Annotated in this window: 106 protein-coding genes and 1 pseudogene (2 of these 107 only partly in view); 57 read left to right on the forward strand and 50 right to left on the reverse strand. The window is 71.9% G+C overall.

What is annotated here, in order from left to right:
- Window positions 1-497, forward strand: partial view of a GNAT family N-acetyltransferase gene (locus AB0J71_RS18560; RefSeq protein ID WP_364415124.1) — the 3' portion only. It extends 85 nt beyond the left edge of the window; only the last 497 of its 582 coding nucleotides appear in the window; its start codon lies off the left edge, out of view; the stop codon is at window positions 495-497.
- Between the two features lie 62 nt (window positions 498-559).
- On the opposite strand, the gene AB0J71_RS18565 is transcribed toward AB0J71_RS18560, so the two are convergent.
- Window positions 560-1390, reverse strand: a complete 831-nt coding sequence (locus AB0J71_RS18565) for a hypothetical protein (RefSeq protein WP_364415126.1) — start codon at window positions 1388-1390, stop codon at window positions 560-562.
- Complete coding sequence (locus AB0J71_RS18570; protein WP_352325511.1) at window positions 1387-1893, reverse strand: SigE family RNA polymerase sigma factor; 507 nt, start codon at window positions 1891-1893, stop codon at window positions 1387-1389. The genes AB0J71_RS18565 and AB0J71_RS18570 overlap by 4 nt, the downstream gene beginning before the upstream one ends.
- A gap of 132 nt (window positions 1894-2025) precedes the next feature.
- Between AB0J71_RS18570 and AB0J71_RS18575 the strand changes: the two genes are divergently transcribed.
- The 3 genes from AB0J71_RS18575 to AB0J71_RS18585 all read left to right on the forward strand — a co-directional run bounded on the left by AB0J71_RS18575 (window position 2026) and on the right by AB0J71_RS18585 (window position 3452).
- Entirely contained in the window at window positions 2026-2370 is a 345-nt protein-coding gene (locus AB0J71_RS18575; RefSeq protein WP_364415128.1) for a sigma-70 family RNA polymerase sigma factor, read from the forward strand.
- Window positions 2346-2567, forward strand: coding sequence for a sigma factor-like helix-turn-helix DNA-binding protein (locus tag AB0J71_RS18580; RefSeq protein WP_364415130.1), 222 nt, complete (start codon window positions 2346-2348; stop codon window positions 2565-2567). Before AB0J71_RS18575 ends, AB0J71_RS18580 begins: the two co-directional genes overlap by 25 nt.
- A gap of 75 nt (window positions 2568-2642) precedes the next feature.
- Window positions 2643-3452 carry a hypothetical protein gene (locus tag AB0J71_RS18585; protein ID WP_364415132.1) on the forward strand — a complete coding sequence of 270 codons (810 nt, stop codon included), beginning with the start codon at window positions 2643-2645 and terminating at the stop codon, window positions 3450-3452.
- A 30-nt stretch (window positions 3453-3482) separates the two neighbouring features.
- Here AB0J71_RS18585 and AB0J71_RS18590 read toward each other — a convergent pair whose 3' ends face one another.
- The 3 genes from AB0J71_RS18590 to AB0J71_RS18600 form a co-directional block, all read right to left on the reverse strand.
- Window positions 3483-3686, reverse strand: coding sequence for a hypothetical protein (locus tag AB0J71_RS18590; RefSeq protein WP_364415134.1), 204 nt, complete (start codon window positions 3684-3686; stop codon window positions 3483-3485).
- Window positions 3687-4545: 859 nt separating this feature from the next.
- On the reverse strand, window positions 4546-5178 hold the full coding sequence (locus tag AB0J71_RS18595; protein WP_364415136.1) for a 2'-5' RNA ligase family protein: 633 nt from the start codon (window positions 5176-5178) through the stop codon (window positions 4546-4548).
- The gene (locus AB0J71_RS18600) at window positions 5175-6431 is read right to left on the reverse strand and encodes a hypothetical protein (RefSeq protein ID WP_364415137.1); all 1257 of its coding nucleotides are present in this window, start codon (window positions 6429-6431) and stop codon (window positions 5175-5177) included. The genes AB0J71_RS18595 and AB0J71_RS18600 overlap by 4 nt, the downstream gene beginning before the upstream one ends.
- Before the next feature lie 101 nt (window positions 6432-6532).
- Here AB0J71_RS18600 and AB0J71_RS18605 point away from each other — a divergent pair, with 101 nt between their 5' ends.
- From AB0J71_RS18605 to AB0J71_RS18620, 4 genes and pseudogenes are all read left to right on the forward strand, one after another.
- Window positions 6533-6931: a hypothetical protein gene (locus tag AB0J71_RS18605; protein WP_364415139.1), complete on the forward strand. Its 399-nt coding sequence runs from the start codon at window positions 6533-6535 to the stop codon at window positions 6929-6931.
- An 882-nt stretch (window positions 6932-7813) separates the two neighbouring features.
- Window positions 7814-8017, forward strand: a pseudogene (locus AB0J71_RS18610) (GntR family transcriptional regulator); the annotation flags it as partial.
- Between the two features lie 62 nt (window positions 8018-8079).
- On the forward strand, window positions 8080-8502 hold the full coding sequence (locus AB0J71_RS18615) for a GntR family transcriptional regulator (protein WP_364415239.1): 423 nt from the start codon (window positions 8080-8082) through the stop codon (window positions 8500-8502).
- A 625-nt stretch (window positions 8503-9127) separates the two neighbouring features.
- On the forward strand, window positions 9128-9772 hold the full coding sequence (locus tag AB0J71_RS18620) for a site-specific integrase (RefSeq protein ID WP_364415141.1): 645 nt from the start codon (window positions 9128-9130) through the stop codon (window positions 9770-9772).
- Window positions 9773-9847: 75 nt separating this feature from the next.
- Here the strand turns inward: AB0J71_RS18620 and AB0J71_RS18625 are convergent, their stop codons facing one another.
- Genes AB0J71_RS18625 through AB0J71_RS18635 form a run of 3 tightly spaced genes read right to left on the reverse strand, consistent with a single transcriptional unit; the run spans window position 9848 to window position 12536 of the window.
- Window positions 9848-11065, reverse strand: coding sequence for an NADP-dependent isocitrate dehydrogenase (locus AB0J71_RS18625; protein WP_364389291.1), 1218 nt, complete (start codon window positions 11063-11065; stop codon window positions 9848-9850).
- Between the two features lie 53 nt (window positions 11066-11118).
- On the reverse strand, window positions 11119-11418 hold the full coding sequence (locus AB0J71_RS18630; RefSeq protein ID WP_352328566.1) for a DUF3017 domain-containing protein: 300 nt from the start codon (window positions 11416-11418) through the stop codon (window positions 11119-11121).
- Window positions 11415-12536: a citrate/2-methylcitrate synthase gene (locus AB0J71_RS18635; protein WP_358282320.1), complete on the reverse strand. Its 1122-nt coding sequence runs from the start codon at window positions 12534-12536 to the stop codon at window positions 11415-11417. Before AB0J71_RS18635 ends, AB0J71_RS18630 begins: the two co-directional genes overlap by 4 nt.
- Before the next feature lie 181 nt (window positions 12537-12717).
- Between AB0J71_RS18635 and AB0J71_RS18640 the strand changes: the two genes are divergently transcribed.
- Window positions 12718-13368 (forward strand): FHA domain-containing protein, encoded by a 651-nt coding sequence (locus AB0J71_RS18640; protein ID WP_352328563.1) that lies wholly within the window; start codon window positions 12718-12720, stop codon window positions 13366-13368.
- Between the two features lie 233 nt (window positions 13369-13601).
- Here the strand turns inward: AB0J71_RS18640 and AB0J71_RS18645 are convergent, their stop codons facing one another.
- Complete coding sequence (locus AB0J71_RS18645) at window positions 13602-15131, reverse strand: family 10 glycosylhydrolase (protein ID WP_364415143.1); 1530 nt, start codon at window positions 15129-15131, stop codon at window positions 13602-13604.
- Window positions 15132-15219: 88 nt separating this feature from the next.
- Here AB0J71_RS18645 and AB0J71_RS18650 point away from each other — a divergent pair, with 88 nt between their 5' ends.
- Complete coding sequence (locus AB0J71_RS18650) at window positions 15220-16650, forward strand: glycoside hydrolase family 3 protein (protein ID WP_364415145.1); 1431 nt, start codon at window positions 15220-15222, stop codon at window positions 16648-16650.
- Window positions 16635-17507 (forward strand): MurR/RpiR family transcriptional regulator, encoded by an 873-nt coding sequence (locus tag AB0J71_RS18655; RefSeq protein WP_352328557.1) that lies wholly within the window; start codon window positions 16635-16637, stop codon window positions 17505-17507. The genes AB0J71_RS18650 and AB0J71_RS18655 overlap by 16 nt, the downstream gene beginning before the upstream one ends.
- A 14-nt stretch (window positions 17508-17521) precedes the next feature.
- Here AB0J71_RS18655 and AB0J71_RS18660 read toward each other — a convergent pair whose 3' ends face one another.
- Window positions 17522-18292, reverse strand: a complete 771-nt coding sequence (locus tag AB0J71_RS18660; RefSeq protein WP_352328555.1) for an IclR family transcriptional regulator C-terminal domain-containing protein — start codon at window positions 18290-18292, stop codon at window positions 17522-17524.
- Window positions 18293-18392: 100 nt separating this feature from the next.
- Between AB0J71_RS18660 and AB0J71_RS18665 the strand changes: the two genes are divergently transcribed.
- Together AB0J71_RS18665 and AB0J71_RS18670 are read left to right on the forward strand one after the other, a co-directional pair.
- Window positions 18393-18668: a hypothetical protein gene (locus AB0J71_RS18665; protein WP_364415147.1), complete on the forward strand. Its 276-nt coding sequence runs from the start codon at window positions 18393-18395 to the stop codon at window positions 18666-18668.
- A 237-nt stretch (window positions 18669-18905) separates the two neighbouring features.
- A complete protein-coding gene (locus AB0J71_RS18670; protein WP_364415149.1) occupies window positions 18906-20489 on the forward strand; it encodes a thiamine pyrophosphate-dependent enzyme in 1584 nt (527 codons plus the stop codon).
- A 4-nt stretch (window positions 20490-20493) separates the two neighbouring features.
- Here the strand turns inward: AB0J71_RS18670 and AB0J71_RS18675 are convergent, their stop codons facing one another.
- Both AB0J71_RS18675 and AB0J71_RS18680 read right to left on the reverse strand, forming a co-directional pair.
- Window positions 20494-21645 (reverse strand): C45 family peptidase, encoded by a 1152-nt coding sequence (locus tag AB0J71_RS18675; RefSeq protein WP_352329178.1) that lies wholly within the window; start codon window positions 21643-21645, stop codon window positions 20494-20496.
- A 76-nt stretch (window positions 21646-21721) separates the two neighbouring features.
- Window positions 21722-22567 carry a bifunctional methylenetetrahydrofolate dehydrogenase/methenyltetrahydrofolate cyclohydrolase gene (locus AB0J71_RS18680; RefSeq protein WP_352329176.1) on the reverse strand — a complete coding sequence of 282 codons (846 nt, stop codon included), beginning with the start codon at window positions 22565-22567 and terminating at the stop codon, window positions 21722-21724.
- A 272-nt stretch (window positions 22568-22839) separates the two neighbouring features.
- Here AB0J71_RS18680 and AB0J71_RS18685 point away from each other — a divergent pair, with 272 nt between their 5' ends.
- Entirely contained in the window at window positions 22840-23739 is a 900-nt protein-coding gene (locus AB0J71_RS18685) for an ROK family protein (protein WP_364415151.1), read from the forward strand.
- Between the two features lie 54 nt (window positions 23740-23793).
- Here AB0J71_RS18685 and AB0J71_RS18690 read toward each other — a convergent pair whose 3' ends face one another.
- On the reverse strand, window positions 23794-24279 hold the full coding sequence (locus AB0J71_RS18690) for a MarR family transcriptional regulator (RefSeq protein WP_364415153.1): 486 nt from the start codon (window positions 24277-24279) through the stop codon (window positions 23794-23796).
- Between the two features lie 346 nt (window positions 24280-24625).
- Between AB0J71_RS18690 and AB0J71_RS18695 the strand changes: the two genes are divergently transcribed.
- Window positions 24626-26122 (forward strand): FAD-dependent oxidoreductase, encoded by a 1497-nt coding sequence (locus AB0J71_RS18695; protein WP_364415155.1) that lies wholly within the window; start codon window positions 24626-24628, stop codon window positions 26120-26122.
- Between the two features lie 8 nt (window positions 26123-26130).
- On the opposite strand, the gene AB0J71_RS18700 is transcribed toward AB0J71_RS18695, so the two are convergent.
- The 3 genes from AB0J71_RS18700 to purN all read right to left on the reverse strand — a co-directional run bounded on the left by AB0J71_RS18700 (window position 26131) and on the right by purN (window position 28606).
- Window positions 26131-26307 (reverse strand): hypothetical protein, encoded by a 177-nt coding sequence (locus AB0J71_RS18700; protein ID WP_352323910.1) that lies wholly within the window; start codon window positions 26305-26307, stop codon window positions 26131-26133.
- Window positions 26308-26435: 128 nt separating this feature from the next.
- Complete coding sequence (purH, locus tag AB0J71_RS18705; protein WP_352323909.1) at window positions 26436-27980, reverse strand: bifunctional phosphoribosylaminoimidazolecarboxamide formyltransferase/IMP cyclohydrolase; 1545 nt, start codon at window positions 27978-27980, stop codon at window positions 26436-26438.
- On the reverse strand, window positions 27977-28606 hold the full coding sequence (gene purN, locus AB0J71_RS18710) for a phosphoribosylglycinamide formyltransferase (protein ID WP_352323907.1): 630 nt from the start codon (window positions 28604-28606) through the stop codon (window positions 27977-27979). The genes purH and purN overlap by 4 nt, the downstream gene beginning before the upstream one ends.
- Window positions 28607-28682: 76 nt before the next feature.
- Between purN and AB0J71_RS18715 the strand changes: the two genes are divergently transcribed.
- Together AB0J71_RS18715 and AB0J71_RS18720 are read left to right on the forward strand one after the other, a co-directional pair.
- A complete protein-coding gene (locus tag AB0J71_RS18715) occupies window positions 28683-29102 on the forward strand; it encodes a hypothetical protein (protein WP_352323906.1) in 420 nt (139 codons plus the stop codon).
- Between the two features lie 33 nt (window positions 29103-29135).
- On the forward strand, window positions 29136-29663 hold the full coding sequence (locus tag AB0J71_RS18720; RefSeq protein ID WP_352323904.1) for a hypothetical protein: 528 nt from the start codon (window positions 29136-29138) through the stop codon (window positions 29661-29663).
- Here the strand turns inward: AB0J71_RS18720 and AB0J71_RS18725 are convergent.
- From AB0J71_RS18725 to sucC, 3 genes are all read right to left on the reverse strand, one after another.
- Window positions 29660-31297, reverse strand: a complete 1638-nt coding sequence (locus tag AB0J71_RS18725; protein WP_352323903.1) for a DUF6350 family protein — start codon at window positions 31295-31297, stop codon at window positions 29660-29662. The genes AB0J71_RS18720 and AB0J71_RS18725 overlap by 4 nt on opposite strands.
- A 192-nt stretch (window positions 31298-31489) precedes the next feature.
- Window positions 31490-32365, reverse strand: a complete 876-nt coding sequence (gene sucD, locus AB0J71_RS18730) for a succinate--CoA ligase subunit alpha (RefSeq protein WP_125644468.1) — start codon at window positions 32363-32365, stop codon at window positions 31490-31492.
- A gap of 3 nt (window positions 32366-32368) precedes the next feature.
- The gene (gene sucC, locus AB0J71_RS18735) at window positions 32369-33550 is read right to left on the reverse strand and encodes an ADP-forming succinate--CoA ligase subunit beta (RefSeq protein WP_352323902.1); all 1182 of its coding nucleotides are present in this window, start codon (window positions 33548-33550) and stop codon (window positions 32369-32371) included.
- A 353-nt stretch (window positions 33551-33903) separates the two neighbouring features.
- On the opposite strand from sucC, the gene AB0J71_RS18740 reads away from it, so the two are divergent.
- From AB0J71_RS18740 to AB0J71_RS18750, 3 genes are read left to right on the forward strand one after another with little or no spacing between them, the layout of a single operon-like run.
- Entirely contained in the window at window positions 33904-34719 is an 816-nt protein-coding gene (locus AB0J71_RS18740; RefSeq protein ID WP_364415157.1) for a hypothetical protein, read from the forward strand.
- A 21-nt stretch (window positions 34720-34740) separates the two neighbouring features.
- The gene (locus AB0J71_RS18745) at window positions 34741-35511 is read left to right on the forward strand and encodes a hypothetical protein (protein WP_352323900.1); all 771 of its coding nucleotides are present in this window, start codon (window positions 34741-34743) and stop codon (window positions 35509-35511) included.
- Between the two features lie 50 nt (window positions 35512-35561).
- On the forward strand, window positions 35562-36449 hold the full coding sequence (locus tag AB0J71_RS18750) for a hypothetical protein (protein ID WP_352323899.1): 888 nt from the start codon (window positions 35562-35564) through the stop codon (window positions 36447-36449).
- Window positions 36450-36544: 95 nt separating this feature from the next.
- Here AB0J71_RS18750 and galE read toward each other — a convergent pair whose 3' ends face one another.
- On the reverse strand, window positions 36545-37522 hold the full coding sequence (gene galE, locus AB0J71_RS18755) for a UDP-glucose 4-epimerase GalE (protein WP_352323898.1): 978 nt from the start codon (window positions 37520-37522) through the stop codon (window positions 36545-36547).
- Between the two features lie 192 nt (window positions 37523-37714).
- On the opposite strand from galE, the gene AB0J71_RS18760 reads away from it, so the two are divergent.
- The 6 genes from AB0J71_RS18760 to AB0J71_RS18785 all read left to right on the forward strand — a co-directional run bounded on the left by AB0J71_RS18760 (window position 37715) and on the right by AB0J71_RS18785 (window position 41675).
- A complete protein-coding gene (locus AB0J71_RS18760; RefSeq protein WP_352323897.1) occupies window positions 37715-39115 on the forward strand; it encodes a glutamate--cysteine ligase in 1401 nt (466 codons plus the stop codon).
- The gene (locus AB0J71_RS18765; RefSeq protein WP_352323896.1) at window positions 39112-39759 is read left to right on the forward strand and encodes a neutral zinc metallopeptidase; all 648 of its coding nucleotides are present in this window, start codon (window positions 39112-39114) and stop codon (window positions 39757-39759) included. Before AB0J71_RS18760 ends, AB0J71_RS18765 begins: the two co-directional genes overlap by 4 nt.
- Before the next feature lie 66 nt (window positions 39760-39825).
- Entirely contained in the window at window positions 39826-40083 is a 258-nt protein-coding gene (locus AB0J71_RS18770; RefSeq protein WP_352323895.1) for a WhiB family transcriptional regulator, read from the forward strand.
- Between the two features lie 67 nt (window positions 40084-40150).
- Complete coding sequence (locus AB0J71_RS18775) at window positions 40151-40870, forward strand: CPBP family intramembrane glutamic endopeptidase (protein WP_352323893.1); 720 nt, start codon at window positions 40151-40153, stop codon at window positions 40868-40870.
- A gap of 179 nt (window positions 40871-41049) precedes the next feature.
- On the forward strand, window positions 41050-41250 hold the full coding sequence (locus AB0J71_RS18780) for a type II toxin-antitoxin system VapB family antitoxin (protein WP_352323892.1): 201 nt from the start codon (window positions 41050-41052) through the stop codon (window positions 41248-41250).
- On the forward strand, window positions 41226-41675 hold the full coding sequence (locus AB0J71_RS18785; RefSeq protein ID WP_352323891.1) for a PIN domain-containing protein: 450 nt from the start codon (window positions 41226-41228) through the stop codon (window positions 41673-41675). The genes AB0J71_RS18780 and AB0J71_RS18785 overlap by 25 nt, the downstream gene beginning before the upstream one ends.
- A gap of 22 nt (window positions 41676-41697) precedes the next feature.
- Here the strand turns inward: AB0J71_RS18785 and AB0J71_RS18790 are convergent, their stop codons facing one another.
- A complete protein-coding gene (locus AB0J71_RS18790) occupies window positions 41698-42417 on the reverse strand; it encodes a PIG-L deacetylase family protein (protein WP_364415159.1) in 720 nt (239 codons plus the stop codon).
- Window positions 42418-42542: 125 nt separating this feature from the next.
- Here AB0J71_RS18790 and pcrA point away from each other — a divergent pair, with 125 nt between their 5' ends.
- Window positions 42543-44768 (forward strand): DNA helicase PcrA, encoded by a 2226-nt coding sequence (gene pcrA / locus AB0J71_RS18795; protein ID WP_364415241.1) that lies wholly within the window; start codon window positions 42543-42545, stop codon window positions 44766-44768.
- Between the two features lie 121 nt (window positions 44769-44889).
- On the opposite strand, the gene AB0J71_RS18800 is transcribed toward pcrA, so the two are convergent.
- The 3 genes from AB0J71_RS18800 to AB0J71_RS18810 form a co-directional block, all read right to left on the reverse strand.
- Window positions 44890-45780, reverse strand: coding sequence for a L,D-transpeptidase (locus tag AB0J71_RS18800; RefSeq protein ID WP_352323888.1), 891 nt, complete (start codon window positions 45778-45780; stop codon window positions 44890-44892).
- 176 nt (window positions 45781-45956) lie between these two features.
- Window positions 45957-46589 carry a response regulator transcription factor gene (locus AB0J71_RS18805; protein ID WP_352323887.1) on the reverse strand — a complete coding sequence of 211 codons (633 nt, stop codon included), beginning with the start codon at window positions 46587-46589 and terminating at the stop codon, window positions 45957-45959.
- A complete protein-coding gene (locus tag AB0J71_RS18810) occupies window positions 46586-47794 on the reverse strand; it encodes a PspC domain-containing protein (RefSeq protein WP_352323886.1) in 1209 nt (402 codons plus the stop codon). The genes AB0J71_RS18805 and AB0J71_RS18810 overlap by 4 nt, the downstream gene beginning before the upstream one ends.
- Before the next feature lie 114 nt (window positions 47795-47908).
- Between AB0J71_RS18810 and AB0J71_RS18815 the strand changes: the two genes are divergently transcribed.
- The 8 genes from AB0J71_RS18815 (at window position 47909) to AB0J71_RS18850 (ending at window position 58185) form a co-directional block, all read left to right on the forward strand.
- Window positions 47909-49639 carry a PspC domain-containing protein gene (locus AB0J71_RS18815; protein ID WP_364415161.1) on the forward strand — a complete coding sequence of 577 codons (1731 nt, stop codon included), beginning with the start codon at window positions 47909-47911 and terminating at the stop codon, window positions 49637-49639.
- Window positions 49629-49832: a hypothetical protein gene (locus AB0J71_RS18820; protein WP_352323884.1), complete on the forward strand. Its 204-nt coding sequence runs from the start codon at window positions 49629-49631 to the stop codon at window positions 49830-49832. Before AB0J71_RS18815 ends, AB0J71_RS18820 begins: the two co-directional genes overlap by 11 nt.
- Window positions 49833-49903: 71 nt before the next feature.
- Window positions 49904-50386 (forward strand): (2Fe-2S)-binding protein, encoded by a 483-nt coding sequence (locus tag AB0J71_RS18825; protein WP_352323883.1) that lies wholly within the window; start codon window positions 49904-49906, stop codon window positions 50384-50386.
- A gap of 50 nt (window positions 50387-50436) precedes the next feature.
- Entirely contained in the window at window positions 50437-52782 is a 2346-nt protein-coding gene (locus AB0J71_RS18830; protein WP_352323912.1) for a xanthine dehydrogenase family protein molybdopterin-binding subunit, read from the forward strand.
- Complete coding sequence (locus AB0J71_RS18835; protein ID WP_364415163.1) at window positions 52779-53633, forward strand: xanthine dehydrogenase family protein subunit M; 855 nt, start codon at window positions 52779-52781, stop codon at window positions 53631-53633. The genes AB0J71_RS18830 and AB0J71_RS18835 overlap by 4 nt, the downstream gene beginning before the upstream one ends.
- Window positions 53634-53708: 75 nt before the next feature.
- On the forward strand, window positions 53709-54404 hold the full coding sequence (locus AB0J71_RS18840; protein ID WP_352362734.1) for an SRPBCC family protein: 696 nt from the start codon (window positions 53709-53711) through the stop codon (window positions 54402-54404).
- An 89-nt stretch (window positions 54405-54493) separates the two neighbouring features.
- Window positions 54494-57127, forward strand: a complete 2634-nt coding sequence (locus AB0J71_RS18845; RefSeq protein ID WP_364415165.1) for a CDP-glycerol glycerophosphotransferase family protein — start codon at window positions 54494-54496, stop codon at window positions 57125-57127.
- Complete coding sequence (locus AB0J71_RS18850) at window positions 57124-58185, forward strand: glycosyltransferase (RefSeq protein WP_364415167.1); 1062 nt, start codon at window positions 57124-57126, stop codon at window positions 58183-58185. Before AB0J71_RS18845 ends, AB0J71_RS18850 begins: the two co-directional genes overlap by 4 nt.
- Here the strand turns inward: AB0J71_RS18850 and AB0J71_RS18855 are convergent.
- From AB0J71_RS18855 to AB0J71_RS18865, 3 genes are read right to left on the reverse strand one after another with little or no spacing between them, the layout of a single operon-like run.
- Complete coding sequence (locus AB0J71_RS18855; RefSeq protein WP_352318779.1) at window positions 58182-59213, reverse strand: sulfotransferase; 1032 nt, start codon at window positions 59211-59213, stop codon at window positions 58182-58184. The genes AB0J71_RS18850 and AB0J71_RS18855 overlap by 4 nt on opposite strands.
- Window positions 59214-59234: 21 nt before the next feature.
- The gene (locus tag AB0J71_RS18860; RefSeq protein ID WP_352318778.1) at window positions 59235-60092 is read right to left on the reverse strand and encodes a CDP-alcohol phosphatidyltransferase family protein; all 858 of its coding nucleotides are present in this window, start codon (window positions 60090-60092) and stop codon (window positions 59235-59237) included.
- Window positions 60093-60140: 48 nt separating this feature from the next.
- Window positions 60141-61598 carry a glycosyltransferase gene (locus AB0J71_RS18865; protein WP_364415169.1) on the reverse strand — a complete coding sequence of 486 codons (1458 nt, stop codon included), beginning with the start codon at window positions 61596-61598 and terminating at the stop codon, window positions 60141-60143.
- Window positions 61599-61737: 139 nt separating this feature from the next.
- Between AB0J71_RS18865 and AB0J71_RS18870 the strand changes: the two genes are divergently transcribed.
- Both AB0J71_RS18870 and pseI read left to right on the forward strand, forming a co-directional pair.
- On the forward strand, window positions 61738-62247 hold the full coding sequence (locus AB0J71_RS18870) for a GNAT family N-acetyltransferase (protein ID WP_364415171.1): 510 nt from the start codon (window positions 61738-61740) through the stop codon (window positions 62245-62247).
- Complete coding sequence (pseI, locus tag AB0J71_RS18875) at window positions 62244-63287, forward strand: pseudaminic acid synthase (RefSeq protein WP_364415173.1); 1044 nt, start codon at window positions 62244-62246, stop codon at window positions 63285-63287. Before AB0J71_RS18870 ends, pseI begins: the two co-directional genes overlap by 4 nt.
- Here pseI and AB0J71_RS18880 read toward each other — a convergent pair.
- Both AB0J71_RS18880 and AB0J71_RS18885 read right to left on the reverse strand, forming a co-directional pair.
- Window positions 63280-64254, reverse strand: a complete 975-nt coding sequence (locus AB0J71_RS18880; RefSeq protein ID WP_352318770.1) for a hypothetical protein — start codon at window positions 64252-64254, stop codon at window positions 63280-63282. The two genes, pseI and AB0J71_RS18880, sit on opposite strands and share 8 nt — an antisense overlap.
- Window positions 64251-64979: a glycosyltransferase family protein gene (locus tag AB0J71_RS18885; RefSeq protein WP_352318769.1), complete on the reverse strand. Its 729-nt coding sequence runs from the start codon at window positions 64977-64979 to the stop codon at window positions 64251-64253. The genes AB0J71_RS18880 and AB0J71_RS18885 overlap by 4 nt, the downstream gene beginning before the upstream one ends.
- A 105-nt stretch (window positions 64980-65084) precedes the next feature.
- Here AB0J71_RS18885 and pseB point away from each other — a divergent pair, with 105 nt between their 5' ends.
- Together pseB and AB0J71_RS18895 are read left to right on the forward strand one after the other, a co-directional pair.
- The gene (gene pseB, locus AB0J71_RS18890) at window positions 65085-66062 is read left to right on the forward strand and encodes a UDP-N-acetylglucosamine 4,6-dehydratase (inverting) (RefSeq protein ID WP_352318767.1); all 978 of its coding nucleotides are present in this window, start codon (window positions 65085-65087) and stop codon (window positions 66060-66062) included.
- Window positions 66062-67189 carry an aminotransferase class V-fold PLP-dependent enzyme gene (locus AB0J71_RS18895; protein ID WP_364415176.1) on the forward strand — a complete coding sequence of 376 codons (1128 nt, stop codon included), beginning with the start codon at window positions 66062-66064 and terminating at the stop codon, window positions 67187-67189. The genes pseB and AB0J71_RS18895 overlap by 1 nt, the downstream gene beginning before the upstream one ends.
- A gap of 9 nt (window positions 67190-67198) precedes the next feature.
- On the opposite strand, the gene AB0J71_RS18900 is transcribed toward AB0J71_RS18895, so the two are convergent.
- From AB0J71_RS18900 to AB0J71_RS18910, 3 genes are read right to left on the reverse strand one after another with little or no spacing between them, the layout of a single operon-like run.
- Window positions 67199-69079, reverse strand: a complete 1881-nt coding sequence (locus AB0J71_RS18900) for a glycosyltransferase family 2 protein (RefSeq protein WP_364415178.1) — start codon at window positions 69077-69079, stop codon at window positions 67199-67201.
- A gap of 29 nt (window positions 69080-69108) precedes the next feature.
- Window positions 69109-70746, reverse strand: coding sequence for a hypothetical protein (locus AB0J71_RS18905; protein ID WP_364415180.1), 1638 nt, complete (start codon window positions 70744-70746; stop codon window positions 69109-69111).
- The gene (locus tag AB0J71_RS18910; protein ID WP_364415182.1) at window positions 70743-71681 is read right to left on the reverse strand and encodes a hypothetical protein; all 939 of its coding nucleotides are present in this window, start codon (window positions 71679-71681) and stop codon (window positions 70743-70745) included. The genes AB0J71_RS18905 and AB0J71_RS18910 overlap by 4 nt, the downstream gene beginning before the upstream one ends.
- Before the next feature lie 162 nt (window positions 71682-71843).
- Between AB0J71_RS18910 and AB0J71_RS18915 the strand changes: the two genes are divergently transcribed.
- From AB0J71_RS18915 to AB0J71_RS18960, 10 genes are all read left to right on the forward strand, one after another.
- Entirely contained in the window at window positions 71844-72092 is a 249-nt protein-coding gene (locus tag AB0J71_RS18915; RefSeq protein ID WP_364415184.1) for an acyl carrier protein, read from the forward strand.
- Entirely contained in the window at window positions 72067-72825 is a 759-nt protein-coding gene (locus tag AB0J71_RS18920) for an SDR family oxidoreductase (RefSeq protein WP_352318756.1), read from the forward strand. Before AB0J71_RS18915 ends, AB0J71_RS18920 begins: the two co-directional genes overlap by 26 nt.
- Window positions 72825-74138 (forward strand): AMP-binding protein, encoded by a 1314-nt coding sequence (locus tag AB0J71_RS18925; protein ID WP_352318754.1) that lies wholly within the window; start codon window positions 72825-72827, stop codon window positions 74136-74138. Before AB0J71_RS18920 ends, AB0J71_RS18925 begins: the two co-directional genes overlap by 1 nt.
- A complete protein-coding gene (locus AB0J71_RS18930; protein WP_352318753.1) occupies window positions 74135-75163 on the forward strand; it encodes an acyl-protein synthetase in 1029 nt (342 codons plus the stop codon). The genes AB0J71_RS18925 and AB0J71_RS18930 overlap by 4 nt, the downstream gene beginning before the upstream one ends.
- On the forward strand, window positions 75163-76431 hold the full coding sequence (locus AB0J71_RS18935) for an acyl-CoA reductase (RefSeq protein WP_352318751.1): 1269 nt from the start codon (window positions 75163-75165) through the stop codon (window positions 76429-76431). Before AB0J71_RS18930 ends, AB0J71_RS18935 begins: the two co-directional genes overlap by 1 nt.
- 198 nt (window positions 76432-76629) lie before the next feature.
- The gene (locus AB0J71_RS18940) at window positions 76630-78804 is read left to right on the forward strand and encodes a hypothetical protein (protein ID WP_364415186.1); all 2175 of its coding nucleotides are present in this window, start codon (window positions 76630-76632) and stop codon (window positions 78802-78804) included.
- A gap of 105 nt (window positions 78805-78909) precedes the next feature.
- Entirely contained in the window at window positions 78910-80160 is a 1251-nt protein-coding gene (locus tag AB0J71_RS18945; protein ID WP_352318748.1) for a glycosyltransferase, read from the forward strand.
- Complete coding sequence (locus AB0J71_RS18950) at window positions 80147-80845, forward strand: class I SAM-dependent methyltransferase (RefSeq protein ID WP_352318746.1); 699 nt, start codon at window positions 80147-80149, stop codon at window positions 80843-80845. The genes AB0J71_RS18945 and AB0J71_RS18950 overlap by 14 nt, the downstream gene beginning before the upstream one ends.
- 84 nt (window positions 80846-80929) lie before the next feature.
- Window positions 80930-81604, forward strand: coding sequence for a polysaccharide deacetylase family protein (locus AB0J71_RS18955; protein WP_364415188.1), 675 nt, complete (start codon window positions 80930-80932; stop codon window positions 81602-81604).
- Between the two features lie 88 nt (window positions 81605-81692).
- Window positions 81693-83168 (forward strand): hypothetical protein, encoded by a 1476-nt coding sequence (locus tag AB0J71_RS18960; protein WP_364415190.1) that lies wholly within the window; start codon window positions 81693-81695, stop codon window positions 83166-83168.
- Here AB0J71_RS18960 and AB0J71_RS18965 read toward each other — a convergent pair.
- The 4 genes from AB0J71_RS18965 to guaA all read right to left on the reverse strand — a co-directional run bounded on the left by AB0J71_RS18965 (window position 83165) and on the right by guaA (window position 88259).
- A complete protein-coding gene (locus AB0J71_RS18965; RefSeq protein WP_352318742.1) occupies window positions 83165-83629 on the reverse strand; it encodes a response regulator in 465 nt (154 codons plus the stop codon). The two genes, AB0J71_RS18960 and AB0J71_RS18965, sit on opposite strands and share 4 nt — an antisense overlap.
- The gene (locus AB0J71_RS18970) at window positions 83626-85248 is read right to left on the reverse strand and encodes a CHASE3 domain-containing protein (protein ID WP_352318740.1); all 1623 of its coding nucleotides are present in this window, start codon (window positions 85246-85248) and stop codon (window positions 83626-83628) included. Before AB0J71_RS18970 ends, AB0J71_RS18965 begins: the two co-directional genes overlap by 4 nt.
- Window positions 85245-86423 carry a fused response regulator/phosphatase gene (locus AB0J71_RS18975; RefSeq protein WP_352318738.1) on the reverse strand — a complete coding sequence of 393 codons (1179 nt, stop codon included), beginning with the start codon at window positions 86421-86423 and terminating at the stop codon, window positions 85245-85247. Before AB0J71_RS18975 ends, AB0J71_RS18970 begins: the two co-directional genes overlap by 4 nt.
- A gap of 288 nt (window positions 86424-86711) precedes the next feature.
- A complete protein-coding gene (gene guaA, locus AB0J71_RS18980; protein WP_352318736.1) occupies window positions 86712-88259 on the reverse strand; it encodes a glutamine-hydrolyzing GMP synthase in 1548 nt (515 codons plus the stop codon).
- A 97-nt stretch (window positions 88260-88356) separates the two neighbouring features.
- On the opposite strand from guaA, the gene AB0J71_RS18985 reads away from it, so the two are divergent.
- Entirely contained in the window at window positions 88357-89310 is a 954-nt protein-coding gene (locus AB0J71_RS18985; protein ID WP_364415192.1) for a hypothetical protein, read from the forward strand.
- On the opposite strand, the gene AB0J71_RS18990 is transcribed toward AB0J71_RS18985, so the two are convergent.
- The 4 genes from AB0J71_RS18990 to AB0J71_RS19005 all read right to left on the reverse strand — a co-directional run bounded on the left by AB0J71_RS18990 (window position 89255) and on the right by AB0J71_RS19005 (window position 94037).
- Window positions 89255-90139 carry an SDR family NAD(P)-dependent oxidoreductase gene (locus AB0J71_RS18990; protein WP_364415194.1) on the reverse strand — a complete coding sequence of 295 codons (885 nt, stop codon included), beginning with the start codon at window positions 90137-90139 and terminating at the stop codon, window positions 89255-89257. The genes AB0J71_RS18985 and AB0J71_RS18990 overlap by 56 nt on opposite strands.
- Window positions 90140-90178: 39 nt before the next feature.
- Window positions 90179-91669 carry a DUF885 family protein gene (locus tag AB0J71_RS18995; RefSeq protein ID WP_364415196.1) on the reverse strand — a complete coding sequence of 497 codons (1491 nt, stop codon included), beginning with the start codon at window positions 91667-91669 and terminating at the stop codon, window positions 90179-90181.
- Window positions 91670-91679: 10 nt separating this feature from the next.
- Window positions 91680-92921 (reverse strand): MFS transporter, encoded by a 1242-nt coding sequence (locus tag AB0J71_RS19000; protein ID WP_364415198.1) that lies wholly within the window; start codon window positions 92919-92921, stop codon window positions 91680-91682.
- A gap of 117 nt (window positions 92922-93038) precedes the next feature.
- Entirely contained in the window at window positions 93039-94037 is a 999-nt protein-coding gene (locus AB0J71_RS19005) for a LacI family DNA-binding transcriptional regulator (protein WP_352318727.1), read from the reverse strand.
- A gap of 50 nt (window positions 94038-94087) precedes the next feature.
- Here AB0J71_RS19005 and AB0J71_RS19010 point away from each other — a divergent pair, with 50 nt between their 5' ends.
- Window positions 94088-94801 (forward strand): alpha/beta fold hydrolase, encoded by a 714-nt coding sequence (locus AB0J71_RS19010; protein WP_352318725.1) that lies wholly within the window; start codon window positions 94088-94090, stop codon window positions 94799-94801.
- Here AB0J71_RS19010 and AB0J71_RS19015 read toward each other — a convergent pair.
- From AB0J71_RS19015 to AB0J71_RS19035, 5 genes are read right to left on the reverse strand one after another with little or no spacing between them, the layout of a single operon-like run.
- Window positions 94776-95762 (reverse strand): pyridoxal-phosphate dependent enzyme, encoded by a 987-nt coding sequence (locus AB0J71_RS19015; protein WP_352318723.1) that lies wholly within the window; start codon window positions 95760-95762, stop codon window positions 94776-94778. The two genes, AB0J71_RS19010 and AB0J71_RS19015, sit on opposite strands and share 26 nt — an antisense overlap.
- Window positions 95763-95785: 23 nt before the next feature.
- Window positions 95786-96526 carry an MBL fold metallo-hydrolase gene (locus AB0J71_RS19020; RefSeq protein ID WP_352318722.1) on the reverse strand — a complete coding sequence of 247 codons (741 nt, stop codon included), beginning with the start codon at window positions 96524-96526 and terminating at the stop codon, window positions 95786-95788.
- Between the two features lie 5 nt (window positions 96527-96531).
- Window positions 96532-97137, reverse strand: coding sequence for a TetR/AcrR family transcriptional regulator (locus AB0J71_RS19025; RefSeq protein ID WP_364415200.1), 606 nt, complete (start codon window positions 97135-97137; stop codon window positions 96532-96534).
- Between the two features lie 2 nt (window positions 97138-97139).
- The gene (locus tag AB0J71_RS19030) at window positions 97140-98798 is read right to left on the reverse strand and encodes a GMC family oxidoreductase (protein ID WP_352318718.1); all 1659 of its coding nucleotides are present in this window, start codon (window positions 98796-98798) and stop codon (window positions 97140-97142) included.
- Complete coding sequence (locus tag AB0J71_RS19035) at window positions 98795-100300, reverse strand: succinic semialdehyde dehydrogenase (protein WP_352318716.1); 1506 nt, start codon at window positions 100298-100300, stop codon at window positions 98795-98797. Before AB0J71_RS19035 ends, AB0J71_RS19030 begins: the two co-directional genes overlap by 4 nt.
- Window positions 100301-100424: 124 nt before the next feature.
- Between AB0J71_RS19035 and AB0J71_RS19040 the strand changes: the two genes are divergently transcribed.
- The gene (locus AB0J71_RS19040) at window positions 100425-102617 is read left to right on the forward strand and encodes a WD40 repeat domain-containing serine/threonine protein kinase (RefSeq protein WP_364415202.1); all 2193 of its coding nucleotides are present in this window, start codon (window positions 100425-100427) and stop codon (window positions 102615-102617) included.
- A gap of 32 nt (window positions 102618-102649) precedes the next feature.
- Window positions 102650-104719 (forward strand): beta-propeller domain-containing protein, encoded by a 2070-nt coding sequence (locus AB0J71_RS19045; RefSeq protein WP_364415204.1) that lies wholly within the window; start codon window positions 102650-102652, stop codon window positions 104717-104719.
- Window positions 104720-104755: 36 nt separating this feature from the next.
- On the opposite strand, the gene AB0J71_RS19050 is transcribed toward AB0J71_RS19045, so the two are convergent.
- Both AB0J71_RS19050 and AB0J71_RS19055 read right to left on the reverse strand, forming a co-directional pair.
- Window positions 104756-106492, reverse strand: coding sequence for a glycerol-3-phosphate dehydrogenase/oxidase (locus AB0J71_RS19050; RefSeq protein WP_364415242.1), 1737 nt, complete (start codon window positions 106490-106492; stop codon window positions 104756-104758).
- Window positions 106493-106560: 68 nt separating this feature from the next.
- A complete protein-coding gene (locus AB0J71_RS19055; protein WP_352318712.1) occupies window positions 106561-107331 on the reverse strand; it encodes a DeoR/GlpR family DNA-binding transcription regulator in 771 nt (256 codons plus the stop codon).
- A 128-nt stretch (window positions 107332-107459) separates the two neighbouring features.
- Here AB0J71_RS19055 and AB0J71_RS19060 point away from each other — a divergent pair, with 128 nt between their 5' ends.
- The 4 genes from AB0J71_RS19060 to AB0J71_RS19075 are packed head-to-tail and all read left to right on the forward strand — an operon-like array spanning window position 107460 to window position 111199.
- On the forward strand, window positions 107460-108332 hold the full coding sequence (locus AB0J71_RS19060) for an SIS domain-containing protein (protein WP_352318710.1): 873 nt from the start codon (window positions 107460-107462) through the stop codon (window positions 108330-108332).
- Window positions 108329-109462, forward strand: a complete 1134-nt coding sequence (gene nagA, locus AB0J71_RS19065) for an N-acetylglucosamine-6-phosphate deacetylase (protein ID WP_364415206.1) — start codon at window positions 108329-108331, stop codon at window positions 109460-109462. Before AB0J71_RS19060 ends, nagA begins: the two co-directional genes overlap by 4 nt.
- A complete protein-coding gene (locus AB0J71_RS19070) occupies window positions 109462-110364 on the forward strand; it encodes a 1-phosphofructokinase family hexose kinase (RefSeq protein ID WP_364415208.1) in 903 nt (300 codons plus the stop codon). Before nagA ends, AB0J71_RS19070 begins: the two co-directional genes overlap by 1 nt.
- A gap of 10 nt (window positions 110365-110374) precedes the next feature.
- Window positions 110375-111199, forward strand: coding sequence for a class II fructose-bisphosphate aldolase (locus AB0J71_RS19075; RefSeq protein ID WP_364415210.1), 825 nt, complete (start codon window positions 110375-110377; stop codon window positions 111197-111199).
- Here the strand turns inward: AB0J71_RS19075 and AB0J71_RS19080 are convergent.
- The 3 genes in view from AB0J71_RS19080 to AB0J71_RS19090 are tightly spaced (at most 40 nt apart) and all read right to left on the reverse strand, a layout consistent with a single transcriptional unit that may run on beyond the window.
- Window positions 111189-111623, reverse strand: a complete 435-nt coding sequence (locus AB0J71_RS19080) for a GNAT family N-acetyltransferase (RefSeq protein WP_364415212.1) — start codon at window positions 111621-111623, stop codon at window positions 111189-111191. The genes AB0J71_RS19075 and AB0J71_RS19080 overlap by 11 nt on opposite strands.
- Window positions 111620-112396: a phosphotransferase gene (locus AB0J71_RS19085; RefSeq protein ID WP_364415214.1), complete on the reverse strand. Its 777-nt coding sequence runs from the start codon at window positions 112394-112396 to the stop codon at window positions 111620-111622. The genes AB0J71_RS19080 and AB0J71_RS19085 overlap by 4 nt, the downstream gene beginning before the upstream one ends.
- A 40-nt stretch (window positions 112397-112436) precedes the next feature.
- A protein-coding gene (locus tag AB0J71_RS19090; RefSeq protein WP_364415216.1) for an SDR family NAD(P)-dependent oxidoreductase crosses the window boundary here: on the reverse strand, window positions 112437-112511 show its 3' portion. It continues 612 nt past the right edge of the window; only the last 75 of its 687 coding nucleotides appear in the window; its start codon lies beyond the right edge, outside the window — the gene reads right to left on this strand; its stop codon occupies window positions 112437-112439.

Below are 112511 nucleotides of genomic sequence, written 5' to 3' on the forward strand. Positions count from 1 at the left end.
CCTTCGCGGAGCTCAACGCCGATCCCGAGGTCATGGAACACTTCCCCGCCACGCTCAGCCGCGAGCAGAGCGACGCGTTCGCAGCCGCCGGCGACGAGCTGATCGCCCGGCAGGGCTGGGGACGCTGGGCGCTGGAGCGGCTGGACACCGGCGAGTTCATCGGCTTCACCGGCCTGCACCAGCCGTCGTTCGAGGCCCCCTTCATGCCGGCGACGGAGATCGCCTGGCGGCTCAACCGCAGGTCGTGGGGGCACGGCTACGCGAGCGAGGCGGCCACCGCGGCGCTCGGCTTCGCCTTCGACCGGCTCGGCCTGGCGGAGGTGGTCTCCTTCACGGCCACGGTCAATACCCGCTCCAGCGCCGTCATGCGCCGCCTCGGGATGGTCCACGACCCCGGCGGGGACTTCGACCACCCCGTCCTGCCGCCCGGCCACCGGCTGCGCCGCCACATGTTGTACCGCCTCACCGCGGAGGACTGGCGGCGGACGAGGCACTGACCAGCGGCCCGCCCCGGCGTCCCGTCCCCCACCCAGGCCCAGCGACTCGCCCCGGCGTCCCGTCAGCCGTCCCGGCCCAGCAGGCGGAAGGGCACGTTCTTCTCCTGCCCCAGGACCTCGGCCCGCGTGCCGTACGCGGTGACCGTGGCCGGTGGCGCCTTCAGGGTGGTGACCCGCCTGGCGGACGCGCCGGGGATCGATCCCGTCAGCACCCGGGCGATGAAGAAGCCGCCGGCCACGCGCGCCTCGGCACGCCGGCCGTCCGCCCAGCCGACCTCGACCCGGCGCACGTCCGCCTTGACCCGGCCGGCCACGACGCGGTAGACGTCCTCCTTCCCGGCCCGCTCCGGCTGGGCGTGCAGGGTGTAGGCGTCCACCTGAAGGGCGGCCGGGAAGCCGGTCAGGTCTCCCGGAGCCTCGAACCCCCAGTACGTGAAGATCGCCGGTTCCGTCTCCGTGCACAGGACGAAGCCCTTCCTGCTGCCGACCAGGGCGGTGGACCCGCCCTGGTCCCGGTACTCCACCAGCAGCCGGAAGTCCTCGGCCGTGCCGTGCTCGGGCAGGCGCCGGGTGCCGTTCACGCCGCTGCGAGGCCCTCCGCCGGGCATGCACGCCCGGACGGCCCGCGCCTGCTCAGGGCTGTTGTACGGCAGGCGGTCCACCTCCGCCCCGGTGACCTGACCGGCGCCTCGGGGCGTCGCGACGATCGACGGGGCGACCACCGAGGCGATCACAGAGGCCGCCGCGACGAGCCCGGCGGCCGACCACGACGCTCGCCGTCGCCGCCGGGCGGCGATCCGGGCCTGTCCGGCGCAGGCGAGCGCGTCCACGGGCCTGGCCTCGTCGGCCATCAGGCGCAGCTCCGCCGCGATCCGGCTCTCGTCGGTGTTCATTTCAGGCCCTCCAGGGTGACGGTGTCGCTGATCAGCTCGCGCAGCCGGACGATGGCTTGGTGCGTCTGGCTGCGCACGGTCCCCACCGAGCAGCCCATGATCGCGGCGACCTCCGACTCCGGCAGGTCCTCGTAGTAACGCAGCACCAGGACCGCCCTCTTGCGCGCCGGCAGGACCCGCAGCGCCTTGGCGAGGGTGAGGCGCGTCTCGACCTCGTCCGTCCGGTCGTCCGCCGCCCGCTCGGGAGGCTCCAGGACCAGCCGTTCGCGGGACCAGCGCGGACTTCGCCAGCGGCCGACCTGCTCGTGGTACATGACCTTGCGCACGTACGCCTCGGGACTGTCGCGGATCCGCCGCCAGTGCCCGGCGGTCCTGGCCAGCGCCGTCTGGAGCAGGTCCTCGGCGGCGTGCTGGTCGCCGGTCAGGAGGTAGGCGAGCCTGATCAGCCGGTCGGAGCGCGCGACGACGAACTCGGTGAAGTCTCGCTGCGGGTCGGGATGCAAAGGATCTCCTCGGATGTCTCACCTCCCTAGATGCGGACGATCCCGCGGATCTATGGCGCGTTCCCCGTCAGGAAATGCCGCGAAATTCCGGACATGGACGTAGATGAACGATGATCCAGCTAAGGAGACCGGATGAGAGCCGATCCCGGCACCCGGTTCGTGGAAGTCTACGAATCCACTTATGAACCCATACTCGGGTACGTCCTGCGCCGCTGCCCGCACCCGGAGGACGCCGCCGACGTCGTGGCCGAGACGTTCACCACGGCCTGGCGGCGGATAGAGGAGCTGCCCGAGGGCGACGAGGCCAGGCTGTGGCTGTACGGGGTGGCGCGCCGCGTGCTCGCCAACCACCGGCGCGGCGAACGACGCCACGAGCAGCGTACGGCGGCCCTGCGCGACCGCCTCACCGCCTCCCCGCGCTGGCCCGCCCACCGGAGGACGAGATCTCGCAGATGGGACGGGTCTTCCGCGAGCTGACCGACGACGACAGAGAACTGCTCTCCCTGGTCGCCTGGGAGAGGCTCGACCACGGGCAGATCGCCCGCATGCTCGGCATCTCCCGCAACGCGGTACGGATCCGGCTGTACCGCGCCCGCAGACGTTTCGCCCGCGGCCTGGCAAAGGCCGGGATCGACCACCCGCGCGCCGTCGCCCTGGAAGGAAGCTCGCTGTGAACCTCACCGATCTCGCCCGCGTCCGCGACCAGGACCTCGCCCGGGGAGGCCGCCGCCCCTGAGGCCCGGGAGCTCATGCACGCGATCATGTCGGACGAGCGGCAGCCCGTGGCGGCCCGGCCCCGCCGACGGGCGCGCCGGGGGCTGGTCCTCGGACTGGCGGCCACCGCGACGGCCGCCGCGATCGCCGTCGGCACCGGCCTGACCGGCGGCCCGGCCACCAGTTACGCCAACGCGGCCGTCTCCATCAAGAAGGCCGACACGTACTTCAGTGTGAACATCACCGACCCCACCGCCGACCGCCACCGGTTCGAGGAGGCGTTCCGGGCGGTCGGGCTGAACGTCAGCGTCAAGATGGTGCCGGTGGCGCCGTCCGAGGTGGGGGAGCTGATCGGCTCGATCGTCCCGGGCGGCTTCAAGTGGCACGGCAGCATCGGCGCCCAGGGGATCGAGCCGTGCCCGTCGGTGTCCTGCGCGAAGGTGTGGATGCCCGCCGACTTCCCTGGCCGGGTGGTGTTCGGCGTCGGCCGTCCCGCCAGACCGGGCGAGGCGTACGTGGACCTGGGTCCGGTCGACCCGGAGGGCGAAGAGGCCCTGCCCGGCTACACCAGCCACGGCAGAACGGTCGCCGACGTACGGGCCGAGCTCGACCGCCGCGGGCTGAAGGCCGGCTACCGGTTGTTGTGGCTGGACAAGCAGGCCGACGGGAGCTCCTCCTGGTTCGACGAGGCCGTCCCGCGGAGCCGCGTCAAGGACGGCTGGACGGTGGCCTCCACCCGCTTCCGCAGCTCCGACACCGTGGACCTGTACGTGACCCCCGGCCCGGACGCCGGCCCCCGGCCGACCCCCCACCCGGTCCCCCAGTGGTACGACCAGCCGGACTGACCCCACCGCCGCCGGGACCTCCGCCGGCTCTCAGCGCTTGTTGACGCGGATGGAGATGATCGTGCCGGGCGGGATGGTGGCCGAGGAGACCTGGCCGGGCGAGACCCAGGGGCCGACGTTGTAGACGTACCCGACACTGGGGTTGACGTGCAGGACGGTGCTCGCGGTGCAGCCGTCGGGGACGGCGTGCGCGGCCGGGGCGAAGGAACATAGCCGCCCCTGCCCGCACGTCAACCCCGGCGGACAACCCCCCAGACCGAGACGGCCCGGACATGCGAAACGGCCCCTACCATGCGACGTGGAACCGCAGGTAGAGGCCGTTTTCTCTCAAGCAGACATCTTCTTCTTGAGGGACTGTAAGCCCCTTTCACCGACCTGCGAAATCATGACCGACCATGACTCTGACCTGGGCAAACACCGTCATCGCCGATCAACGTCTGTCATCGTCGACCCACCTCGCACGGCCCAGAGACGGCCCAGGAATGGCGCCACACCCGAACCAGCCCACGATGCCCCTCACGATCATGGGGATCGAGTGAAACCGGTTTCCGACATGACGCCGGTAGGCGGGTCACCTTCACGGAGGCGTGGGGATCGGGACAGGGCTGGCTGCACGAACATTCGTTTCTGCGGGTCGCCCCACGGGTGTGGGGATCGGTGAGGCTCCGACATCAAGCTCGACTGCCAGACCGGGCCACCCTCACGTGGGGGTGATCCGGTGAGCCGTAGGCCGCCGGCCTCCGGGTGCGACCGGTCCCCACGCCCGTGGGGGTGATCCGTCGTCGAGGTAGAGGATGTCGCACTCCGTGGCCCGGTCCCCACGCCCGTGGGGGTGATCCGCAGAGGCGGGTAAACCCCAGCGTGTACACGACATCGACTGCAGCCTCATACAGTTTCCAAACGTGGAAATACTTACGGGTCATGTTTCGCAGAATCCGCAAAACCAGCACTTTTATACGGACCGCAAGTCAGCCGCACATCAGATCGCATCTCCAGCGGAGATCTCGACCCACATAATTCCTCAGAATTTCGCAGAACGACCATGCAGGCATCGTCGTCCGTCTTGCCGTGGAGCAGTTTACGAGGGTGGGCGTCAAGCCTGACCCAGCCGGATTTCGGCCAATGGACGCCAGTCCCACACCGTCTCCGGGCCGTCCTGATTGACGATGTGAATGCTCCGGACGGTGACGTTGCGCTCGGGAAGCTGTTTACCGAGCGCTTCGATGATGGGAGCTGCTGGGCCATCAGCGCTGCTGTAGGCAACAGTGACGTGCGGTACCCATGCTGCATGAGCAAGAGCGCCATCGCGGCCGGTGGCCGCCCGTGTGGCGAACTTGGCTGCTTCCAACAGGGGCCTAAGACGGTCCGCCGGCCGCGCTTCCAGGACCACCGCCTCCGGGTGGTAGAGCACACGCCCCAGCGAGACAGTGATGGGCGCGATCCGGGAGAGTTGAGTCGTGGCCTCCTCAGCCATCACGTTCACCTGATGATCAGTGATCTCGTGTGAGTAGCCGGCGACCAACGTGGTGAGGTGGATGAACTTCTGCGGCACCAGATCGAGGCCGGGCAGGCCGGCCAGGCGGTCGTGAGCCTCTTGGACGATGGCCCGTGCTTCGGGGTCCTCTCCCAGGAGGACGTGCCAGTAGAGCTGGCCCTGGCCTGGCGGCAGCATGAGCGCTCGTCGCTTCTCCCAGCGGTTCACCATCCGCGTCGGCAACGGGCTCACGCATCCTCCTCGACAGGGGCGGGCAGAGCCCGAGCGGAGTTGAACGTCTTGATCTGCTCGCGCAGCGTGGTCACCATATCCGAGCCGCGGAACCGAGGAGCGGCCAATCGAGCATCCATCCGCACCAGGTAGTTGGTGATCGTGGACAGTCGGTGTTCGGGCGGCAGGGACAGGGCCGGCGTCACCTGTTCGGCGGCGGCGTCCAGGTCCTCCATCATCACGTACGCGATGCCGGCGCCGAAGCGGACTTGTGCCCAGGTGCCGGCCACCCAGGGAGCGCCGTTGGCCCATGCGTCGTCGGCCGCCACTGCCGCCTGCAATGCCGCGGCATGGTCGCTTGCCTGCAGCGCCACCGACAGGGCGTACAGTGCCCGCCTTGGCGCAGGGCACGACCAGGGCGTCACGCCGGAGTCGCTGGCCACGGAGCCGGCTGCCTCGTCCGCTCGGTGAAGTGCTTCTCGGGCTCGGTCGAAGTCGCCGAGCAGGCTTGCGGCGTTCGCCTCCTGGCTGGCCAGGAGCACCCGCAGGGGCGTGGGCGGGCTGCATTCGTAGCCGCGTCTGGCCGCGTCGGCAGAGACGGCGTACCGGCATCGCCACCGCTCGGTCTTGGCCTGGGCGCTCAACGCCGCCGCCTCGCTCGCGCCGGCCTCTTGAGCGGACAGGAGGGCGGCCCTGCCGTGGACGATGGCCGATTCGTCGTCGTACAGGTCGCCCAGCAGGATGCAGGCGTGGGCGAGGAGTTCGGCGTCGATCCGGAACAGCTCGCGCGTCTGGTGAAGCCGCTGCTTGCCAGCCCGCAGGAGCGCCAGCACTCGCCGGTGCAGGCGCAGCACATCGGCAAGCAGTGGCGCGGGTGCGATCTGGGTGTGGCGCTGCGTCAGGTGGTAGCGGGTCTCGTCAATCATGGCGATGGCGCTGTTGCCGACGTTGGTCTGCTCGATCCAGGCTGTGTGCTCGATCAGGTCACCGCTCGTCGGCAGCGTCCCCACCAACTCGCCGTCATGGTCGAAGAGGACGGCCTCGTCCATGCCGAACACGCGGCAGTACAGCAAGGGGTAGGGGTCCTTCGGGCGGCTGTTGCCCGCCTCGTGGTCTTTGATTCTGCGAACCACCGACTCGAACTCGGGCAAGGCGATCTCCTCGCCCGCCGCCAGGAACAGGTGTCTGGCCAGTTGTTTCTGTGACCAGCCGCGCTGACGTCGCTCATCACGAATGCGTTCGGCCCACCGGGGAGTTCTGGGCTGTTGCAGCATGCCGTCGCACCTCACCACCGAGTTGGGGGACACGGTCGCCGCCCCCAGTGTCCCCCAATCACATCTGTCTACGCGTCGTTACTCAGCGTTGTGATGGATTCGTGTACTGGGACACGAATCACCTAGACGCCGACACCAAAGCCGGGCTGGACGAGCTGTTGAGGGCCACTGCCCAAAGCGTTCGCCAAGCCTCCGCACTGGCGGCGCTCATACAGGACTTGCGGGACCGCCAGCTCTCCGTACTGCGCGACACCTATCCGGCCTGGGACATCTCCCTGGAGCTCGACTCCACGGAGAGGCTGTGGTGGACCGCCGTGCCGAACCGGTCTCTGACCGTCGAGCTGGTGGCGGAGGGGGTCATGCGCATCGTCAGGCGCGAGGACGCGATCGCACTCGCGGCGGCCTTGGCCTGGCAGTCGACTCTGATCGGCAACGTCGAGAACGCTGCAGGACCTCCGCACATCCATCCGGCTCGCCATTTGCAGGGGCGGCTGGCATGACGTCGACGTTTGAGCAGGCATGTGAGCTTGATCTGCGCGGTGCGTTCAGGCGCTTCTACGTCTGGTGCGACAACGCGGGTCTATGGCATGCGAGGCCGCTGCCCAAGCTGACGGCCGGCGAAGTCGCTTACGGCGTCCTGCGGGAGCTGGTCGCCGACTCGCCCCTGCAACTCGCCTACAGGTGCACCTGGCAGCGGAGCCGTCGCAAGGTCTACCGGTACGTGAGGCAGTACGGCGCAGGGGAACCGGAGCATGACCCAGCCTCCTGACGAGCCCGTACCTAAGTGGGAGCCGTACCTGCGTCCTCCGAGGGACCGCATCCGGATCACAGAGACCTCATGTTGCGGCGCTCTTGAGTGGGCCTGCCAGGGCGGCCAATTTCTGATCCTCCGGCGCACCTCTACAGGCCAGTACGAGGAAACGGCCAGGGGGCTGTACCGGCAGGCGCGGTCCGTCTGGGAGGCGCTGCTCATCCTTCACCAGGACGAGCACAAGCGGAAGGTTCGGGCTCGGATGGCTGCTCGTCCCAAGCAGCGTGGCCGGGCGCTTCCGGGGAAGGCCACGTGAACCGCCACCAGAGCAACCCCCTTGGAAAAGAGAGCTGATCCAATCTGCGGTGTTCCGCGGCAAAGTGCGAGCCGCCATGGCCGCGAGGGCCAGCGAGGGGTCATGGGCTTGGATGCTGGGATACAGGGTTCTGCGGATTGCGCGGCAAGCCCGACAAGATCGACGCCTGCCCACCAGCGTGAACAAGCCGGTTCTGTACGGCGTCCCCTCGCTGCGCGTAGGGAAGACCAAGGGGTGACATGGTCCGTGAAGCTTCGCCAGTGGACATGTCCCCCGCCCTACCCTAGAGACACTATGCCTCGGCGAGGGAGCGCGATGAGCAACGCGAAGGACGCCCGTATCTACGTCCGAATTGCAGAGGACATCCGCAATCGCATCCTCCAAGGTGACCTGCCGGCCGGTGCCATGCTGCCCTCCGAATCCACCCTCGCCAGCACGTACGGCGTGGCGAGAGGGACCGTACGTCAGGCGGTCGCAGAGCTGGAGCGCTCGGGGTTGGTGGCCAGCGAGGCCGGCCGCGGCCGGCGCGTGAAGAGCGAAGACCCCGCCTCCCCCGTGCAGCAACGACACAGTACGAATCGATCGCCGAGACGCTCCGAGGGCGCATCGAGAACGGCGAGCTGGTGCCTGGCCAGCAGTTGCCCGGAGAGGCCGCAACAGCGGAGGAGTTCGGGGTGTCGAAGGGCACGGCCCGCCAGGCGCTGCAACTCCTGGCCGACGAACGGCTCATCACAGCCGTCCACGGCAAGGGCTGGTTCGTCGGCGGCCCCGAGCACGCGCGAACCCGAGCCGACGCGGTCGCCGCCGATTTCCGGCAGGACATCTCCACAGGCAAGCTCGCTGTGGGGTCCGTCCTGCCCGGAGAGAATGCACTCGCCCAAGAACGCGGCGTCGGCCGCATCACCATCAGGCGCGCCTTCGCGCTGCTGGAAGCGGACGGAGTCATCGAGAAAAGGCCCGGCATGGGCCGCGTCGTCAAATCACGAGCCGAAGGTGACACGTGACCGTATCTCAGACGCCCTCGATCCCCTTCACCACCACCGAAGCACTGGCGACCCTGCACGAGACCTGCGAGAGCACAGGACTGGCCAGCCAGGACGCCCGTCTGATCGGCCTCGGCGAGAACGCTCTGTTCGCACTCCCCGCCGAGCAGGTGGTCGTGAGGATCGCGCGCAGCGTCGAGGTGCTGGACGACGTACACAAGGAAGTAGCCGTCTCGGCCTGGCTGAACGACTCCGGGATACCGGCGGCGAGAACGACGGCGCACGACCAACCGCTCATCGTCAGAGGCCACCCGGTAACGCTCTGGCACCTCATCCCCGACAGCGGTTCGCCCGCGACCCTCGACGACCTGGCCGGCGTCCTGCGCGAACTCCTTTCCCCACCTCGGCCCACGACCGCTCGGGTCCTTCCAACCAGGGCACATCCGGGAGTGGGTCAAGCAGCTCGAAGAGAAGGGCGTGCGCGGCTCGTACGCCAGGACCATCTACTCCAACGTCCGCGCGGTGCTGAGCGCGGCCGTGGACGACGGCCATCTCGCCCGTAATCCCTGCTCAGCGCGTTCTGTGCGGACTCCCAGCGTCGAGACGAAGCGGGGTGGTGCCATGATCGGCCGAAAGGGTTCTCGCGGTGCGTGACGCGCTCCCTGAGCGGTTTCGGGCCATGGTGGATATGGGCGGCGGTTGCGGGCTGCGGCAGGGCGAGATCTTCGCCGTCGACGTGGACGCGCTCGACTTCGACTCGTACGTGCTTCATGTCGTCCAGCAGCTCAAGTACAGCGAGTACCGTCTCGTCCTCGCCCCGCCGAAGGGCGGCAAGCTCCGGGACGTTCCCCTGCCGGGGCCAGTCGCCGACGCGATCAGGGGACACATGGAGCGCTTCCCGCCGGTCGAGATCACTCTTCCCTGGGGAAACGCGAACGGCCCGCTGGTCACCAGGCGTCTGCTCTTCACGCAGACAACCGGAGAAGTCGTGCGCCGGCCGAGCTTCAACAACGTCCACTGGAAGACGGCCCTCGTACGAGCCGGTGTCATCCCGAAGCGCAAGCGCGGCGAACCGCACCAGGCCGCACGCGAGCACGGCATGCACGCCCTGCGGCACTTCTACGCCTCAGTACTCCTGGACGCCGGCGAGAACATCAAGGCCCTCAGCGAGTACCTCGGGCACCACGATCCGGGTTTCACCCTGCGGACCTACACCCACCTCATGCCGAGCAGCCAGGACCGGACACGGAACGCCGTGGCCGCCGTGTACGCGTCCGGCCCGAAGCTGTGACGGACCCAGAGACGGCCCAGGGCCGTGAAACGGCCTCTACCTAGCAGCATCGCCGCAGGTAGAGGCCGCTTTTTCTCAAGCAGACATCTTCTTCTTGAGGTTCTCGTCCAGGGCGGCCAGGAAGTCCTGGGTGGTGAGCCACTTGGCGTCGCCGCCGACCAGCAGGGCGAGGTCCTTGGTCATCTGACCGCCCTCGACGGTCTCGATGCAGACCTGCTCCAGCTTGTCGGCGAACTCCGTCACGGCGGGGGTGTTGTCCAGCTTGCCGCGGTGGGCCAGGCCACGCGTCCACGCGAAGATCGAGGCGATCGGGTTCGTGGAGGTGGGGTTGCCCTTCTGGTGCTCGCGGTAGTGGCGGGTCACGGTGCCGTGGGCGGCCTCGGCCTCGACGGTCCGGCCGTCGGGGGTCATGAGGACGGAGGTCATCAGGCCGAGCGAGCCGAAGCCCTGCGCGACGGTGTCGGACTGCACGTCGCCGTCGTAGTTCTTGGCGGCCCAGACGTAGCCGCCCTCCCACTTGAGCGCCGCGGCGACCATGTCGTCGATGAGGCGGTGCTCGTAGGTGAGCCCGGCCTTCTCGAAGTCGGCCTTGAACTCGGTCTCGAAGACCTCGGCGAAGATGTCCTTGAAGCGGCCGTCGTACGCCTTGAGGATGGTGTTCTTCGTCGACAGGTAGACCGGGTAGTTGCGGGCCAGGCCGTAGCGCATGGAGGCGCGGGCGAAGTCGCGGATCGACTCGTCGAGGTTGTACATCGCCATGGCGACGCCGCCGCCCGGGAAGTCGTACACGTCGAGCTCGATGGGCTCGGAGCCGTCCTTCGGCGTGTACGTGAGGGTCAGGGTGCCCTCGCCGGGGATGACCAGGTCGGTGGCGCGGTACTGGTCGCCGAAGGCGTGACGGCCGACGACGATCGGCTTGGTCCAGCCGGGCACGAGCCGCGGCACGTTCGACATGATGATCGGCTCACGGAAGATCACGCCGCCGAGGATGTTGCGGATGGTCCCGTTCGGGGACTTCCACATCTTCTTGAGCCCGAACTCCTCGACCCGCGCCTCGTCGGGGGTGATGGTGGCGCACTTCACACCGACGCCGTACTTCTTGATGGCGTTGGCGGCGTCGATGGTGACCTGGTCGTCCGTCGAGTCCCGGTACTCGATCCCCAGGTCGTAGTACTTCAGGTCGACGTCGAGGTAGGGAAGGATCAGCTGGTCCTTGATGAACTGCCAGATGATCCGGGTCATCTCGTCGCCGTCGAGCTCGACGACCGGACCCTCCACCTTGATCTTGGGCATGCGAATGGTTCCCCTTCAATGAATGGATGCGTTGAGGCTATCGGACCGTCCCGTCAACCGGCCAAAAGGGACAGCAGCCAGGCCTTGAACGCGTTGTTGTACAGCGCGAGCGAGGTCAGGGCCATGAGGAAGCCGAACGCGATCAGCGTGATGACGTCCGTCTTCTTGTCGCGGACGGCCAGTTGCCCGTCGAACCCGGCGAACCGGAGCGCGGCGGCGACCATCAGCACGCCGCCCAGCGCGAACCCGCCCCAGCGCGGGTCCACCAACAGGATCACGAGCACGGCGGCGACCGCTCCCGCCACGATCAGCGGGAACGGTCCCCAGCGTTCACGTTCGTTCTCTCGGCTCAACGCTCTTCTATTGGCTTCCACTTCTGATCGCGCTCGCCAATGTATTCACTGTCGGGCCGGATCAGCCTGTTGTCGGCATGCTGCTCGATCACGTGCGCGGTCCAGCCGGACATGCGGCTGATCGAGAAGACGGGGGTGAACAGGTCCGTCGGAATGCCAAGGTAGTGGTAGACCGACGCCGCGTAGAAATCGACGTTCGGATAGAGGCCCTTCGTCTCGAAGACGACCTCTTCCATCTCCTTCGACATCCGGTAGTAGGTGTCGTCGCCGGCGGCCTCGGCCAGCTCGGCGGACATGCGGCGCAGGTGCGTCGCGCGCGGGTCCTCGGTCTTGTAGACGCGGTGGCCGAAGCCCATGATCTTCTCGCCCGCGGCGAGCTTGTCGCGCACGGCCTGGGCCACCCCGCCCGGCGGGATCGACTCCAGGGTCTTCATGACCTGCTCGTTCGCGCCGCCGTGCAGCGGGCCCTTGAGCGTGCCGATGGCCGCGACGATGGCCGAGTGCATGTCCGACAGGGTCGCGGCGCAGACGCGGGCGGCGAACGTCGAGGCGTTCATCGTGTGGTCGGCGTGCAGCACCAGGCACTCGTCGAAGATCTCGACCGCACGCCGCTCGGGGGCGCGTCCGGTGACCTGGAGCAGGAAGTTGCCGGCGATGCTGAGCTCGGGGTCGGCCTCGGGGACCGCGCCGCCGGTGCGCGCGGCGTGGTAGCGGGCGACCAGCACGGGCTGCTGCGCGGTCAGGCGGGCCGCCTTGCGCAGGTTCGCGTCGGGGGCGGTGGAGTCCTTGTCGGGGTCGTCGGCGCCGGACAGTGAGACGAGGGAGCGGAGCGCCTCCATGGGTTTCTGCTTCTCGGCGATCTCCGCCACGTTCGCGGCGACCAGCGCGCCCAGCTCCCTGCCCTGGGCCAGGTCGGCGCCGTACGCCTCCAGCTGGGCCCGGTCGGGCAGCCTGCCGTGCTGCAGCAGGTACGCGGTCTCCTCGAACGTCGCACGGCCGGCCAGGTCGTGGATGTCGTATCCACGGTAGAAGAGGCGACCGGCCTTGCCGTCGATGTCGCTCAGCGCTGTGGACGCGGCGACGACATCGGCCAGGCCTTTCGTGGGCTTGTCCGCCATGAGTGTTTCCTCCGCTTATCTTCCTCCGAAGTCTACCCGTGAGCAGGTAAAACCGTCCGCAGAGGTCCAGACCAATTTCACGTGCGATTCTCCTTTCGGCAAAGGAGATTCCGCATCCCCTCGGTTGGGTAAGCCGGAGCTGTAGTAATAGTTACGGCGGGCTACCTGGGGAGGAACTGCCGTGGAGGGGCCGTTCATACGCATCGAGGACACCGGCGACGTGGTCCCGTTGCGCCCCGAGATCACGACGGTCGGGAGAGGCCGGGGTGTGGACATCCGGCTCACCGACCCCAGTGTGTCTCGACTCCATGCCGAGTTCGTCAGACGAGGACCCTACCTGTACGTCGTTGACCTGGGCCTGTCCCGCAACGGCACACGGGTGAACGGCAGGCCGATCGCCCGGAGGGTCCTTGACGACGGAGACGTCGTCTCGTTCGGCGCGGCGCGGGGTCGCATCGGTGGAGTCCCCCGTGAGGACTTCACCCCCGAGGTCGAGCTGCGCAGGGCGGCGGCGCCCGAGCTGACCAGGCGCGAGGTCGATGTGCTGACCTCGCTCTGCAGGCCGGCGCTGTCCGACGAGGCGTTCGTCGCTCCGGCGACGGCGCGCGAGATCGCCGACGACCTGGTCGTGACCGAAGCCGCGGTCAAGCAGCACCTGCTGCGGCTGTACCAGAAGTTCAGGATTCCTGAGGGCACCAACCGCCGCACGCGCCTCGCCAACGAGGTCGTCGCGCTCGGGCTGGTGCGCCCGACCCCTGTGGTGCCACCACAGCGGTCGGCGGGCGCCACGGCTGAGCAGCAGCCGTCGGCGGCCGGTAGGAGGGCTTCCTAGAGGGAGCCAGATCGCGACCGGGGCTTCGGCGAGGGGTTCCGGCAGCGTCGGACCCATCGAGAGATCACCGCGTTCATCCCTGCTGGGCGCGGAACGGGCGACGGCGGGCGACCGCGGGCCGACAGGCCGGTGGCGCGCGCCGTGCTCGACGCCGGTCAGGGAACGTGCCGGCGACGCGCGCTGGTGAGCCATGCGCTCGTCGCCGGAGGTCAGCGTTCCTTCACCGGTGTCGTTCAGATCACCCGGAAACCGTGGCTGGGCTTGCTGGTCCTGTTGGCCCGGTCGACGGCGACCGCGTAGTAGTGGTCGCCGCGCTTGCCGTCGGGGTCCGTCCAGCGGATCTGGCGGTCGGCGGGCACGACGGCGACCAGGTTGCGCGCGTCGGCGAAGGCGTTCTGGCCGGCCTCGTCCGGGAAGCGGAAGATGGCGAACTGGAACGGCTCGTCCCGGCCGGTGGCGACCACGCGCACCTCGACGCCGCCGGTGCGGCGCAGTGCGTACGCCACCACCGGGCGGCGCGGCGGCTCGCCGTTCGCCAGGCGGGGCAGCACGGGCGCGAGCGCGGGCCGCTGGTAGTGGTCGTTGACGGCGGTCGTGATGGAGGCCAGCCGGTCCACCTTGACGTCGTTGGCGTTGTACCAGATGTCGCCGCTGATCTGGGGGTGGGCGCGGTTGAGCGTCAGGTGCCTGGACAGCTCGTCCGGCTTCTGCCACTCGGCGGCCTGGGCCGGGTCGCCCGCCTTGTAGGCCGCCTGCCCGATCCACAGCAGCGTGTTCGTGCCCGCGGCCACGTCCGACCACCACGGGACGAGCTTGGAGTAGTCGGCCGGCGGCTGCCCGATGTACCAGTAGAGCTGCGGCGCGATGTAGTCCAGCCAGCCCTTCTTGACCCAGCCGCGGGTGTCGGCGTGCAGGTTGTCGTAGGACTGGCCGCCGTTGGTCTCGGAGCCGAGCGGGTCGGTGCCCTTGTTGCGCCAGATGCCCGACGGGCTGATGCCCCAGGCGATCTCCGGCTTGGCCTGCAGGACGCGCTGCTGCATCTCGCTGACCATGAGGTCGACGTTGTTGCGCCGCCAGGAGGCCAGGTCGGGGAAGCCGGCGCCGTACTTGGCGAACGCGGCGCTGTCGTCGAAAGCAGTGGTGTTGGTCGGGTAGAAGTAGTCGTCGAAGTGCAGGCCGTCGATGTCGTAGCGGGTGATCGCGTCCATCATCGCGTCCTGGCAGAACTTGCGGACCTCGGGCATGCCCGGGTTGTAGTAGAGCTTGCCGCCGAACGGCAGGATCCAGTCGGGGTGCTTGCGGCCGGGGTGATCGGGGTGCAGCTTGCTCGGGTCGGGCTGCATCGACACGCGGTAGGGGTTGAACCAGGCGTGGAAGGCCAGGCCGCGCTTGTGGGTCTCCTCCACGGCGAACCCGAGCGGGTCGTAGCCGGGGTCCTGGCCCTGGGTGCCGGTCAGGTACTGCGACCAGGGCTCGAACGGCGACGGCCAGAACGCGTCGGCGGTCGGCCTGATCTGCACGAACACGGAGTTGAGCTTGCGCTGCACGGCCACGTCGAGCCAGGCGAGGTATTCGGCCTTCTGCTCGTCGGCGCTCAGCCCCGGCTTCGAGGGCCAGTTGATGTTGACGACGGAAGCGATCCACATGCCGCGCATCTGACGCAGCGGGGGGACGTAGTCTGCCTGGGCGAAGGCCGGCAGCGGCACGGCGGACGCGGCGGCGGCGAGAGCGAGACCCTTCAGGAGAGTCCTTCTGCTGGGCATGGGGGGTGGCCTCTCGACAATGGTTGTGTCGAGGGCGACGATGACAGAAAATTACCTTCAGATCAACAACCGTGAAGGAAAATGCCGCATGAGCGCAGAGCTGGTCCGACTTGCGATGACGGTGCTCCAGCCGGGGTTCGAAGGGACGTCGCCTCCCGACTGGCTGCGCCGCGCGCTGGGCGAGGGCCTGGGCGGCGTCATCCTGTTCGCCCGCAACTCCATCGGCGAGCAGCTCGTCCGTTCGGTGCGCGCCGAGAACCCCGGCGCGATCGTCGCGATCGACGAGGAGGGCGGCGCGGTCACCCGGCTCGAGGTGCTCGCCGGCAGCTCCTTCCCCGGCAACCGGGCGCTGGGCGTGGCCGACGACGTCGAGCTGACCGAACGGGTCGGCCGGCAGATCGGCCGGATGCTCGCCGAACTCGACATCTCCCTCGACTACGCGCCCTCCGCCGACGTGAACGCCAACCCGGAGAACCCGGTCATCGGTGTGCGCTCGTTCGGGCCCGACCCCGAGCTGGTCGCCCGGCACACCGTCGCGTACGTGGCCGGGGTGCAGGGCGCGGGCGTGGCCGCCTGCGCCAAGCACTTCCCGGGGCACGGCGACACGACCACCGACTCCCACCTGGCGCTGCCCACCGTGCACGCCTCGCGGGCGGTGCTCGACGAGCGCGACCTGCCGCCGTTCCGGGCCGCCATCGCGCACGGGGTGCGCTCGATCATGTCCGGCCACCTGCTCGTGCCCGCGCTCGACCCGTCGATGCCGGCCACGCTCAGCCACAGCGCCCTGACCGACCTGCTCAGGGGCGAGCTCGGCTTCGACGGCGTGGTGGTCACCGACGCGATCGAGATGCAGGCCGTGGCCGCCATGTTCGGCCCCGGCGAGATCGCGGTGCGCGCGCTGGCCGCCGGCGCCGACACCATCTGCGCCGGCCGGGCCGACGAGCGCAGCCTGCACGAGATGCGCGACGCCGTCGTCGAGGCGGTGCGCACGGGCCGGCTGGCGGAGGAGCGGCTGGCCGAAGCGGCCGGCCGGGTGCTCGCCCTGTCCACCTGGTACGCCGAGCGGTCCGAGCTGCGCGAGAAGGCCCGCGCCGACATCGACGAGGGCGTCGGACTGGAGGCCGCCAGGGCCGCGCTGACCACCACGGGCACCGCCGTGCTCGACCGGGGGCCGCTGGTCGTGGAGGTCAACACCCGGCTCAACCAGGCGGTCGATCCCGCCACGCCGACCGGCATCGCGGCGGCGCTGGCCGCCCGGCTGCCGAACACCGCCAGGGTGCGCCTCGACCGCGACGGCGAGCTGCCCGCCTTCGACGACCGTCCCGTGGTGCTCGTGGTGCACGACGCGGCCCGGCACCCGTGGGTGCGCGAGGCGCTGGCGCGGGCGCTGGCCGTCCGGCCCGACGCGATCGTGGTGGACACCGGCATCAGCGACGCGCCCGTCGGAGCCGCCCACCTCGCCACGCACGGCATCTCCCGCGTCTCCGCGCAGGCCGCGGCCGAATGGCTGACCCGTTGAACACCGAGCCCGCGAACCCGGTCGCCACCGTGCGGGCGGTGCTGCCGTCGCTGACCCCGGCGGCGCAGGCCATCGGGCGCATCATCCTGGACGACCCGGGGCTGGTCGTGCGGAGCACGATCACCGAGTTCAGCGCGGTGTCGGGCACCAGCGAGGCCACGATCGTGCGCACCGCGCGGGCGCTCGGCTTCGCCGGTTACTCGCAGATGCGCTTCGCGCTGGCCGCCGCCGTCGCCAAGCAGCCCGAACGCCTGGTGCCCGGCGACCTGGCCCCCGACGACCCGCTGACCGACGTGATCGCCAAGGTGGCGCGGGCGGAGTCCGACGCGCTGGCGGACACCGCGGCGCAGCTCGACCCCGACCAGCTCGGCGAGGTCGTCCAGGCCATCGCGGTGGCCCGGCGGGTGGACGTCTACGGCGTGGCGGCCTCGGGGCTGGTGGCCGCCGACATGTCGCAGAAGCTGCTGCGCATCGGCCTGTCCAGCCATCCGTTCAGCGACGCCCACCTGGCCCTGACCAGCGCGGCGCTGCTGCGGGACGGCGACGTCGCGGTGGCCATCAGCTGCAGCGGCGAGACGCCCGACGTGCTGGTCCCGGCCCGTACGGCGGCCGAGGCGGGGGCGCTGATCGTGGCCATCACCAACAACCCGCGCTCGTCGCTGGCCGACCTGGCCAGCCACACGCTGGTGTCGGCCGGCCGGGAGACCGCCTTCCGGCCCGGCGCGCTGGCCAGCCGGATCAGCCAGCTGCTGATCGTCGACTGCATCTTCGTCGGCCTGGCCCAGCGCACCTACGACCGGGCCGAGGCGGCGATCAGGGCCACCCGCGACGCGACCGACCGCTACCGCAACCGGTGACGGCGGAGACGGCGTCAGGCGCGGGTCACCGAGACCTTCGCCAGGTCGGCCTCGATGCGCGCCGCCGTGGCCAGGAGCTCCGGCAGCAGCCCCGTCCTGACCTGGTGCAGGCTGGTACGGCCGGCGTGCGTGGAGACGTTCACGGCGGCGACCGTCCGTCCGGCGTGGTCGCGTACGGGCGCGGCGAAGGACCGCAGGCCCTCCTCCAGCTCCTGGTCCGCCATCGCCCAGCCGCGCAGGCGCACCTGCTCCAGCTCGGCCCGCAGCGCGTCGGGCAGCACGACGGTCCTGGAGGTCAGCCCGCGTAACGCGGCCCGTCCCAGGTAGTCGTCCAGGTCGCCGGGCGGCAGGGCGGACGGCAGCACCCGGCCCATCGACGTGCAGTAGGCCGGGAAGCGGGTGCCGATGCTGATCGACACGCTCATGATCCGGGCGGTGGCGACGCGGGCGACGTACACGACGTCCTCGCCGTCGAGGACCGCGACCGAGGCCGACTCGTGCACCTCGGCGGCCAGGCGTTCCGGGTGGGGGCCGGCGACCTCGGGCAGCGACAGGCCGGACAGGTAGGCGTACCCCAGCTCCAGGACGCGCGGGGTGAGCGCGAACAGCCGGCCGTCGTTGCGCACGTAGCCGAGGTCGGCGAGCGTGAGGAGGAAGCGCCTGGCGGCGGCGCGGCTGAGGCCGGTCGCCCGCGCCACCTGGCTGAGCGTCAGCTCGGGCGCCGCGGCGCTGAACGCGCGGATCACCGCCAGCCCTCTGGCCAGCGACTGCACATGATCGACCATGGTGATCCGTTGACAGAAGCCGGCAAGGGCGTAGTTTCCGCCATATGGAGCTGTTCGGAGAGAGAATTCCTGTGCGCATGGCGAACACCTAGGAGCAGCCGTGCGTCGCGCTCTCATCATCCTCGCCGCCCTGCTCCTGGCCGCCTGCGGCGGCCCGCCGGGCACCACGGCGGGAGGCGGGGACCGGATCAACGCCGGACTGATCGCGATCGTCGACACCGCGCCCATCCACCTCGGCAGGGCCAAGGGCTTCTTCGCCGAGCAGGGCATCGACCTGACGATCACCCCCGTGCAGGGCGGCACGGCCGGCATCTCGGGGACGTTCGGCGGCTGCCGGTCAGCGGGGGCGAGGTGCGCGTGGCCGGCGAGCCGGTGACCGGGCCGCCGCCGCGCATGGCCGTGGTCTTCCAGGAGGCGGAGTTGGTGACCGGGTCGCCGGCGGCGGGCGGGCTGGCCGACGTGGCCGAGGCCCATCCGTGGCAGCTCTCGGGCGGCATGCGGCAGCGCGTGGCGATCGCACGGGCCGTGGCCAGCTCACCACCCGGTCGCTGCCGCGTTTCGGCGAGCTGCGCGGGCAGGTCTACCGGCGGATCAAGCAGGCGAGAGGGGCACGATGAGCACGGTGCGGGCGGCGGCGTTCGAGGTGCTGCGGCGGTACGGCCTGACGACGATCTTCGGCAACCCCGGCTCGACCGAGGTGTCGCTGCTGACCGGCCTGCCGGACGACCTCCGCTTCGTGCTCGCGCTGCACGAGGGCTCGGTCGTCGGCATGGCCACCGGCTGGGCCGTCGGGCACGCCGAGCCCGCGCTGGCCGTGCTGCACACCACGGCCGGGCTGGGCAACGCGGTGGGCGCCCTCGCCACGGCCAGGGTGAACCGGGCGCCCCTGGTCGTCCTGGTCGGGCAGCAGGACCGGCGGCACCTGGCGCTGGAGCCGTTCCTCGCCGGACGGCTGGCCGGGCTGGCCGGCGACTACCCGGTGTGGACCGACCAGCCGGTGCGGGCGCAGGACGTGCCGGGCGCGCTGGCCAGGGCCTTTCACGAGGCGGTCACGCACCGGGGCCCCGCGCTGGTCGTGGTGCCGATGGACGACTGGGACGCGCCCTTCGCCGGCGAGACCCCCGCCGCCCCGGCCCGGGTGCTGCGGCCCGCCGCCGTGCCCGACGCCGGCCTGGCGCCGCTGGTCGAGCTGCTGGCCGGGGCGCGGTCCCCGGTGATCGTGGCGGGGGCGGGGGCGTCCTGGGGGCCGCTGGTGGAGCTGGCCGAGCGGCTGGCGTGCCCGGTGTTCCAGGAGTCGTTCGGGGCGCTGGCGGGGTTCCCGCAGGACCATCCGCAGTACGCGGGGGTGCTGCCGGCCGACCGGGGGCGGCTGCGGGCCGTGCTCGCGCCGTACGACGTCGTGCTGGCCGTGGGCGCGCCGGTGTTCCGGCAGTACCCGTACGCGCCGGGGCCGCTGGTCGAGCCGGGGACGGCGGTCGCCGTGGTCACCGACGACCCGGCCGAGGCGCACCGGAGCCCGGCCGCCCTGGCCGTCCTGGCCCCGCCCGGGGTCGTCTGCGAGCGGCTGGCGGCGCTGCTGCCGGCCCGTCCCGCCGCTCCGGCGGCCGTTCCGCCGGCTCCCGCTCCCGAGGTGCCCGGCGGGGAGCCGTTGCGGCCCGCGTACGTGCTGCGCGAGCTGGCCCGGCGGCTGCCGCGCGACGTCGTGCTGCTGGAGGAGACCCCGTCGTCCCGTCCTGACCTGCACCGGCTGGTCCCGGCACGGAACCCGCTGGGCTTCGTCTCGGCTGCCATGGGCGGGCTCGGGTTCGCCGTGCCGGCCGCGGTCGGCCTGCGCATGGCGCTGCCCGGACGCCCGGTGGTCGCGGTCGTGGGCGACGGCTCGGCGCTGTACGGCGTGCACGCCCTGTGGAGCGCCGCCCACTACCGGGTGGGCGCGCTGTTCGTCGTGCTCGCCAACGGCCGCTACGCCGTCATGGACCGGCTGGCCGACCAGCACGGCGGCAAGGCCCCCTGGCCGCCGTTCCCGGAGGTGGACCTGGCGGCGCTGGCCAGGTCGCTCGGCTGCCCCGCCCGGCGGGTGGACGGCCCCGCCGAGCTGGGGGCCGTGCTCGACGAGGTGATCCCGTCGCTGGCCGCCCGCGAGGAGCCCCTGCTGCTCGACGTCACCGTGGCCGTGGACCAGGACTTCCGGCCGTGAGCCGTCACCAGGCCGGGGGGCGGCGACCGTCGTCGGCCGCGGGGTCGAAGCAGAGCTCGGGGGTGGCGTCCGGCTTGAAGACCTCGTCGAGGGCCCACCGCTCGTACGGGCGGGCGCACGGCGGCGCGCCGGCGATGGCCAGCTCGCGGGCGTCGAGGTCCATGACGACGGAGTAGACCGTGTGGCACTCCTCGGCCGGGCCGGCGTCGGGGTCGAGGTGGCGGCAGACGCCGTCGGGGAAGGAGTAGTGGTCGCGCAGGGCGGCGACGACGTGTTCGAGGCCGACCGCGCGCTCGGCGGCGGTGTCCTCCAGCAGGTGGCGCACGCGTTCTGGGCGCAGCAGGGTCAGGCCGGACCTGGCCGCCTTCATGTCCTCCACCGGCAGCTCGGCCTCGAAGTGGTTGGCGTGGGTGAGCAGGCCGTCGCGCGGCAGCAGCGCGCCGAACGCGCCCGGAGCCACCTCCAGGTCGATGGCCTCGCCTCCGGCGTCGGCGATGAGCAGGTTGCCCGAGGAGACGCGCGGCACGTCGAGCACCTTGCGGTGGGCCCGGCTCATGCGGTCGGACTGCAGCACCCCGCGCAGCAGGAAGTGGTACGGGACCCCCGCCCCCGCCTGGTCGCGGTCGGACTGCAGGCGGTTGGCGCACACCCCGAGCCCCGCCGAGTTGAGCCCCGACTTGGCGAGCATGCCCGCCTCGGCCAGCGTGAGCACCGCGAACCCCTCGGTGTCGCGGGTGGCCAGCAGGAAGGTGACCGCGCCCTGCTCGGGATGCCAGTCCCAGTTCTGGGCGAGCAGGGTGTGGCCGTCGCGGGTGTACTTGGGCAGGACGGCCAGCGCGGTGCAGCCGTCGTCGTGGTAGCCGGTGCCGTCGAGCAGCTCGGTACGGGCGTTGAGCGCCGCGATGTGCTCGACCGGCTGCCCCGCGCCCGCCGCCAGCCCCTCCAGCATGGCGGCGATGCTCGGGTCGTACGCCCTGGCCACGTCGAGGAAGGTCTGGCCCCAGCGCAGCACGTCGGCCGAGGAGAGGCCGGACTTGTCGCGGAAACGCCGCAGGTAGGTCTCGACGCTCCGCGCGACCAGGTCGGCGGTGCGGTGGCCGACCTCGGCCCCCATCTCCTCGTAGGTGCCCTCGACAGCGATGAGCGGGGTGTCCATGAATCGGCCTTCCGTGATGGGGGTAGGGCTGGCTCTTCTTCCCATTCCCCCCATCAGGGCTGTATCCCCCGATCACTCAGGAACGCTCGGCCGCCTCCACGACGTTGGACAGCAGCAGCGCGCGGGTCATCGGCCCGACCCCGCCCGGGTTGGGGGTGAGGAAACCGGCGACCTCCTCGACGTCGGGCGCCACGTCACCGGCGATCTTGCCGTGGACCCGTGAGACGCCCACGTCGAGGACCGCCGCGCCGGGCTTGACCATGTCACGCGTGATGAGCTCGGGCACGCCGGCCGCGGCCACGACGATGTCGGCCCGGCGCACGTGGGCGGCCAGATCCTGGGTGCCGGTGTGGCAGAGGGTCACCGTGGCGTTCTCGCTGCGGCGGGTCAGCAGCAGGCCGAGCGAGCGGCCGACGGTGATGCCCCGGCCCACCACGACGACGTCGGCGCCCTTGATCGGCACGTCGTACTCCTGGAGCAGCAGCACGATGCCGTGGGGCGTGCAGGGCAGGGGCGCGTCGACCATGTGGACGAGGCGGCCGAGGTTGACCGGGTGGAGGCCGTCGGCGTCCTTGGCCGGGTCCATGCGCTCCAGCAGCGCCATCGTGTCGATCTGCTTGGGCAGCGGGAGCTGGACGATGTAGCCGGTGCAGGCCGGGGAGGCGTTGAGCTCGTCGACGGCCGCCTCGACGTCCTTCTGGGTGGCGGTGGCCGGGAGGTCGACGCGGATGGAGGCGATGCCGACCTCGGCGCAGTCGCGGTGCTTGCCCGCGACGTAGATCTGGCTGCCCGGGTCGTCGCCCACCAGGACGGTGCCCAGGCCGGGCGTGATGCCGCGGTCCTTGAGCGCGGCCACCCGGGTCGCGAGGTCTGCCTTGATCCTGGCGGCTGTCGCCTTGCCGTCGAGTTTCACTGCGCTCATGCCGTCAATCCTTCCATGACTGGTCGGCTTCCCGTCACCGGCCGCGCGTCCGTCCACAGTTTTTTCCACAGATGGGAGGCAGGCGGCGTCCGTTGTCCACAGGCGAACGATGACATCGTTGTCATCGATCAAGGAAGGGCATATCGTGTCGGGCGCCGACACCATGCCCGTGTCGGGCGCCGACACCATGCTCTCCGGAGGTTCCCCTTGCGCGCCCGCTCCCCCCTGTCACGCCTCGGCGGCCTCCGCCGGCCCGGCCGCCGCGTACCCGGATGACCTGCGTACTCGCCGTCGACATCGGCGGCACCAAGCTCGCCGCCGCGCTGGTCGACGAGGCCGGTTCCCTGCTGCGCTCGGCCACGCGGCCCACGCCGCCCGCCGACGTCATGTCCGCGCTGGCGGCCCTGGTCGCGGAGGTGACCGGCGGGGGCCCGCCGCCGCAGGCCGTCGGCGTCGGCTGCGCCGGCCCGCTCGACCTCACCACGGGCACGGTGAGCCCGGTGAACATGCCGAGCTGGCGCGGCTTCCCGCTGCGCGACGAGCTGCGGCGGCTGACCGGCCTGCCCGTGGTGCTGGCCGGCGACGCCCAGTGCATGGCGCTCGGCGAACACTGGCTGGGGGCCGGGCAGGGCAGCACGTCGCTGCTCGGCGTCGTCGTGTCCACCGGCATCGGCGGCGGCCTGGTGATCGGCGGCGCGCCGCTGCTCGGGCCGGCGGGCAACGCGGGGCACGTCGGCCACATGAGCGTCGATCCCGGCGGCGAGCGCTGCGAGTGCGGCGGCCGGGGCTGCGTCGAGCGCTACTCCAGCGGCCCCAACCTGGCCCGCTGGGCCCTGGAGCACGGCTGGGCGCCCGCCGGCGACCGCGATGCCAGGGCGCTGGCCGCCGACGCGTCCGCCGGGCATCCGGTGGCGCTGGCGGCCTTCGAGCGCGGCGCCCGTGCGCTGGCCGGTCTGATCGCCTCCACGGCGGCCGCGGTCGAGCTCGACACCGTGGTCATCGGCGGCGGCGTGTCGGCGGCCGGCGCGGTGTTGTTCGGCCCGCTGGAGCGGGCGCTCGACGACGTGGCGGGGCTGGCGTTCGTCCGGGCAGTCCAGGTGCGGCCGACCACGCTGGGCGTGCGCGCGGGCCTGGCGGGGGCCGCACGGCTGGCCTGGCGCCTGTCCGGCTAGCGGTCCGGGCGGCCTCGGCGGCGGCCTCCCGGACGGCCTCCGGACTTCGACGCCCTAGCCGCTCTCTTCCTTCTCGGCCGCGGACATGGCGAGCATGTCGTCCACGCACCTGCGCATCAGTTGCTCGAACTGAACGAGGTCCCGGTCGCTCCATTCGGCGAACGCGGAGTCCACGAGCCGCTGCCGGGCCTCGTCGAGCGCGTCCGTGACGCGACGGCCCGCACTGGTGATCACGGCTTCCTTGACCCGCCGGTCCGCCGGGTTCGCACGCCGCTCGACCAGGCCGAGCTCGGCGAGTTTGGCCACCTGCCGGCTGACGGTGGTGTGGTCGCGGCCTGCCCGTTCGGCGAGCTCGACCACGCCGATCGGCCCGAACCGCCGGATTCCGACGATCAGCTTGAACAACGCGCGGTCGAGATCGATGCCCGCCTCGGCCATGAGGACCTCGTCGCGTTGCGGCAGGTTCATGAGCGCGATCAGGTCGACGAGCGATTCGTGCAGGCGCCGGAACGTGATGTGCCGGCGGTGTTGGGAAGCCATGCTCGCCACCGATGCCTTACCTGCCCTTGCGGACGGACGGGGAGGTGCCAAGGATACCGGCCCCCTACGGCAGGCCCGCGAAGACGCCTCCTTCGCACGGCGAGGATGCAGAGATGTACTCAGAATACACATAATTTCCGGCGCCGGGACAGCGACACCTGGACCATGCAACAGCGCCATACAAGCCCAGCTCAGCTCGTTCTAATCGATGATCGCGAAGGCTCCAAGGCACCAGGGGCGGCTTGACGGCCACTCCATCCACGGCACATACTCCGTGCTAAATACACATAATTTCGGATCGGGCGGGACCCCTGCCCGGCCGACCGTCACCGACGGAGAGTGAACCGTGGCACGCAACGAAGACCTTGAGGTGCTCGTCTGTGGTTCCGGCGCGGCGGGATTGACCCTCGCCATCGATCTCGCCCGCAGGAACATCGCGTTCCGGTTGATCGACAAGGCCCCGCACCCGTTCGCCGGCTCGCGCGGCAAGGGCATCCAGCCGCGCACCGAGGAGGTGTTCGAGGACCTCGCCGTGATCGACCGGATCGTCGCCTCGGGGGGCGAGTATCCTCCCCTGCGCACCTACACCCCCGACGGACCGGTCGACAAGCACGCCGGGATCCCGCCGGAGCCGACGCCCGCCGAGCCGTACCAGATCCCGCTGCTCGTTCCGCAGTTCCTCACCGAGCGCAGGCTGCGGGAGCGGCTGGCCGAACTCGGCCACGCCCCGGAGTACGGCTGCGAACTCGTCGGCTTCGAGCAGGACCCCGACGGCGTGACCGCACGGATCGCCACCCCGGGCGGGGAGCGGAGCGTGCGAGCCGCCTACCTGGTCGGCGCCGACGGCGGATCGAGCTTCGTCCGCAAGGCCCTCGGCATCGAGTTCCGCGGGAAGTCCCTCGGCGTGCGGGCGCTCGTGGCCGACGTGCGCGCCGACGGCGCCTCCTCGCGCGTGTGGCACCGCTGGGGCGACGAGCAGCCCGAGCGCAGCGTCTCGCTGTGCCCGCTGCACGGCACCGACCTGTTCCAGTACATGGCCCCGGTCCCCCTCGACATGGACGTCGACCTCTCGGCCGAAGGGCTCACCGCCCTGCTCCACGAGCGCGGCGGCCAGGACGGCGTCGTGATCCGGGAGGTGTCCTGGGCGTCGGTGTTCACGATGCAGGCCCGGCTGGCCGACGCCTACCGGTGTGGGCGCGTGCTCCTGGCCGGGGATGCCGCGCACTGCCATCCGCCGACCGGCGGTCAGGGCCTGAACACGAGCATCCAGGATGCCTACAACCTCGGCTGGAAGCTCGCCGCCGTGCTCGACGGCGCACCGGAGTCACTGCTGGCGACCTACGAGGAGGAGCGCCGGCCGGTCGCCGAGGCGGTCCTCGGCCTGTCCGAGAAGCTGCTGGAAGCGGCCAGGAACCGCGAGATGCGCCGGGGCCGCGAGGTGACCCAGCTCGACGTCGGCTACCCGGACTCGTCCCTGTCGCCGGCCGGCCTGGAGCCCGGCAAGGGCGTGGCGTCCGGCGACCGCGCGCCCGACGCTCCCGTCACCGGCGCGGGCGGGCTGCCCACGCGGTTGTTCAGCCTGTTCCAGGGACCGCACTGGACCCTGCTCGGCTACGAGCCCGGCGCCGCCGCGGGCCCGGCTCCGCGCAGGGGCCTGCGCGTCCACGTCGTCGGCGACGACATCCTCGACACCGGGGGCCACGTCCGGAGCGCGTACGGGCTGTCGCCCGGGCAGTGGGCGCTCATCCGGCCGGACGGATACGTCGCGGCCGTGGCCGGCACCGCCGAACTCGGCACGATCGAGACCTACCTCGACGGCGTCGGCGTCCGTCCCGTGCGGTGACGCGGCGCCTAGTCGCGCTCGGCGAAGCGGGCCTCGCGACGCTCGATGATCCGGCGGGTGTACGGGATGAGCTCGACGACCCGGCTGCCGAGGTAGGCACCGATGAAGGCGAGGACCAGCAGGACGAACGGGCTGGTCGAGAAGCCGTTCATGGTCACGAAGGCATGCAGGGTCGCGTCGAGCATGGAAACTCCGGGGGAATCAGCACAGCAGGGCGGCAATCAGGGTAACCGGGGAGTGCCGATGCTCGCCGCCAAAACGGATAAAAGGCAACAAGTGATCTCTTGTTGCCCTTTATCCGATGAACCGGTGATCAGTGGAAGAAGTGGCGGGTGCCGGTGAAGTAGAGGGTGACGCCCGCCTGCTCACAGGCGTCGATCACCTCCTGGTCCCGGATCGAGCCGCCCGGCTCCACGATCGCCTTGACCCCGGCCTCGATCAGCACCTGCGGCCCGTCGGGGAACGGGAAGAACGCATCGGAGGCGGCGACCGAGCCGGCCGCCCGCTCCCCCGCCCGGCTCACCGCGAGGCGGCAGGAGTCGACCCGGTTGACCTGGCCCATGCCCACGCCCACCGTGGCGCCGCCGGCGGCCAGCAGGATCGCGTTCGACTTCACCGAGCGCGAGGCGCGCCAGGCGAAGGCCAGGTCGGCCAGCAGCTCGGGCGAGGCGGCCGCGCCGGTCTTGAGCTCCCACGCCGACGGGTCGTCGCCGGCGGCGTCGATCCGGTCGACCGCCTGCAGCAGCAGGCCGCCGTCGACGCGGCGGAACTCCAGCGGCTGGGACGGCCCCTCCGGGCAGCGCAGCAGGCGCAGGCTCTTCTTGGCCCGCAACACCTCCAGCGCCTCCGCGCTGAAGCCGGGGGCCACGACGACCTCGGTGAACACGTCGGCGATCTGCCGGGCCAGCTCGACGGTGACCTCGCGGTTGACCGCGATCACGCCGCCGTAGGCCGAGACGGGGTCGCAGGCGTGGGCCTTGCGGTGTGCCTCGGCCACGTCGGCGCCGACGGCGATGCCGCACGGGTTCTGGTGCTTGATGACGGCCACGCAGGGCTCGGCGAAGTCCCAGGCCGCCCGCCAGGCCGCGTCGGAGTCGAGGTAGTTGTTGTAGGACATCTCCTTGCCGTGCAGCTGCTCGGCGTTGGCCAGGCCGCCGGAGCCGGCGGTGTAGAGGGCGGCGCGCTGGTGCGGGTTCTCGCCGTAGCGCAGGGTCGCCTTGCGCTCGTACGCGACGCCGGTGAACTCGGGGAACTCCTCCTCCCCGCCCGCGTACGGCCCAGCGAACCAGTTGGCCACGGCGACGTCGTAGGCGGCGGTGTGGGCGTAGGCGACACCGGCCAGGCGGCGGCGCTCGTGCAGCGTGAACCCGCCCTCCTCCAGCGCGGTGAGCACGTCGCCGTAGGCGGCGGGGTCGACCACGACCGCGCAGGTGGCGTGGTTCTTGGCGGCGCCCCTGATCATCGCGGGCCCGCCGATGTCGATCTGCTCGACGCACTCCTCGTCGGAGGCGCCGGAGGCCACCGTCTGCTGGAACGGGTAGAGGTTGACCACCACGAGCTGGAACGGGTCGATCTCCAGCTCGTCGAGCTGGGCCACGTGGCTGGGCTTGGTGAGGTCGGCCAGCAGGCCGGCGTGCACGCGCGGGTGCAGCGTCTTGACCCGGCCGTCGAGGCACTCGGGGAAGCCGGTGAGCTGCTCCACCTTGGTCACCGGGATCCCGTGGGACGCGATCGCGGCGGCCGTGCCGCCTGTCGACACGATCTCCACGCCGGCGCCGTCGAGTGCCCTGGCCAGCTCTTCGAGCCCGGACTTGTCGTAGACAGCGATCAGCGCGCGCCGGATGGCGATGCGAGTCACGTGCTTTCCCCTCCTGATTGGTTGCCGATGCGGACGGTGCGTCCGCTGACCGTCCAGCCCTCGCGGGCCATCCGGCCGACGATGTCGACGAGCAGGCGGCGCTCGACGGTCTTGATGCGCTCGTGCAGGACCGGCTCGTCGTCGTCCGGCAGCACGGGCACCGCCTCCTGGGCGACGATCGGCCCCGTGTCGATCCCCGCGTCGGCCAGCATCACGGTGCAGCCGGTCACCTTCACCCCGTGGGCCAGCGCGTCGCGCACGCCGTGGGCGCCGGGGAAGGACGGCAGCAGCGCCGGATGGGTGTTGAGCACGGGGAACGCGTCGAGCGTGGGCGCACCCAAAATCTTCATGAAGCCCGCCGACACCACCAGGTCGGGCTCGTACGATGCGATCCTGTCGGCGAGGGCGGCATCCCAGTCCGCCCGAGTCGCATGATCGCTCAGTTTTTCAACAAATGTCGGGACGTTTGCCCTGGTGGCCCTGGCCAGGCCCTCTATGCCGTCCCGATCCGCGCCCACCGCCACCACGCGCGCACCGTACGACGGGTCGGCGGAAGCGTCCAGCAGGGCCTGTAGGTTGGTTCCAGAGCCGGAGACGAGGACGACGAGCCGCCCAGCCTTTGACACGCACACTCCAAAGAATGGAAACAGGGTGGGGCTGACAGGGTATCTGTTCCTCGCCCGGCGACGCAGAGGAGGTCAGGTGTCGACACCGGTGCAGGCACCGGCGGGTCAGCAGCCCGCCGATTCAGCGGGTCGCCGTGCGATCTGGTTGTCCATCGCGGCGCTGGCCATGACGTTCATGCTGCCGCTCGCCGGCCTGGTCATGGCCCTGTTCGCGCTCATGTCGGGCATCCGCGCGCTGCCGCGGCTGCGCAGCGCCCACAAGCCCACCGGCACGGCCGTCGGCGGCATCACCATCTCCTCCATCGCGCTGGCCCTGTCGGCCATGGCCACGGGGATGCAGCTCTACCTGATGGACGAATACTCCGCCTACCAGGAGTGCATGAAGGGCGCGGGCACAGTCTCGGCCCAGGGCGAGTGCTTCACCCAGTTCAGGGACGCCGCGCAGCGCAAGCTGCCGCCCGACGTCCTCCAGCTGCTCGGGGCGATGCAGTCCTAGACACAGGGCCCGCGGCCCGCACGTCCCACCGGCATGAATCGTCTCAGGCGGCTCGGACCGGCGGCGGCAGCCCTTCTGCTGCTGGCGCCGTGCCGGACGGAGGCCGGGACGAAGGCGCGGCTGCCGCCGCGCGGCGTGCCCGCGTACGCGGCCGGACTGCGGGTCGCCGAGCTTCCTGCGTCGCCGTCCGTCAGGTTCTGGGTGACCTCGCCGGACCGGGCCGGCGTGCTGCTGGACGCCTCGACGCGGGCAGCCGGCCAGTGCGGGCGGCAGCCGGAGGGCGTCGTGACGGGCAGCACGGTCCTCGATCTCGCGGAGCCCGGATGGCGCGCGGTGGAGGTGCTGGTCACCGAGCCGGGCAGCTCGGACAACGGCGACGTGGGGACGACGGCGACGGTGGTCGCGGCCTGCGGCGCGCTGCTGGCCGAGGTGTCGTGGTACTGGTCGATCGAGCAGGGCGCCAGGCTCGACCCGCACTGGGTGGGCCAGGGCGAGCAGGCGACGAGGTCCGTGCTCGCCGCGGTGGGCGGCGTCCCGGCGCGGCCCGCCGGCCCCGGCTAGTCGCGGTCCCAGGCGTAGGGGTCGACGTAGATGACGTGACCGCCGCGGTCGTCGGACTCGTCCACGATGTCCTTGCGCGGCGGGCGGGCCGGGCCGGCTGAGGGCTCGGCCGGGCGCGGGCGGGCCTGGGCCAGGGTCTCGGCCTCGGCGGAGGCGTGCTCGTCCTGCCAGTCGTCCCTGATGACCGGGATCTCCTGGGTGTCGGCTTCGGTGGCGTCCATCCAGTGGCCGGGCAGCGGGCGCGGGTCGGACTCGGCCAGGCCCACCTTGCTGGCCGCCTTGGCGATGGCCGCCCCCGCCTTGCGGACCGGCGCGGCGGCCTTGTCGAGCGGCGCGCGGGCCTTCTTGTTGAGCAGCAGCAGGTTGGCCACGCCCGCCGAGATGCCGGCCGCCACTCCCACCTCCAGGGCCACCGACAGGGCCACCTCCCAGGGGGACGGGCCGATCGCCGACAGCCGGCCGCCGCCGATGGGCCCGCCGGACAGCGCGGCCAGCAGGCCGGCGACCAGGCCGGTGCAGACGCCGGTCAGGAAGCCCCACAGGGGGGCGGCCTCGTACGAATGCGAGGGCGAGATGCGGGCCACGAACACGCCCGCCACCGCGCCCGCCGCGAACGGCAGCGCGATCACCGCCATCATCCACGCGGGCACGGGCCCGCTCTCGGGCAGCGCGCCCAGCAACGGCAGGCTCGGCACCGTGCCGAGCTCGACGCCGGTCGGGGCGACCAGCGTGTCCGCGCCGATGGCGAAGCCGGGGCCGGCGATGTAGGAGGAGGCCCAGATCACGGCGTTGAGCAGGTAGAGGAGCTGGAGCAGCAACAGCAGCACGCCGCCGACGAAGCCCGGCGCGAGCACGTTCGACAGCTCCCTGACCTGGCCGAAGTTCAGCACGACCGCGACCAGCACCAGCCCCAGCCCGCAGACCAGCAGCGCCGTGGTGGCGACCGCCGTGCCGACCGTGACGGCCCGCAGCCGCTCGGGCAGCAGCTTGAGCATGATCCGCCACGGGCCGATCATGCGCGCGGTGGCCAGCGAGCCCGCCAGGAAGGCCAGCACGAAGTGGCTGAGCAGCGCCTCGCCGATGAACGGCTGGGTGATCTCGTTGCGCGCCACCAGCGCGATCAGCCCGGCCAGCAGCGCGTACGGCGCCGCCAGCGAGACGCCCGCCTGGCCGACCAGCACGAGCTGCGCGCGGCGGCGGGCGTTGGCCTGCTCGCGCGGGCTGTTCTTGGGCAGCCGGGCGGGCAGGCGCAGCCGCAGGTCGGCGTCGCGGGCCATCCAGCGGCCGGCGCGGTAGAGCAGGAAGGCGGGCAGCACCATCAGCCCGAGGGGCAGCAGCCCGACCCGGCCGCCGGGCATCGCGAACCCCGCGTGGTGCGCGGCCAGCCAGAGCTGCGCCGCCGCGCGGAACACGCCGGGCAGGCCCGCGCCGAGCGTGCCGCGCGGCGCGGCGATCCAGCCGACGAGGGTGAGCGTGGTGAGCACGGCCAGGCCGACGCCGAGCGTGCAGGCGGCGGCGAGCATGCCCGACACGGGTAGCGGCCGCCTCGACTCGTCGTCGTCGGTCGAGACCCCGGGGAGCTTGCCGAGCACCGACTTGGGGGCGGTACGCAACTGGTCGAGAATGGCCGTCACAGATGCGATTTTCTCAATCTTTCCCAACCATCGCTTGGTTGACGCGCCGCAGAGGGTCCACTTTGTCGCCCGTGAGACCCCCCGCGAACGCGCCTCGCCCCCTTTCCCCGCCCTTTACGCACCGCCCCGGCGGCCTCCGGACATGGAAAAGCCCCGCATGGCGGCGGCCAGACGGGGCTCTTCCATGCGTGACTAGCGGGACTGCATGATCTCGCGCATCAGGCGGGCCGTCTCGGAGGGGGTCTTGCCGACGCGGACGCCGACCTTCTCCAGGGCCTCCTTCTTGGCCTGGGCGGTGCCGGCCGAGCCGGAGACGATGGCGCCGGCGTGGCCCATCGTCTTGCCCTCGGGGGCGGTGAAGCCCGCGACGTAGGCCACGACCGGCTTGGTGACGTGCTGCTCGATGTAGGCCGCGGCCCGCTCCTCGGCGTCGCCGCCGATCTCACCGATCATCACGATCGCGTCGGTGTCGGGGTCGTCCTGGAAGGCCTGGAGCGCGTCGATGTGCGTGGTGCCGATGACCGGGTCGCCGCCGATGCCGACCGCGGTGGAGAAACCGAAGTCGCGCAGCTCGTACATGAGCTGGTAGGTCAGCGTGCCGGACTTCGAGACCAGGCCGATGCGGCCGGCGGTGGTGATGTCGGCGGGGATGATGCCGGCGTTGGACGCGCCGGGCGAGGCGATGCCGGGGCAGTTGGGCCCGATGATGCGGGTCTTGTTGCCCTTGGCCACCGCGTACGCCCAGAACTCGGTCGAGTCGTGGACCGGGATGCCCTCGGTGATCACGACGCAGAGCGGGATCTCGGCGTCGACGGCCTCCTTGACGGCGGCCTTGGTGTGGGCCGGCGGCACGAAGACGACCGACACGTCGGCGCCGGTCTGCTCCATGGCCTCCTTCACCGTGCCGAACACGGGCAGGCCCTCGTGCGTGATGCCCGCCTTGCGGGCGTTGACGCCGCCGACGACCTTCGCGCCGGAGGCGAGCATGCGGCGGGTGTGCTTGGTGCCCTCACCGCCGGTCATGCCCTGAACAATGATCTTGCTGTTCTCGGTCAGCCAGATAGCCATGACTCACGCACCTACCGCAGCGAGCTCGGCGGCCCGCTTGGCCGCGTCGTCCATCGTGTCAACCAGCTCGACCCGCGGGAGCGCGGCGTCGGCCAGGATCTGCCGCCCGAGCTGGGCGTTGTTGCCGTCGAGGCGGACCACCAGCGGGTGCGTCACGGCCTCGCCGCGGCTCTCCAGCAGCTTGAACGCCGAGACGATGCCGTTGGCCACGGCGTCGCAGGCGGTGATGCCGCCGAAGACGTTCACGAAGATCGACTTGACGCTCGGGTCGGAGAGGATGATCTCCAGGCCCGCGGCCATGACCTCGGCCGAGGCGCCGCCGCCGATGTCGAGGAAGTTCGCCGGGGACGGCTTGCCGGGGAACGCCTCGCCCGCGTAGGCCACCACGTCGAGGGTGGACATGACCAGGCCGGCGCCGTTGCCGATGATGCCGACGTTGCCGTCGAGCTTGACGTAGTTGAGGTCCTTCTCCTTGGCCTTGGCCTCCAGAGGGTCCTCGGCGGCCTTGTCGGCCAGCGCCTCGTGGTCGGCCTGGCGGAAGCCGGCGTTCTCGTCGAGGGTGACCTTGCCGTCGAGGGCCTTCACCTGGCCGTCGGCCGACAGGATCATCGGGTTGACCTCGACCAGCGTGGCGTCCTCGTCGACGAAGCAGTGCCACAGCTTCTCGATGAGCTCGGCGGCGCCGTCGAGCGACTTCTCGGGCAGCCCGCCGGCCACCGCGATCTCGCGGGCCTTGGCGCGGTCGATGCCGTCGAGGGCCGAGACCGGCACCTTGGCGACCTTCTCCGGCGTGCTGTGGGCGACCTCTTCGATGTCCATGCCGCCGGCGGCGGAGCAGATCGCGAGGAAGGTGCGGTTGGCGCGGTCGAGCAGGAAGGAGAAGTAGTACTCCTCCGCGATCGCGCTGGCCTCCTCCACGAGCACCTTGTGGACCGTGTGGCCCTTGATGTCCATGCCGAGGATGGCGGTGGCCTTCTCGACGGCGTCGGCGGCGTCGTCGGCCACCTTCACGCCGCCGGCCTTGCCCCGACCGCCGGTCTTGACCTGGGCCTTGACGACAACGCGGCCGGTCAGCTCCTCAGCCGCCGCCCGCACCTCCTCCACGGTGTTGGCGACGATGCCGCGTGGCACCGGGATGCCGTAGTCAGCGAAGAGCTCCTTCGCCTGATGTTCGAACAGGTCCACGAGGGTCCGTCCTTGCTTATCCGACTGATGTTCGACGGCCCGGGCAACTGCGCTGACGGTCGCGTCCGCTCGCCGCTCGTGTCGGCTTCGTGCCTCGCTCTCTCACGGCGAGCTCCTACGCTCAGGGGTGCGTGCCGGGCGTTTCCGCCAGTGAAGCCTAGCCCCAAGCTTGACCTGCACAGGTCATCGGGGCACGGTTCTTCCGCTATGTGACGGTGATCTCACTTCACCATGTCCCTCCCTGCACCGAAAGTGCACCAATTTGCCGCCTTATGCGGTGTCTGTCGATATATGGTCGTGATCTTCAATTGGCAGGATTCCTGCTCCCCTCATTCTTGATCTGAAGGAATCGGATGAAGCGAATTATCGCGGGCCTGGCCCTGGCCTCCGCGGCGGCGCTCGTGACCGCGACCCCGGCCCAGGCCGCGCCCGCGGACCCGGCGAAGGCGCTGAAGAAGCAGTACGTCGCCGGGCACGGCGTACGGTTCACCGAGACGTCCCGCTCCTCGATGGACGGCAAGAGCACCGGCGCCACGAAGACGTCCGGCGTTCTGGAGTTCGGCAGGTCCGGAATCGTCGCCTCGGACGTACGTAATCACGGCATCGGCAAGAACGCCGACGTGTTCGCGTCGCTCATGCCGGCCCGGGTCATCACCGTGGGCAAGCACGTATATGCGCAGGGCGGCCTTTACAGCGAGGGCCTGCCCGAGGGCAGGAAGTGGGTCCGCTACCCCGACACCGGCATGCGGATCAGCACCTCCAACCAGATGCTGGACGTCTTCGAGCCCAAGGTGCTGAAGGCCCTCGTCTCCCACGCCGCGAGCACCAAGGGCGGCATCTACCGCGGCTCGGTCACGGTGAAGGAACTGGGCAAGATCTACGGCCAGAGCGTCAACAAGAAGGTCGCCAAGGTCAAGGTCTCGTACCTGCTCGCCGTGGACTCCAAGGGCCTGGTCACCAGGGTCGTCAGCGACTGGACCCTCGACTACGGCATCCTCGGCACCAGCCACAGCACGACCGAGACCCGCTTCACCGGCTGGGGCGTCAAGGTCAAGGTCAAGGCCCCGCCGGCCGACCAGGTGACCGACGTCGCCGACCTCGGCGACGACAGCACGGTCCCGCAGAACATCCCGGACGGCTCACTCAACTCCCTGGGCAACGTCAGGTAGCCCCCCTCCTAAGGACCCCTCATGAAGCGAATGCTCGCGGCCGCGGTGACGGCCGCGGCACTCATCCCGGCCGTCCCCGCACAGGCGGCCACGGACCCGGTCGCCGCCCTGAAGCGGCAGTTCGCCCCGGGCCACGGGGTGACGATCTCCGAGACCGCGCGGACCGAGTCGAAGCGCCCGCGCGACGACGAGGTCACCCGCATGGCCGGCTCCGTGCAGTTCGGCGCGTCCGGGCCCGTCGCGGCCGACGTCGTGTTCAGGACGATCGGCGAGGACGACAGCCGGCAACGCTGGATCAGCGTCGGCGGCAAGGTCTACGTGCAGGCGGCCGGCCTGGCCGACGACATGCCCATGGGCCGGACGTGGGTGCTCATGGAGCACCTCAAGGGCAAGGTGATCACCTCGGCCCAGCCGGTCGACGTGCTGGCGCCCAAGACGGTCAAGGCCCTGCTCTCGCATGCCGCCGCCCCCGAGGACGGCCTCCGCCAGGGCGCGCTGACCCTCGCGCAGGCGCGCGGGGCCGGCGCGTACGAAGGCTTCCGCTACCGCCTGGGCCTGAACGCCCAGGCGTTGCCCGACCGCGTCGTCACCGGCCAGAACCTCGCGCCGGGCTCGCGGATCGTCGTCGAGACCCGGCTCTCGGGCTGGGGCGCGAAGGTCAGCGTCAAGGCGCCTCCGGTGGACGAGGTCATCACCTACAAGGACCTGATGGCCGAGAAGCGGGCCAGAGCCGAGAAGCTCCGCCAGGACATCCCCGACGGTTCCACCAGCTCGCTCGGCCTGTTCGACTGAGCCGCCGAGCTGTCGCCACAATCCCCCTCGAACCAAGGACACAACCGCACATGAAGCGAACCCTCACCGGCGTCGCGCTGGCGACGGCCGCCGCCCTGGTGGCCGCCACCCCCGCGCTGCTGGCGGCTCCGGCCCAGGCGGCCGCGCCCAAGAACCCCGTGACCGCCGTGAAGAAGCAGCTCGTCCCCGGCAAGGGAGTGAAGTTCAGCGAGCGCATCAGCGTCAGCGACGGTGTGCGCAGCGAGGTCTTCATCCGGCGCACGGGAACCTTCCAGTTCAGCAAGTCGGGCCTCGCCGCCTCGGACATCACCGCCAAGTTCGCCATCAACCTGTCCGACCTGGGCGAGGACGCGCCGGAGACGCTCAAGGCCCTGGCCACGCCCGAGCGCACGATCCGGATCGGCACCACGTCGTACCTGTCCGGCGGCATGTGGAGCAAGGTCCTGCCCGAGGGCGAGACCTGGTTCAAGGCCCCGCACGGCCCGACGGGCGGCCTCACCGGCACGTTCGGCCAGCCGGTGAACGTCGCCGAGCAGGCCACGCTCAAGACCCTGCTCAAGACCGCCAAGCCGGTGAGCGGCGGCTACGCCGGCAAGATCACCGTCCGCGACCTGCGGAAGATCTCGCCCTGGTACCGGTCGAGCGCGATCGACCCGAGCCCCAAGGCCAAGCAGCTGAAGAGCGTCATCAGCTGGAAGCTCACCGTGAACGCGGCCGGCCTGCCGGTGCGCCTGGTGGCCACGTTCCCGCAGACCGCGATCACCGGCTCGGGCTCCGCGAAGGACGGCGGCGTGCGGGTCGACACCCGGTTCACCGGCTGGGGCGACGCCGTGTCGATCAAGGCTCCGACGGGTGACGACGTCTCCAGCGAGTTCGAGAACGGCAAGGACGACATCTCCTCCCTCGACCTGCCGTTCGGCGTCAGCGTCGCCAAGTAGCACCCCGCCGCCGAGGCCCGCGCCTCTCCCGTCGCCGCTTGGCGGGAGGGGCGCGGCGCCCGGCGGGCGCGCGGGTCAGGCCAGGTCAGGCCGGGTCAGGCCAGGCGGGAGTCGCGCAGGGCGGCCCACTCCAGCGAGTGCCTGATGCCCTCCTCGACGGTGAACCTGGTCTCCCAGCCGAGCAGCCGCCGCGCCCGGTCGCTGCGCGTGTACGCCCCCGCCACGTCGCCGGGCCGGGCGGGCGCCTCGACCACGTCGATCGGCCGGTCGACGACCCGGTTGAACGCCTCGGCCAGCTCGCGGACCGTCGTGCCGGCGCCGGTGCCGAGATTGATCACGTCGGCGTCCAGGGAGTCGAACCGGCGCAGCGCCGCCACGTGCGCGGCGGCCAGGTCCCAGACGTGGACGTAGTCGCGGATGCCCGTGCCGTCGCTCGTCGGGTAGTCGGTGCCGGTGATCGCGAACGGCACGCCGTCCTCGTACGCCTCGATCATCTTGCCCAGGGCGTGGCTGGGACGGCGCAGTTGCAGGCCCGTGCGCATGGCCGGGTCGGCGCCGATCGGGTTGAAGTAGCGCAGCGACAGGATGCGGATCGGGCGGGTGGCGGCGATGTCGGCGAACATGGCCTCGCAGACCGCCTTGGTCCGCGCGTACGGGCTCTGCGGGGCGAGCGGCGAGCTCTCGTCCACGGTGTGGTCCGCGCCGGCCTGGTAGATCGACGCGGACGAGCTGAAGATCATCCGCTCGCAGCCGTTGCGCAGCAGGTGGTCGGTGAGCTCCAGGCTCTTGGCGACGTTCGCGCGGTAGTAGCCGACCGGGTCCGCGACGGAGTCGGGCACGACGATCAGGGCCGCGCAGTGGACGACGGCCTCGATGTCGGGGTGCTCGGCGAAGATCTTGTCGACGAGGGCGCCGTCGTCGATGTCGCCCTCGTAGAAGACCCGTCCCTCGGCGAACTCCCTGCGGCCCGTCACGAGGCTGTCGAGGATCACGGGCTCGATGCCGGCGTCGAGGCACGCCGACCCGATCGTGCTGCCGATGTAGCCCGCCCCACCGGTAATCAATACGCGCATGCCCCGAACCCTACGGGGATGTCACGGGGCCGCGCGCCGTCTCGATGATCTTCGTGGGATCCGGCACGCGGGGACATCGTGCCGATCTCCGGCTGGTCATGTCGGCCCAGTCGTGCGACATTTCCTGGTATGGGCAGGGACGTGCCAGTCGTCGTGTTCAGCCGGGACGATCGCCGGAAATATCGGGAAAAGGTGCGTCGATGTCTCGACGTCTTCGCCCAGATGTTGCGCGAGTCGCGCTTCGAGTTCGACCGCCCCCAGGCCGGCCTGGAGATCGAGCTCAACATCGTGGACGCCCGCGGCGAGGCCGCCATGCGCAACGCCCAGGTGCTGGCCGCGATCGAGCAGCCGGACTGGGCCACCGAGCTGGGGCAGTTCAACATCGAGATCAACGTCGAGCCCAGGGAGCTGACCGGCGACGGCCCGCTGCACCTGGAGGCGGACGTACGAAGGCGGCTCAACCACGCCGAGGAGCGCGCCCGCTCCCAGGACGGGCACCTGGTGCTGGTCGGCATCCTGCCCACGCTGCGCGAGCAGGACATCAGCGAGGGCACCCTGTCGGCCAACCCGCGCTACCGCCTGCTCAACGAGCAGATCTTCGCCGCCCGCGGCGAGGATCTGCACCTGTGCATCGAGGGCGTGGAACGCCTCGACACCCACGCCGACAGCGTCGCGCCCGAGGCCGCGTGCACCAGCGTCCAGCTCCACCTCCAGGTGAGCCCGGAGGCGTTCGCGCCGCACTGGAACGCCGCCCAGGTCATCGCGGGCCCCCAGGTCGCCGTCGCGGCCAACTCCCCCTACCTGTTCGGCAAGGAACTGCACCGCGAGACCAGGATCGCGCTGTTCGAGCAGGCCACCGACACGCGTCCGGCCGAGCTGAAGACGCAGGGCGTGCGGCCGCGGGTGTGGTTCGGGGAACGCTGGATCACCAGCGTCTTCGACCTGTTCGAGGAGAACGTCAGCTACTACCCGGCGCTGCTCCCCCTGTGCGAGGAGGAGGACCCGCGGGCCGAGCTGGACCAGGGCCGCATCCCCCAGCTGCACGAGCTGACCCTGCACAACGGCACCATCTACCGCTGGAACCGACCGGTCTACGCGGTCGTGGACGGCGTGCCGCACCTGCGCGTGGAGAACCGCGTCCTGCCCGCCGGGCCCACGGTGGCCGACATCGCCGCGAACGCCGCGTTCTACTACGGCCTGATGCGCGTGCTCCCGTCGGCCGAGCGGCCGATCTGGAGCCAGATGTCCTTCCGCACCGCCGAGGACAACCTCGCCGCCGCGGCCCGGCACGGCCTGGACGCCCGGCTGTACTGGCCGGGTCTGGGCGAGGTGCCGGCGGCCGAGCTGATCCTGCGCCGGCTGCTGCCCATGGCGCGCGAGGGCCTGGCCGCGTGGGGGGTGCACACGCCGGTCGCCGACCGGCTGCTCGGCATCATCGAGGGACGCTGCCTGACCGGCCGCACAGGCGCGACCTGGCAGGTCGAACGGGTGCGCGCGCAGGGCGGCGACCGCCACGAGGCGTTACGCGCCATGACGTTGGACTACATCGACCGCATGCACGGCAACGATCCGGTGCACACTTGGGACGTGTGAACCTCGTGCGACCCCGCCTCCTCGTCCTGGCCCTCGTCCTGCTGCTGGCCGGCTGCGGCCTCACCCGGCCCGCGTCCAGGGACGTCCAGGGGGCCGACACGTTCGAGGACGACATCCGGGCCGCGCGCACGCTCACCGAGTCGTTCTGGACGGAGTTCTTCGACCAGCAGGGGATGAGATATCGGCCTATCGCCGACTTCATCCCCTACTCCGGGAGTTCGGGGCCTTCCTGTGGGGGCGAGCCGTCCGTGCCGAACAACGCCTTCTACTGCCCCGAGGGCCACTTCATCGCCTACGACCAGGCCTGGATGGAGTCCCTGTGGAACGACATGGGCGACGGCTCGGTGTACGTGATCATCCCCCACGAGTTCGGGCACGCCGTCCAGGCCCAGCTCAGGACCGGCTTCGAGCTGAACGTCCAGGCCGAGCTGCAGGCCGACTGCTACGCCGGCGGGACGCTGGCGGCCCTGGTCGGCTCAGGCTCCCTGCGTGCCCAGCCCGGCGACGAGGACGAGCTCATGACCAGCCTGGAGGCCGCCGGCGACCCCACGGACGACTGGCTGAACCCCGCCGCCCACGGCACCGCCGAGCAACGCCAGGCCTCCTTCGCCGGCGGCTATGAGAACGGCGTCCGCGCCTGCTGAGGGTGTACGCGCGGGTCAGCCCAGAGGATGATGTGTCTGATCATGACCTGCCTCTACGGTGGGTGCATGCCACTGGAGGAGATCGGCTGGCTGCGCAGAGGCGCGTGCAGGTCCAGCGACCCTGACCTCTTCTTCCCGCTCGCGCCCTCACCGTTGCAGGAGGCCCGCGCGAAGGCGGTCTGCGCCCGCTGCCCGGTCATCGACGAGTGCCGCTCCTACGCCTTACGTGAGGGCGAGACGGAAGGCATCTGGGGCGGCCTCACCCCGCAGGAACGCCGCCGCACCCGCTTCCCCGCAGGCTGGCGCAACTCCGCCGCCTCCTGACCCCGCCCACCGACCACCCCGCCCCCACCGGACGCCGCCGTTCCGTGGTGCGACGTAGCCTGCAAGGGTGCTGTTGCGCTCGATCGCCGTCCTCACCGCCGCCAACGTCCTCAACAACAAGATCGCCCCCAGGCTCGCCCCCCTCACGTCCGCCGCCGCCACCGCCGCGCTCGTGGCCATGGCACGCCGGCACCAGGTGTCGTGGCGTGAGCTGGGGTTCGAGAAGGCGTCCCGCGGAGCGGCCGTCGGCGGCGTGCTGGCGACGGCGGTGGCCGCCGTCTACACCGTGGGCATCGCCGTGCCCCGCACCAGGCCGCTCTTCCACGACGAGCGCGCCCTGTCGCTCTCGCGTGCCCGCGCTCTGGAGGAGGCCCTGATCCAGGTCCCCCTGGGCACGGTCCTGCTGGAGGAGGTCGGGTTCCGCGGCGCGCTGCACGGCATGCTGGCCCGCCGGCACGGCCCGGCCGCCGCCACGGCGCTCTCCTCGGCCCTGTTCGGCCTCTGGCACATCCTCCCGGCGATCGACATGGCCCGCGCGAACCCGGCGCTCGGCGCGCTGACCGCGGGCGAGTCGCCCGGCCGGCTCGACGTCGCGCGGGTGGTGGCGGGCAGCGTGGTGTCGACGGCGGCGGCGGGGGTGCTCTTCTGCGAGCTCCGGCGCCGTGGCGGGCTGCTGGCGCCGTCGATGCTGCACCTGGCGACCAATTCGCTCGGTTACCTCTTCGCGCGGCTCTCCGCAACGACTGCGCGCGACGGCCAGGTAGAGACTTCTTCCAGCGGGGGATGAGGTTTCCACCTCGGCGGATGAGAATCCTTCCTCTCATCTTTGGAACGGTCCAGAGAATTCGCCTCGATGCCCTTACCTTCACCCGAGACGCGCATTGCGGGAGCTCACACCGGCTCTCCGCATGCGTACATCAAGATCAGGACTTCTGATATGCGATGGAGGTACGGAGGTGGTGCTGCATGCGTACGGTGATCGACATCGACACAGGTCTTCTGGAGCTGGCCCAACACGAGCTGGGGACATCGACCCTGAAGGAGACGGTGAACGCGGCCCTGTCGGAAGTCGCAGCAAGGGGCAAACGCCGCGAAGCCTTCGAATACTGGCGTACCCGGGACAATACGCATCTTCTGGATCCATGGATCATGAAGCATGCGTGGTGACCACCGGAGTGCTCTACCTGATCGACAAGAGCGCCCTGGCCCGCATGCCGCATCCAGCGGTCCACCGGGCCCTCGAACCGCTCATCCTCAACAGGACGCTCGCGGTCTGCGAGGTCACGCAACTGGAGGTGCTCTACAGCGCCCGTGACCTCAAGGGCCACCAGCGGGACGCCCGCTACCTGCGGGAGGGCTTCCGCCTGCTGTCCATCGCGCACAAGAAGGTCGGGCCGAGGGCCCTGGAGGTGCAGGCGATGCTCGCCGGAAGGTCGCGCCACCGGGCGGCCGGGTCGGGCGACCTGCTGATCGCCGCCTGTGCCGAGGTGCATCAGGCGACGATCCTGCACTACGACCGGGACTTCGACGTCATCTCCGAGGTCACCGGGCAGCCGGCGCTCTGGGTGGTGCCGCCCGGCTCGATCCCCTGAGCCGGGGGCCGACAGGCCGGGGTCAGGCCGTGGGCACGACCTGGAAGCCCTCCGCGAAGTGGCCCTCGCCGAACCCGGCCTGCTCGGCCCAGGCGGCGAAGCGGCCACGGACGAAGTCGACGAAGCCCTCGACGTGGGCGACCTGGCTGACATGCGACTGCAAGGCCGCGAGCTTGCGGTCCATGACCGCGGTGACGTCCACCCAGTGGTTGGGGGTGGAGCCGCCGTTCAGCCAGACCTCCCTGACCGTCCACGCCTCCAGGCCCTCCTCGCGCAGCAGCTCGGGGAAGGCGTAGGGGTTGCGGGCGTCGGGGTAGACCGCGTCGAGCGCGGCCCCGCCCACGGCCCGGTGGTCGGGGTGGCTGGGGGCGACGAACTGGTAGTTGCGGTCGGGGTGGTGGGTGATGACCAGGTCGGGGCGTACCTGGCGGATCACCCGCGCGATGTCGCGCCGGAGGTCGAGCGAGGGCACCACCCGGCCGTCGGAGTAGCCGAGGAAGCGCACGTCCGTCACGCCGACGGCCTTGGCCGCGGCGAGCTGCTCGGTCCTGCGGAGCTCGGCCATGCCGGAGTTGTCCAGGGTGCGCTCGTTGCCGCCGGCGTCGCCGTCGGTGACGAGCAGGTACGTGACCTCCACGCCCCGCTCCACGAACAGCGCCACGCTTCCCGCCGCCGCGAAGTCGACGTCGTCGGGATGCGCGGTGACGACAAGTACCCGGTTGATCTCGGCTTCCGGCAGCATGGCTTCCCTTCCTGGACCCTGTACGGAGGACAACCGGCACCCCGCCGGAGTCATTCCGGGCGCCGTTTGTCGGTGGCGCGTCTTAACCTAGGTGGGTGCCGACCCAAGTCTCTGTTGACCACCCCTTGCTCGACGGCCTCAACCCCCAGCAGCGCGAGGCCGTGATCCATCATGGCAGCCCCCTGCTCATCGTGGCGGGGGCGGGGTCGGGGAAGACGCGGGTGCTCACCCACCGCATCGCCTACCTGCTGGCCGAGCGCAACGCCCATCCGGGCGAGATCCTGGCCATCACCTTCACCAACAAGGCCGCCCGCGAGATGAAGGAGCGCATCGACAAGCTCGTCGGGCCGCGTTCCAAGGCGATGTGGGTGATGACGTTCCACAGCGCCTGCATGCGCATCCTGCGGCGCGAGGCCAAGCGGCTGGGCTTCCCGTCCAGCTTCTCGATCTACGACCAGGCCGACTCGCAGCGGCTGATGGCGATGGTCTGCAGGGAGATGGAGCTCGACCCGAAGCGCTACCCGCCGCGTTCGTTCTCGGCGCAGGTCAGCAACTTCAAGAACGAGCTGGTCGACTACGAGACCGCGCTCGACCGGGCGGGCTCGCACCTGGAGAAGACGCTCGCGCAGGCGTACAAGGCCTATCAGCTCAAGCTGACCGAGGCCGGCGCGATGGACTTCGACGACATCATCATGAACACGGTGACGTTGTTCCAGCTCTTCCCCGAGGTGGCCGAGCACTACCGGATGCGGTTCAGGCACGTGCTGGTCGACGAGTACCAGGACACCAACCACGCCCAGTACATCCTGATCCGCGAGCTGGTCGGCCATCCCGAGGTGCGCACCGCCGACGGCGACGTCGTGCGTCCGGGCGCCGACATGTCCGAGTTGTGCGTGGTGGGCGACGCCGACCAGTCGATCTACGCCTTCCGCGGCGCGACGATCCGCAACATCCTGGAGTTCGAGCGCGACTACCCCGACGCCCGCACGATCCTGCTGGAGCAGAACTACCGCTCCACCCAGAACATCCTGGCCGCGGCCAACGCGGTGATCGCGCGCAACGAGGGCCGCAAGCCGAAGAACCTCTGGTCCGACCAGGGCGACGGCCCCAAGATCGTGGGCTACGTCGCCGACAACGAGCACGACGAGGCCATGTTCGTGGCCCAGGAGGTCGACCGGCTCAGCGACGAGGAGGGCGTCAAGCCGAGCGAGGTCGCGGTGTTCTACCGCACCAACGCCGCCTCCCGGGTGTTCGAGGAGATCTTCATCCGCACCGGGCTGCCGTACAAGGTGGTCGGGGGCGTGCGCTTCTACGAGCGCAAAGAGGTCAAGGACCTGCTGGCCTACCTGCGGGTGCTGGCCAACCCGGCCGACGTCGTGTCGATGCGGCGCATCCTCAACGTGCCCAAGCGCGGCATCGGCGAGCGGGCCGAGGCCATGATCGAGGCGCTGTCCTCGCGCGAGCGCATCTCGTTCTGGGACGCGCTGCGGCGGGCCGACGAGGCCTACGGCATGGCGACGCGCTCGCTCAACGCGGTGCGCGAGTTCGTGGCGATGCTGGAGGAGCTGATCGCCAAGGCCGAGGGCGTGCCGCCGTCGACGCTGGCCGAGGAGATCCTGGTGGCCACCGGCTACCGCGCCGAGCTGGAGGCCTCAGAAGACCCCCAGGACGAGTCCCGCCTGGAGAACCTCAACGAGCTGATCTCGGTGGCCTCGGAGTTCGAGGAGGCCAACCCCGAGGGCACGCTGGTGGAGTTCCTGGAGCAGGTGTCGCTGGTCGCCGACGCCGACCAGATCCCCGACGCCGACGGCGGGCAGGGCGTCGTCACGCTCATGACGTTGCACACTGCCAAGGGCCTGGAGTTCCCGGTCGTCTTCCTGACCGCGATGGAGGACGGCGTGTTCCCGCACGTCCGGTCGCTGGGCGAGCCGAAGGAGCTGGAGGAGGAGCGGCGGCTGGCCTACGTCGGCATCACCCGGGCGCAGAAGCGGCTCTACCTCACGCGGGCGGCGGTGCGCAGCTCGTGGGGGTCGCCGTCGTTCAATCCGGCCTCGCGGTTCGTCAACGAGGTGCCGGGGCAGCTCATCGACTGGCGTACCGACCCCGAGAAGTCGGCCTGGAGCGCGGCGACGCGGCGGGAACCGGCCGCGCGGCCGGCGCCCAGGAGCGGCGGCGGGTCGCGGCAGATGTTGTCGCTGACGCCCGGCGATCGGGTGACGCACGACAAGTGGGGGCTCGGCACGGTGGTGGCCGTGGACGGGGTGGCGGAGAAGACCAAGGTCAAGATCGACTTCGGCGCCGACGGCGAGAAGACGCTGCTGCTGGCGTACGCCCCGCTGGAGAAGCTCTGACCCTGGGCGTCAACGGGCGCCCACCCTCGACGGAGGCCGGGCGCCCGACGACGACACCTGGTTTGCGGTGTTCAGGAGCGAGCAGGGCGCTTGGCGGCGGCCCTGCCGGTCCGCTGCGGGGTCAGGGCTTGAGGGCGCTGCCCTGCTTCCACTGGGTCCAGTTGAGCTGCCAGTAGCTCCAGCCGTTGCGCCAGTCGAGCTTGCGCTTGGTCCCGGTGATCTTGACGACGTCACCCCGCTGGGCGATGCCGTAGAACCACTTGGCGCCCTGCGGCGTGGCGCGCACGCAGCCGTGGCTCTGGTTGGAGCGGCCGAGGTACTGGTAGTAGCCGGCGCTCTGGTGCACGTACTCGCCGCTGTCGGAGATGCGCACCGCCCAAGGGATCTCCTCCTTGTAGTAGCGCGGGTCCTTGGGGTCGGTCACCCCCATCCAGGACGACGTCATCGTCTCGACGGACTTCTTGCCCATGGTGAGGTGCGTGCCGCTGGTGGTGAGGTAGACGTCCACGCCGTTGCGCATCAGGCCGCCGCGGCCGGCGCTGATCGCGATCTTCTTGGCGATCTTGCCGTCCCGGTAGACCTTCATCTGGTGCCTGCGGGTGTCGACGACCGAGATGTTCGCGTTGCCGACCGCGAAGCGGCGGGTGACGTCCTTGGCCTTGTTGCCGGGCAGCTGGCTGAGGCGCGCGGTGAACAGCACCTTCTGGTGCGGCTTCCAGTACGTCTTCGTCCGGTAGATGACCTTGCGGGCCGACACCCAGCGCCAGGCGCCCTCGACCGGTTTGTCGGCCTGGACCTCCAGCAGCGCCTCCACGGCGGCCTTGTCCTTCACGTCCCGGTCGAACGTGACGATGATCGGGAAACCGACGCCGACTTTCTCCGCCGTCTCCGCCATGGGCGTGATGTCGGCGATGTCTAGCTTGACCTTCTTGGCCGGGGCCGCGACGTGGGCAGCCGCGGCGACGCCCACGGCGGCGGTCGTCCGGACCGCCGGGGCCTGCGAGGCTGGCACGCCTTCTGCCGAACAGGCCGCAGCCGAGACCAGTGCGACCATGGCAAGCAACCGGGGGACGCGATTCAAGGGGGTTACTCCTGGATTATGTGCTTCTCCTTCCATGTGTGACTACTGAGACGCCTGATTCGTCTACGGATCGCCGTAACGACCTTGTAACGGTCCAGAGAGCAGGGTCAGACGAGGCGGCGCGCGGTGGCCCAGCGGGACAGCTCGTGCCGGTTGGAGAGCTGGAGCTTGCGCAGCACGGACGACACGTGCGTCTCCACGGTCTTGACCGAGATGAACAGCTCCTTGGCGATCTCCTTGTACGCGTAGCCGCGGGCGATCAGCCGCAGCACCTCGCGCTCGCGCTGGGTCAGCGAGTCGAGCTCGGGATCGATCGAGGGCGCCTCGGAGGAGGCGAAGGCGTCGAGGACGAACCCGGCCAGCCGCGGCGAGAAGACCGCGTCGCCGTCGGCCACCCGGCGGATGGCGTCGGTGAGCTCCTTGCCGCTGATGTTCTTGGTGACGTAGCCGCGCGCGCCGCCCCGGATGACGCCGATGACGTCCTCGGCGGCGTCGGAGACCGACAGCGCGAGGAAGCGCACCTGCGAGCCCGTGCTGAGGACGCGGCGCAGCACCTCCTGGCCGCCGCCGCCGGGCATGTGCACGTCGAGCAGGACCACGTCGGGCTGGTGCTCGGCGATGGCCTTGACCGCCGTCTCGACGTCCTCCGCCTCGCCCACGACCTCGATCGAGTCGCCCAGCTCCGCGCGCACGCCGGATCTGAACAGCCGGTGGTCGTCGACGATCAACACGCGTGTCATTGCTTGTCCACCTTCATCGTCAGCATCACTTCCGTGCCCTCGCCGGGCTCGGTGCGGACCCTGGCCGTGCCGCCGTGACGTTCCATTCTCCCGATGATGGACTCCCTGATGCCCATTCTGTCGAGGGGCACCGCCTCAAGGTCGAAGCCCTTGCCGCGGTCCTTCACGAAGATGGTCACCTCCAAGCCCTCCACCTCCGCGTACACGGAGATGGCCGGGCTCTCAGAATATTTGGCCGCGTTGACCATCGCCTGCCTGGACGCCTTGAGCATCGCCGCCAGCTTGCCCTGCGCGTCGAGGTCGATGTCGCCGACGCAGACGACCTCGATGGGCACGCCGTGCGAGTCCTCCTCCTCGGCCGCGATCCGGCGGACGGCGGCGGCCACGGTGGCGTCGGCGTCCTGGGCGGGCTGATAGAGCCAGTTGCGCAGCTCGCGCTCCTGGGAGCGGGCCAGCCGGGTGACCTCGCGGGGGTCGTGGGAGACGCGCTGGATGAGGGTGAGGGTGTGCAGCACCGAGTCGTGCACCATGGCGGCCACCTCGGCGCGCTCCTCCTGCCGGATGCGCTCGCGCCGTTCGAGCTGCAGCTCCTTCCACAGGCCGGCCAGCCAGGGCGCGGCGATGACCGCGATGCCGCCGACCACGACGACGGTGAACAGCAGACCGGGCCTGGCCTGGGCCAGCTCGCCCTGGGCGTACAGGAAGCCGGCCGCGCCGATGACGACCAGCGTCACGCCGAGCAGTGTGCGCACCCGGTTGGTGCGGATGCTCTTGGTGGCGCCGCTGACCCAGTTCTTGCGGCGTTCGGGGTCGGCCTGCTGCCACAGGATGAGCGCGCCGATGCCGCCGACGGCGAACGGCAACATGCCGATCCCGCCCTTCGAGGCCCCGGTCAGCCAGCCGAAGGCGGCCAGCGCCACGCCGATCGCGCTGAACGCGGCGAGCTGGCTCCAGTCGCGCTGCGGCGGCGGCCCCTCGTACGGCTCCCGCGGAGTGATCATCCACAGCACGGCGTACGCCACCATGCCGACCCCGTCCACGACGCTGAGCAGCACGAACATCAGCCTGATCACGACGGGATCGAGGGAGAGCTGCGCCGCCAGCCCCTGGGCCACGCCGCCGAGCAGGCGGCCCTCCATGGGGCGGAGCATCCGGCGATAGGGTCGATCGCCGGCGGGCTCGGCAAGTGTCTTCTGGTCTGCCATAACATCGCCATCGTCACATGTCGCGGGCACTTCGGGCATCAGGGAACAACCCCCAGGGTCGAGTCAGGGGTCTCCCGGATGCGGCCACCCCGCCCGACGGTCCACGATGGTTCCATGACAGAAGCTCCGCCCAGGCAACCCGCCGCCCCGCCCCGGGAGCTGCGACGCAGCAGCGAGGGGCGCTTCCTCATGGGCGTCTGCGCCGGTCTCGGGCGGCACACCGGCATCGACCCCGTGGTGTTCCGCGTGGCGTTCGCCGTGCTCCTGCTCGGTTCGGGCATCGGGATCTTCCTGTACATCGCGGCGTTCCTGCTCATGAAGGAGCCCAACGGCGGGCCGGGCATCATCGAGCAGTGGACCCGCCGCGACCTCGACGCCGAGGCCGTGATGGCGCTGCTGACGGCGGTGCTCGGGTTCGGCCTCGCGCTCAACCTCGCGACCGTCTGGCTCGACACCGGCACGCTGGTGGTCGGCGTGCTGCTGGCCGTCTCGCTGCTGGCGGCCCACTCCAGAGGAGTCGACCTGCTGGGCCTGGCCCGCTCGATGCCCGAGCGGCTCGGTCGCCGGCGCTCCCCCGACGCGGAGCCGCCCGCGCCGCCCTACGCGCCGCCCGTGTCCACGCCTCGGGTGCGTCCCGCCGAACCCGGCTGGTCCGGCCTCGGCGACACCGTGACGGCTCACCCTGAATCCCCGGCCCCGGCCCCCAGGCCGACGGCCGCCGCGCACGCCGAGGCCGTGGCCGCGCGGCTGCGGGCGATGTCCGCCGGCCGGCAGGCCGAGACGCCGCGTGCGGACCGGCCCGAAACCCCTGCGGCGGGACAGGCGGAGGCCGGCCGGACGGAGATGTCGAAGATCGAGGCCGCGCAGGCGTTGGAGGCCGCCGGCGCCGTGACGGCGGAGCACCAGCTCCCCGACGACGCGACCCGCCAGGCGCAGACGCCCGGCACGGAGACGCCCGGCACAGGGGTCCACGGCACGGAGGCCCCCGGCACAGGGACCCCTGACGCTGAGGCCGCGCAGCCGCGGCCGCAGGCTCAGGCGGCGTCGCGGCAGGAGCCGCCCGCCTACCGCCCTCAGCCCAGGACCGCGATCGACTACAGCGGCTACGGCGAGCCCTTCGCCCCGAAGGGCCCCTACCGCCCGCTCGACCCGGCCAGGCGGGCCGGCCAGTCGCCCTACGACCCCGCCCTGTACGGCCGCCCGGCCCCCGCCCCGGCACCGCAGAAACGACGCCCCGCGTCGTTCATCGGGGTCATCACCATCTTGCTCGCGATCATAGTGGGAGGGATCGTCGTGGCGGTCCAGGCCAGGTCGGCCGCGGGCGTGAGCCCGACCATCGTCGGCGGCGCGGTGCTCATCACCATCGGCGCCGGCCTGCTCATCGCCGCCTGGTGGGGCCGCGGCGCCGGTCTCGTCGCGGCGGGCACCACGGTCGCGCTGCTGATCGGCGTGGGGCTGATGCTGGGCGGCCTGCCGCGCAACTTCGGCGACTCCACCTGGTACCTGACCAAGCCCGCGGAGGCGGGCAAGGTCTACGACGTCGGCGTGGGCGACGGCCGGCTGGACCTGACGGAGCTGAAGGCGCTGCCGGGGACGAGCCTGACGTTCGACGCCCGGGTCTCCGTGGGCGAGCTGACGGTGATCGTGCCGCCGACGGCCAGGGTCGAGGTGCACGCGATGAACAAGGTCGGCGACATCAAGGTCGACCAGTCGATCAGGGGCGGCGTGGACGTCAAGTTCGACAAGGTGCTGGAGCCCGAGGTCGGGTCCGGGGACGAGGAGTTCACGATCGTGCTGAACCTGCGCGGCGGCCTCGGCGACATGGAGGTGCGGCGTGGCGCGTGACGTCGAGCGGGTCCGGCGCCTGCACCGGACCGACTGGATGGCCCTGCTGAGCGGCACGTTGTTCGTGGTGCTCGGCATCCTGGTGGTGACCCGCGTGCTCACGGACGCGCTGGTCGTGGTCGGGCTGACCGTGGTGGGGCTGGCCTTCGCGGGGGTGGTGGCGATCATCGCTCGGGTGGTCCGCGGCAAGTAACCCTTGACCGGGAAAAACACCGGCGTAGTTTCGGGTGTGTCCGCCTTTCCCCTGCTCCTGAGGGAGGACGTATGCCCCGAATCGCCGTCACCGTCGACGGGATCAAGTACGAGGAGGACGTCGAGCCGCGGCTCCTCCTCGTCCATCTACTACGTGAGCGGCTCGGCAGGACCGGCACCCCGGTCGGCTGCGACACCAGCAACTGCGGCGCGTGCACGGTGCTGCTCGACGGCAAGAGCGTGAAGAGCTGCTCCGTGCTGGCCGTGCAGGCCGACGGCGGCGACGTCGTCACCGTCGAGGGCCTGGGCGCGAACGGGTCGATGCACCCGATGCAGCGGGCTTTCCACGAAGAGCACGCGTTGCAGTGCGGCTACTGCACCCCCGGCATGGTCATGGCCGCGATCGACCTGGTCCGGGAGGACCCGGAGCCGTCGGAGGAGTCGATCAGGCACGGGCTGGAGGGTAACCTGTGCCGCTGCACGGGTTACTGCAACATCGTGCGCGCGGTGAAGCGCGGCGCGCAGGAGATGGGGCAGGCGGTGAGGACGCAGTGAGCGAGCTGAGCCCCGAGGCCGTCGCCGGGCAGATCGACGGCAGCGGCCAGATCAACGAGCCGGCCGGCGTGCACGAGGTGGGCCGGCCGCGCCGGCGCAAGGAGGACGCCAGGCTGCTGACGGGGCGTACGCGCTGGACGGACAACCTCTCCAGGCCCGGCACGCTGCACGTGATGTTCCTGCGCAGCCCGATGGCCCACGCCCGGATCACCCGGGTGGACGTGTCGGCGGCCCGCGGCCTGCCCGGCGTGGTGGCCGCGTTCAGCGGCCAGGACTTCGCCGCCGAGCAGGGCAGCCTGCCGTGCGCGTGGCCGGTGACCGACGACGTCGTCATCCCCGACCACCCGCCGATGGCCACCTCCGAGGTGCGGTACGTCGGCGAGGCCGTGGCCTGCGTGGTCGCGACCGACCGGTACCTGGCGGCCGACGCGCTGGAGGCCGTCGAGGTCGACTACGAGCCGCTGCCCGCGGTGCTCGACATGACCGAGGCGTTGTCGCCGGACAGCCCGAAGGTGCACGAGGCGGGCAACCAGGCGTTCTCCATGAAGATCACCTCGGGGGACCTCGACGCCGCGTTCGAGGGCGCCGCCGTCGTCGTCGACCGGACATACGTGCAGCAGCGGCTCATCCCGACGGCCATGGAGCCGCGGGCGGTGCTCGTGGACACCGACGGCGACTCGTTCACGATGTGGACCTCCACCCAGATCCCGCACATCCTGCGCGTCATGCTCGCGGTGGTGACCGGCATCCCCGAGCACGACCTGCGGGTGATCGCCCCCGACGTGGGCGGCGGGTTCGGCTCGAAGTTGCAGGTCACCGCCGAGGAGGTGCTCTGCCTGCTGATCGCGCGCCGGCTAGGCCGGCCGGTCAAGTGGACGGAGTCCCGCTCCGAGGGCAACCTGACCGTGCACCACGGCCGCGACCAGCTCCAGCACATCCGGCTCGCGGCCGACGCCGACGGGCGCATCCGGGGGCTCCAGGTCGACCTGCTGGCCGACATGGGCGCGTACCTGATGCTGGTGACGCCGGGGGTGCCGCTGCTCGGGGCGTCCATGTTCAACGCGATCTACAAGATGGACGCCTACGAGTTCGGCTGCCGGGGCGTGTTCACCACCAAGATGCCGACGGACGCCTACCGGGGCGCGGGCCGTCCCGAGGCGACGTTCGGCATCGAGCGGACGATGGACGAGCTCGCCGCCGAGCTGGGCCTGGACCCCCTGGAGGTGCGCCGGCGCAACTGGATCAGGCACGAGGAGTTCCCGTACACGACGATCTCGGGGCTGACCTACGACTCGGGCAACTACGAGGCGGCCACGGAGCGGGCGCTGTCGTTGTTCGGCTACGACAAGCTGCGGGCCGAGCAGGCCGACCGGCGGGACCGGGGGGATCCGGTGCAGCTCGGGATCGGGGTCAGCACGTACACGGAGATGTGCGGGCTGGCGCCGTCGAGGCTGCTCGGGGCGGCCAGGTTCGGGGCGGGCGGCTGGGAGCACGGCTCGGTGCGCATGTTGCCCACCGGCAAGGTCGAGGTCATCACCGGCACGTCCCCGCACGGCCAGGGGCACGTGACGGCGTGGAGCCAGATCGTGGCCGACGCGCTGGGCGTGCCGTTCGAGGACGTGCGCGTGCTGCACGGCGACACGGCCGTCGCGCACAAGGGCATGGACACCTACGGCTCGCGCTCGCTGGTCGTGGGCGGCATGGCCGTGCTGCGGGCGTGCGAGAAGGTCAGGGAGAAGGCCAGGAGGCTGGCCGCCCACATGCTGGAGTGCTCGCCGGACGACGTGGAGTTCGACGGCGGCGTGTTCAAGGTGCGCGGCACCGGGTCGGGCCGCACGATCCAGGAGCTGGCCTACGCCGCGTTCCAGGCGCACGACCTGCCCGACGGCGTGGAGGCGCGGCTGGACTCCGACGCCACCTTCGACCCGGACAACTACTCCTTCCCGCACGGCACGCACCTGTGCGCGATGGAGGTGGACACCGAGACGGGCATGACCCGGATCCGCTCGTACGTCGCCGTGGACGACGTCGGCAAGGTGGTCAACCCGCTGATCGTCGAGGGCCAGGTGCACGGCGGCATCGCGCAGGGCGTGGCCCAGGCGCTGTTCGAGGAGGCCGTCTACGACTCCGAGGGCAACCTGCTGACCGCGACCATGGCCGACTACCTGCTGCCGTCGGCGGCGGACCTGCCGTCGTTCACGACGGACCGCACCGAGACCCCCGCGACCGGCAACCCGCTGGGCGTCAAGGGCGTCGGCGAGGCGGGCACGATCGCCTCCACCCCGGCGGTGGTGAACGCGATCGTGGACGCGCTGCGGCCCTACGGCGTCGGCGACATCCGGATGCCGTGCACGCCCGAGCGTGTCTGGCGAGCGCTGGAAGGAGCGCGGCGATGATCCCCGCACCGTTCGACTACGTGCGTCCCGACTCGCTCTCGGCGGCCTGCGCGGAGCTCGCCGCCGACGAGGACGCCAAGGCGCTGGCCGGCGGGCAGTCGTTGCTGCCGTTGTTGCGGTTGCGGCTGGCGTATCCGTCCAAGCTGGTGGACATCGGGCGGCTGCCCGGCCTGAACGGCGTGCACGACCGGGGCGACCACGTCTTCATCGGCGCGCTGGCCACGCACGACGAGGTCATGCGCTCGCCGGTGGTGAACGCCGGCGCCCCGCTGGTGGCGCTGGCCACGGCCAGGGTGGCCGACCCCGCGATCCGGCACCGGGGCACGTTCGGCGGCTCGCTGGCGCACGCCGACCCGGCGGGTGACCTGCCGGCCGTGGTGCTGGCGCTGGACGGCGTGATCGTGGCCGCGTCGGCGCAGGGCGAACGGGAGATCCCGGCCGCCGAGTTCTTCATCGACTATCTGGAGACGTCTCTGCGCGCCGGGGAGATCCTGGTCGGCGTGAAGGTGCCGAAGCTGGGCGAGGGCTGGGGCTTCCACTACGAGAAGTTCCACCGGACCGCGCAGTCGTGGGCGATCGTCGGCGTGGCGGCCGCGGTCAGGCGGGCCAACGGCTCGATCGCCGAGGCCAGGGTCGCGCTGACGAACATGGGCCCGACCCCGGTGCGCGCCCGCGCGACCGAGGACGCGTTGCGCGGCGTCGAGCTCGGCGACCGGGTGCGGCAGGCGTGCGAGGAGGCGGCGGAGGGCACCTCGCCGCCCGCCGACCTGCACGCCCAGCCCGACTACCGCCGTCACCTGGCCCGGGTGCTGACCCATCGGGCAGTGCGCACGGCCGCCGGGACCCCCTGAGTGAGGCGGGGGCGCCTCTTCCGGGCGCCCCCGCCCCGACGTAGTGTCGCAACCAACCTCGGAAGGAGCGGATCGATGGCGATGCGGTTCGAGCACGAGTTCACTGTCCCGGTTCCGGTCGAGCAGGCGTGGGCGGTGCTGCTCGACGTCGAACGGGTCGCGCCGTGCCTGCCCGGGGCGACGCTCGACATCTTCGAGGGCGACGAGTTCACCGGCCGGATGAAGGTCAAGGTCGGCCCGATCACCGTCACCTACCGGGGCTCGGCCAGGTTCGAGGACGTCGACAAAGACTCCCACACGCTCGCCATCCAGGCGTCGGGCAAGGAGGCCAGGGGCTCCGGCACGGCCTCGGCCACGGTCAGGGCGCGCATGACGCCGGCCGAGGGGGGCACGTCGGTGGCCGTGGAGACGACGTTCAACGTGACCGGGCGGCCGGCGCAGTTCGGGCGCGGGGTCATGGCCGAGGTCGGGGCCAAGCTGATCGACAGGTTCGCCGGCAACCTGGCCCAGCTCCTCTCCGAGCCCATGGTGGAGCCGGTCGCACCCCAGGAACAGCCCCAGGAGGAGGAGCGGCACCTGAGCGCGGTGACCGTCCCCGAGCCGGACGTGCGGCCCGCGGGCACGCTGCGGACCTCGCGCACGCCCGACGAGGAGGCGCTCGACCTGATGGAGATCGCCGGGCAGCCGCTGCTCAGGCGGCTGGCGCCGATCGCGGGCGGCCTGCTGGCGCTCACGATCCTCATCTGGGTGGTTCGTCGCCTTATGCGCTGATTTTCAGCAAAAACAGCATAAAGTCCGGTCACTTCCCGCTATCGGGGGGAAGTGCCATTCCCGCAGGTCATTTCTGGGGGGACATGGGCATGCCGGACTGCAGCGTCGTCGTGATCTCGTACAACGACGCGGCCCGCCTGCCCAGGGCCGTGCGCTCGGTGTTGCGGCAGACGTTGCGCGACCTGGAAGTGATCATCTCCGACGACGCGAGCACGGACGGCACGCCCGAGGTGGCCGCGCGGCTCATGGCCGAGGACCCGCGGGTGCGCTACCTGCGCAGGCAGAGCAACAGCGGCGGCTGCGGAGCTCCCCGCAACGACGGCATCGACGCGGCCAGGGCGCCGTACGCCATGTTCCTCGACAGCGACGACGAGCTGCCCAGACACGCGTGCAAGAGCCTGCTCACCGAGATCGAGCGCACCGGCGCCGACTTCGTGTCGGGACAGATCTCCCGGCTGTTCGAGCGGGACGGACGGCTGCGCCCGTACTATCCGTCGTTGTTCGCCCGGCGGCGGGTGGTCGAGGGCATCCGCGCGGAGCCCGAGCTCTTCCTCGACTCCTTCAGCACCAACAAGCTCTACGACGTCGCCTGGCTGCGCGACAACGTGCTGCGCTTCCCCGAGGACATCCACTACGAGGACCACGTCTTCGCCACCGAGCTGTACGCGCTGGCCCGCCGGTTCGCGATCGTCCCGTGGGTGGTCTACCACTGGCACCGGGCGAGCTCGAACGAGTCGATCTCCCTGAGCATCGACGAGATGGACAACGTGCGGCAGCGGGTGATCGCGGCCCGGCTGAGCGACGACATCCTGCGCGGCTACGGCGCGCACGACCTGGTGCCGCACCGGCAGTACCGGTTCCTGCGGCAGGACCTGCGGGTCTACCTCAACCCGCTGCCCGCCCGCGACCTGGTGTGGGTCAAGGAGTTCGCCTCGGTCGTGCGGCCGTACCTGGAGGAGATCCCCGGCGCGGTGTTCGACCGCATCGAGCCGATGGACCGGGTCTGCTGCCGGCTCATCCTGGACGACCGGATCGAGGACCTGCGCGTGGCGGCCGGCTCGCTGACCGGCCCCCGGGCCGCGCCGCGGGCGGCCGTACAGGTGGACGGGCGCACGTACTGGGGGACCACGGCCGCGCCGGGGCTGGACATCACCGCGCTGCGCCTGGCCGAGCTGCCCTACACCGACTCCCGGCTGCGGCACGAGGTGACCGGCCTGGCCACGAACGGCGAGCGGGTGCGGATGACCGTGCGCACCTACGACCCGTTCGGCGTGCTGCCGGCCGAGTGGGACGCCTTCCTGGAGGCGGGCCGGGAACGGGTGCCGATCCAGCCGGTCCCCTCGGGCGAGGGCGGCTACGTCAGCGAGGTCGTCTTCGCGCCCTGCGGCAGGAGCGACCCGCGCATCGGCTTCCGGCGCCGCTCCGACGGCCACGTCACCACCGACCGGCTGATCGTGGACCCCAACCTGGAGCCGATCGAGCTGCCCGGCTGCACGGTGAAGGCCGAGGGTTACGCCGCCTACCTGTGCGTGCGCACGCATTCGCGCACCCGCTCGGCGCTGCGGCGGGCGCGGCGGCTGCTGCTCAGGAAGCTCAACACGCCGGGCGTCAAGCTGCGCGCGTACAAGCTGCTGATCAGGGTGGTGCCGCGGCGCGACGACCTCGCCCTGTTCGAGTCGGACGTCGGCAAGGGCTACAACGGCAGCCCCCGCGCCATCTACGAGGAGGTGCGGCGGCGTGGCCTGCCGATCGAGGCGGTCTGGTCGGTCGCCAAGGGCCGCAAGAACTTCCCCGCCGACGTGCGGCTGGTCCGCCGGGGAAGCTGGCGCTACCTGTGGACGATGGCCCGCGCCGGGATCTGGGTGGACAGCCACGGCTTCCCGCTGGACTACCCGAAGCCGCCCGGCACCCGCTACCTGCAGACCTGGCACGGGCAGGGCATCAAGTCGATCGGCTTCGACGCGCCCGACCTGCGCGGCGACTTCGACCGGCCGCGCGAGCAGTGGCGGGCCGCCGTCGCCCGGTGGGACGCGCTGGTCTCGCCGAGCGCCGAGTTCTCGCGGGTGTTCCTGCCCTCCAACGGCTACGACGGCAAGGTCTACCGGTGCGGCACCCCGCGCTGCGACGCGCTGGTGCGGGCGGAGGCGGCCGGCGACGTGCGGGCCCGGCTGGAGATCCCGCCGGGGCGCAAGGTCCTGCTCTACGCGCCCACCTACCGCGACCGGGACAAGATGAGCGGCCGTTCGGTACGCGCCGACCTGGACCTCATGGCCAGGGAGCTGGCCGGCGAGTGGGTGGTGGTGCTGCGCACGCATCCGGTCGAGAAGTACGACCCGCCCGAGCGGCTCAGGCACTTCGTGCGGCCGGCCGCGTCCTACCCGGAGATCAACGACCTGATGCTGGCCTCCGACGCGCTGCTGACCGACTACTCGTCCGTGATGTGCGACTACGCGGTGACCGGCCGGCCGATGGTGTTCCTCATCGACGACTGGGACGACTACCGGCTCTCCCAGCGCGGCGTCTACCACGACCTGCCCGCCATCGCCCCGGGCCCGTGCGTGACGACCACGGCGGAGCTGGTGGACGTGCTGCGCAACCTGCCCGAGGTGCACGCCGCCTTCGCCGCCAAGTACGCCGCCTTCCGCGCCCTGTGGTGCGCCGACGAGCACGGGGACGCCTCCGCCCGCATCGTGGACGACTTCTTCGAGGGGCGCACGCGATGACCGTCGTCTTCGCCTGCCTGGAGGCCGACACGCTCGGCGGCGTCCAGCAGGTCACCCACACCCTGGCCCAGGGCCTGGCGGAACGCGGCCACGAGGTGCACGTCGTCGGCCTGCACCGCGCCGCCGCGCCGTTCCACTACGTGGACCGGCCGCTCTACCGGCAGCACGTCGTGGGCGGGCCGCTCGGCGAGCAGGGCCCGCTGGCCAGGCGGCTGGCCGACCGCAGGGTGAAGGAGCTGCTGCGCGGCGTCCGTCCCGGGTACGCGGTGCTGACGTCGCCGTCGGTGGTGACCAGGCTGTCGGGGCTGCTGCCCGCCGGGTTCCGCTCGATCGGGCAGTACCACGGCTCCTACGACCACGCCCGCGACTGCTGGCACCTGGCCTCGATCAAGAAGCACTACCCCGACCTCGATCAGGCGCTCTTCCTCAGCGACGACGACGCCTGGGCCTTCTCCGAGCACGCCTTGCTGCCCAACGCCTGGACGCTGCCCAACCCGCTGGGCGCCTGGCCGCGGGAGACGTCGGCGCTGGACGTGCCGCGGGTGCTGGGCGTCGGGCGGCTGGAGGGCGTCAAGCGGTTCGACCGGCTGATCAGCGCGTTCGCGCGGGCGCAGGCGCCGCCGTCCTGGGAGTTGCACCTGATCGGCGACGGCGCCGAACGCGAGCGGCTGCGGGCGCACGCGGCCCGGGAGGGCGTCGCGGACCGGGTGGTCTTCCGCGGCCTGGTGCCCGCTCACCGGATGGGCGAGGAGTACCTGAACGCCTCGCTGGTGGCGCTGACCAGCGAGCACGAGGGCCTGCCGGTCGTGCTGCTGGAGGCGTGCGCCCACGGGGTGCCGTCGGTGGCCTTCGACGTGTCGGGCGGCGTGCGCTCGGCGGGCCCGGTACGGGTGCCGCCGGGGGACGTGGACGCGTTCGCCGCCGAGCTGGCCGAGCTGATGGGGTCGGCGCGGGAGCGGCGGCGGCTGGGGGCCGCCGCCCGGGCACGGGCCGAGGCGTTCCGCCTCGACCACGTGCTGGACCGCTGGGAGCGGCTGTTCGCGCACATTCAGCGCTAGACGGTCACCTCGGGACGCTGCTGCGGGATGCCGGCCAGCGACTTCTGCGTGGAGGTGAGCAGCGCGCCGACCGGGCTGGGCTCGCGCAGCCGGTTGAAGCGGTCGCGCATGGCCTTGCGCGACCGGCTGGCCTTGCGCTTCTGCATGGTCTTCTGGCAGGCCGTCACGTGCTCCTTGGCCGGCCTGGGCGCGCCGGTCAGCTCGTAGCCGTTGGCCTGGAGGCGCTCGGCGAGGACGTGCTCGCAGAGCGCGATCTCCCAGTCGTCCAGGCGGTTGGCCCAGCTGCCGACCCGGCTGCGGGTGACCTCGCGGTGGGTGTTGCTGTGCCAGACCTTGTGCTGCGGGACGGCCTGGACGGCGGCCTCGCGCGGGGAGATCATCGACGGCGCGAAGTCCTCCTCCAGGAAGTGGCAGAGCTTCTTCATCTCGGTCATCGGGTCGTCGGTGAGGTCTTCGTAGCGCAGCTCGTAGTAGGTGTCGTCGGGCAGCGTGCGCCGCAGCCGCTGGCCGGCGTCGATGGCCTCGGCCCAGGTGGAGATCGCGTGGAAGGAGTCCAGCGTGTACCAGGGCATCTCCTTCAGCGAGGCCACGCAGTCGCGGCCGTCCCTGATCAGGTGGATGAACTGGGCGTCGGGGAACAGGCGCAGCAGCAGGTCGGTCTGCTTGACGTAGCTGGGCCTCTTGTCGCCCCAGCGGGCCTTGTCGAAGCGGTCGGCGTACATGCGGAAGGCGGTGCCGATGACCGAGCCGAGCGAGCCCGGCCCCTCCACGGCCTGCCGGATGAACTCGTCCTTGTCGATCTTGAGTTCGCGGAACTTCGTGCTGCGGTCGGTCGCGATCCACTGCGCCAGTGCCTTGCGCCGCTGAGGGACCCGCAGGTCGCCCCATGTGCGGCGCCGGTAATAAGCGGGAACGAGGAAGCGCGTCTCCGGCGGCACCGCCATGCGCGGGTGCGAGTGGAGCATGAGCTGGAGCATCGTGGTGCCGGACCGCGGGCATCCAATGACGAAGACTGGCCGGTCGGACATTTCGTACTAACCCCCGAAAACTTAGACGAGAACGTGCTCTCGGCTCTCCTGGGAGGGCACGCTGTGCCTGCGCGTGAAGAGCCACATCCGGTAGACAAGGAAGATCTCGTTGGCGAGGAGCAGGAGACCGGCGGCCATGGCGAGCGGGATCAGCGCCCACGCCCCCGCGAGCGGCGCCACCACGAAGACCGCGGCATGGAACTCGATGCCGCTGATCAGGTGCGAACGCACCCGGTGCCTGGCCAGGAACCTGTTGAGGCGCCTGAAGAAGGAAGGCAGCCGCCGCCTGCGACCGCCGGGGCGCGGACCGCGGTCCACGAGCAGGTGCAGGTCGAGGTCCGCGGGCGCGCACTCCAGCGGGACGGTGTCCTCGCCGGGCAGCTCCGGCTCGCCCCGCTCCTCCCTGACCGCCTCGCGCACCCGCTTCATCTGCGGAGCGTTGACGTACCTGAACAGGTCGAGCACGGCCACCGCCGCGCCGAGCAGCACGTAGCGGACATCGTCCGTCAGGACGTACTGCCCGTACGCCAGTCCCCCGGCACACAGGACGACCCTGACCCGGTCCCCCACGTAGTCCAGCCAGAGGCCGAAGGGCGTCCCCGTGCCCTTGAGCCGGGCTATCTTGCCGTCCACGCAGTCGATGGTGAAGCTCAGGTAGAACATCAGGGCGCCGGCGACGAGCTGGTCCAGCGCGAAGCAGGCCGCTGACACCATGCCGAGGACCAGCGAGAACACCGTGAGCCCGTTGGGCGTGATCCGGGTGCGGTTGGCGACGGGAAGGGCGACCCGGCAGGCGACCGGATCCACGAAATACACGGTCCACCAGGAGTCTCTCCGCTTGCGTGTCTCGTAGACGTCATCCAGCGAATAGGTCCTCATGGATCCCAGCATGGCTACGGAACGTCGTCTGACGATTACTGTCTGGAACTACTGGGGGATGTCCATGCCGCTTCTTGACCAACCCTGCAGGGAAAACCGCCACGCACCGTGCGCGTCTCCATCCCTGAACGAGCCCTTGAGCACGAGCCCGCGGGTCTCGGCCTTGACCAGGAGCCGCCAGGTCGGGCCGCCGCCTTCGAGCGCCCTGGGGTCGATGTCGGCCACCACGCCGTACCGTCCGGTGCGCCGGACCTCCAGGGGCACCCGGCGACGGCCGTCGCTCAGCCACATGGTGACCTTGCCCACCTTGCGCTCGACCCGGTGGATGGCCACCTCGCCGCGCAGGCGGTACGCGGCGCCCGTCCAGGAGCAGTCGTCCACCCTGGCGATCAGCCTGAGCTCGTCGCGGGCGTCGTAGACGTCGTCGGGGATGCCGAGCCGCCGTCGCCGCCGGAAGTAGGGGTAGTCGCCGTACCAGTTGACGGTGCGGAAGCCGCGGGGGCGCACCCGGGTGCCGTCCACGCGGCTGCGGCGGAAGTCGCGGACCGCGCGCAGCTCGTCGATCATGCCGCGCCTGACCAGGTGCAGCTCCAGGCGGCGCAGCGAGGGCGCGCCGGCCAGCGCGCGCGGGCTCAGCTCGTCCAGCCAGGCGTCGGCCAGCCCCAGCAGCGGCACCAGGTCCTCGCCCGCCTCCCGCGCCGACTCCAGCGCCTGGAACAGGAAGACGATGTCCTTCTCCAGCACCAGGGCGTCGAACTCGGGCAGCAGCTCCGGCGCGCCGTCGTCCAGGAAGGCGCGCACCGCGCGGATGGCGGCCAGGCGCTCGTGCAGGTTGGGCAGCTGCGAACGGCGTTGCGTGATCGAGGTCTCCCCCTCCTCACGCCGGCGCCAGTGGTAGACGACGTCGTCCACCATGTCGACGCTGGTGGCCAGGACGTGGGCCTGCATGGCGACCGGCACGTCCTCGTAGATGCCGGCGGGGAAGCGCAGGCCGTGCCGCCGCCAGAAGTCGGCGCGGTAGACCTTGTTCCACACCGTACGGTCCCTGACCAGCACCTTCTTGTCGGTGATGTGGGTGCACAACACCGGCCGCCGGAAGACGCGCTCGTGCAGGATCGACTCCTCCAGCACGCCGTCCACCATGCGCCTGACCGCGCCGCACGCCAGGTCGGAGCCGGTCTCGCCGAGCTTGGCGATCAGCACCTCGTACGCGTGCGGCGGCACGACGTCGTCGCTGTCGGCGAAGGCCAGGTAGGTGCCCCTGGCCCGCCTGACGCCCTCGTTGCGGGCCGGCCCCGGGCCCATGTTCTGCTGTTCGACCAGGGTGAAGCGGGGATCTCGGGCCACGAAGTCGTCGGCCAGCCGCCGGCTGCCGTCGATCGAGCCGTCGTCGACCATGATGACCTCGAAGTCCTCCATGGTCTGGGCGGCCAGCGACTTCAGGCACTCCGTCAGGTACGGCTCCACGTTGTGGACCGGTACGACGACACTGAGCAGGGGGATCATGACGCTCCTTGGCTTTCGTGGAAGGCGGTCGAGGGCAGCATGCCGTGGCCGCCTCGCCTGTTCCGCGTTCGATGCCCGTCCCTGATGAGCTCTTTACCCGGCATCGAATCCGCTACGTTGTGCAATGAGTCGAGCACGAATGGTAGGGGGAACGGTGCTGAGACGCGTCCGGGACGATGATCTGCCCGTTATGCGCCACTGGCGCAACCATCCGAGAGTGCGCGCCGCCAGCTTCACCGGCCACGAGATCTCCGAGGACGAGCACGCCCGCTGGTGGGCCGCCGTCCGCGCGGACGCGACCAGGCAGGTGCTGATCTACGACCACGCCGGGGCCCGCGCCGGGGTGGTGACGTACTCGGAGCTCGGCGGCGACAGCGCCTACTGGGGCTTCTACCTCGACCTCGACGGCCTCGAACGGTCCGGCGCGGTGCTGAGGGCGTGGGTGGGCCTGGAGCGGGCCGCCATCGACCACGCGTTCGGCCCGCTCGGCCTGACGACCCTGCGCGGCGAGGTGCTGGCCGACAACGAGCCGGTACGGCGGCTGCACAGGCGCTTCGGGTTCGCCGAGGTCGCGACCTACCGGATGCCGGTCGACGGGGTGCCGCGCGAGGTCGTCGCCGTCCAGCTGACCAAGGAGGAACGAGGATGATGTCCATCGCAGGGCGGGCGATCGGGGCCGACCGGCCGCCGTTCGTGATCGCCGAGATGTCCGGCAACCACAACGGCAGCCTGGAACGGGCCCTGGCCATCGTCGACGCGGCGGCGGCCGGCGGGGCGCACGCGCTGAAGCTGCAGACCTACCGGCCCGACACGATCACCGTGGACGCCGACGGCCCCGCCTTCCGCGTGGGCGACGGGCACGAGCTGTGGGGCGGCGAGAACCTCTACCGCCTGTTCGAACGCGCCCACACCCCCTGGGAGTGGCACGAGCCGATCTTCGAGCGGGCCCGCGAGCACGGCCTCCTGGCCTTCTCCGCCCCCTTCGACCCCACGGCCGTGGAGCTGCTGGAGAAGCTCGACACGCCGGCGTACAAGATCGCGTCGTCGGAGATCGTCGACCTGCCGCTGATCAGGCTGGCCGCCTCCACCGGCAAGCCGCTGATCATCTCCACCGGCATGGCCACGGCGGGCGAGATCGAGGCGGCGGTGACGGCGGCCCGCGCGGCGGGCTGCACGCAGCTCGCCGTGCTCTCCTGCACCGCCTCCTACCCCGCCTCCCCCTCCGAGAGCAACCTGCGCTCGTTGCCGCTGCTGGCCGCGCTCACCGGCGCCGAGGTCGGCGTCTCCGACCACACCCCCGGCATCGGGGCCGCGCTGGCGGCGGTCGCGCTGGGCGCGTGCCTGATCGAGAAGCACGTGACGTTGTCGCGGGCCGACGGCGGCGTCGACGCGGCCTTCTCGCTGGAGCCGCCCGAGCTGGCGGCGCTGGTGGAGGAGAGCGAGCGCGCGTGGCAGTCGCTGGGCCGGCCGGTGCTGGGGCCGCGCGAGTCCGAGCGCGAGGGCCTGCGCTTTCGCCGCTCGCTCTACGTGGTGCGCGACGTACGCGCGGGCGAGGCGGTGACCAGGGAGAACGTGCGGTCGATCCGCCCCGCCGGCGGCCTGCCACCCGACGCCCTCGACGAGGTGACCGGTCGCCGCTTCACTCGCGACGCGCCCCTCGGCACGCCGCTGACCTGGGACCTCATCTGATCCACAGGTCGAGGAAGGCGTCGGCGACGCGTTCCCTGCCCTTGCCGTCGACCAGCCCGCCGCCCCGCCTGCCGTGCTCCTCCCGCAGCGCGGGGTCGGCGAGCAACCGGGCGAGCACGCCGACGGCCTCGGCGTCGGCCGCCCGGCCCAGCCCGGCGGCCACCCCCCGGCCGACCAGCGCCCGGTAGCCGACGAGCTGGTTGTCGGCCACCCAGCTCAGCGCCGTGGGCACGCCGAGGTGCAGCAGCTCCCAGATGGCCGACCCCGCGGCGGTGATCACGAGGTCGGCGGCCGCCATCAGCTCGGGCAGGCGGTCGGTGGGCGGGATGACGGTGATGCCCTCGCCCGCCTCGAACGGCTCCGGGCTGACCAGCGTCGCCTGGAACGGCACGCCCGTGCAGGCCAGGGCCTCCGCCCAGGCGGGGGCCACGCCCGCGCTGTCGGTGCCGCCGAAGAAGCAGAGCACCCGCGGCACCGGCCCCGGCTGCCGCACCCTGCGCCGCCCCCGGACGCTGTCGCGCAGCAGCGCGTACCGGGTGCCGGCCAGCCGCCAGGAGTCGCGCGGCAGCGGGAAGGGCCGGTCCTCGGCGCCGAGGTTCTGGTCGAGGTAGAGGTCGGCCTCCTGGCCCAGCGGGTCGCCGTCGACGATCGCCAGCACCGGGAAGCCCGCCCCCCGCAGCGCCCCGCCGGTGCCCTCGGCCAGCTCGTAGCTGTCCAGCACGACGGCGTCGAGCCGCAGCTCGCACGCCAGCGCGGCGAGCCGGTCGGGCCGCCCGGGGGCGGCCACCAGCGGGAGGCCGCGGCTCCTGAGCTGGTCCATGGCCCATTCCGAACCGGAGACCGCGCCGAGGAAGACCACCTCGACGCCCCGCCCGCACAGCTCCTCGGCCAGCGCCACGCACCGCACCAGATGTCCGGCCCCGCTCCCCGCCGCGGCGTCGCAGCGCACGCCCACCCGCCCGCTCATGCGTCCTGCAGCTCCTTCTGGCGCACGTGGGCGTTGAGCTGGCAGACCTCGGGCCGGGCCCGCAGCCAGCTCACCAGCGTGCGCACCGGAACGCAGGCGTCGCCCAGCTCCTCGACCACGCGGGCGATGAGCCGCCAGTCGTCGTCGGTGTCGAGGGTGACCCGCAGGTCGTCGGCGGCGGGCTGGTGGGCGAGGCCGAGCAGCCGCGACTCGCCCGGGTGCGCGTAGACGTAGGAGGTCACGTGGGTGCGGTGGAATCCGGTGGCCTCGGCGTCGGCGCGCTCCAGGGCCGCCCGGCCGACGATCTCCACGTCGAGCCCGCGCGGCAGCGTCCTGGCCAGGCTCGTGCTGAGATAGTCGAGGCCCGGGACCGCGCGGAAGACCAGCGCCGCCTCCCTGATCACGACGGGGTCGAGCAGCGGGCAGTCGGCCGTGAACCGCATCACCGCCTCCGCCTCCCGGCCGGCCAGCGCCTGCACGAACCGGGTGAGCACGTCGTCGACGGGCCCGCGATGGCAGGCCACGCCGAGCCGGTCGCACTCGGCCGCCACCGCGTCGTCGGCGGCCTGCGTCGTCGTGGCCACCACGAGGTCGTCGAGCGCCCGCGACTCGCGCGCGGCGCGCACGACCCAGCCCAGGACGGACCGCCCCCCGAGGTCGCGCAGCACCTTCCCGGGCAGCCGAGTGGAGCCCATCCGAGCCTGGATGATTCCGACAATACGCATCAAAACCACATTCCCCCGTGTGACCATACGTGGTTGATCGATCGCGCTATGCTACCGGCCAGCTCTAACGACCACAGTTCGTCAGCGCGATTTTCAGGGGGCCGCGTGAGCATTCTCAGTGGATCGTCCATTCTGATCACCGGAGGCACGGGCTCGTTCGGGAAGGCGTTCATCCGCCACGCGCTCGACTCGCTCGGGGTGCGCCGCCTGGTGGTCTTCTCCCGCGACGAGCTCAAGCAGTACGAGCTCAAGCAGCTCTTCCCCGACGACGACCGGCTGCGCTGGTTCATCGGCGACGTACGCGACCGCGACCGGCTCACCCGCGCCATGCACGGCGTCGACCACGTCGTCCACGCCGCCGCGCTCAAGCAGGTCGACACCGCCGAGTACAACCCGTTCGAGTACGTCCGCACCAACGTCGCCGGGTCCCAGAACGTGGTCGAGGCGGCCATCGACTGCGGCGTGCGCAAGGTCGTCGCCCTGTCCACCGACAAGGCGTCCAGCCCGATCAACCTCTACGGCGCCACCAAGCTGGTCGCCGACAAGCTGTTCGTCTCGGCCAACCACTACGCCGCCGCCCACGAGACCCGCTTCGCCGTCGTCCGCTACGGCAACGTCGTGGGCAGCAGGGGCTCGGTGGTGCCGTTCTTCCTGCGGCTGGCCGAGCAGGGCGGCAGCCTGCCGATCACCGACAAGCGCATGACCCGGTTCTGGATCACCCTCGACCAGGCCGTGCGGTTCGTGGTCGACTCCTTCGACCTCATGCAGGGCGGCGAGCTCTACGTGCCGCGCATCCCCAGCATGCGCATCACCGACCTGGCCGAGGCGCTGGCCCCCGACAGCCCGGTCTACGAGATCGGCATCAGGCCGGGCGAGAAGCTGCACGAGGAGATGATCGGCCCCGACGACGGCCGCCGCACCCTCCGCCTGGCCGACCGCTACGTCGTCCAGCCCACGATCGCGACCTGGGGCTACCAGGCGCCGCAGACCGGCGAGCTGCTGCCCGAGGGCTTCTCCTACCGTTCCGACACCAACGACCGGTGGTTGTCCGTGCGCGACCTGCGTGACATGGTGGCCGGCTGATGCTGCCCTACGGACGGCAGTCCATCATCGAGTCCGACATCGAGGCGGTGGCTGAGGTGCTGCGCGGCGACTGGCTGACCACGGGCCCCGCGGTCCGGCTGTTCGAGGACGAGCTGGCCCGCTGGACCGGCGGCGTGCCCTGCGTGTCGGTCACGTCCGGCACGGCCGCGCTGCACGTCGCCTACGTGGCGGCCGGCGTCGGCCAGGGCGACGAGGTGATCACCTCCCCGCTCACGTTCGTCGCCACGGCGGCCACGGCCGTGCTGCGCGGCGCGCGGGTGGCCTTCGCCGACGTCCAGCCCGACACCGGCAACATCGACCCCGACTCGGTCGCCGCGCTGGTCACCCACCGCACGAAGGCCGTCACCGGCGTCGACTACGCCGGCCATCCCGCCGACTACGACGAGCTGCGCACGGTCGCCGAGGGGGCCGGCGCGGTGCTGGTGGCCGACGCGGCCCACTCGATCGGCGCGTCGTACAAGGACCGGCCGGTGGGCTCGGTGGCCGACCTGACGACGTTCTCGTTCTTCCCGACCAAGACCGTCACGACCGCCGAGGGCGGCGCGGTGGCGGTGGCCGACCCCGGCCGCTTCGAGCGGGCCGCCCGCTTCCGCAACCACGGCCTGGTCCGCGACCCGGCCGAGCAGCGCGACCCCGGCCACGGCGGCTGGCACCAGGAGGTGCACGAGTTCGGCCTCAACTACCGGCTGCCCGACGTGCTCTGCGCGCTGGGCGTCAGCCAGCTGCGCCGCCTCGAACGGTTCCGCGCCCGCCGCGCCGAGCTGGTCGCCCGGTACGACACGCTGCTGCGCGACGTGCCCGGCCTCACGCTGCCCGGCCGGCGGGCCTACGTCACGCCGAGCTGGCACCTCTACCCGGTCCGGGTGCGCGACGGCCGCCGCCGGGAGGTCTACGAGCGCATGCGCGCCGCGGGCATCGGCGTGCAGGTCAACTACATCCCGGCGTACTGGCACCCGGTGTTCGAGGACCTCGGCTACCGGCGTGGGCTGTGCCCGCGCGCGGAGGCGTACTACGCCGAGCAGCTGTCGCTGCCGCTGTTCGCCGACCTGACCGACGGCGAGCAGGACCTCGTCGTCGAGACCCTCACCTCGATCCTCGGCCGGTGAGCCCGGCGCTCAGCGTTCGGCCAGCAGCAGGCAGCCGTCCTCACTGCGGTCGATGAGGAAGCGCCGGTCGTCCACGGTGGCGACCTGGCGCTCGGCCCGCCGCACCAGCGGGCGGATGGGCCGGCCCTGGTCGATGACCACCTCCCACCACGACTCGCGGCCGACGCTCTCGTCGATGCCGGCCAGCGGCACCCGCGCCGAGAAGTCCTGGCCGGTCAGCGCGACGGGGAAGTACATCTCCTCGCCGTCGCTCTTGCGCCGCAGCCGCACCACCGGCTCGCCGTCGCCGAGGTCGTCGATCCGGCCGGAGAACACCAGGTCGCCGTCGTCCACGCGGCACTCGCCGATGAGCGCCTGGGCGTTGCGCAGCCGCAGCCCCCACCCGCCCTTGGAGCCGCGCGCCGGCACCAGCCACACGCCTGACCTGCGGCGCGGCGCGGGAACCTGCGGCGGCAGCCAGCGCGGCCCGGCCACCCTGGCGTCGAGCCTCAGCCCGTGGCCCCTGAGCTGCACGCGCAGGTCCCAGTGGCCGCGCCGGGCGAGCTGGGCGGGCGTGAACACCGCGGGATCGACCGCGAAGGCGAACGGGAAGGCGTGCTCGGGCGCCTCGACGCCCTCCTCCAGCTCGACGGTCTCCCAGACGGGGGCGCTCTGCTCGTCCGAAAGGCGGATGATCTCGCCGGTCGCGCGCTCGGCCAGACAGGCGCGCAGGCGCACCCGGCGCAGCGCGCCGGCGTCGAAGCGGCCCAGCGCGGCCCGGCCCGCGCCGGTCAGCACGCCGTCGCGCCACTCCAGCGACACCAGGCGGGCGGTCAGGGCCAGCTCCTCGGAGACCTCCGACAGCTGCGCCGGGATCGCCGGGTGGCGGCCGTACCAGCGCCTGCGCAGCAGGCCCGACGGTCTGACGCGGGGTTGCAGCCGGCCCTCGCGGGCCTGCTCGTGCACCCCGGCCAGCTCCTGCAGCCGCCGCCGGTGCAGCAGGTGCACCTGGATCCGGTGCTCGAACGGGACGCTCAGCCAGGACTCGCGGGACACGCCGTCGAGGTAGCGGACCATCAGGTCGAGCAGCTCGGGCCGCATCCCCGTGGTGGCGGCCGCCTCGACCGCCACCGTCATGTCGATGTCCAGCGTGTCGCGGTCGAAGTCGGGCTTGAGCCCCGGCGCGTCGCGGGCCAGCAGGTCGGCGGTCTGCAGCACCGACAACATGCGGTCGCGCAGGTTGCCCGGCTCCAGGCGGCGCTGGGTGATCGAGGAGCCGGGCTCGTCGCGCTGCCGCCAGTGGTAGACGACCTTGGACAGCACGTCCACCGAGCGGGCGCCCACGTGAGCGGCCATGGCGACGGGCTGGTCCTCGTACATGCGCTCGGGGAAGCTCAGGCCCAGCCGGTCCCAGAAGGACCGGCGGTAGACCTTGTTCCACAACATGCGGTCGCGGATCAGCAGCGGGTGGCGGGTGATGTGGGTACGCCTCATCGGCGTCGCGAACGCCTCCCGATGGGCCCAGGAGGGGATGAGCAGGTTGCGGTAGAGCCGCATGACGTTGCCGCAGGCCAGGTCGGAGCCCGTGGACTCCAGCGAGGACACCAGCCGCTTGAACGCCTCCCGCGGCACGGTGTCGTCGCCGTCGACGAAGGCCAGGTAGCGGCCGGTGGCCTGGGTCAGGCCGACGTTGCGGGCCTTTCCGACGCCCTGGTTGGGCTGCCTGATGAGACGGATCCGGGGATCGGCCGCCTGCCTGGACTCGACCTCGGCGCAACCGTCGTCGCGGCTGCCGTCGTCGACGCAGATGACCTCCAGGTCGGACATCGTCTGGCCGGAGATGGAGTCCAGGCAGGGGCCGATGTACTTCTCGACGTTGTGGAACGGGACGATCACCGAAAGAACCGGCACATGCACTCCTCAGCGTTGTCGTCGGCTCGTCAGCCGGACAGCAGTCGGAAGACCCGGCGGGCGACCTTGCGCGGACGGGCCAGACGGCGGGAGAGGCGGTACCCGAGCGTGCGCCGGTAGGCGGCGGTCTTGCGCTGGGTCCTGCGCAGCTTGGACCTGGCCCGCACCAGCTCGCGCTCGCGGTAGGAGAGCTTGGTCTCCAGCCGGGAGATCCTGGCCAGGGCGGCGGTGAGCTGGTCGGCCAGGCGGTCGCGGGCGCCGAGCAGGTCACGGTAGGCGGGCGGGTCGGCGTGCTCGGCCGGGTGGCCCAGCTCGGCGTCGAACTTGCGGGCCAGGTCGAGGTCGCCCTGGTCGCAGGGGCGTCCGGCCATGCCGCAGAGGGTCAGCGTGAGCTGGTCGGCCTCCAGCGGCCACGGCCACGGATGGTGGTGGCCGGCCGCGAGCAGCCGTACGGCGAACCGCCACAGGACCCGGCACAGCACCACGCGCGGCTCGGGCGGCACGGCAGGCGCGGCGGTCTGGACGATGGCGGCGAACCGCTCGCCGTCGTGGACCAGGCCGTCGGCGGTCACGCAGGGGCCGCCGTCGGCCTCCAGCCAGTCGGCCAGCGCCGACAGCAGCTCGCGCACGGCCCTGGTGTCCTCACGCGCGCACGCCTCGACCAGGATCTCCTCGACCACCCGACCGGCCGGGACCGGACGCTCGGCGCCGTCGGGCAACCGCCGCATGCCGCCCCTGGTCAGCTCATGGACGACGGCCCCCTCCTCGATCAGGCCGAGCGGCAGCTCGACCGCGCCCTCCGCCCCTTCCGCGCCCGGCGTGTGCGGGGACGACGGCGGCCGGGTGGCGACGGCGAGCCACAGCGGGGCCAGCTCCTCCCCCAGCCGGTGGCGGAACACCAGCCGGGTCAGCCGCAGCGGGTCGGCCACCAGCAGGCGGTCGCCGCCCTTGGCGCTCAGCGGGAACGTGATCGCCTCCGGCAGGTCGAAGGCGAGCGCCTCGCGCGCCAGCAACGCCCGGGGGGCCTGCCGCCCCGGATAGGCCGCGTAGCAGCGCTCGACGCTCAGCCCCGCCCCCTCAAGGGCGCCGTCGAGCGCGCCGGGCCCGCTCGGATGGCTCGGGTCGAAGCCGTGCGGGGCCCACTGGTCGTCGCCGCCCTCCCGGTCGGCGGGCCTGGCCTCGATGAACCGGTCGACGCCCAGGTCGTTGCGCACGCCCAGCACCAGCCGGCCGCCGGGCGCGACGAGGGCCGACAGCGCGTGCAGCGAATCGATCCACGCCGCCGCCGGCGCCTCGGCCGAGTGCGTGCGCAGCAGCCCGTCGAGCGCCAGCACCAGCTCGTACGGCTCGTCGGCGTCGAACAGGTCGAGCCGCCCGCAGTGGACGGCGAGCCGCGGGTGCCGTTCGCCGAGGGCGCAGGCGTCGGGGTAGGAGCGCAGCAGCACGGCCGTCTCGCCGGCCCGGTCCACCACGTCGTCGACCAGCGCCTGCGGGTGCGGCCCGACCAGCAGCACCCGGCCGGTCGCCGGGATCATGCGGCCGACCAGCTCCAGGGCCGCGCCGCGCCAGTCGGTGACGCCGGCCACGTTGGACAGGTCGGACCACAGCAGCATCTCGCCGCCGATCAGGCGCACGTTCGCGGGCGCCTCGCTCATGCGCTCGCTCATGACGTCACCCCGTGGAGCGTGCCCTGCCGCCCGGCGGCGGTCGCCCTCACCCAGGGCCGCCCTGGACGTCCGGCTCCCGCCGCGCCTCCTCCTGCCGGCGTTCCCCCGGGCACCCGCTTCCATCCGAACATTCGCCGTAGCTCCTCCGGTGTCGCCTGATATTCGAAGCCCAGCTCCTGCCGCGCCACCTCGGCGGCCAGCTCGGGATCGACGTGCGTGCCGTGCAGCTCGGGCCAGAGCCGCATGCGGCGCGCCGTGCCGCCGTACTCGGGGCGCTCGTCCTCGTACTGCATCGGGTCTCCGTAGACGGCGACCTCGCAGCCGACGGAGGCGCCGTAGAACAGCGCGCTGCCGAGCCGGTTGGAGGCCACCCTGCGGTGGCGCCGCAACTGGATCAGCTGCCGGCGCAGGAAGTCGCGCCCCTTGCTCTCCCACCGGGAACCGCGCTCGCCGTGACAGATGACCTTGAATCCCCTCGATTCGTACGCCTGCCGAATGTCCGGATTTGCATATTCCAGCCAGTAAAGACAGACGGTTACCGGTTCGGTCTCGACATTTCGGATTTCGTCGGCGAGAAGGGCATGATCCCCGGTCACGGACGACTTCTCCCAGCCATGAAAGGGATACCAGATCGTACCCTTGCGTTCGGAGACCACGCCGAGCTCAGGCTCCAGGTGAAGCAGGTAGACCCAGGGCGCGCCGATGAGGTAGTGGCCGCGCCTGCCCATCGACCAGCCCCGGCGACGAAGCACGTCAGACCAGATGAAACGGGGATACCCGGGACTACACCAATGGTCGTTCGGGGGAAATCCGTGGAGATAGTTCCATCCGTGTTGAAGGAATCCCTGGATTCGCTTCGGCGTCTCGTCCGGCAGCTCGCAGTACCTGCCCAGAATGCGCGAGTGCCCGTACCAGTGATTGGATTCGTCCATCATTCCCCCTGTAGCGGTTGGCGCGCCCCTTGGGACATTCCCAGCCCCGAACGACGGCCACGCGCCGTTATACGTTTCCATTACTCACGTCGGGGGTTTGGTTTCTCCTGCCGCCGCGATCCCCGCTACACTGCGTCGTGGCTTGAGGACAGAGAGTGAGACATCATGAGTCATCTCGACCGCCTGCGGGCCGTCTTCCGCACGGCGCTCAACCTGCCGGCCGACGCACACGTCGACGGTCTCGAATACCGCGGCATCCCCCAGTGGGACTCCCTGGCCCACATGGCGTTGATCGCGGCGATGGAGGACGAGTTCGCCATCATGATCGACACCGACGACATGATCGACATGAGCTCGTTCGCCAAGGCGGGCGAACTGCTGGAGAAGCATGGAATCGGCGCAGGCGCGCTCTGAGGCCCGCGTCGCCCTGGTCACGGGGTCGACGAGGGGCATCGGCCGGGCCGTCGCCACCACCCTGGCCGCCGCCGGCCACACCGTCGTCCTGCACGGCCGCGACGCCGAGCTGGCCGAGAAGGCCGCCTCCGAGGTGGCCGCGGCGACCGGCGGCCGCACGTGGTCCGTCCACGGCGACGTCGCCGACCGGGCCACGGTCGCCCGCCACATGCGCGAGATCGGCCAGCGCCACGAGCGGCTCGACGCCCTGGTGGTCAACGCCGGCGTCTACGCCTCCGGCCCGCTGGCCATGACCCGCGCCGAGACCCTCGACGAGCTCTACCGCACCAACGCCCTGGCCCCGGCCCACACGCTCCAGCTGGCCTTCCGGCTGCTGCTGCGCGGGCAGGACCCCGCCGTCGTGCTGGTCTCCTCGCTCATGGGCCGCGCGGGCGGCGCCAACCAGGCGGCCTACTCCGCGACCAAGGCGTCCGTCATCGGCCTCGCCGTGGCCGCCGCCAGGGAGATGGGCCCGGCGGGCATCAGGGTCAACGCCGTGGCCCCCGGCTACGTCGAGACCGACATGCTGAAGACGCTGCGGCCCGACGACCGCGAGGCGGCGATCTCGGCGACCCCGCTGCGGCGCATCGGCCGGCCCGACGACGTCGCCCAGGCGGTGGCGTTCCTGCTCTCACCCGGCGCGTCGTACATCACCGGCCAGGTGCTCGGGGTCGACGGCGGGCTGGTGCCGTGATGTTCCCATCCCGGCAGGCCGGGCTCGTCGTCGCCGGCGACCAGGAGGGGCTGGCCGGCGACGAGCTGGCCCGGCGCGTCGCCCGCGTGGCCGAGGCCCTGTCCCGGCTGCGGCCGGGGCCGCTGTTCTGCGGCATGCGCAACAACCTGGCGTCCGTGCTGCGCTACCTCGCCGCCTGGCAGACCGGCAGGCCGATCGCGCTGCTCGACCCCGACCTGTCGGCCGCGGCCCTGGCCGACCTGGTGAGCCGGTTCCGGCCCGCGGCGCTGGTGGGGTTCACCCACGCGCCCGACGGGCCGCCGGGCCCCCGCGGCCAGGCCCCCGACCCGCATCCCGACCTGGCCGTGCTCCTGGCCACCTCGGGCTCGACGGGCAACCCCAAGCTGGTGCGGCTGTCCCGCGAGGCGGTCGCGGCCAACGCCGCCGCCATCGCCTCGGCGCTGTCGATCATGCCCGGCGAGATCGCGCCCACCAGCCTGCCGCTGCACTACAGCTACGGCCTGTCGGTGCTCAACAGCCACCTGCACGCGGGGGCGACGGTCGTCCTGACCGAGGCGGGGCTGCTCGAACGGTCCTTCTGGACCCACCTCGACGAGCACAAGTGCACCTCGCTCGCGGCCGTCCCCTACCAGTACGAGATGCTGCGCAGGCTGCGCTTCGACCGGGCCGAGCATCCCACGATCCGCACGCTCACCCAGGCCGGCGGCCGGCTCAGCCCCGAGCTGGTGTCGCTGTTCGCCGCCCAGGCCGACCGCTTCTTCGTCATGTACGGGCAGACGGAGGCCACGGCCCGCATCGCCGTCCTGCCGCCCGACCGGCTCGCCGACAAGCCGGGCTCGGCCGGGCAGGCCGTCCCCGGCGGACGGCTGACGATCGACGGCGGCGAGGTCGTCTACCACGGGCCCAACGTGATGATGGGCTACGCCGAGACCGCCGCCGACCTGGCCAGGCCCGACGACCTGGGCGGGGTGCTGCGCACCGGCGACCTCGGCCGGCTCGACGACGAGGGCTTCCTCTACGTCACCGGCCGGCTCCGGCGCATCGCCAAGATCTTCGGCGTACGGGTCAGCCTCGACGACGTCGAGCAGCTGCTGCGCGACACCGTGCCGGTCGCGGCGACCAGCGGCGACGACCGGGTCACGGTGTGGGCCGAAGGGCTCGACGCGGCCGGGTGCCGCAACCTGGCCCGCCGGCTGGGCGCCGAGCTGCGGCTCCACTGGAGCGGCTTCGACGTGCGCGCCGTCGAACGGCTGCCGCTGCTGCCCACCGGCAAGATCGACTACCGGGCGCTGGAGTCGGAGGCCGGGCGGTGAGCGTGTTCACGCTCGACGCGGCCGCCCGGGAGGAGGTGCTGGCCGGGGAGCTGGCGGCGCTGACCGAGCGGCACCGGCGGGCGTGCCCGCCCTACCGGCGGATCCTCGACGCGATCGGCGCCCGCCCGCCCTACGAGCGGGTGGCCGACCTGCCATGGCTGCCGGTGCGGCTGTTCAAGACCCACGAGCTGCGCAGCGTCCCGGCCGAGGCGGTGTTCCGGGTCCTGACCTCCAGCGGCACCACCGGGCAGCGGCCGAGCCGGGTCTACCTCGACCGGGAGGCGGCCGCCGCGCAGCCGCGCATGCTGGCCGCGACCCTGCGGGCGGTGCTGGGCGAGCGGCGGCTGCCCATGCTGATCGTCGACGGCCGCTCGGTCGTCCGCGGCCCGGCCCTGAGCGCCCGGGGGGCCGGGGTGCTCGGGATGATGAACTTCGGCAGAGACCACACCTTCGTCCTCGACGAGCAGGGCGAGGTCGACAAGGCGGCCGTCGAGGCGTTCCTGGCCCGCCACGGCGGCGAGCCGTTCCTGGTCTTCGGGTTCACCTTCATGGTCTGGCTCCACCTGCTCGGCCTCGGGGCCGACCTGTCCCGGGGCGTGCTGATCCACTCGGGCGGCTGGAAGCGGCTGGCCGAGCAGGCCGTCGACAACGACGCCTTCCGCCGGCGGCTGGCGGCCGAGTGCGGGCTGACCAGGGTCCACAACTTCTACGGCATGGTCGAGCAGATCGGCACGGTCTTCCTGGAGGGCCCCGACGGCGACGGGCTCTACTGCCCCGACTTCGCCGACGTCGTCATCCGCGACCCCGGCACCTGGCGGGAGGCCCCGCCCGGCGAGCCGGGGCTGATCGAGGTGGTCAGCACCCTGCCCACCTCCTATCCCGGCCACGCGCTGCTGACCGAAGACCTCGGCGTGGTGCACGGCGTCGACGACGGCCACTGGCCGGGCAAGCGGTTCACCGTGCTGGGCAGGTTGCCGCGGGCCGAGGCGCGCGGCTGCAGCGACACGTTCGGGCAGGGCGGCTGATGAGCGATCGATCGATCACCACCCGGATCCCGCGAGTGGGCGACGCGGGCGGGGTCGAGGTGCGCTTTCCTCCCGGCGGCTCGCCCGTCCCCGTGGAGGAGCTGGTCGCGCAGGTGCGGCAGGGCGCGCCCCTTGAGGTGGGCGACGAGCGGGTGCGCGGGTTCCTGGCGGCGTTCGGCAAGCGGCTGCTGCGGCCCGCGCTGGCCCGCCGCCATCCCGAGCTGGGCTCGCTGGGGTTCTTCCTGCGGCCCAGCGAGCTGGCCCGCACCCTCGAAGAGCTGCGCACCCCGCACGTACGCGTGCCGCGCGGCCTGGTCTTCCACCTCCCGCCGGCGAACGTCGACACCGTCTTCGTCTACTCCTGGGCCCTGTCGGCCCTGATGGGCAACCGCAACGTCGTCCGCCTGTCGCCGCGCGCGGGGGCGGTCGCCGAGGTCGTCCTCGACACGCTCCGGGAGGCGCTGGCCGACGCCGATCCGGTGGTGACGGCCACGCAGCGCATCGTCTCCTACGACCGGCGGGCCGAGGCGGTCACCGCCGCCCTGTCGGCGGCCTGCGACCTGCGGGTGATCTGGGGCGGCGACGACACCGTACGCGAGGTGCGCCGCCATCCGCTCGCGCCGCACGCCCGCGACCTGACCTTCCCCGACCGCTCGTCGTTCGCGGTGGTGAACGCGGCGGCCTGGCTGTGCGCGCCGCGCGCGGCCAGGGTGGCGGCGGCCGAGGGGTTCGTCAACGACAGCTACTGGTTCGACCAGGCCGCCTGCTCCTCGCCCCGCACCGTGTTCTGGGTGGGGGCCGACGACGCCTGCGAGGCGGCGCGGGCCGACTTCACCGAGCAGGTGTCGCGGGTGCTGGCCGGGCGCGGCTGGGACGTCGACGCGGCGATGGCGGTGGAGAAGCGGGTCTCGGTCTACGGGCTGGCCGCCGACGGGCTGGTCGATCTGATCGAGTTCCGGGGCAACGCGCTGGCCAACGTGACGCTGGCGGCGGCGGCCGCGATGCCGCGGCGGTGGCTGGGCGCTGGCACGTTCGCGCATGCGCGGGTGCGTACCCTGGCGGAGCTGATCCCGCTGGTCGAGCGCAAGGACCAGACGCTGACCCACTTCGGCTTCTCGCTGGGCGAGCTGGAGGAGCTGGCCCGGGAGCTCGCCGGGCGCGGGGTCGATCGCATGGTGCCGGTGGGCAGCGCGCTGAGCTTCCACCGGGTGTGGGACGGCGTCGACCTGCCGGGCGAGTTCACGCGACTGGTGACCGTGGTCAGATGAGCCCTCATCGGACGAACCGGCCGCGCACGGGGCCGCAGCACCGATGACGACCGTTCCTCCGCGGGCCATCGCGCCGCCGGGCGATGATCCGGGACGAGAGGCACCCGCCCCCCTGGCGCTCTCCTTCGTGGTCGTGCGGGCCGGAGAGGGCCCGCCGTCCCTGGTCGGGGCTCGGGGGCGTGAGGGGGTGGCTTCGGGATGACGGCTGTGGTGGCGGAGCCCGCGGTCAAGGGGCCACGGGCATCGGAATGGGTGCGGCGGCTGCTCGGCGGGTGGCTGCCGGCCGGGACGGTGCTGGGCGCGGCGGCCTGGGTGTTGCTCTGGTGCGGCGTTCCGGCAGTCGATCTGGCGGCCTTCGGCGCGTACGTCGTGCTCGGGGTGGCGCTGCCCGGGACGTTGCTCTGGCGGGCCCTCACCGGCGGCGGCCGGTCGTTCGCCGAGGACGTGGCCGCCGGGCTGGCCCTCGGGTACGCGGTCGAGGTCCTGGTCTACATCCCCGCCCGCGCGGCCGGCCTGCCGCTGCTCGTCCTGGGCTGGCCGGTCGCCGCCGTCGCGGCGTTCCTCGCGGTGCCGCGGTTGCGGCGTCACTGGCGGGGCCGGGCCGATCCCGAACGGATGCCCTGGTGGTGCGCCTGGTCGCTGGCGGGGGTCGCCGGTTACCTGCTGGCCTTCTGCGCCCGCTCGCTCTACCGCGTGCCGATCACCGACGCGTACGTCGACATGCCCTACCACCTGGCCCTGCTCGGCGAGGTCAGGAACCACGTGCCGCCCACGGTGCCGTCGGTGCTGGGCGAGCGGCTGTCCTACCACTGGTTCGTCTACGCCGAGATGGCGGCCACGAGCTGGGTCACCGGGATCGAGCCGGTGACGCTGGTCTACCGGCTGTCCACGTTGCCGATGACGTTCGCGATGGTCGTGCTGGTGGCGGTGCTCGGGCGGCGGCTCGGCGGGCGGTGGGGGGCGGGGGTGGCGGCGGTCGGCGTCACGTACTTCCTGTTCGCCCCGGTGTTGCAGGAGGGCGTGGTGTTCACCTCGCGGTCGATGTTCACCGCGTGGGCCAGCCCGACGCAGACGTTCGGCGCGTTGTTGTTCGCGCCCGTGATGCTGGTGCTCACCGCCATGCGGCCGAGAGGGTGGGCGGCGGTGGCCGTGCTGCTGCTGGCGCTGACGGGGGCGAAGGCGACGTTCCTGCCGTTGCTGCTGGCCGGGCTGGTGTTCGTGCTGGTCGTGCGGTTGCCGGTGGAGCGGCGGCTGCCGCGGGAGTGGGCGGTGCCGGCGGCGATCACGTTCGGCTGCCTGCTGATCGCGCAGTTCGTGGTGTTCGGGCGGGGGGCGCAGGGCACGGTGGTGGCGCCGTTCGCCACGATGCGCACGTTGTGGGGGGTGGTGGCGGACGTGCAGCCGCCCGCGCTGGCCGCCGAGCCGTGGGGGCCGGTGCTGGTGTTCGCCGGTGTGCACCTGTTCTGCCTGTCGTGCGTGTGGGGCGGCGTGGCGGCGCTGAAGGCCCGGCTGCTGGACCCGGCGGTGCTGCTGCCGGTCGGCGTCGGGCTGGCGGGCATCGGCGCGATCATGGTGCTCGGCCATCCGTCCGACGCGCAGCTCTACTTCCTGGAGGGGGTGCGGCCGTACCTGTCGGTGGCCGCGGTGTGCGGGGTGGCGGCGGCCGTGGAGCGGCGGCGGGTGCCGTGGGCGGTGGTCGCGGGCCTGGCCGGGGCGGGGGCGGGCGTGGCCGTCGCGGCCTCGCGGCTGGTGCCGCCGGGCGCGGCGCTGGTGCGGGTGCTGGTGCCGTACCTGGTGCTCGCGGGGGTGGCCGTGGTGGTGCTGGCGTTCCGGCGCAGGGGGTTCTCGCTGGCGGTGGTGGCGCTCCTGGCGGGGTACGCGGCGCCGGCCTCGCTGCGGGAGGTGGTCGTGCACGTCGCGCCCGAGCCGTGGGAGCGCGAGCGGCTGATCCCGGCCGGGGCGCTGGAGGCCGGACGGTGGCTGCGCGATCATTCCTCGCCCGGCGACGTGGTGGCCACCGACCTCCACTGCCGCAACCCGGCGCCCCGCCGTACGTGCGACAGCAGGCACTTCTGGGTCTCGGGGTTCACCGAGCGCCGGGTGCTGATCGAGGGCTGGGCGTACGCCGAGAGCACGCTGTCGCGCGCCGAGATGTTCGTGACCCCCTACCTCCAGGTGCCGTTCGCCGACCAGGCCAGGCTGGCGGACAACGACGCGGCCTTCCGCGAGCCGTCAGCGGCGAACGTCGGCAGGCTCCGGTGGAAATACGGCGTCAAATGGCTGTTCACCAGTAATGATCCGGCGTTGGAGAAATACGCCGAACTGCGCTTTCGCAACGCCGACGTCTCCGTGTACGAGCTCACGACCGGGTAAAGCTTGTGCCCGTTCATGGAATGGTGACAAGAAACGGCACGCGCCCCGCTGGACGCCCCCAGCACCATTTCCGTGAACCTACCGCCGCAAGCGATCAGGAATTCTATGGACACGCGCGCCGCCATGGACCCGAGCCCCAACGTCCTGGACACCTCGGCCGGCCTGGCGACCGTCGACATCGTCATCCCGGTGCTCAACGAGGAGCGGGCGCTGCCGGGCTGCGTGCGCACGCTGACCGGGTTCCTGGAGGACAGGTTCCCGCTGCCGTGGCGCATCACGGTCGTGGACAACGGCAGCACCGACGACACCTGGCCCATCGCCACCCGGCTGGCCGCCGAGCACGACCGGGTGCACGCCCGCCGGCTCGACATCCGGGGCCGCGGAGCCGCGCTCAAGGCGGCCTGGCGGGAGAGCCCGGCCGACATCGTCGCGTACATGGACGTCGATCTGTCCACCGACCTCGGCGCGCTGTTCCCGCTGGTCGCCGCGGTGGCGAGCGGGCATTCCGAGATCGCCATCGGCACCCGGCTCGCGCACAGCGCCCGCACCCTGCGCTCGATCCGCCGCGAGGTGGTCTCGCGCAGCTACAACGCGCTGCTCAGGTACGGCTTCGGGGTCAGGTTCAGCGACGCCCAGTGCGGCTTCAAGGCGGCCAGGACGGACGTGGTCCGGCCGCTCATGGACAAGATCGAGGACGACGCCTGGTTCTTCGACACCGAGCTGCTGCTGCTGGCCGAGCACAACGGCCTGCGCGTGCACGAGGTGCCGGTCGACTGGATCGAGGACACCGACTCGCGCGTCCGCGTGGTCAGGACGGCGATCGACGACCTGAAGGGCCTGGCCAGGGTCGCCTGGTCGATGTCGACGGGCCGGGCCGACGTCGAGGTGGCGCGTGCGGAGCTCACGCCCACGCATCCCGACGCGGTGGTCGCCCGGCCGAGGGCGGTGACGCTGGCGAAGTTCGCCTCGTTCGCCGCGATCGGCGTGTTCTCCGTCCTGCTGTACGCGCTCATCTACCTGCCGTTGCGCGGCGTCTGGGCGCCCGCGCCGGCCAACCTGGGCGCGCTGGTGCTCACCGGGTTCGTCAACACCGAGGCGAACCGGCGCTGGACGTTCAACCGGCTGGGCGGACGGCGTACCGCGATGCACCTCCGGGCGGCGCTGCTCTTCCTGGCGAACTACCTCCTGACCACCTCCGCCGTGCTCGGCCTGCGCAGCGTGTCCCCGGGGGCCGGGCGGCTGATGGAGATGAGCGCGGTGGTCGCCACGTACGGACTGCTCACCCTGATCCGCTTCACCGCTCTGGACCGCTGGGTCTTCTCCCGCACAAGGAACCAACCACATGGAAACCACTGAGATCCGCCGGCTGCTCGAACTCGAGGACACTCACTGGTGGTACCGGGAGCGCCGGGCGATCCTGCGCAGGGAGCTGCGCGAGCTGGGCCGTCCCGGGCGGGCGCTGGACGTCGGCGCGGCCGGCGGCGGGAACACCCGGGTGCTGGTCGAGGCGGGCTGGGACGCCACCGCGACGGACTACTGCGAGACGGCGGTCGAGGTGGCCAGGGAACGCGGGCTCAAGGCCGTGCACGCCGACGCGCGGGCGCTGCCGTTCGAGTCGTCGAGCATGGACCTGGTGACCGCGTTCGACGTGCTCGAACACATCCACGAGGACCACCTGGTCACCGAGGAGATCGCCCGGGTGCTGGCGCCCGGCGGGCACGCGCTGATCGCCGTCCCGTGCGACATGGCGCTGTGGTCGGCGCACGACGACGCCGTGGGCCACGTACGCCGCTACGGCCGGGACACGCTGACCGTCGTGGTGGAGAAGGCCGGGCTGAAGGTGGACCGGCTGTGGAGCTGGAACGTGCTGCTGCGTCCGCTGGTGGCCCGGCACCGGCGGCGGTCGAGGGGCAGCGACCTGCAGCGGACGCCCGCGGTGGTGAACGCGGGCCTGTCGATGGTGGTGCGCGCCGAGCGCTACCTGCCGGTCAGGTCGTTGAAGGGCGTGACGCTGTTCCTGCGGGCCAGACTGGGCAGGTGACGGGTTCCGGACCACAGGCCGGGGTCAGATCTCAAGTCGATGTCCGGTGCGCGGGCGGGCCCGGATGGTTCTAGGCTGTCGCGTGTGGTGATTCACGCCCTCCTCGCGGCCACCCTGGCCCTGACCGCCACGCCCGCGGCCGCCGCCCCGAAGATCGACTGCGCCCGGCTCAAGTGCCTGGCGCTGACCTTCGACGACGGCCCGAGCGAGCACACGGCGACGCTGCTCAAGGCACTCAAGAAGGAGGAGGCCAAGGCCACCTTCTTCCTCGTCGGCAAGCAGGTCGAGCGCCGCCCGGCGCTGGCCCGGCAGCAGGCCGCGGAGGGGCACGCGATCGGCGACCACACCTACTCCCACCCCTCGCTGCCGACGCTGGCCGACAACGCCATCATCGAAGAGCTGCGCACCACCCAGGCCCTCATCCAGGACGCCACGGGCCGCCGGCCGACGATGTACCGCCCGCCCTACGGGCACACCGACGAACGCGTGCTGCGCATGGCCGACCAGCAGGACCTCGCCGAGATCCTGTGGACGGGCACCACTCTCGACTGGAAGCTGCGCGACGCCAGGAAGATCAAGGCGACCGTGCTCAAGCTGGCCAAGCGCGACGGCGTCATCCTCATGCACGACACGGTCCCGCAGACCGTCAAGGCGATGCCCGAGATCCTCAAGGAGCTCAAGAAGCAGGGCTACACCCTCGTCACCGTCCCCACGCTGCTACGCGGCAAGGGGCCCGACTCCGGAGTGAGCTACTTCTGAGCACGTCCCCCTCCTGAGTGCCGGAACCATGGAGAGTGTCAGCCCCGCCGCCGCACGTCCCAGGCCGTGGGCCGCCCTCGTCACCTTCTTGATCATTCAGGCGGTGCTCGCCTGCTGGTGGGCGGCCTTCTACCCCGGGCTGTTCAGCCGCGACTCGGTGCTCTATCTCAGCCACACGATCGTCGGGCCCTGGGTGAGCGATCATTCGGTGGCCTACGACGCGCTGTTGTGGCTGAGCTTCACCAGGACGGGTGACCTCGGGGCGGTCACGTTCGCGCAGACCACGGCGATGGCCGGGGCGCTGACGTACCTGGCGCGGTCGCTCGGGGCGCTGGGCGCGCCGCGGTGGGCCACGACGCTGGTGGCGGTGCTGGCTCCCCTGACGCCGACCGTGGGGGCGTTCACGGTCACGTTGTGGAAGGACGTGCCGTTCACGATCTGCGCGATCATGATCGCGGGGGTCTGCGCGCGCATGGCCGCGCGCCGGCGGGTCTCCCTGGCCGGGCTCGGCGTGCTCATGACGCTGCTCGGGCTGTTCCGCGCGAACGGCTTCCTGGTGGTGGGCATCGCCGTCGTCGTCCTGCTGGTGGTCGTCGCCACGCGGCGGGTACGGCTCGCGCTCGTCGGCACGGTGGCCGCCGCCGTGCCGCTGCTGCTCACGAACCTGCTGTTCCCGCGGTTCGGCATCACGCCGCCGTCCAGCACGTACGTCTACCACACGGCCTTCGCCGACGTGGCGGTGGCGTTCAGGGAGCGTCCTGAGCTGTTCACCGAGCGGGACAAGGCGCTGATGGCCTCGGTCGCGCCGCTCAGCAGGTGGTGGGAGGGCGGCACCTGCGCCACGGTCAACCTGATGATCTGGCGCCGCGACTTCAGCTGGCCGGCCGCCGACGCGCACGCGGGCGAGCTGCTCGGCCTGTGGGAACGGCTGCTGGCCGACGATCCCGGGATGATCGTCGGCACCCGCCTGTGCCGGGGTGCGATCGCGTGGAGCCCGGTCCAGGACCCGTACGTGGTGGGCGGGATGACCTACCGGTTCTCGCGGCGGCCCACCGCCGACACCTACGTGGGGCCCGGCAAGGTGCCGGACTTCGCCGGGCGGGGGGTGTTCTCGCTCCGCCCGTTGTCGGCCGAGCTGAACCAGGTGGCCGAGCCCTGGCTGACGGGGGCGTTGCTCCCGCAGTGGGACTGGGTGTTGTGGCGGGGGGCCTCGTGGGCCTACCTGTCGTACGCGGCGGTGGCGCTGGGGGCGCTGGCCCTGCGCAACCGCTACGTGGTCGGGGTGGCGGCGGTCGTGGCCGGGCAGCAGCTCGCCGTGCTGGCCAACATCTCGGCCCAGGACTTCCGGTACATGGCCGCGCCGATCTTCGTCGGGCTGCTGCTGGTGCCGCTGCTCCTGGCGAGCGCCGGGCGGCTGCTGCTCGCCGCGGCCCGGTCGGCGCGGCGCGCACTGCGCCGGCCGGCCCCGCCCGCCGCCGGGACCAAGCCCGCCGCCGAGACCGGGCCGGACGACCAGGCCGAACGACCAGGCCAGGCGACCGGGACGGACGACCAGGCCGACTAGGCCAGGCCCTGGCCGTCGGGCAGCCGGGTACGGCCCGGCAGCCGCACCACGGTGACGAAGAACTCGTCGATCTGCCGGATGACGGCCATGAACTGCTCAAGGTCGACCGGCTTGGTCACGTACGCGTTGGCGAACAGCTTGTAGCTGCGCAGGATGTCCTCCTCGGCCGAGGAGGTGGTCAGGACGACGACCGGGATCGCCCGCAGCTCCGGATCGCCCTTGATCTTCTCCAGCACCTGCCGCCCGTCGTACTTGGGCAGGTTGAGGTCGAGCAGGACGAGGTCGGGCCGCGGCGCACCCACGTGCGCCCCGCGCTGGTAGATGAAGTCGAGCGCCTCCAGGCCGTCGCGCACGACGTGGAGGTTGTTGCGGATCTTGTTGTCCTCGAACGCCTCGCGGGTGATGAGCTCGTCACCGGGATCGTCCTCGACCAGGAGCACTTCGATGGGCTGGACGGTCATGCGGTTGCTCCTTCGTCGGTGACGGCGGGCAGGGTGAAGCTGATCCGGGCTCCCTCGGTGTGGCCGGTGTCGAGCCAGATCGTACCGCCGTGGTTCTCCACGATCTTCTTGCACATCGCCAGGCCGATGCCGGTGCCGCTGTAGGCCTCCCGGCTGTGCAGGCGCTGGAAGATGATGAAGATCTTATCGGCGAACTCGGCCTCCACGCCGATGCCGTTGTCGGTGACCGAGAACAGCCACTCGTTCTCCCGCTGCTCGCAGGTGATCCGGATGCGGGGGGCGCGGTCGGGGGCGCGGAACTTCAGCGCGTTGCCGACGAGGTTCTGCCAGAGCATGCCGAGCATGGTGGGGTCGCCGATCACGTTGGGCAGCGGGTCGGGCCGCTCGATCTCGGCGCCGGTCTCCTCGATCACCGCCGACAGGTCCACCAGCGCCTTGTCGAGCGACTCCGCCAGGTCGACCGGCTTGCGGTCGTCGTACAGGCGGCCGACGCGGGAGAAGGTGAGCAGGTCGTTGATCAGGACCTGCATGCGGGTGGCGCCGTCCACGGCGAAGTGGATGTACTGGACGCCGCGCTCGTCGAGCACGTCGCCGTAGCGCTTCTGGAGGAGCTGGCAGAACGTGGCGATCTTGCGCAGCGGCTCCTGGAGGTCGTGCGAGGCGACGTAGGCGAACTGCTCCAGCTCGGCGTTCGACCGCCGCAGCTCCTCGGCCTGGGCGTCGAGGCCGGCCGCCTGCTCGCGCAGCACGACGTGCTGCTTGCGGAACTCCTCGAGGGCGAAGACGATCTTCGTGCGCATCGACTCCACGTCCCGGGCGACCTCGCGGATGTCGGCCGGCCCGCTGGCGGGGATGGCCCGGTCGAAGTCGCCGGCGGCGATGTCACGGGCGGCCTCGCGCAGCTCGTCGAGCGGCCGTCCGACCGCCCGCCGCAGCAGCACCGCCATCGCGACGCCGGCCGCCAGGAACAGGATCAGCATGACGAGGAAGGCGATGTTCCGGACCTGCTCGACCTGTCGCAGCTCGTCCTGGGCGCGCTGCCGGGCGTCGGCCAGCCGGTCGTCCTGCCGGTCGAGCAGCGCCCTGATCTGGTCGAAGGCGTGTTTGCCGTCCTCGATGCGGGCGGCGGAGATGACCCCGTCGGCCCGCTTGTCGGCGGTGAGCGGCTCGGCGTAGTCGCGCCGCCAGGTGGCCGCCGCGTCCCTGACCGCGTTCAGCTCGCCGACCAGCTCCGGACGGTCGCCGATGAGCGTGGCGATGCGTTCGCGGCTGCGCAGCTCGGCCGCCACGCCCGCCGTGTACGGCTGGAGGAAGTCCTCGTTGCCGGTCAGCAGGAAACCGCGTACGCCGGTCTCCTGGTCGATCAGCGTGCTGCGCAACTGGGCGGCTTCGATCCTGGCCGGCGAGATGCGCAGGATGACCTGGTCGGACAGCCGCGCGGTGCGGTCGAGCATCACGGTGGCGACCACGACGCAGGTGACCACCAGGACCGAAACAGCCGCGATCATCAGCACGAACCAGCCGTGGACGGTCAGCCGCCGCCAGCCCTGCTCGCCGCCACGCGTACGGGAAACCTTCTGCACGGACTGCCTCTCCAGCACGGACGCCTGTTCGCTCACGATTCGTCTTTCCAGCGCAGGTGCACGACGGCGACGTCGTCGGCCGCCGCGTCGTGGACGGCGGCCGCCTCGACGTCGGCGAGGATCGCGTCGAGCAGTTCCTCGCTGCCCAGGCCCGTCCACCGGGAGGACAGCTCCAGCAGGCCCTCCTCGCCCAGCCACCGCGGCGGGTCGCCCGGCAGCCGGCGCTCGAAGAGGCCGTCGGTGTAGAGCGTCACGCCGCCGCCCTCGGGCAGCTCCAGCAGGTCCTCCTCCCAGTCGGCCTCGATGGGCAGGCCGAGCGCGGGCCCCTGCCGCGGGTCGGCGAGGACCACCGAGTCGGCCGTGTGCACCAGCAGGCCGGGATGCCCGGCGCGCCAGACGCGCATCGTGTGCCGGTCGGGCTCCAGGACGACCGTGGACATCGTGACGAAGACCTCCGAGCCGGCCCGCTCGGCCCGCAGGATACGTTCGAGCTGGCGCAGCAGCGGGACGCCGGTCATGCCGTTGAGCACCAGCGCCCGCCAGGCGATGCGCAGGCAGACGCCGAGCGCCGCCTCGTCGGGCCCGTGGCCGCAGACGTCGCCGATCACCGCGTGCACGACCTTGTCGTCGGTCTCGACCACGTCGAAGAAGTCGCCGCCGAGCGTGGCCGAGCCGCGGCTGGCCCGGTAGCGGGAGGCGACCTCCAGGGGCATCTCCTGCAGCAGCGGCGTCGGCAGCAGGCCGCGCTCCAGGCGGGCGTTCTCCTTGGCGCGCACACGTGCGGTGTGCAGCGCCACGGCCGCCTGCTCGGCCTGCTTGCGCTGCATGGCGTAGCGCAGCGTGCGGCCCAGCCATTCGGCCTCGACCCGGCCTTTGACCAGGTAGTCCTGGGCTCCGGCGGTCACCGCGGCGAGGCCCGCGCTCTCCTCGGCCAGGCCGGTCAGCACGACGACCGCGGCGTCCCCGGCCTCCTCCAGCACCGACGACAGCGCGGAGAACTCGTAGGCGTCGGGCAGGCCGAGGTCGAGCAGCACGCACTGGGGACGCAGGCGGGCCAGCGCCCTGCGGGCCTCGTCCACCGAACGCGCCCACTCCAGCCGGACGGCAAGGCCGCTGTCCTCCAGCAGCTCCTGGACGATCAGCGCATCCTGCGGATCGTCCTCCACGAGCAACACCAACGGCTGCCGGACATCCTCACTCGCATGGGCCATGTTGGCAATTGCACCCTTCGTCACCGGCACCGAGCTCTAACGAATCGACGCCTCAGGTGCCCCACTGCCCACTACGGCCAAGAAGTGGCCCAAACGCACACACTTTTCCCAAGAAACTTTGCGGTATGCGTCCATGAGCTGAGCAATCGTAACGGGCCGGGGTCGAGGGGGTCTGGCGAATCGACCTCCTTCCACCATAACCAACGCCCTGACCTGCCTTAACCGCTCATGGCCGGACATGCGAACGGCCCGGAACCGTCAACCGGTCCGGGCCGTTCGCACACGGCGCTATTCCCACTCGATGGTGCCCGGGGGCTTGCTCGTGACGTCGACCACCACCCGGTTGACCTCACGCACCTCGTTGGTGATGCGAGTGGAGATGCGCGACAGGACGTCGTAGGGCACCCGGGCCCAGTCGGCCGTCATCGCGTCCTCGGACGTCACCGGCCGGAGCACGACCGGGTGGCCGTAGGTGCGGCCGTCGCCCTGCACGCCCACCGAGCGCACGTCGGCCAGCAGCACCACCGGGCACTGCCAGATCTGCCGGTCGAGGCCGGCGCGGGAGAGCTCTTCGCGGGCGATGGCGTCGGCCTCGCGCAGCAGCGCCAGGCGGTCGCGGGTGACTTCGCCGACGATGCGGATGCCGAGGCCGGGGCCCGGGAACGGCTGCCGCCAGACCATGGCGGGCGGCAGGCCGAGCTCTTCGCCGGCCCTGCGGACCTCGTCCTTGAACAGCGCGCGCAGCGGCTCGACCAGCTTGAACTGGAGGTCTTCCGGCAGGCCGCCGACGTTGTGGTGGGACTTGATGTTGGCGGTGCCCGTGCCGCCGCCGGACTCGACGACGTCGGGGTAGAGGGTGCCCTGGACCAGGAAGTCGACCGGGCCGTCGGCCATGATGGCGCGCTGCTCGTCCTCGAAGACGCGGATGAACTCGCGGCCGATGATCTTCCGCTTCTCCTCCGGGTCGGTGACGCCCTCCAGCGCCTTCAGGAAGCGGTCGGCGGCGTCGACGACGCGCAGCTTGACGCCCGTGACGGCCACGAAGTCGCGCTCGACCTGCTCGGCCTCGCCCTTGCGCAGCAGCCCGTGGTCGACGAAGACGCAGGTCAGCCGGTCGCCGATGGCCCGCTGGACGATCGCCGCGGCCACCGCGGAGTCGACGCCGCCCGACAGCGCGCAGATGGCCCGGCCGTCGCCGACCTGCCGGCGCACGGCCTCGACGGAGTCCTCGACGATGTTGAGCATGGTCCACGACGGACGGCAGCCGGCCGCGTCGAGGAAGTGCTTGAGCACGGCCTGACCGTGCTCGGAGTGGAGCACCTCGGGGTGGAACTGCACGCCGTACAGGCCGCGCTCGGGGTGCTCGAAGGCGGCGACCGGCGTCTCGCTCGTGGAGGCGGTGACCGCGAAGCCCTCGGGGGCCGCGGCCACGCTGTCGCCGTGGGACATCCAGACGGTCTGCGCGGCGGGCAGCCCCTGGAAGATGACGCCCTCGTTTAGCACCTCCAGCGCGGTGCCGCCGTATTCGGCGACGCCCGTGCGGGCGACCTCGCCGCCCAGCGCCTGGGCCATGGCCTGGAAGCCGTAACAGATGCCGAACGTGGGCACACCGGTCGAGAACAGGCCGTGCGGCACGGGCGGCGCGCCCTCGGCGTAGACCGACGACGGGCCGCCGGACAGGATGATCGCCTTCGGCTTCTTGGCCATCATCTCCTCGACGGACATCGACGACGGCACGATCTCGGAGTAGACGTGGCACTCGCGCACCCGCCTGGCGATGAGCTGCGCGTACTGTGCGCCGAAGTCGACCACCAGCACTGTGTCGAATTCAGACACCGTGAGAACCCCCCAAAGGCGAAATGCGGTGCCTTCATTGTATCGGCCTCGGGTATTACGCCTGGCCTCACACCGTCACTCGTGCTAACACAGAACGGTGGATCTTGTCTGGCCGGCCTCGGCGTGGGCCCTGTGGTTCGCCGCGCTGGCCGCCGCGTTCGGGTTGACGACGCGCCGGGCCGCCGCGCCCCCGGCGGCCCCTGCTCCCCCGGCGCCGCCCGCCGTCGTCGAGCTCTTACGCGGGCTGCGGGCCGGCGAGGTCTTCCACGCCACGGTCTTCGAGCTGGCCAGACGCGGGTTCCTGACGATCCGGGACGACCGGCTCACCCTCTCCGCGACCGGCGAGGGGCAGGTGTGGCCGTACGAGCGATGGGTGCTCGACCGGGTGGCGGCGCGGATGGGCGGAGCGCCGCAGGCGCCGGTCGTCGCCCTGATGCCGGACAGCGGCGACCTCGACGCCGAGTTCGTGCCCCTGATCCGGCAGAGCGCCATCGACCTGGGGCTGGCGCGGCGGCGCTGGCAGAGCATGCTCGTGCCGCTGCTGCTGGCCGCCGGGCTGGCCGTGCCCTGGTACGTCACCATCTCGCAGGCGGGCGTGTCGTGGCCCGGCTGGATCGCCACGGCGGGGGCGTTCGTGGCCGGGGCCGCGCTGCTGCTGGGCGGGCGCGGGTTCGTGCTGACGCCGCTCGGCCGCGAGGTGGCCGGGCCCGAGCCGGCTCCGGTGGACCCGCGGCAGGAGTGGATCTTCACCGGCGACGGGTGGCGCGGCGTCCTGGTCGAGCCCGCCACGCGCGACGGCGGCGCGCCCAAACGGCAGGAGGTCGAGGGGCGGGTGGTCAAGCGCTGGATCGTGACCGAGCACGGCGAGGACCTGACCTCCTCGCGCACCTGTTACCTGGCGGTGCACGACGGCACGTCGGAGCGGGCGCCGGCGTACCGGGCCAAGGAGCGCGTCTACCAGGACGTGCTGCCGGGCGACTTCGTCCGGCTGCTGGTCAATCCGCGGCGCGGGAGCGTGGTGAGCGTGCTGGCCCACGAGCGCCGCTGGTAGCGCCGGGCAGTTCGCCGGCCAGCAGCAGCTCGGTCTGCCTGCGCAGCCGGTCGGCGAACTCGGGGTGGGTCAGCACGAGGAACCGTTCCTCGTGGATGGCCCGCACGACCAGGGCGGCGATCTCGGCGGGCTCGACGCCGCGCGCCAAGGCCGCCCCGACGGCCTCGCGGGCGGCCCGTTCGTCGTCCGTCGGGGTGGTGACCAGGCCGGCCGGGCGGGACCGGGCCGAGTCGTCGATCCGCGTCCTGACCGCGCCGGGGCACAGCGCGGTCACGCGCAGCTTGGAACCCACGGCGGCGAGGTCCTGGGCCAGCGACTGCGAGGCGGCCAGCGCGGCGTACTTGGTGAGCGCGTAACCGCCCGCGCCGGGCGCGGCGAGCAGCCCGGCCACGGACACGGTGTTGACGACGTGCCCCTCGGTGTCCTGTGCCATCATGCGCGGCACGAACGCGCGCACGCCGTGCAGCACGCCCCACAGGTTCACGCCGAGCAGCCAGGCGAAGTCCTCGGCGGTCCTGGTCCACAGGCGGCCGCCCTGATAGACGCCGGCGTTGTTGCACAGCACGTCCACCGCGCCCAGCTCGCCGAAGCTCCGGTCGGCCAGGTGCTGCACGGCCGCCGCGTCCGAGACGTCGGTGACCTGCGTGAGCACCTCACCCGGCCCGGCGGACGCCTTCCGCGCGAGCGCGGCCGTCTCGGCCAGCCCGCCGGGATCGACGTCGGCCAGCATCAACGCCATGCCCTCGGCGGCGAACCGGACGGCCAGGGCCCTGCCGATGCCGCTGGCCGCGCCCGTCACCACCGCGACCCTGCCGGACAGTTCACGCACCGCCTGAACCTCCCTAGCGCTCGCTCGGCTACCCCGACGCTACAGGATCGCGCCGATCAGGCCCAGGGGCGGCGAGCCGAGGTCGAACAGCGCCTTGTGGAAGCGCTGGAGCGTGAAGCCCGATCCCCACTGCGTGCGCGCCTGCTCGCGCAGGTCGAGGATGAGCAGCTTGCCCCAGGTGTAGCGGCCGTACGTCGGGTCGAAGGAGGCGCGGCGGGCCTCCGACAGCGCGGCCGGACCGGCCAGGTGGGTGTCGGACTCGAAGCGCCGCGCGCCCTCCTCGACCGTCATCTGACCGGTGTGCACGCCGATCGCGCAGGCCAGCCGGGTGACCCGGATCAGCGCCTCCACCCAGACGCCGATCTCGAAGCGCGGGTCGTCGGGCGCGTAGCCCTCCTCGACGCACAGCTCCTCGGCGTAGTGGGCCCAGCCCTCGACGAAGGCCATCGACTGCAGCAGCCGCCGCACGTCGGAGGGGGCCCGGCGGAGCGCGCGGCTGTGCGAGAAGTGGCCGGGGGCCACCTCGTGCACGTTGATCGCGGGCAGCGTGGTGGCGCTGAAGACCTCCAGCCACTCCTCCTGGTCCTGCTCGCTCCAGGACGCGTCCGGCGGCGTGATGTGGTACCAGGACGGCCCCTCGGGCTCGCCCGGCGAGTTCCACGCCATCATGGCCATGGCCCAGCGGCGCGACTCCGGCGCCAGCCCGACCAGGCACTCGCCGTCGTGGTAGGGCACGAGGTCCTTCTCGCGGGTGAAGGCGATGGCCCGTTCGGTGCCGATCCTGGCCGCCTCGATCACGCCGTCGGCGTCGGGGTGGTCCTTGACCAGCTCGCGCACGACGTCGAGGGGCCGCTCGGTACGTCCGAGCCTGGCGCAGGACTCGGCCAGCAGGCCCATGAGCCGGTCGCGTTCGGCGTCGGCGCGCTCGGCCAGCCTGCCCAGGTCGACCGGCAGGCCCTCGGCGCTGCTCATGAGCTTGACCAGGGCCGCGCCGCCGAGCGCGGCGTCGGGGTCGCCCTCGGCGGCGGCGCGCGCCACGTGCGCCACGAGCCTGCCGTGGGCCTCGATCGCGGCCTCGTCGGTGATGCCCGCGGCCAGGCCCTTGACCGCGCCCAGCAGGGACGCGGCGACCGGGGCCGCGACCTGGTCCAGCGAAGCGATCGCGGCGTCCACGGCGGCGGGCCACTGCGCGAGGTGGGCCGCCCTGGCGGCGGCGCGCTCGGCCTCGGGGCCGTAATCGCGGTCGTAGCAGGCCAGGTCGAGGTTGGACAGGTGGATCAGGGGGTTCTTGCGGTGCAGCTCCAGCTCGCCGAACTGGGTGCGCATGGCCTCCTCGAAGATCTCCAGGTGCTCGGCGTCGTGCGGGTCGGCCGGCGCGTCGCCCTTGCCGAGGCGCGTCAGGCCGTCCCGCACGCCCTCGGGCGACAGGTCCTGGATCTGGCCGTCGTACTCGTGCCTGCCGCCCCCTTCGCGCGCCTCGGACACCATCAAATCGGTGATCGCACGCAATCTGGGGTCAAGTTCCGTCATGCCGCCGACGCTAGCGCACACCCCTGATCCTGAGGACCCCGACGGAGCCGACCAGCGAGATCACAATGCCCACGACGAACAGCGCCGGGTAGCCGCCCGTCCCCACCACGACGGCGGCGAGGGCGGGCGCCAGGATCTGCGGCCCGGCGTTGGCGATGTTGATGACGCCCATGTCCTTGCCCGCGTCGGCGGGGTCCGGCAGCACCTTCGTCACCAGGGCCATGTCCACGGCCAGGTAGACGCCGAACGCGATGCCGTGCGCGACGTTGTAGACGATCATGCCCCCGAACGTCGGCATCGCCAGCGGGATGCCCAGGAACACCGCCGAGGACAGCCCGGCGACGAGCGCGAACAGCCGGAAGCGGCCGAGGCGGTCGGAGATCGGGCCGATCACGAGCACCGCGAGCAGCGTGGCGGCCTGGCCGATGAGCATCAGCAGGCCCATCGTGGCGACCACCTCGCCCCTGGGGATCTTGATGAAGTCCTCAAGGAGGAAGAGGTTGAAGGTAAAGATGACGAAATATCCGAGCATGACGCCGAAACGCGACACGAAGGCCCAGGCGAAGTCCGGGGTCTTCAGCGGCCGCAGGAAGCCGGCCAGGAACGCGCCCAGCCCGAACGGCTCGCGCGCCGTCCCCGCCGAGGACGTGTCCGGCGTCGCGACGACGACCAGCACCGCCGCGACCAGCAGCAGCGCCATCGTCACGTAGTACGCCCCGCCGGCGGCCAGCTGCGGGAACACGATGAACATGATCGCCGCCGCGATCGTGGCCAGCGGCGTGCCGAGCCCGAACAGGCCGGAGTAGGTGCCGTACCGGCTCGGCGGGACCCGGTCGGGCAGGATCGCGGTCATGGCGGCCTGGTAGCCGTTCATGATGGTCTGCACGGCCGCCCAGCTGACGCCGAGCATGAGCACGCTGCCCGCGTTGGCCTGCGCGAACAGGGCGAGCACGCCGAGCAGGACGCAGCCGAGTATCCACGGCGAACGGCGGCCGAAGCGCGACCTGGTCCGGTCGGAGATCTGGCCGAAGACCGGGTTGGCAAGGGTGGCCATGAGCGGGCCGATCGAGTTGGCCAGGCCGAGCGCGGCCACGTCGTTGACGCCGGTGATGCGCTGCACGTGAACGGGCAGGACGAACGCGCCCACACTCAGCCACAGGAACATGACGGCGACGTTGGCCAGCGGAAGCGTCAGGTAGAGCGGCCCTAGGCGCCGGGTGTCCCGGTGCGCGCCGCTCAGAACTTCAGCCATGGGGGGACCTTTCCGAGCAGTGATGATACGTATCACCGACGATTGCTCTGGACTGTAGGTCGCGCGGGAAGGGCTGACAAGGCGCGCGTCCAACTCGTTACGCGCCCGACGACGGCCTCAGGCGCTGGACCGGACCACCAGCCGGGGCTCGAACCGGGCGACGACCTCGCCCGCCGCGGACGGCCGCACGCCGCGGACGATCCCGTCGATCTCGCCCGCCAGATCGGCCGGGCTCGCGGTGGCGTCGAAGTGCACGGTGGTCAGCCGGGGCCGCATGAGCGTGCAGATCGGCAGGTCGTCGGCGCCGACCACGGCGACGTCGCCGGGGACCCGCAGACCGGCGTCCTGCAACGCGCTGATCAGCAGCATCGCGTACTCGTCGTTGTAGGCGAACACGCCGTCGGGCAGGTCGCCCGCGCGGACGATCCGGCCCGCCTCCTCCTCGGAGAAGGCCAGGTCGATGCGCGCGGCCCCGGGGACGACCTCCCGCACCCCCGCCAGCCGGGCCCGCCCCATGGCGTCGATGCCCTCCTCCCGGGGCACGACGGCCGCCAGCCGCCTGCTCCCCCGTGCGACCAGGTGGCGGGCGGCCACGGCGCCGAGGGCCCGGTGGTCGAACACCATGGCCGGCACCAGCGGCGAGGGCTGGTCGGACAGGCCGACGACGGCCCGGACGCCCGAGGCGTGCAGCAGGTCCACGGCGGGCCTGGTCAGCCGCGCGGCCTCGACGAGGACGGCCGAGGGCCGCAGGGCGAGCCAGCTCCTGGCCGCCGCCACGCCCCTGAGGGTGCGCTCGCCGTACTGGACGAGGGTGTAGCCGCGGGCCCTGAGCTCCTCCTCCAGCTCTTCGGACACCTGCTGCGCCAGCCGGCCCGTCCTGGCCCGCGACAGCGGCATGAGCACGATGTCGCTGCGGCCCGTACGCAGCGCGCGGGCGGCCGCGTCGGGGACGTAGCCGAGCCGGGCGGCGGCGTCGCGGACCCGCCTGCGGGTCTCCTCGCTCACCCGGGCGTGGGGGTTGTCGGTGAGCACGTAGGAGACCGTGGCCTGTGAGACTCCCGCGGCCCTGGCCACGTCGACGCTGGTCGGCGGGCGGTCCCCCCTTGTCGTGTTCACGGGGTGGATGGTATCAACTGCTTATACGTATAATCAGGAGAGGCTGCCGCATGAAGCTGCACACTCGTGAATGGGGTTCGGGCGACCGCGTGGCCGTCCTCGTCCACGGCATCATGGCCGACTCGCGATGCTGGTGGCGGGTGGGCCCCGAGCTGGCCGCGCGCGGCTACCGGGTCATCGCCGTCGATCTCCCCGGCCACGGCGAGAGCCCTCGCGCCGACGCCTACCCGCCCGAGCTGTTCGCCTCGTCGCTGGCGGAGTCGGTGCCCGCGCGCCCCGAGCTGGCCATCGGGCACTCCCTGGGCGGCCTCACGCTCGGCCTCGCCGTCGAACGGCTCATGCCCGGACGGGCGATCTACTCCGATCCGGCCTTCCGTCTGCCGACGCTGGAGAGCGGCGCCCTGGAGTCGATGGCCGGCTTCACCGACGAGACCGGCGAGCTGATCGCCGCCCTGCACCCCGGCTTCTCGGCCGAGGAGGTGGCGGTCGAGGTCGAGATGCTCGCGCGCTGGGACCGCGGGTCGGCGCTGTCGCTCGTCGAGGCGTCGGGCATGGACTTCACGCCCGCTCCCGTCGTGCCGTCGCTGGTGCAGGTGGCCGACCCGAGTTTCCTGGTGCCGCCGGCGTTCCAGGAGGAGTTGCGGGGCAAGGGATTCGAGGTGCGCGTGGTCACGGGGGCCGAGCACACGATCCACCGCCACCTGTTCGAGGACTTCCTGGCGGGGCTGGAAGGCTGGATCAGACCCGCTGCCGCAGCTCGGTGAGGCGGCCGGCGACGTCGAGGCCCTTGCCGGCGGCCCAGGCGTCGTCGTGGTACGTCGCCAGGTGCCGCTCGGCCGCGTCGCCCACCAGCGAGACGATCGTGCCGCGCTCGCCCCTGGCCCGCATGCGCCCGGCCAGTTCGAGCGCGGCCCACAGCGCGGTGCCGGACGAGCCGCCCACCGGCAGCCCGGTGACCTCCCTGAGGTGCCTGGCCGCCGCCACGCCGGCCGCGTCGGGCACCGGCACCACCAGATCGACCAGCTCCGGCCGGAACCCGGGCTCCACGCGCGGACGGCCGATGCCCTCGATCCGCGAGGGCATGCCGGTGGCGTAGTCGGGCACGTCGAGGGTCCAGCCCGGGAAGTAGGCGGAGTTGTCGGGATCGGCGACCGCCACCCGGCAGCCGTGCTCCCCGGCCGCGGCGCCGAGCGTGGCCGAGGTGGCGCCGGTGGCGGCGCCGGTCACCACCCAGTCGGGACGGACCTGGGCGAACAGCTCTTCGGCCAGGTCGTGCGGCGTGGCCCGGCCGAACTGGTCGAGGTAGTGGCCCCCGACCGCCCTGGCCGCCTCCTGGGCCGCGTCGTAGATGGCCAGGGGCGGCGTCACGAACCTGCACTCGCCGCCCAGCGCCTCGACCGGGCGGGCCCGCGCCGGGTCGGGCGCGCCCGGCATGATCACGACGTAGGGCAGGCCGAGCCGCCGGGCGAACCACGCCTGCGCGACCGCCGCGTTGCCGCCGGCGGCCTCGACCACGGTGGTGCCCTCGGTGATCGAGCCGTCGAGCACGGCCCGCCGGAACAGCGCCCTGGCGTGCCGGTGCCGCAGGCTGCCCGTGGGGTGGCCGGACTCGTCCTTCAGCAGCAGGCGCACGCCAGGGACCCGGACGGGGAAGTCGATCAGCCTGGTCGGCGGCCCGGCGGCCAGCGCGTCGAGCGCGTCGAGCGCGCGCGTGCTCCAGCTCACCGGACCACCATGTCAGGACGGGCTCAGGAAAGCTCCACCTGTTCGCCAGGGGCGAGCAGCACGAACCGCTCCCCGAGCCCCGCGAACGCCTTCTCCAGCGTGTCCCTGCCCTGCGTGAAGTGCGCCCACTGCTCGAAGTGCAGCGGGACGACGTGCCGCGCGCCCAGGATGTCGGCGGCGGTGACGGCGTCCTCGCTGGTCAGCGTCAGGAAGCCGGCCACGAGAGGGGTGCGCGCGCCGCCCGCGAACAGCAGCGCCACGTCGATCCGCGGGAACCTGGCGGCCACGGCCCGTACGACGTCGAGCGAGGCGTTGTCGCCGCTCACGTAGACGGTGGGCAGGCCCTCGCCGCTGAGCACGAACCCGGTGACCTCGCCCGTCAGGTGCTCGGTCCCGTCGGGGCCGTGCTGGGCGGGCACGCCGGTCACCCGCAGCGGGCCGACCTCGGTCTCGCTCCAGTTGGGCAGGGCGCGCACCGGCTCGCCGACGCGCTCGGCCGCCGAGGCGGTGGACAGCGCCAGCGGGGCCGTGGCGAGGAACGCGCGGCCGGCGTCGTCGAGGTTGTCGGGATGCTGGTCGTGCGAGAGCAGCACGGCGTCCACCGGACCCACCTCGTCGGGGCCGAAGGCGGGGCCGGCCGTCTTCTTGAGCACCCTGGCGCCGACCGGGTGGTCGCCCGGCGCGTCGAAGGTGGGATCGACCAGCAGCCGGACGCCGCCCAGCTCGATGACGGCGGTCGGACCACCGGCGTAACGAATCTTCATGTTCGTCAAGGACACGGAGGGACAGAAGGTTTATTCCGTACGCCGTTGAGCACCCGGGTCACCGTGCGGTGGCACAGGGCGCGGAAGTCGGGCTCGGCCATGCGCATCCGGCCGCTCAGGTACTGCTGGACCAGGCCCTGGGTGCTCGACGTGACCGCGAGCGCGGTCTCCAGCGGGTCGTCCTCGCGCAGCACGCCCGCGCGCATGCCCTCCTCGGCCAGCGCCACCACCACGCTGAACGGCGGGCCCTCCCCGTCGCGGAAGTCGTCGGGGAAACGGCGGGCCCGCGCCCAGGCGTCGGAGGTCAGGAAGTTGTACAGGTGGGGGCTGCCGAGCGCGAAGTCGAGCAAGTCGTCGAGCGCCGCCATCATGCGCTCCTCCACGTCGCCCGTGCCGGGCCTGCGGGTCCACGCCTCGGCCAGCTCGCGGGCGGCGGCGTCGGCGACGGCGCGCAGCAGGGCCTCCCTGTTGGGGAAGTGCCGGTAGATGGCCATGGCGGTGACGCCCACGGCCTCGCCGACCCGCCGCATGCTGACGGCGTCGGCGCCCTCCTCCAGCAGGATCTGCCGGGCCACGGCCTCGATGCGGGCCGCCGTCCCTCGCTCGCTCATGTTTACAATGTATACAGACGGAGCGCCCCCGGAGCCCGCTCCGGCACGGCGGGCCGGCGGGGCGCCACCGGAGGCAGCCGGACGTACGGCGAGCCCGTGGCGGGCCTGGGATCGGGGTCGCCGGCGTTGGGCCACAGGGACATGGCCCGCTCGGCCTGCGCGGTGATGGTGAGCGACGGGTTCACCCCGAGGTTGGCCGACACCGCCGAGCCGTCCACTACGTGCAGCCCCTCGTGGCCGTAGACGCGGTGGTAGGCGTCGATCACGCCGGTCTCGGGCGAGTCGCCGATCACGCAGCCGCCGAGGAAGTGGGCCGTCGTCGGGATGTCGAACAGGTCGAGCCAGGTGCCGCCGGGCACCCCGCCGATCTCGGCCGCCGCGTGCCGGACGGCCTCGTGCCCGGCCGGGATCCAGGTCGGGTTGGGCTCGCCGTGGCCGCGGGCCGACCGCAGGCCCCAGCGGGTGCGCCGGATGGTGATCGAGTTGTCCTTGGCCTGCATGACCAGCGCGATGACGGTCCGTTCCGACCAGCGGCGCAGGTCGAGCAGCCGCAGCGCCTCCAGGGGCCGCGCGGCGATCTCCCGGAACAGCGCCGGCCACCGCGGCTGGCCGCCGTCCACGAGCAGGGTGCGCAGCAGGCCCATGGCGTTGGAGCCGTCGCCGTAACGCACCGGCTCGATGTGGGTCTCGGCGTCGGGGTGGATGGAGGAGGTGATGGCCACGCCCTTGTTGAGCTTCTCGCCGCCCGCCGACGTGCGCTCGAAGCCGAGCAGGGCCTCGGAGTTGGTCCTGGTCAGCGTGCCGAGCCTGGGCGACAGGCGGGGCAGGTCGCCGGTGGCGCGCAGCTTGTGCAGCAGGCGCTGGGTGCCGTACGTGCCGGCCGCGAAGATCACCTGCTTGGCGGTGAACGAACGGCGGCGCAGCGCCGACCCCGTCCGGCGGGCGACGACCCGGTAGCCGCCGGAGGGCAGCGGGCGCACCGAGGTGACCGTGCACTCGGCGTAGACCCGGGCGCCCGCCCGCTCGGCCAGGTGGAGGTAGTTCTTGACCAGCGTGTTCTTGGCGCCGTGGCGGCAGCCGGTCATGCACTGCCCGCACTCGATGCAGCCGCGCCGCCGCGGCCCCGCGCCGCCGAAGTACGGGTCGACGCCGTCCTCGCCGAAGTAGACGCCGACCGGGGCCAGGTGGAAGGTGTCGCCCACGCCCATCTTCTCGGCGACCCGGCGCATGACGTCGTCGGCGCGGGTGACGGTGGGGTTCGTGACCGCGCCGAGCATGCGTCTGGCCTGGTCGTAGTGGGGGGCCAGCTCCGCCTTCCAGTCGGTGATGCCGGCCCACTGCGGGTCGCGGAAGAACGGGTCGAGCGGCTCGTAGAGGGTGTTGGCGTAGACCAGCGACCCGCCGCCCACCCCGGCTCCGGCCAGCACCATCACGCCGGTGCCGCGCTCTCCGCGCAGCACGTGGATGCGCTGGATGCCCTTCATGCCGAGCCAGGGCGCCCACAGGAAGTCGCGCAGCTTCCACGAGGTGGCCGGCAGCGTGGACTCGTCGAACCGGCGGCCCGCCTCCAGCACGCCGACCTTGTACCCCTTCTCGCTCAGCCGCAGCGCCGAGACGCTGCCGCCGAACCCCGACCCGATGACCAGAACGTCGAACGTCACTTGATCCGCAGCTTCCGCATCGCCTTGAGGGTGCCGGCCAGGACGTCGGCCCACGTCTCGTACGTCAGGTCGAAGGGCGGCTCGAAGCCCAGCCAGGACGCCTGCGAGGCCACGGTCTTGGACTCGGTGTAGCGCAGCAGGCCCTCCGCGCCGTGCCGGCGGCCGAGCCCCGAGGCCTTCATGCCGCCCATGGGCGCGTCGTAGGAGGCGTAGGCCGAGCCGTACCCCTCGTTGATGTTGACCGTGCCGGCCTTGACGCGGGCGGCCAGGGCGCGGCCGCGGGCCGGGTCGGTGGTCCAGATGGAGGCGTTCAGGCCGTAGATGGTGTCGTTGGCCAGCTCGATCGCCTCCTCCTCCGAGTCGAAGGGGTAGAGGGCGACCACCGGCCCGAACGTCTCGTTGCGGCACAGGTCCATGTCGTCGCGCACGCCGGTGAGCACGGTCGGCTCGTAGAACAGCGGGCCGAGGTCGGGCCTGGCCCGGCCGCCGGTCAGCACGGTCGCGCCCTTGGCCACGGCGTCGTCCACGTGGGCGCTGACCGCGTCGAGCTGGCGTTGCGAGGTGAGCGAGCCCATCTGGACCGACCAGTCGTGGCCCGCGCCGAGCTTGAGGTTGCCGACCTGCCTGACCAGGCGCGCGGCGAAGTCGTCGAACACGGACGTGTGCACGTACAGCCGCTCGATGGACAGGCAGAGCTGGCCGGCGTTGGTGAAGCAGGCCCGGATCGCCCCCTGGACGGCGAGCGGCACGTCGGCGTCTTCGAGCACCACCATCGGGTTCTTGCCGCCGAGCTCCAGCGAGCAGCCGATGAGCCGCTTGGCCGCCTCCTCGGCGATCTTCCTGCCGCCCCTGGTCGACCCCGTGAACGCGACGTAGTCGGCGTCGTCGAGCAGCGCGTCGCCGATCTCGGCGGGCTCGCCCAGCACGACCTGCCAGATCTCACGCGGCATGCCCAGCTCGGCCAGCAGGTCGATGGTCCACAACGTGGACATGGCCGTCTGGGTGTCCGGCTTGTGCACCAGCGCGTTGCCGGCCAGCAGCGCGGGCACGGCGTCGGTGACGCCGAGCGAGAGGGGGTAGTTCCACGGGGAGATCAGCGCGACCACGCCCTTGGGCTGGCGCAGCTCGGTCACGCGGGTGGCGCCGGGGAAGATGCCCTTGCGCGTGCGCGGCGCGAGCAGCCCGGACGCCCGCCGGGCGTAGTAGAGGCTGCACCCGGCGACGTCGAGCACCTCCTCGAAGGCGTGCTTGCGGGCCTTGCCGGTCTCGTTCTGGACGATGTCGAGGATCTCGTCCCTGCGGTCGAGGATGGCGTCGTGCAGCAGCAGGAACGGTCTGGCCCGCGCCGCGGCGGGCCTGGCCGCCCACTCGGCCTGGGCGGCCCTGGCTCGCTCGTAGGCCAGGCGTACGTCGTCGGCCGTGGAAATGGGCAGCTCGGCGAGCGGCTCGCCGGTGAAGGGGGCGGTGATCTCCCGGGTCTTGCCGCTGGACGTGACGTGCATGCCCGAAGGATATTCCGCTTGGCTACCGGCGGGTAGTTTTTGCGGATTCGCGGGGTGGGGTCAGAATCCTCTTATGCCATCGTTCGCTCCGCTACGCCCGGGAGATCCGGCGAGTCTGGCCGGCATGGATCTCCTCGGCCGGCTTGGCGAGGGCGGCCAGGGCGTCGTCTACCTCGCGAAAGATCATTCCGGCGCGCACGTCGCCGTCAAGTGGCTGCGCCCCGACCTGTCCGGCGACGACGTGAGCGTCGAGCGGTTCCTGCGCGAGGTCCAGGTGGCCCAGCAGGTGGCGCCGTTCTGCACCGCGGCCGTCCTCGGCACCGGCGTCGAGCAGGACCGGCCCTACATCGTCAGCGAGTTCATCGAGGGCCCCTCGCTGCAGCGGGTGGTGCAGGAGGAGGGGCCGCGCACCGGGTCCACGCTGCACCGGCTGGCCATCGGCACCGCGACCGCGCTGGCCGCCATCCACCAGGCCGGCATCGTCCACCGCGACTTCAAGCCCGCCAACGTCATCCTGGGCGCGGACGGCCCGCGGGTGATCGACTTCGGCATCGCGCGGGCGCTCAACGCGACCTCGACGATCAGCAGCATGGTCGTGGGCACGCCGTCGTACATGCCGCCCGAGCAGATCATGGGCCACACCGCCGGGCCGGCGGCCGACATGTTCTCGTGGGCCAGCGCGATGGTCTACGCGGCGTCGGGACGGGCGCCGTTCGGCAGCGACACCATGCCGGCGGTGATCAACCGGGTCCTCAACCAGCAGCCCGACCTCGGCGTGCTCGACGGCGCGCTGCGTGACGTCGTGGCCGCGTGCCTGGCCAAGGACCCGGCGCAGCGGCCGACGGCCGAGCAGGTGATCATGCGCCTGCTCCAGCACCCGATGCCGGCGAACTCGCCCATCCTCGCCGCGGCCGCCGCCGAGGCCGTCCCGGCCGGGCCGGTAGTGGGCCCGATGACGGCGCCGCCGCAGCAGCACCCGCAGGGACCGCCCCAGGGAGCGCCCCACGCGCCGCCGCAGGGACCTCCACAGGGGCCTTCACAGGGTCCTCCACAGGGACCGCCGCAAGGGCCTCCGCACGGGCCGATGACGGGGCCGGTGCCGGGAGGCCCGCAGCCGTACCCGCAGCAGCAGTGGCACCCGCCCGGCCCGTACGCGCAGCCCACCCACCCGGGCGTGCACCCCCGGCGGCCGGCCGGGAAGAGCAGGGCGCCGCTGGTCATCGGGGCCACGCTGGGCGTCGCGTTACTCGTGCTGGCCGGGCTCGCCGTGCTCATCGCCAACAACAGGACGACCCTGGCCGCCGACGGCGGCGTCACGACGTCGGCGTCCGGCCGGCCGTCCGGGCGCAGCGTGCCGCCCGCCACGCCGTCGGTCACGGCGTCGGTCGCGCCGGTCGCCGTCCCCGAGGAGGGGCCGCGCAAGACGCTGCCCGGCGCCGCGGTCGACCTCTACGAGAACACCTCCGACGCCATCGTCCTGACCTCCTACGAGATCTACGACAAGAAGAAGGACGACTGGATCGACCACGCCAGGGACTCGCTGCGCGGCCCGTTCCGCAAGTACGCCGGCAACTGGGAGTCGAACGTCTCCCCCGGCGGCCGCTACCTGGCCACCCGCGGCCGCAAGTACACCGACGACAACTACGACTACATCATCGTCAGCGACCGCCAGACGGGCGGGCGCACCACGATCAAGACCGTCCGCGGCCCGCTGATCGCCAGCATCCGCAGCTGGTCCGAGGACGGCTCCAAGATCCTGCTCAACATCGAGCGGAAGAGCGGCGACACCTGGACCTACCCCGGCTTCGTCATCGTGGACGTCGCCACGATGAAGGCGAAGACCGTCATGGTGGACGACTCCGCCGTCCGCAAGACCGCCTTCGGCTGGGACGGCGAGGGCACCGGCGTGATCAACGTCTTCGGCCCGGAGAAGAACCGCAGCCTGCGCTTCTTCGACGCCGACGGCAAGGCCACCCGCGACCTGCGCTCGATCGGCACGCTGCCCGCCGGCACCCAGGACGTCTTCTCCCCCTCGGGCGAGTCGTTCCTGTCCGACTGCCCCAACGGCAGCGACGGCGACACCTGCGTGTGGGACGTCAAGTCGGGCGACCGCACGCACAAGTTCACCTCCGACTGCGACAAGGTGCTCGGCTGGTACGACGACACCCACCTCTACTGCTGGGAGCAGGACAACAACACCAAGGACGAGATCCAGGTCGTCGACCTCAAGGGCACCCTGCTGCGCAAGATCCTCGACGTGCCCGGCGACGTCGACTTCAGCCCGGTCTTCACCGCCAACCCGGCCAAGGGCTCCTGAACCATCCGGCCCGCGCAGCCGTCATGGAGGTCATGAAGACGCTGTTCCGTACGGCCGTGACCGCCGCGGCCCTCGCCATGGCCGCCACGGCCTGCACCTCGGCGGCCACGGGCCAGGCGCCCGTGCCGAAGGTCACGCTCGACGCCGTCCGCCTGGTCGCCTACGACAGTTGCGACGACATGCTGTCGGGCCTGCGGGAGCACGCCGCGGAGAACGTCGGCCCGTGGGGGTTCGGCGGCCCGCAGATCATGTACATGGAGGACACCGCCGCCACCGCGCGGGCGAAGACCACCTCCAACACCCCGGAGCACTCCACCACGAACGTGCACGAGGCGGGCGTGGACGAGCCCGACCTGGTCAAGACCGACGGCAACCGGATCGTCACGGTCGTGGACGGCACCCTGCGGGTCATCGACACCGCGACCAGGAAGGTCACGGCGTCGCTCAAGCTCACCAAGAAGGACGAGCCGACCTTCACCCCCGCCGACCTGCTGCTGTCCGGCGACCGCGCGCTGGTGCTGTTCCGCGGCGGCGACATCATGGTGAAGTCCTTCGCGCCGCCCGGCGAGACCCGTTACGTCGTGGTCGACCTGGCCGGGCAGCCGAAGGTGCTCAGCACGATCCGGGCGCAGGGCTCGTACGTGGACGCCAGGATGATCGGCTCCACGGTCCGGCTCGTCACCCGCAGCCAGCCCGACATCACCTTCCCCGAGCCCAAGAACCCGGACGCCTCCGAGGCCGACCGCAAGAAGGCCAACCAGGACGTCGTGCGGCGGGCGCCGCTGTCCGCCTGGCTGCCCACGGTCGAGATCACCGGCGGGTCCGGCGCGGTCAAGAAGGACACGGTCAAGTGCGAGCGGGTCAGCCACCCCGCCGACTACACCGGCACCTCGCTGCTCACCGTCCACAGCATCGACCTGACCCAGGACGTCGCCGCGACCGGCACCGAGCCCATCAGCCTGGCCGCCGACGGCGACACCGTCTACGGCAGCGGCACGAGCCTGTACGTCGCCAGCAACCCCCGCTGGTGGTTCCCGGTGGTCACCGAGCCGATGCCGGTCGAGCCCGTGCCGACGGCCACCGACGGCGCCGCCCCGGCCGTCGAGCCCACCCCGAGCGACCCGCCCGTGACGAGCGACCCGCCCGTGACGAGCGACCCGCCCGTGACGAGCGACCCGCCTGTGACGAGCGACCCCGCCGTGACGAGCAGCGCCCCTGCCACGCCCGCCACGCCCACCGCCGAGCCCGTGCCCACTCCGACGGCGCCGCCTGAGGAGACCGAGGTCCACCGGTTCGACATCAGCGCCGCCGGCGCCCCCTCGTACGTGGCTTCCGGCAAGGTCCCCGGCCGCCTGCTCAACCAGTACTCGCTGTCGGAGTACGAGGGCCACCTCCGCGTCGCCACCACCCTCACCTCCCCCGACGGCAGGAACAGCGCCAGCAGCGTCTACGTGCTCGACGCCGCCACCATGGCCAAGGCCGGCGAGGTCGGCGGCCTCGGCAAGGGCGAGCGCATCTACTCGGTCCGGTTCATCGGCCCGGTGGGCTACGTCGTGACGTTCAAGCAGGTGGACCCGCTCTACACGCTCGACCTGCGCGACCCGGCCGCCCCCAAGGTGACCGGCGAGCTGAAGATCACCGGCTACTCGGCCTACCTGCACCCCGGCGCGGACGGCCGGCTGATCGGCATCGGCCAGGAGGCCAGCGACAAGGGCAGGACGCTCGGCACGCAGGTCTCGCTGTTCGACGTCGGCGACCCGGCCGCCCCGCGCAGGCTGTCGCAGCTCTTCCAGAAGGAGTCGGGCTCCGAGGCCGAGTGGGACCCGCACGCGTTCCTGTACTGGCCGAAGACCGGCCTGTCGGTGCTGCCGCTGATGACCCCCAAGGAGTCGGGCGCGCTCGTGCTGAAGATCGACGACTCGGCCGTCAAGAAGCTCGGCATGATCAAGCACCCCACGCACCAGGACAAGGACTACGCCTACCAGCCCGGCATCCAGCGCTCGATCGTCATCGGCGACGCCCTCTGGACGCTGTCCTGGGACGGCCTCCAGGTCAACGACGCCACGACGCTGGCCCGTCAGGCGTGGATCCCGCTGCGCTGACCCCCGTCGGGGCGGGTGGCCGGTCCGGCGGGCCGGTCACCCGCGCTCGGGCGCGACCACGGGCACGATCTCGGGGGCGCCCAGCCGGATGGCGTCGGCCTCCTGGTCGGAGTCCTGCTCCTGGGAGCGCCGTTCGGCCTCGACGCGCTTGGTGTAGTACTCCACCTCGCGTTTCACCTGTTCGGCGTCCCAGCCGAGCGGCCCGGCCAGCAGCTCGGCGGCCTCCTGCGCCACGGCCAGGCCGCGGTGGAAGGTCTCGATGGAGATGTGCGTGCGCCTGGTCAGCACGTCGTTGAGGTGCCTGGCGCCCTCGTGGGTGGCGGCGTAGACGATCTCGGCCCGCAGGTAGTCGTCGGCCCCGGCCAGCGGCCGGCCCAGCGACGGATCGTCCTCGATCAGCTGCAGCACCTCGTCGATGAGCGAGCCGTAGCGCTGGAGCAGGTGCTCGATGCGGGCGACGTGCAGGCCCGAGGTGTGGGCGAGGCGATAGCGGGAGTTCCACAACGCCTGGTAGCCCTCGGCCCCGGCCAGCGGGATGCGGTCGGTGCACGAGCGCGGCACCCGCTGGTCGAGCCCGTGCGCCACCGCGTCCACCGCGTCGCGGGCCATCACCCGGTACGTCGTGTACTTCCCGCCGGCGATCATCACCAGCCCCGGCACCGGATGCGCCACGACGTGCTCGCGCGACAACTTCGACGTCTCGTCGGACTCCCCCGACAGCAGCGGGCGCAGCCCGGCGTAGACGCCCTCGACGTCGTCGCGGGTCAGCGGCACCGACAACACGGCGTTGACGTGGTCGAGCAGGTAGTCGATGTCGGCCCGGGAGGCCGCCGGATGGCCCTTGTCGAGCGTCCACTCGGTGTCGGTGGTGCCGATGATCCAGTGGCGGCCCCACGGGATCACGAACAGCACCGACTTCTCCGTGCGCAGGATGATGCCGGTGCGGGAGTGGATGCGGTCGCGCGGCACCAGCAGGTGGATGCCCTTGGAGGCCCGTACGTGGATCTGGCCGCGGCCGCCGACCAGCTCCTGGATGTCGTCGGTCCACACACCCGTGGCGTTGACGACCTGCTGGGCGCGTACGTCGAACTCGGCGCCGGTCTCCAGGTCGCGCGCCCGCACGCCGGTGACCCGCTCGCCCTCCCGCAGGAACCCGACCACCTGGGCGCGCGGCGCGACCCGGGCGCCGTACGTGGCGGCGGTGCGCAGCATGGTCATCACGTAACGGGCGTCGTCGACCTGGGCGTCCCAGTACTGGACGGCGCCGGTGAGCGCGCTCTTCTTCAGCGCGGGGGCCAGCCGCAACGCCCGTGACCTGGACAGGTGCCGATGGCCGGGCACCCCGCGGGTGAGCCCGGAGGCGAAGCCGAGCGTGTCGTAGAGCGCCACGCCGGCGCCCACGTAGCCGCGTTCCCAGCCGAAATGGGTCATCGGGAACAGGAACGGCACCGGCCGGACGAGGTGCGGCGCCAGGCGCTGGAGCAGCAGCGCCCGCTCCTGCAGCGCCTCGCGCACCAGGTCGAAGTTGAGCTGCTCCAGATAGCGCAGGCCACCGTGGATGAGCTTGGACGAGCGCGACGAGGTGCCGGAGGCGAAGTCGCGGGCCTCCAGCAGGGCCACGTCGAGGCCCCGGGTCGCGGCGTCGAGCGCGGTGCCCGCCCCCACGACGCCGCCGCCGACCACGACCACGTCGAACTCCTGGGCGGACATCTCCGCCAGCGCCGCCGCGCGCTCGGTGGGCCCGAGCCGGGCCACGCTCCTACCCGCCGTCATCATCTCCCCTTGCGTCGTCTGCGTCAGTACCTACCCGTACGCCCGGTTCCATGTAACGCAGGGACGGCTCAGGCGCGTACGACCTTGACGCCCGCGTCGGTGAGCCGGCCGGTGAGCTCGTCGGACAGCCGCTCGTCGGTGACCAGCGTGTCGATCTGCTCGATCGGGCAGATGCGGGAGAAGGCCCGCCGGCCCACCTTGGAGGAGTCGGCCACCACCACGACCTGGGCGGCCCGGCTGATCAGCAGGTTGTTCACGCTGGCCTCGCCCTCGTGGTGGGCCGAGGCGCCCAGCTCGACGTCGATCGCGTCGACGCCGAGGAAGGCCACGTCGAGGGTGACCTGTTCGAGCACGCCCGAGGCCAGCGGCCCGATCAGCTCGTACGACTGCTGCCTGGCCACCCCGCCGGTGACCACGATCTTGACGTGCTGCCGCACGGTCAGCTCGGCGGCGATGTTCAGGGCGTTGGTGACGATCGTGAACCCGCTCTCCAGCGTGGACAGCGTGGCGAGGGTGCGGGCCAGCTCGGAGGTCGTGGTGCCGCCGTTGAGCCCGACCACGGCGCCCGGGCTCACCAGGTCGGCCGCCGCGGCCGCTATGCGGTGCTTCTCGTCGGCGTGCCTGGCCGTCTTGTAGCGCAGCGGCAGGTCGTAGCTGACGCTCTGGGCGACGGCCCCGCCGCGCGTGCGCATGAGCATCTGCTGCTGGGCGAGCTGGTCGAAGTCACGCCGGATCGTGGCGGTCGAGACGTCGAGCGCCTGGGCGGCCTCCTCCACCGACAGCCTGCCCTCCTGGGCGAGCAGCTCCAGGATGGCGTTCCAGCGATCGTAGCGGGACACGAAGCCTCCAATGAGATCCGGACGGGATCAAGCGTGGCACAGGCAGGCAGGTGAGAGCGACCACTGCACAAAACTGCGCTTTTACTGTATAAAAAAGGCAGAAACAAACACCAACGGGGAGGAACGTGGTGACCACCCATACCGAAGCCGAGATCGAGTCCCAGCCGTCCTGCTGGCGCCGCGCGGTGGCCGACGTGCCCGCGGGCGCGCTGCCCGAGCCAGGCGAGCGGGTGGCCGTCGTCGGCTGCGGCACGTCGTGGTTCATCGCGATGGCCTACGCCACGCTGCGCGAGCGGGCCGGCCTGGGCGAGACCGACGCGTTCGCCGCGTCCGAGGCGCCGGTCGGCCGCTCCTACGACAGGGTGCTCGCGCTGACCCGCTCCGGCACCACCACCGAGGTGCTGGAACTGCTGTCCAGGACGAGCGCCCGCACGACGGCCATCACCGCCGACCCGAAGACGCCGATCATGACGGCCGCCGACGAGGTCATCGTGCTCGACTACGCCGACGAGACGTCCGTCGTGCAGACCCGCTTCGCCACCACCCAGCTCGCCATGCTCCGCGCCAGCCTCGGCGAGGACCTGACCGGCGCGATCGCCGACGCCGAGCGGGCCCTGGCCGAGCCGCTGCCCGCCGGGCTCGTCGAGGCCGAGCAGTTCAGCTTCCTCGGCAGCGGCTGGTCGGTCGGCCTGGCCCAGGAGGCCGCGCTGAAGATGCGCGAGGCGTCCCGGTCGTGGACGGAGGCGTACCCGGCGATGGAGTACCGGCACGGCCCGATCAGCATCGCGGGCCCCGGCCGCGTCACGTGGATGCTCGGCACCGCCCCGGAGGGCCTGCGCGAGCAGGTCGAGGCGACCGGCGGCACGTTCTTCGACAGCGGCCTCGACCCCATGGCCGAGCTGGTGCGCGCCCAGCGGGTGGCGGTCGCGCGGGCCTTCGCCCGTGGGCTGAACCCCGACGAGCCCATGCACCTCACGCGATCTGTGATCCTTTCTTCATGAGCCTTACTCTCGCCGACGCCCGGATCGTGACCCCCGAAGGGGTGCACGAAGGGTGGCTGACCATCGAAGACGGCCGCATCACGCATGTCGGCCACGGATCGGCCCCCAGCCCCGGCCTGAGCCTCGGGGGGCGGCACGTCGTCCCCGGGTTCGTCGACATCCACAACCACGGCGGCGCGGGCGGGTCGTTCCCCACCGGCGACCAGGACAAGGCCCGCGACGCCGTGGCCCTGCACCGGCGGCACGGCACCACCACGATGATGGCCAGCCTGGTCACCGACGCGCTCGACGAGCTGTCCAGGGCCGCCTCCTCGCTGGCCGAGCTGTGCGAGGAGGGGCTGCTGGCGGGCATCCACTTCGAGGGGCCGTACATCGCCAAGGCCCGCTGCGGCGCGCACAACCCCGCCCTGCTGCGCGAGCCGTCGCCGCAGGAGCTGTCGGCGCTGGTCAAGGCCGCGCGCGGGCACGCGCGCATGGTCACCGTCGCCGCCGAGCTGCCCGGCGGCCTCGACACGATCCGCACGGCCGTCGGCGAGGGCCTGATCGCGGCGCTCGGCCACAGCGACGCCGACTACGACCAGGCCATCGCCGCCATCGAGGCGGGCGCCACCGTCGCCACCCACCTCTACAACGCGATGCCGCAGCTCGGCCACCGCGCGCCCGGCCCGATCGCCGCCCTGCTGGAGGACGAGCGCGTCACGGTCGAGCTGGTCAACGACGGCGCCCACGTGCACGCGGCGATGTTGCGCCTGGCCTACGAGGTGGCCGGTCCCGGCCGGACGGTGCTGATCACCGACGCGATGGCGGCCACGGGCCTCGGCGACGGCGACTACGTGCTCGGCCCCATGCGGGTGCGCGTGACCGACGGCGTGGCCAGGCTGGTCGAGGGCGGCTCGATCGCGGGCTCCACCCTCACCATGGACGCCGCCTTCCGCCGCGGCGTGCGCGAGCTGGGCATGTCCCTGCCGGACGCCGTCCAGGTGGCCTCGCTCACCCCCGCCAGGGTGCTCGGCCTGGCCGAGGAGATCGGTTCGATCGCCGTCGGCAAGGCGGCCGACCTGGTGGTGCTCTCCGGCGAGCTGGAGGTCGACGGCGTGATGAAGAACGGCGACTGGATCACGGAGCCCTGATGATCATCACCGTGACGCTCAACGCCGCGCTCGACGTGACCTACGAGGTCCCGTCCGTCGCCTGGAACGGCGTCAACCGGGTCGGCGCCGTCCACCGGCGGGCCGGCGGCAAGGGCGTCAACGTGGCCCGCGTGCTGGCCGCCCTCGGCCAGGAGGTCCTGGTCACGGGGCTGGCGGGCGGGCCCACGGGCCGCGCGATCGAGCACGACCTGCGAGCCGCGGGGCTGCCCGCCGCGCTGACCGGCATCGCCGCCGAGTCCCGCACCACGCTGGTGGTCTCCGAGCCGGGCGCGGCCACGCTGTTCAACGAGTCCGGCCCCGAGGTGACGGCGGCCGAGCTGGCCGCGTTCGTGGAGCGGTACACCTCGCTGCTGGCCGGCGCCGACGCGGTGGTGGTCTCCGGGAGCCTGCCGCGCGGCGTCCCCACCGACTTCTACGCGACGCTGGCCGCCGTCGCCGCCCGCGCGGGCGTGCCGGCCGTCGTCGACGCCGACGGCGACCCCCTGCGGCACGCGCCGGAGGGCCGTCCTGCCGTCGTCAAGCCCAACGCCGAGGAACTGGCCAGGGCGGTTCCCGGCGGCACGCCCGAGGAGGGCGCCCAGGCGCTGCGCGAGCGTGGGGCCGAGGCCGTGGTCGTCTCCATGGGCGCCGACGGGCTGCTCGCGGTGACGGGCGAGGGCACCTTCCGGGCGCGGATGCCCTACACCGTGCGGGGAAACCCGACCGGGGCCGGCGACTCGCTGGTCGCGGGGCTGGCGCTGGGCCTGGTCGAGGGCTCCCCGTGGCCCGACCGGCTGCGGCGGGCCGCGGCGCTGGGCGCGGCCGCCGTGGCCGCGCCGGTCGCCGGCGACTTCGACGGCGAGGTCTACGCCGACATACACCCCCAGATCGTCATCACGTAAGGAGCTCGTCATGGCCCTCGCCGGAATAGGCGACATCGTCCGGCAGTCCCCCGCAGGGGTGGGCGCGTTCAACGTGATCCAGTTGGAGCACGCCACCGCGATCGTGGCCGGCGCCGAGGCGCTCGGCCTGCCGGTCGTGCTGCAGATCAGCGAGAACTGCGTGCGCTACCACGGCGCGCTCGAACCCGTCGCGCTGGCCGCGCTGGCCGTCGCGCGCCGCGCGGAGGTGCCGGTCGCGGTCCACCTCGACCACGCCACCGACCGCGCGCTGGTGGAGGAGGCGGTCGCGCTGGGCCTCGGCTCGGTGATGTACGACGCCTCCGCCCTGCCCGACGAGGAGAACGTGGCGGCCACGGCCGAGGTGGCGGCCTGGTGCCACGAGCGCGGCGTCTGGGTGGAGGCCGAGCTCGGCGAGGTCGGCGGCAAGGACGGCGTGCACGCGCCCGGCGCCCGCACCAAGCCGCACGAGGCCGTCGACTACGTCGCCAGGACCGGCGTCGACGCGCTCGCCGTGGCCGTCGGCACCTCGCACGCCATGACCACCAAGGACGCCGTGCTCGACCTGGAGCTCGTCGCCGAGCTGCGGGCGGCGGTGCCGGTGCCGCTGGTGCTGCACGGCTCGTCCGGCGTGCCCGACGACGTGCTGCGCGAGGCGGTGGCCAGCGGCATGAAGAAGATCAACATCGCCACCCACCTGAACAAGGCGTTCACCCGGGCCGTACGCGACTACCTGGCCCACGACGAGCGGGTGGTCGACTCCCGCAAGTACCTCAACGCCGGCCGCGACGCCGTGGCCCGCGAGGTGAGTCACCTGCTGGGCGTGCTCACCGGCTGAGCTCCTTGCGCATCACCACGGCCGACCGGCCGTCGAGGTCGGCCCGGCCGATCTCGGCGTAGCCGAGCGAGGTGTAAAGCGCGATGTTCGAGGCCATCCTGACGTTGGTGTAGAGGCGCAGGGCGGACAGGCCGAGCCGGGCGGCCTCCCGCTCGGCGTAGGCCAGCAGCCCCCGGCCGATGCCCCTGCCGTGCAGGTCGGGCCGCACCGCCACGTTGTCCACCAGCAGCGTGCTTTCCTCGGGGATGAGCACGACCAGCCCTTCCAGGCCGTCGGTGACGTGCACCCGGCCGGCGGCGATGAGGGCCGCGTAGTCGGCCTCCATGGGCAGCGGCCGGGTGCCGATGATCTCGGCCCATGGCTGGTAGGCGTCATGGACGAGTTGCTCGACGGCGGCCCTGTCGGCCTCCTGCGCCAGTCTCATGCCCCCAATGATCGCAGCACCCTGTCGACCTGACGATCGAAGGTGCCGGGCGGGTTGCGCGGGCTGTCGTGCGAGAGCAGGAACAGCCAGATCAGGCTCTGCAGCCTGCGGCAGTCGCGCAGCCGGCGCGCCTGCGGCCCGCTCAGCTCGAACCGGTCGGCGATCTCCACCTCGCCGTCCACCCACATCGAGACGTGCTCGGCCAGCTCGGCCAGCTCGAAGGCCAGGTCGCTGCGCCCGGAGTCCTCGAAGTCGACGATGCGCACGCGTGTGCCGTCCCACAGGAAGTTCGCCAGGTTGCCGTCGCCCGCCCCGAACACCGGCCGGACGCCCGACTCCCCCGGACGCCAGCCCGCCAGCCAGCGCAGGCCCTCCCTGACCGCGTGGTCGGCCCGCGGGCCGCGCGGCCGCCAGGCGCCCAGCCATTCCCTGACCTGCCCCGCGACCGCCTCGGCCTGCCACGGGCGCACCGGGACGGCCGCCAGCACGCCCGGCGGGACGGCCTCGTACAGCTCGGTGAGCGCCGCGGCCATGGCGGCCAGGGGCGCCTGCCCGGCGGCCAGGCCGCGCAGGGGCACGCCGTCGATCCTGGTCATGCGGACGACGCCGTCCTCGAAGGCGATCGGCCGCGGGGACAGGCCCGGGGCATGCTCGGCCAGCAGGGTGAGCGCCCGCCACTCGCGCTCGGCCGCGCCCGCCTTTCCGTCGACGTAGCGCTTGGTGACGACGTCGCCGTGGATGTCGAGGACGTGGGTGTGTACGAGATCGGCCATGCCACGGCAGGATACGGCCTGCCTCAGAAGCTCGCGCCCGTCACCACGGCAACGGCTCGCCGTCGCGGAAGAAGCCGCCGGCCGGCCCGTCGTCGGGCAGGTCCGCCGCCCACAA

It is taken from the genome of Nonomuraea sp. NPDC049637 (assembly GCF_040675235.1).
Classification (GTDB): Bacteria; Actinomycetota; Actinomycetes; order Streptosporangiales; family Streptosporangiaceae; genus Nonomuraea.

Excerpts from the sequence above, each read along its gene's own strand:
- AB0J71_RS18565 (WP_364415126.1), bottom strand. The coding sequence starts at position 1,390 with ATGAACACCGACGAGAGCCGGATCGCGGCGGAGCTGCGCCTGATGGCC.
- AB0J71_RS18575 (WP_364415128.1), top strand. The coding sequence starts at position 2,026 with ATGAGAGCCGATCCCGGCACCCGGTTCGTGGAAGTCTACGAATCCACT.
- AB0J71_RS18580 (WP_364415130.1), top strand. The coding sequence starts at position 2,346 with ATGGGACGGGTCTTCCGCGAGCTGACCGACGACGACAGAGAACTGCTC.
- AB0J71_RS18585 (WP_364415132.1), top strand. The coding sequence starts at position 2,643 with ATGCACGCGATCATGTCGGACGAGCGGCAGCCCGTGGCGGCCCGGCCC.
- AB0J71_RS18600 (WP_364415137.1), bottom strand. The coding sequence starts at position 6,431 with ATGCTGCAACAGCCCAGAACTCCCCGGTGGGCCGAACGCATTCGTGAT.
- AB0J71_RS18625 (WP_364389291.1), bottom strand. The coding sequence starts at position 11,065 with ATGCCCAAGATCAAGGTGGAGGGTCCGGTCGTCGAGCTCGACGGCGAC.
- AB0J71_RS18635 (WP_358282320.1), bottom strand. The coding sequence starts at position 12,536 with ATGGCGGACAAGCCCACGAAAGGCCTGGCCGATGTCGTCGCCGCGTCC.
- AB0J71_RS18645 (WP_364415143.1), bottom strand. The coding sequence starts at position 15,131 with ATGCCCAGCAGAAGGACTCTCCTGAAGGGTCTCGCTCTCGCCGCCGCC.
- AB0J71_RS18650 (WP_364415145.1), top strand. The coding sequence starts at position 15,220 with ATGAGCGCAGAGCTGGTCCGACTTGCGATGACGGTGCTCCAGCCGGGG.
- AB0J71_RS18655 (WP_352328557.1), top strand. The coding sequence starts at position 16,635 with ATGGCTGACCCGTTGAACACCGAGCCCGCGAACCCGGTCGCCACCGTG.
- AB0J71_RS18660 (WP_352328555.1), bottom strand. The coding sequence starts at position 18,292 with ATGGTCGATCATGTGCAGTCGCTGGCCAGAGGGCTGGCGGTGATCCGC.
- AB0J71_RS18670 (WP_364415149.1), top strand. The coding sequence starts at position 18,906 with ATGAGCACGGTGCGGGCGGCGGCGTTCGAGGTGCTGCGGCGGTACGGC.
- AB0J71_RS18675 (WP_352329178.1), bottom strand. The coding sequence starts at position 21,645 with ATGGACACCCCGCTCATCGCTGTCGAGGGCACCTACGAGGAGATGGGG.
- AB0J71_RS18680 (WP_352329176.1), bottom strand. The coding sequence starts at position 22,567 with ATGAGCGCAGTGAAACTCGACGGCAAGGCGACAGCCGCCAGGATCAAG.
- AB0J71_RS18685 (WP_364415151.1), top strand. The coding sequence starts at position 22,840 with ATGACCTGCGTACTCGCCGTCGACATCGGCGGCACCAAGCTCGCCGCC.
- AB0J71_RS18690 (WP_364415153.1), bottom strand. The coding sequence starts at position 24,279 with ATGGCTTCCCAACACCGCCGGCACATCACGTTCCGGCGCCTGCACGAA.
- AB0J71_RS18700 (WP_352323910.1), bottom strand. The coding sequence starts at position 26,307 with ATGCTCGACGCGACCCTGCATGCCTTCGTGACCATGAACGGCTTCTCG.
- AB0J71_RS18720 (WP_352323904.1), top strand. The coding sequence starts at position 29,136 with ATGAATCGTCTCAGGCGGCTCGGACCGGCGGCGGCAGCCCTTCTGCTG.
- sucD (WP_125644468.1), bottom strand. The coding sequence starts at position 32,365 with ATGGCTATCTGGCTGACCGAGAACAGCAAGATCATTGTTCAGGGCATG.
- AB0J71_RS18740 (WP_364415157.1), top strand. The coding sequence starts at position 33,904 with ATGAAGCGAATTATCGCGGGCCTGGCCCTGGCCTCCGCGGCGGCGCTC.
- AB0J71_RS18745 (WP_352323900.1), top strand. The coding sequence starts at position 34,741 with ATGAAGCGAATGCTCGCGGCCGCGGTGACGGCCGCGGCACTCATCCCG.
- AB0J71_RS18750 (WP_352323899.1), top strand. The coding sequence starts at position 35,562 with ATGAAGCGAACCCTCACCGGCGTCGCGCTGGCGACGGCCGCCGCCCTG.
- galE (WP_352323898.1), bottom strand. The coding sequence starts at position 37,522 with ATGCGCGTATTGATTACCGGTGGGGCGGGCTACATCGGCAGCACGATC.
- AB0J71_RS18770 (WP_352323895.1), top strand. The coding sequence starts at position 39,826 with ATGCCACTGGAGGAGATCGGCTGGCTGCGCAGAGGCGCGTGCAGGTCC.
- AB0J71_RS18780 (WP_352323892.1), top strand. The coding sequence starts at position 41,050 with ATGCGTACGGTGATCGACATCGACACAGGTCTTCTGGAGCTGGCCCAA.
- AB0J71_RS18785 (WP_352323891.1), top strand. The coding sequence starts at position 41,226 with ATGGATCATGAAGCATGCGTGGTGACCACCGGAGTGCTCTACCTGATC.
- AB0J71_RS18790 (WP_364415159.1), bottom strand. The coding sequence starts at position 42,417 with ATGCTGCCGGAAGCCGAGATCAACCGGGTACTTGTCGTCACCGCGCAT.
- AB0J71_RS18805 (WP_352323887.1), bottom strand. The coding sequence starts at position 46,589 with ATGACACGCGTGTTGATCGTCGACGACCACCGGCTGTTCAGATCCGGC.
- AB0J71_RS18810 (WP_352323886.1), bottom strand. The coding sequence starts at position 47,794 with ATGGCAGACCAGAAGACACTTGCCGAGCCCGCCGGCGATCGACCCTAT.
- AB0J71_RS18815 (WP_364415161.1), top strand. The coding sequence starts at position 47,909 with ATGACAGAAGCTCCGCCCAGGCAACCCGCCGCCCCGCCCCGGGAGCTG.
- AB0J71_RS18825 (WP_352323883.1), top strand. The coding sequence starts at position 49,904 with ATGCCCCGAATCGCCGTCACCGTCGACGGGATCAAGTACGAGGAGGAC.
- AB0J71_RS18835 (WP_364415163.1), top strand. The coding sequence starts at position 52,779 with ATGATCCCCGCACCGTTCGACTACGTGCGTCCCGACTCGCTCTCGGCG.
- AB0J71_RS18840 (WP_352362734.1), top strand. The coding sequence starts at position 53,709 with ATGGCGATGCGGTTCGAGCACGAGTTCACTGTCCCGGTTCCGGTCGAG.
- AB0J71_RS18845 (WP_364415165.1), top strand. The coding sequence starts at position 54,494 with ATGCCGGACTGCAGCGTCGTCGTGATCTCGTACAACGACGCGGCCCGC.
- AB0J71_RS18850 (WP_364415167.1), top strand. The coding sequence starts at position 57,124 with ATGACCGTCGTCTTCGCCTGCCTGGAGGCCGACACGCTCGGCGGCGTC.
- AB0J71_RS18855 (WP_352318779.1), bottom strand. The coding sequence starts at position 59,213 with ATGTCCGACCGGCCAGTCTTCGTCATTGGATGCCCGCGGTCCGGCACC.
- AB0J71_RS18860 (WP_352318778.1), bottom strand. The coding sequence starts at position 60,092 with ATGAGGACCTATTCGCTGGATGACGTCTACGAGACACGCAAGCGGAGA.
- AB0J71_RS18865 (WP_364415169.1), bottom strand. The coding sequence starts at position 61,598 with ATGATCCCCCTGCTCAGTGTCGTCGTACCGGTCCACAACGTGGAGCCG.
- AB0J71_RS18870 (WP_364415171.1), top strand. The coding sequence starts at position 61,738 with ATGGTAGGGGGAACGGTGCTGAGACGCGTCCGGGACGATGATCTGCCC.
- pseI (WP_364415173.1), top strand. The coding sequence starts at position 62,244 with ATGATGTCCATCGCAGGGCGGGCGATCGGGGCCGACCGGCCGCCGTTC.
- AB0J71_RS18880 (WP_352318770.1), bottom strand. The coding sequence starts at position 64,254 with ATGAGCGGGCGGGTGGGCGTGCGCTGCGACGCCGCGGCGGGGAGCGGG.
- AB0J71_RS18885 (WP_352318769.1), bottom strand. The coding sequence starts at position 64,979 with ATGCGTATTGTCGGAATCATCCAGGCTCGGATGGGCTCCACTCGGCTG.
- AB0J71_RS18895 (WP_364415176.1), top strand. The coding sequence starts at position 66,062 with ATGCTGCCCTACGGACGGCAGTCCATCATCGAGTCCGACATCGAGGCG.
- AB0J71_RS18905 (WP_364415180.1), bottom strand. The coding sequence starts at position 70,746 with ATGAGCGAGCGCATGAGCGAGGCGCCCGCGAACGTGCGCCTGATCGGC.
- AB0J71_RS18910 (WP_364415182.1), bottom strand. The coding sequence starts at position 71,681 with ATGATGGACGAATCCAATCACTGGTACGGGCACTCGCGCATTCTGGGC.
- AB0J71_RS18915 (WP_364415184.1), top strand. The coding sequence starts at position 71,844 with ATGAGTCATCTCGACCGCCTGCGGGCCGTCTTCCGCACGGCGCTCAAC.
- AB0J71_RS18920 (WP_352318756.1), top strand. The coding sequence starts at position 72,067 with ATGGAATCGGCGCAGGCGCGCTCTGAGGCCCGCGTCGCCCTGGTCACG.
- AB0J71_RS18925 (WP_352318754.1), top strand. The coding sequence starts at position 72,825 with ATGTTCCCATCCCGGCAGGCCGGGCTCGTCGTCGCCGGCGACCAGGAG.
- AB0J71_RS18935 (WP_352318751.1), top strand. The coding sequence starts at position 75,163 with ATGAGCGATCGATCGATCACCACCCGGATCCCGCGAGTGGGCGACGCG.
- AB0J71_RS18940 (WP_364415186.1), top strand. The coding sequence starts at position 76,630 with ATGACGGCTGTGGTGGCGGAGCCCGCGGTCAAGGGGCCACGGGCATCG.
- AB0J71_RS18945 (WP_352318748.1), top strand. The coding sequence starts at position 78,910 with ATGGACACGCGCGCCGCCATGGACCCGAGCCCCAACGTCCTGGACACC.
- AB0J71_RS18950 (WP_352318746.1), top strand. The coding sequence starts at position 80,147 with ATGGAAACCACTGAGATCCGCCGGCTGCTCGAACTCGAGGACACTCAC.
- AB0J71_RS18965 (WP_352318742.1), bottom strand. The coding sequence starts at position 83,629 with ATGACCGTCCAGCCCATCGAAGTGCTCCTGGTCGAGGACGATCCCGGT.
- AB0J71_RS18975 (WP_352318738.1), bottom strand. The coding sequence starts at position 86,423 with ATGGCCCATGCGAGTGAGGATGTCCGGCAGCCGTTGGTGTTGCTCGTG.
- AB0J71_RS18995 (WP_364415196.1), bottom strand. The coding sequence starts at position 91,669 with ATGACGGAACTTGACCCCAGATTGCGTGCGATCACCGATTTGATGGTG.
- AB0J71_RS19000 (WP_364415198.1), bottom strand. The coding sequence starts at position 92,921 with ATGGCTGAAGTTCTGAGCGGCGCGCACCGGGACACCCGGCGCCTAGGG.
- AB0J71_RS19010 (WP_352318725.1), top strand. The coding sequence starts at position 94,088 with ATGAAGCTGCACACTCGTGAATGGGGTTCGGGCGACCGCGTGGCCGTC.
- AB0J71_RS19020 (WP_352318722.1), bottom strand. The coding sequence starts at position 96,526 with ATGAAGATTCGTTACGCCGGTGGTCCGACCGCCGTCATCGAGCTGGGC.
- AB0J71_RS19025 (WP_364415200.1), bottom strand. The coding sequence starts at position 97,137 with ATGAGCGAGCGAGGGACGGCGGCCCGCATCGAGGCCGTGGCCCGGCAG.
- AB0J71_RS19035 (WP_352318716.1), bottom strand. The coding sequence starts at position 100,300 with ATGCACGTCACGTCCAGCGGCAAGACCCGGGAGATCACCGCCCCCTTC.
- AB0J71_RS19040 (WP_364415202.1), top strand. The coding sequence starts at position 100,425 with ATGGATCTCCTCGGCCGGCTTGGCGAGGGCGGCCAGGGCGTCGTCTAC.
- AB0J71_RS19045 (WP_364415204.1), top strand. The coding sequence starts at position 102,650 with ATGAAGACGCTGTTCCGTACGGCCGTGACCGCCGCGGCCCTCGCCATG.
- AB0J71_RS19050 (WP_364415242.1), bottom strand. The coding sequence starts at position 106,492 with ATGACGGCGGGTAGGAGCGTGGCCCGGCTCGGGCCCACCGAGCGCGCG.
- nagA (WP_364415206.1), top strand. The coding sequence starts at position 108,329 with ATGAGCCTTACTCTCGCCGACGCCCGGATCGTGACCCCCGAAGGGGTG.
- AB0J71_RS19070 (WP_364415208.1), top strand. The coding sequence starts at position 109,462 with ATGATCATCACCGTGACGCTCAACGCCGCGCTCGACGTGACCTACGAG.
- AB0J71_RS19075 (WP_364415210.1), top strand. The coding sequence starts at position 110,375 with ATGGCCCTCGCCGGAATAGGCGACATCGTCCGGCAGTCCCCCGCAGGG.
- AB0J71_RS19080 (WP_364415212.1), bottom strand. The coding sequence starts at position 111,623 with ATGAGACTGGCGCAGGAGGCCGACAGGGCCGCCGTCGAGCAACTCGTC.
- AB0J71_RS19085 (WP_364415214.1), bottom strand. The coding sequence starts at position 112,396 with ATGGCCGATCTCGTACACACCCACGTCCTCGACATCCACGGCGACGTC.